Annotated in this window: 82 protein-coding genes (1 of these 82 cut by a window edge); 26 read left to right on the top strand and 56 right to left on the bottom strand. The window is 71.8% G+C overall.

Annotation, left to right across the window (positions count from 1 at the left end; all coding sequences use genetic code 11):
* Positions 1-7 precede the first annotated feature (7 nt).
* From mraZ to WME90_RS08985, 11 genes are all read right to left on the bottom strand, one after another.
* Entirely contained in the window at positions 8-466 is a 459-nt protein-coding gene (gene mraZ / locus WME90_RS09035; protein ID WP_012234291.1) for a division/cell wall cluster transcriptional repressor MraZ, read from the bottom strand.
* A gap of 480 nt (positions 467-946) precedes the next feature.
* On the bottom strand, positions 947-1,351 hold the full coding sequence (locus WME90_RS09030) for a cobalamin B12-binding domain-containing protein (protein WP_437280678.1): 405 nt from the start codon (positions 1,349-1,351) through the stop codon (positions 947-949).
* 97 nt (positions 1,352-1,448) lie between these two features.
* On the bottom strand, positions 1,449-3,578 hold the full coding sequence (locus WME90_RS09025) for a GYF domain-containing protein (RefSeq protein ID WP_437280677.1): 2,130 nt from the start codon (positions 3,576-3,578) through the stop codon (positions 1,449-1,451).
* Positions 3,579-3,649: 71 nt separating this feature from the next.
* Positions 3,650-5,335 (bottom strand): response regulator, encoded by a 1,686-nt coding sequence (locus tag WME90_RS09020; protein WP_437280676.1) that lies wholly within the window; start codon positions 5,333-5,335, stop codon positions 3,650-3,652.
* Positions 5,336-5,684: 349 nt separating this feature from the next.
* The gene (tgt, locus tag WME90_RS09015; RefSeq protein WP_437280675.1) at positions 5,685-6,851 is read right to left on the bottom strand and encodes a tRNA guanosine(34) transglycosylase Tgt; all 1,167 of its coding nucleotides are present in this window, start codon (positions 6,849-6,851) and stop codon (positions 5,685-5,687) included.
* Entirely contained in the window at positions 6,848-7,972 is a 1,125-nt protein-coding gene (gene queA, locus WME90_RS09010; protein WP_437280674.1) for a tRNA preQ1(34) S-adenosylmethionine ribosyltransferase-isomerase QueA, read from the bottom strand. Before queA ends, tgt begins: the two co-directional genes overlap by 4 nt.
* Before the next feature lie 9 nt (positions 7,973-7,981).
* Positions 7,982-8,389, bottom strand: a complete 408-nt coding sequence (locus WME90_RS09005) for a response regulator (protein WP_437280673.1) — start codon at positions 8,387-8,389, stop codon at positions 7,982-7,984.
* 393 nt (positions 8,390-8,782) lie between these two features.
* Positions 8,783-10,138, bottom strand: coding sequence for a sigma-54-dependent transcriptional regulator (locus WME90_RS09000; RefSeq protein ID WP_437280672.1), 1,356 nt, complete (start codon positions 10,136-10,138; stop codon positions 8,783-8,785).
* A gap of 208 nt (positions 10,139-10,346) precedes the next feature.
* Positions 10,347-10,817 (bottom strand): bacterioferritin, encoded by a 471-nt coding sequence (gene bfr, locus WME90_RS08995; RefSeq protein WP_437280671.1) that lies wholly within the window; start codon positions 10,815-10,817, stop codon positions 10,347-10,349.
* Between the two features lie 219 nt (positions 10,818-11,036).
* A complete protein-coding gene (locus tag WME90_RS08990; protein WP_437280670.1) occupies positions 11,037-11,249 on the bottom strand; it encodes a (2Fe-2S)-binding protein in 213 nt (70 codons plus the stop codon).
* A gap of 424 nt (positions 11,250-11,673) precedes the next feature.
* Positions 11,674-12,438, bottom strand: a complete 765-nt coding sequence (locus tag WME90_RS08985; protein WP_012234280.1) for an SDR family oxidoreductase — start codon at positions 12,436-12,438, stop codon at positions 11,674-11,676.
* A 190-nt stretch (positions 12,439-12,628) separates the two neighbouring features.
* Here WME90_RS08985 and WME90_RS08980 point away from each other — a divergent pair, with 190 nt between their 5' ends.
* Entirely contained in the window at positions 12,629-13,048 is a 420-nt protein-coding gene (locus WME90_RS08980; RefSeq protein ID WP_437280669.1) for a hypothetical protein, read from the top strand.
* A 39-nt stretch (positions 13,049-13,087) separates the two neighbouring features.
* Here WME90_RS08980 and WME90_RS08975 read toward each other — a convergent pair whose 3' ends face one another.
* The 3 genes from WME90_RS08975 to WME90_RS08965 form a co-directional block, all read right to left on the bottom strand.
* Positions 13,088-13,756: a sigma-70 family RNA polymerase sigma factor gene (locus WME90_RS08975; RefSeq protein ID WP_437280668.1), complete on the bottom strand. Its 669-nt coding sequence runs from the start codon at positions 13,754-13,756 to the stop codon at positions 13,088-13,090.
* 2 nt (positions 13,757-13,758) lie between these two features.
* Positions 13,759-14,001 (bottom strand): hypothetical protein, encoded by a 243-nt coding sequence (locus WME90_RS08970; protein ID WP_437280667.1) that lies wholly within the window; start codon positions 13,999-14,001, stop codon positions 13,759-13,761.
* Between the two features lie 65 nt (positions 14,002-14,066).
* Positions 14,067-14,603, bottom strand: a complete 537-nt coding sequence (locus WME90_RS08965) for a hypothetical protein (RefSeq protein ID WP_437280666.1) — start codon at positions 14,601-14,603, stop codon at positions 14,067-14,069.
* 211 nt (positions 14,604-14,814) lie between these two features.
* On the opposite strand from WME90_RS08965, the gene ftsH reads away from it, so the two are divergent.
* Positions 14,815-16,716, top strand: a complete 1,902-nt coding sequence (gene ftsH, locus WME90_RS08960; protein ID WP_437280665.1) for an ATP-dependent zinc metalloprotease FtsH — start codon at positions 14,815-14,817, stop codon at positions 16,714-16,716.
* Here ftsH and lepB read toward each other — a convergent pair.
* Complete coding sequence (lepB, locus tag WME90_RS08955) at positions 16,648-17,382, bottom strand: signal peptidase I (protein ID WP_437280664.1); 735 nt, start codon at positions 17,380-17,382, stop codon at positions 16,648-16,650. The genes ftsH and lepB overlap by 69 nt on opposite strands.
* A 116-nt stretch (positions 17,383-17,498) precedes the next feature.
* Here lepB and WME90_RS08950 point away from each other — a divergent pair, with 116 nt between their 5' ends.
* The 3 genes from WME90_RS08950 (at position 17,499) to WME90_RS08940 (ending at position 21,757) form a co-directional block, all read left to right on the top strand.
* Positions 17,499-18,275: a shikimate dehydrogenase gene (locus WME90_RS08950; protein WP_437280663.1), complete on the top strand. Its 777-nt coding sequence runs from the start codon at positions 17,499-17,501 to the stop codon at positions 18,273-18,275.
* Between the two features lie 198 nt (positions 18,276-18,473).
* Positions 18,474-19,517 (top strand): arginine N-succinyltransferase, encoded by a 1,044-nt coding sequence (locus WME90_RS08945; RefSeq protein ID WP_437280662.1) that lies wholly within the window; start codon positions 18,474-18,476, stop codon positions 19,515-19,517.
* A gap of 164 nt (positions 19,518-19,681) precedes the next feature.
* Positions 19,682-21,757, top strand: a complete 2,076-nt coding sequence (locus tag WME90_RS08940) for an FAD-dependent oxidoreductase (protein WP_437280661.1) — start codon at positions 19,682-19,684, stop codon at positions 21,755-21,757.
* On the opposite strand, the gene WME90_RS08935 is transcribed toward WME90_RS08940, so the two are convergent.
* The 7 genes from WME90_RS08935 to WME90_RS08905 form a co-directional block, all read right to left on the bottom strand.
* The gene (locus tag WME90_RS08935; protein WP_437280660.1) at positions 21,746-22,480 is read right to left on the bottom strand and encodes an ABC transporter ATP-binding protein; all 735 of its coding nucleotides are present in this window, start codon (positions 22,478-22,480) and stop codon (positions 21,746-21,748) included. The two genes, WME90_RS08940 and WME90_RS08935, sit on opposite strands and share 12 nt — an antisense overlap.
* A gap of 6 nt (positions 22,481-22,486) precedes the next feature.
* Complete coding sequence (locus WME90_RS08930; protein WP_437280659.1) at positions 22,487-24,649, bottom strand: FtsX-like permease family protein; 2,163 nt, start codon at positions 24,647-24,649, stop codon at positions 22,487-22,489.
* Complete coding sequence (lysS, locus tag WME90_RS08925; RefSeq protein ID WP_437280658.1) at positions 24,646-26,367, bottom strand: lysine--tRNA ligase; 1,722 nt, start codon at positions 26,365-26,367, stop codon at positions 24,646-24,648. Before lysS ends, WME90_RS08930 begins: the two co-directional genes overlap by 4 nt.
* Positions 26,364-27,507, bottom strand: a protein-coding gene (prfB, locus tag WME90_RS08920; RefSeq protein WP_437280657.1) for a peptide chain release factor 2 whose coding sequence is annotated in 2 segments (ribosomal slippage) — positions 26,364-27,437 and positions 27,439-27,507 — 1,143 coding nt in all. Because the reading frame shifts where the segments join, the coding sequence is not laid out codon by codon here. Before prfB ends, lysS begins: the two co-directional genes overlap by 4 nt.
* A 265-nt stretch (positions 27,508-27,772) precedes the next feature.
* Positions 27,773-28,246 (bottom strand): hypothetical protein, encoded by a 474-nt coding sequence (locus tag WME90_RS08915; RefSeq protein WP_437280656.1) that lies wholly within the window; start codon positions 28,244-28,246, stop codon positions 27,773-27,775.
* Between the two features lie 309 nt (positions 28,247-28,555).
* Positions 28,556-29,083, bottom strand: coding sequence for a hypothetical protein (locus tag WME90_RS08910; RefSeq protein ID WP_437280655.1), 528 nt, complete (start codon positions 29,081-29,083; stop codon positions 28,556-28,558).
* 77 nt (positions 29,084-29,160) lie between these two features.
* Positions 29,161-30,873, bottom strand: coding sequence for a DUF885 domain-containing protein (locus WME90_RS08905; protein WP_437280654.1), 1,713 nt, complete (start codon positions 30,871-30,873; stop codon positions 29,161-29,163).
* Positions 30,874-30,988: 115 nt separating this feature from the next.
* Between WME90_RS08905 and WME90_RS08900 the strand changes: the two genes are divergently transcribed.
* Positions 30,989-32,143, top strand: a complete 1,155-nt coding sequence (locus WME90_RS08900; RefSeq protein WP_437280653.1) for a S1C family serine protease — start codon at positions 30,989-30,991, stop codon at positions 32,141-32,143.
* Positions 32,144-32,209: 66 nt separating this feature from the next.
* On the opposite strand, the gene WME90_RS08895 is transcribed toward WME90_RS08900, so the two are convergent.
* The 13 genes from WME90_RS08895 to WME90_RS08835 all read right to left on the bottom strand — a co-directional run bounded on the left by WME90_RS08895 (position 32,210) and on the right by WME90_RS08835 (position 55,999).
* Positions 32,210-35,443 (bottom strand): efflux RND transporter permease subunit, encoded by a 3,234-nt coding sequence (locus WME90_RS08895; RefSeq protein WP_437280652.1) that lies wholly within the window; start codon positions 35,441-35,443, stop codon positions 32,210-32,212.
* Between the two features lie 46 nt (positions 35,444-35,489).
* Positions 35,490-36,671: an efflux RND transporter periplasmic adaptor subunit gene (locus tag WME90_RS08890; RefSeq protein WP_437280651.1), complete on the bottom strand. Its 1,182-nt coding sequence runs from the start codon at positions 36,669-36,671 to the stop codon at positions 35,490-35,492.
* Between the two features lie 603 nt (positions 36,672-37,274).
* The gene (locus tag WME90_RS08885) at positions 37,275-38,912 is read right to left on the bottom strand and encodes a glycoside hydrolase family 57 protein (RefSeq protein WP_437280650.1); all 1,638 of its coding nucleotides are present in this window, start codon (positions 38,910-38,912) and stop codon (positions 37,275-37,277) included.
* 92 nt (positions 38,913-39,004) lie between these two features.
* On the bottom strand, positions 39,005-39,901 hold the full coding sequence (hemC, locus tag WME90_RS08880; RefSeq protein ID WP_437280649.1) for a hydroxymethylbilane synthase: 897 nt from the start codon (positions 39,899-39,901) through the stop codon (positions 39,005-39,007).
* 4 nt (positions 39,902-39,905) lie between these two features.
* The gene (gene hemA / locus WME90_RS08875; protein ID WP_437280648.1) at positions 39,906-41,501 is read right to left on the bottom strand and encodes a glutamyl-tRNA reductase; all 1,596 of its coding nucleotides are present in this window, start codon (positions 41,499-41,501) and stop codon (positions 39,906-39,908) included.
* Between the two features lie 5 nt (positions 41,502-41,506).
* Positions 41,507-42,418 (bottom strand): cytochrome C assembly family protein, encoded by a 912-nt coding sequence (locus WME90_RS08870; protein ID WP_437280647.1) that lies wholly within the window; start codon positions 42,416-42,418, stop codon positions 41,507-41,509.
* A 187-nt stretch (positions 42,419-42,605) separates the two neighbouring features.
* Positions 42,606-43,004 (bottom strand): hypothetical protein, encoded by a 399-nt coding sequence (locus tag WME90_RS08865; RefSeq protein ID WP_437280646.1) that lies wholly within the window; start codon positions 43,002-43,004, stop codon positions 42,606-42,608.
* Positions 43,005-43,087: 83 nt separating this feature from the next.
* On the bottom strand, positions 43,088-43,906 hold the full coding sequence (pssA, locus tag WME90_RS08860) for a CDP-diacylglycerol--serine O-phosphatidyltransferase (RefSeq protein WP_437280645.1): 819 nt from the start codon (positions 43,904-43,906) through the stop codon (positions 43,088-43,090).
* 188 nt (positions 43,907-44,094) lie between these two features.
* Entirely contained in the window at positions 44,095-47,625 is a 3,531-nt protein-coding gene (locus WME90_RS08855; RefSeq protein ID WP_437280644.1) for a hypothetical protein, read from the bottom strand.
* Positions 47,622-48,794: a TolB family protein gene (locus WME90_RS08850; protein ID WP_437280643.1), complete on the bottom strand. Its 1,173-nt coding sequence runs from the start codon at positions 48,792-48,794 to the stop codon at positions 47,622-47,624. The genes WME90_RS08855 and WME90_RS08850 overlap by 4 nt, the downstream gene beginning before the upstream one ends.
* A 214-nt stretch (positions 48,795-49,008) precedes the next feature.
* Positions 49,009-49,803 carry a hypothetical protein gene (locus WME90_RS08845; protein WP_437280642.1) on the bottom strand — a complete coding sequence of 265 codons (795 nt, stop codon included), beginning with the start codon at positions 49,801-49,803 and terminating at the stop codon, positions 49,009-49,011.
* Positions 49,804-49,995: 192 nt separating this feature from the next.
* A complete protein-coding gene (locus WME90_RS08840; protein ID WP_437280641.1) occupies positions 49,996-54,006 on the bottom strand; it encodes a protein kinase domain-containing protein in 4,011 nt (1,336 codons plus the stop codon).
* A gap of 235 nt (positions 54,007-54,241) precedes the next feature.
* Positions 54,242-55,999 carry an AAA family ATPase gene (locus WME90_RS08835; RefSeq protein ID WP_437280640.1) on the bottom strand — a complete coding sequence of 586 codons (1,758 nt, stop codon included), beginning with the start codon at positions 55,997-55,999 and terminating at the stop codon, positions 54,242-54,244.
* A gap of 263 nt (positions 56,000-56,262) precedes the next feature.
* On the opposite strand from WME90_RS08835, the gene WME90_RS08830 reads away from it, so the two are divergent.
* From WME90_RS08830 to WME90_RS08790, 9 genes are all read left to right on the top strand, one after another.
* The gene (locus tag WME90_RS08830) at positions 56,263-60,555 is read left to right on the top strand and encodes a tetratricopeptide repeat protein (RefSeq protein ID WP_437280639.1); all 4,293 of its coding nucleotides are present in this window, start codon (positions 56,263-56,265) and stop codon (positions 60,553-60,555) included.
* On the top strand, positions 60,552-61,142 hold the full coding sequence (locus WME90_RS08825; protein WP_437280638.1) for a hypothetical protein: 591 nt from the start codon (positions 60,552-60,554) through the stop codon (positions 61,140-61,142). The genes WME90_RS08830 and WME90_RS08825 overlap by 4 nt, the downstream gene beginning before the upstream one ends.
* Positions 61,130-62,200 (top strand): tRNA (adenosine(37)-N6)-threonylcarbamoyltransferase complex transferase subunit TsaD, encoded by a 1,071-nt coding sequence (gene tsaD / locus WME90_RS08820; protein ID WP_437280637.1) that lies wholly within the window; start codon positions 61,130-61,132, stop codon positions 62,198-62,200. The genes WME90_RS08825 and tsaD overlap by 13 nt, the downstream gene beginning before the upstream one ends.
* Positions 62,201-62,542: 342 nt before the next feature.
* Positions 62,543-63,502, top strand: coding sequence for a hypothetical protein (locus tag WME90_RS08815; RefSeq protein WP_437280636.1), 960 nt, complete (start codon positions 62,543-62,545; stop codon positions 63,500-63,502).
* Positions 63,492-65,366, top strand: a complete 1,875-nt coding sequence (locus WME90_RS08810; RefSeq protein WP_437280635.1) for a hypothetical protein — start codon at positions 63,492-63,494, stop codon at positions 65,364-65,366. The genes WME90_RS08815 and WME90_RS08810 overlap by 11 nt, the downstream gene beginning before the upstream one ends.
* Before the next feature lie 2 nt (positions 65,367-65,368).
* On the top strand, positions 65,369-66,460 hold the full coding sequence (locus WME90_RS08805) for a PEGA domain-containing protein (protein ID WP_437280634.1): 1,092 nt from the start codon (positions 65,369-65,371) through the stop codon (positions 66,458-66,460).
* Between the two features lie 254 nt (positions 66,461-66,714).
* Positions 66,715-68,070, top strand: a complete 1,356-nt coding sequence (locus tag WME90_RS08800; protein ID WP_437280633.1) for a hypothetical protein — start codon at positions 66,715-66,717, stop codon at positions 68,068-68,070.
* Positions 68,071-68,334: 264 nt separating this feature from the next.
* Complete coding sequence (locus tag WME90_RS08795) at positions 68,335-69,432, top strand: PEGA domain-containing protein (RefSeq protein WP_437280632.1); 1,098 nt, start codon at positions 68,335-68,337, stop codon at positions 69,430-69,432.
* Between the two features lie 12 nt (positions 69,433-69,444).
* A complete protein-coding gene (locus WME90_RS08790) occupies positions 69,445-71,157 on the top strand; it encodes a hypothetical protein (protein ID WP_437280631.1) in 1,713 nt (570 codons plus the stop codon).
* Positions 71,158-71,373: 216 nt separating this feature from the next.
* On the opposite strand, the gene WME90_RS08785 is transcribed toward WME90_RS08790, so the two are convergent.
* Together WME90_RS08785 and WME90_RS08780 are read right to left on the bottom strand one after the other, a co-directional pair.
* Positions 71,374-73,458, bottom strand: coding sequence for a protein kinase domain-containing protein (locus WME90_RS08785; protein WP_437280630.1), 2,085 nt, complete (start codon positions 73,456-73,458; stop codon positions 71,374-71,376).
* Between the two features lie 227 nt (positions 73,459-73,685).
* The gene (locus WME90_RS08780) at positions 73,686-76,259 is read right to left on the bottom strand and encodes a protein kinase domain-containing protein (protein ID WP_437280629.1); all 2,574 of its coding nucleotides are present in this window, start codon (positions 76,257-76,259) and stop codon (positions 73,686-73,688) included.
* Positions 76,260-76,627: 368 nt separating this feature from the next.
* Between WME90_RS08780 and WME90_RS08775 the strand changes: the two genes are divergently transcribed.
* Positions 76,628-76,993, top strand: coding sequence for a cupin domain-containing protein (locus WME90_RS08775; RefSeq protein ID WP_437280628.1), 366 nt, complete (start codon positions 76,628-76,630; stop codon positions 76,991-76,993).
* A 49-nt stretch (positions 76,994-77,042) separates the two neighbouring features.
* Here WME90_RS08775 and WME90_RS08770 read toward each other — a convergent pair whose 3' ends face one another.
* The 8 genes from WME90_RS08770 to WME90_RS08735 form a co-directional block, all read right to left on the bottom strand.
* Positions 77,043-79,493, bottom strand: a complete 2,451-nt coding sequence (locus tag WME90_RS08770; RefSeq protein ID WP_437280627.1) for a transglycosylase SLT domain-containing protein — start codon at positions 79,491-79,493, stop codon at positions 77,043-77,045.
* Positions 79,494-79,759: 266 nt separating this feature from the next.
* Positions 79,760-80,845, bottom strand: coding sequence for a chemotaxis-specific protein-glutamate methyltransferase CheB (cheB, locus tag WME90_RS08765; protein ID WP_437280626.1), 1,086 nt, complete (start codon positions 80,843-80,845; stop codon positions 79,760-79,762).
* 93 nt (positions 80,846-80,938) lie between these two features.
* Positions 80,939-81,865 carry a CheR family methyltransferase gene (locus WME90_RS08760; protein ID WP_437280625.1) on the bottom strand — a complete coding sequence of 309 codons (927 nt, stop codon included), beginning with the start codon at positions 81,863-81,865 and terminating at the stop codon, positions 80,939-80,941.
* Positions 81,862-83,973: a HEAT repeat domain-containing protein gene (locus tag WME90_RS08755; RefSeq protein WP_437280624.1), complete on the bottom strand. Its 2,112-nt coding sequence runs from the start codon at positions 83,971-83,973 to the stop codon at positions 81,862-81,864. The genes WME90_RS08760 and WME90_RS08755 overlap by 4 nt, the downstream gene beginning before the upstream one ends.
* Positions 83,970-84,461 (bottom strand): chemotaxis protein CheW, encoded by a 492-nt coding sequence (locus WME90_RS08750; protein ID WP_437280623.1) that lies wholly within the window; start codon positions 84,459-84,461, stop codon positions 83,970-83,972. Before WME90_RS08750 ends, WME90_RS08755 begins: the two co-directional genes overlap by 4 nt.
* 56 nt (positions 84,462-84,517) lie before the next feature.
* Positions 84,518-85,054 (bottom strand): chemotaxis protein CheW, encoded by a 537-nt coding sequence (locus tag WME90_RS08745; RefSeq protein ID WP_012234230.1) that lies wholly within the window; start codon positions 85,052-85,054, stop codon positions 84,518-84,520.
* A complete protein-coding gene (locus WME90_RS08740) occupies positions 85,047-87,308 on the bottom strand; it encodes a chemotaxis protein CheA (RefSeq protein WP_437280622.1) in 2,262 nt (753 codons plus the stop codon). Before WME90_RS08740 ends, WME90_RS08745 begins: the two co-directional genes overlap by 8 nt.
* Positions 87,308-87,835, bottom strand: coding sequence for a response regulator (locus WME90_RS08735; protein WP_437280621.1), 528 nt, complete (start codon positions 87,833-87,835; stop codon positions 87,308-87,310). The genes WME90_RS08740 and WME90_RS08735 overlap by 1 nt, the downstream gene beginning before the upstream one ends.
* A gap of 397 nt (positions 87,836-88,232) precedes the next feature.
* Between WME90_RS08735 and WME90_RS08730 the strand changes: the two genes are divergently transcribed.
* The 5 genes from WME90_RS08730 (at position 88,233) to WME90_RS08710 (ending at position 96,035) form a co-directional block, all read left to right on the top strand.
* Positions 88,233-89,342, top strand: coding sequence for a VWA domain-containing protein (locus WME90_RS08730; RefSeq protein ID WP_437280620.1), 1,110 nt, complete (start codon positions 88,233-88,235; stop codon positions 89,340-89,342).
* A 139-nt stretch (positions 89,343-89,481) separates the two neighbouring features.
* On the top strand, positions 89,482-92,313 hold the full coding sequence (locus WME90_RS08725) for a CHAT domain-containing protein (protein WP_437280619.1): 2,832 nt from the start codon (positions 89,482-89,484) through the stop codon (positions 92,311-92,313).
* A gap of 48 nt (positions 92,314-92,361) precedes the next feature.
* Positions 92,362-92,613 carry a hypothetical protein gene (locus tag WME90_RS08720; protein WP_437280618.1) on the top strand — a complete coding sequence of 84 codons (252 nt, stop codon included), beginning with the start codon at positions 92,362-92,364 and terminating at the stop codon, positions 92,611-92,613.
* A 503-nt stretch (positions 92,614-93,116) separates the two neighbouring features.
* A complete protein-coding gene (locus WME90_RS08715) occupies positions 93,117-94,280 on the top strand; it encodes an IS481 family transposase (protein ID WP_437283583.1) in 1,164 nt (387 codons plus the stop codon).
* Between the two features lie 1,314 nt (positions 94,281-95,594).
* On the top strand, positions 95,595-96,035 hold the full coding sequence (locus tag WME90_RS08710; RefSeq protein ID WP_437280617.1) for a hypothetical protein: 441 nt from the start codon (positions 95,595-95,597) through the stop codon (positions 96,033-96,035).
* A 418-nt stretch (positions 96,036-96,453) separates the two neighbouring features.
* Here the strand turns inward: WME90_RS08710 and WME90_RS08705 are convergent, their stop codons facing one another.
* Genes WME90_RS08705 through WME90_RS08690 form a run of 4 tightly spaced genes read right to left on the bottom strand, consistent with a single transcriptional unit; the run spans position 96,454 to position 97,421 of the window.
* Complete coding sequence (locus WME90_RS08705) at positions 96,454-96,621, bottom strand: HNH endonuclease (protein ID WP_437283582.1); 168 nt, start codon at positions 96,619-96,621, stop codon at positions 96,454-96,456.
* 26 nt (positions 96,622-96,647) lie between these two features.
* On the bottom strand, positions 96,648-96,863 hold the full coding sequence (locus WME90_RS08700; protein WP_437280616.1) for a hypothetical protein: 216 nt from the start codon (positions 96,861-96,863) through the stop codon (positions 96,648-96,650).
* Complete coding sequence (locus WME90_RS08695; RefSeq protein ID WP_437280615.1) at positions 96,835-97,209, bottom strand: type II toxin-antitoxin system RelE/ParE family toxin; 375 nt, start codon at positions 97,207-97,209, stop codon at positions 96,835-96,837. The genes WME90_RS08700 and WME90_RS08695 overlap by 29 nt, the downstream gene beginning before the upstream one ends.
* On the bottom strand, positions 97,206-97,421 hold the full coding sequence (locus WME90_RS08690) for an addiction module protein (protein WP_437280614.1): 216 nt from the start codon (positions 97,419-97,421) through the stop codon (positions 97,206-97,208). Before WME90_RS08690 ends, WME90_RS08695 begins: the two co-directional genes overlap by 4 nt.
* Positions 97,422-97,944: 523 nt before the next feature.
* On the opposite strand from WME90_RS08690, the gene WME90_RS08685 reads away from it, so the two are divergent.
* The 3 genes from WME90_RS08685 to WME90_RS08675 all read left to right on the top strand — a co-directional run bounded on the left by WME90_RS08685 (position 97,945) and on the right by WME90_RS08675 (position 100,234).
* Positions 97,945-98,601, top strand: a complete 657-nt coding sequence (locus WME90_RS08685; protein WP_437280613.1) for an RNA polymerase sigma factor — start codon at positions 97,945-97,947, stop codon at positions 98,599-98,601.
* Positions 98,598-99,296 (top strand): zf-HC2 domain-containing protein, encoded by a 699-nt coding sequence (locus WME90_RS08680; protein WP_437280612.1) that lies wholly within the window; start codon positions 98,598-98,600, stop codon positions 99,294-99,296. Before WME90_RS08685 ends, WME90_RS08680 begins: the two co-directional genes overlap by 4 nt.
* Before the next feature lie 89 nt (positions 99,297-99,385).
* Positions 99,386-100,234: a DsbA family protein gene (locus tag WME90_RS08675; RefSeq protein ID WP_437280611.1), complete on the top strand. Its 849-nt coding sequence runs from the start codon at positions 99,386-99,388 to the stop codon at positions 100,232-100,234.
* A gap of 276 nt (positions 100,235-100,510) precedes the next feature.
* Here the strand turns inward: WME90_RS08675 and WME90_RS08670 are convergent, their stop codons facing one another.
* The 6 genes from WME90_RS08670 to WME90_RS08645 form a co-directional block, all read right to left on the bottom strand.
* The gene (locus WME90_RS08670) at positions 100,511-101,008 is read right to left on the bottom strand and encodes a transposase (protein ID WP_437283581.1); all 498 of its coding nucleotides are present in this window, start codon (positions 101,006-101,008) and stop codon (positions 100,511-100,513) included.
* A 22-nt stretch (positions 101,009-101,030) separates the two neighbouring features.
* The gene (locus WME90_RS08665) at positions 101,031-101,858 is read right to left on the bottom strand and encodes an endonuclease/exonuclease/phosphatase family protein (RefSeq protein WP_437280610.1); all 828 of its coding nucleotides are present in this window, start codon (positions 101,856-101,858) and stop codon (positions 101,031-101,033) included.
* Positions 101,859-101,870: 12 nt separating this feature from the next.
* Positions 101,871-103,937, bottom strand: a complete 2,067-nt coding sequence (locus WME90_RS08660; protein WP_437280609.1) for an FG-GAP repeat domain-containing protein — start codon at positions 103,935-103,937, stop codon at positions 101,871-101,873.
* A 493-nt stretch (positions 103,938-104,430) separates the two neighbouring features.
* Positions 104,431-104,652, bottom strand: coding sequence for a four helix bundle protein (locus WME90_RS08655; RefSeq protein WP_437283580.1), 222 nt, complete (start codon positions 104,650-104,652; stop codon positions 104,431-104,433).
* 656 nt (positions 104,653-105,308) lie between these two features.
* Positions 105,309-109,034, bottom strand: a complete 3,726-nt coding sequence (locus WME90_RS08650; RefSeq protein ID WP_437280608.1) for a protein kinase domain-containing protein — start codon at positions 109,032-109,034, stop codon at positions 105,309-105,311.
* A gap of 87 nt (positions 109,035-109,121) precedes the next feature.
* The gene (locus WME90_RS08645; protein ID WP_437280607.1) at positions 109,122-110,207 is read right to left on the bottom strand and encodes a hypothetical protein; all 1,086 of its coding nucleotides are present in this window, start codon (positions 110,205-110,207) and stop codon (positions 109,122-109,124) included.
* Between the two features lie 84 nt (positions 110,208-110,291).
* Here WME90_RS08645 and WME90_RS08640 point away from each other — a divergent pair, with 84 nt between their 5' ends.
* Both WME90_RS08640 and WME90_RS08635 read left to right on the top strand, forming a co-directional pair.
* Positions 110,292-111,338: a hypothetical protein gene (locus tag WME90_RS08640; protein ID WP_437280606.1), complete on the top strand. Its 1,047-nt coding sequence runs from the start codon at positions 110,292-110,294 to the stop codon at positions 111,336-111,338.
* A gap of 362 nt (positions 111,339-111,700) precedes the next feature.
* Positions 111,701-111,976 (top strand): hypothetical protein, encoded by a 276-nt coding sequence (locus tag WME90_RS08635; protein WP_437280605.1) that lies wholly within the window; start codon positions 111,701-111,703, stop codon positions 111,974-111,976.
* 707 nt (positions 111,977-112,683) lie between these two features.
* On the opposite strand, the gene WME90_RS08630 is transcribed toward WME90_RS08635, so the two are convergent.
* Positions 112,684-115,343, bottom strand: the 3' portion of a protein-coding gene (locus WME90_RS08630; RefSeq protein ID WP_437280604.1) for a nitric oxide synthase oxygenase. It continues 805 nt past the right edge of the window; the window shows 2,660 of its 3,465 coding nt (coding positions 806-3,465); the start codon falls outside the window, past its right edge; the stop codon is at positions 112,684-112,686.

Genomic DNA, 115,343 nt, shown 5'->3' with positions numbered 1-115,343 from the left:
ACGACGTTCATAGGCGGAACTGCTCCGCGATTGCGTTCTTGAAGCTCTGAAGCTCGACCTCGCTCATCTGCTGAGCGGCCTTCCACCGTTCCTGCGACCAGAGCTCGATCGTCTGGCCCATCCCCGCCCACAGCACGTCCTTCGTGAGGTCTGCGTGCTCGCGGAGGGACGGCGGGATGAGGATCCGGCCCTGCTTGTCAAGGTCACACTCGACGGCCGCGGACAGGTAACGGCGCCGGAAGGCGACCACGTTGGAATCGAATTGCGGAAGTGCTGCAATTTTCGCCTCCAACTCTTCCCAGGCCTTCATCGGATACGCGTGCAGGCAGGGGTCGAAGAGGGCCGGGGTGATGACCATCCGCAGGTCGTTCGCGGCCGCGAGCACGTCTCGAAAGCGCGAAGGGAGGCTCGTGCGCCCCTTCGCGTCGATCGCGTGCTCGAAGTGACCGCGAAACATCGTGCTCATCGACCCCAGCTCCGGCTGGCCTGTCCCGCCGAGGGGTTGGCGACGCGTTGCTCCACCGGGCGCACGCCGCGTCGTGACATTCTCTGCCACTTCTTCCCACGAAGCTCCGCCACGCTACGGAGTGAGGTGCCGAGTGTCAACAGTTTGGGAGATTTCTGGACCTCATCCGCCACCTATGTAGGACATAAACCCTCAACGTCGCACCCAACAAAACAGCGGGATTTACCGCGAAATGGCCCCGAGGCAGGGCCGTGGGGAGAAGTGGGGAGCCGCTAGGAGGTGGGCTGGAACGCGTCGGGAGGACGCTGGCAAGACGGAAAGCAGGCAAGGCGGATCGCTGCCCTGGGCACGTCGATTCGCAGCCGGGCGAACGGGTGCGTAGCCGGGTTACCGGGCGGGCTCAGCGAGCCGCTTGCCGGGCGGGAGCCCGGCCGGGACGAGCGCGGTGGGGGAGAGTGGGGAGGAGCGCCGGGGCGGCGTTCAGCCGTGGGGGGTCACGTTGGTCTGGACCCACTCCACGATGCTCTTCAGGGTGGTCCCGGGGGTGAAGACGCCTTTCACGCCGGCGTGCTGGAGCCGCGCGATGTCCTCGTCCGGGATGATGCCCCCACCGAACACCACGATGTCCTCGGCGCCGTGGCTGCGAAGCGCTTCGATGACGGCGGGAAAGAGGGTGTTGTGCGCTCCGGACATGATCGACAGCCCCACGGCGTCGACGTCCTCCTGGACCGCGGCGGAGGCGATCATGTCGGGGGTCTGGTGCAGGCCCGTGTAGACCACCTCGAAGCCCGCATCGCGAAGTGCCCTGGCGACCACCTTGGCGCCCCGGTCGTGGCCGTCCAGGCCGGGCTTCGCCACGAGGATTCGGACTTTGCGCTCTGCCATGAGCGCGTCGATTACCGCCTGCCTGGGCAGGCGTAAAGCGAAGGGCCCGAGCGAGCGGCTTCGCTCCGCGGGGCGTGTCCCTGCTGAGCAGGGGGGCCTACTGCGCGGCGAAGACGAACGGAATGTTCACGGGGGTGGAGCCGGAGGAAGGCGGGAACCGCCAGGACTTGATCCGGGAGGCGATGCAGCTCGCCAGGCCGGGGTAATCCTTCTCCGATCCGCCGGCCGAGACGGACTGGACGGCCCCCGAGGCGCTGATGACCACCGAAGCCGAGACCCGGGCCGTGCTGGCCGCGTTGCTGGCGCGCGCCTCCATGGCGGGCTGCCAGCAGTGCCGCCGGACGCTGGGGCGGTTCGACTCGACGACGCCGGAGATCTCCCCCTGGGAGAGCTGGCTCAAGCCGGAGTTGGCCCCCTGGCTGCCCGGTCCTGACGACGGGCCGGGGACCCCAGCGCCAAACCCGGACCGGTCGAGCTGGGCAGATGCCGATGGCGCGACCGGCTTGTCCGTCGGAGGGCGCTGGCTCGCGACGCCGCTCGGCTTGGGCGTCGAAGCGACCTCCGACCGGGCGGAAGCTGTCTCGGCTGGCGCAGGCACATCCGGCTCGACGCTCGGCGGCGGCGGCGGGGCCGCCGTGGGCAGATCGGCCGGCTGGCTCTGCGTCGGGGCGGTCACGACCTGCACGGGCTGCGGCTTCGGGGAGAGCAGGACGAACGCCGAGACGCCGCCGAACGCCGCCGCCATGGCGATGAAGGCGTAAGCGAGCGGGCTCATGCCCGATCGCCGCCTTGGCGCGACCGTCTCCACCAGGCTGCCAGGCGTGGCCACCAGAGGGGCGGGCTCCGCGGCCGAGAGGCCCCTTGCCGGCGCGTCGGGCGAGGCCCCTGCGGTCAGGCTTCCGCCTGCTGGCGCCGTCGCAGAGCGCGCGATCCCAGCGGCCAGGCCGACCGCGGGCGCCGCCGCGGCGGGCGACCCGACCGCGGCCAGGCCGCCGGCACCACGAGCGAGCTCGGTCGAGGTGGACGCGGCGAGCTCAGGTCCTGGCGCGAACGCGACGGGAGACGTCCGATCGGCCGCGAAGGGGTCGGCGAGCTCCTCGACCGGCGCAGCGCCCGAGGCAGGAGCCCGCCCGCCGCCTGGCCACGCTGCCGGCGCGCTCGCAGCAGGCGCAGCCGGCGTTACGCGCACAACGGACGCAACGGACGCAGCCAGCGGGGCCGATGCAGCGGGCGCCCCCGCCGTGAAGGCGGCGACCGCCGGGGCCTGCTCGCTCAGGCCGGGAGGCTCCGGCTCGTGCATCGCCGAGCGCGCGGGCGCGGCCGTCGCGAGCGGAGGGACCCTCGACGAGGAGGGCGCCTTCGTCGAGGGAGTGACCTGTGGCTGGGCGGCAGAATAGCCCGTGGTGCTGATGCGGCGCGCGGGCGGGGAAAGGCGGGTGGACTGCGCCTGGGTGACGATCTCGAGCAGCTCCGGGAAGTTCTTGAGCGGCAGCCACTCATCGAAGCCCTCGCGCCAGACGAGCGACTCGCCGTCCACCGCGCCGGCCAGCGCCTTGTCGCGAATGACGGAGAGCCGCACCGGGCCGAGCGGGACGCCGCCGACCCCGACGTACCAGTCCTCGCTCGACGTGGCGTGCACGGCCGGCGCCTTCCCGAGCGGGCGGTCGTTGGACATCGCGCGTGTGAACGCGCCGGCGGCCCCCGCGGGCGGCGTGGGCTCCGCCGTCCTGGCAGGCGCAGGCGAGCGAACATGCGCCGCGGTCGCCGGCTGGACAGGGCGCGCCGCAGGAGATGCCTGCGGCGCGGTCGCCGGCGCGGTCGCCGGACGCGGGCTCGACGCCGGTCCGGGGACGGCGCGCGGTGCGACCGGCGGGCGAGGAGCGGCCCCCGGACGCGGCAGCGCCTGGGATGCCGGCCGGGGCGGCGCCGGCGCGGCGCCCCGGCCCAAGGACGAAGCAGGAGGCGGCTTCAAGGGGCTCGCGGCGCCCGCGTCCCCCCCCGCCGCCACGGCCGGGGCCTCGTCGCTCGGAGGGGCGGCGTGAGCATCGTCGCCCGCCGCGCGCGGCGGCTCGACGGGGAGAGCTCGCGCCACGGAGCTCTCGGTGACGCTCGCGCTGACCTGAATGAGGTGCCCGCAGCGCCGGCACTGCATCCGCACCATCTTGCCGGCGACCTTCTCGTCACCGATCTGGTACTTGGCCTTGCAGTTATCGCAGATGAATTTCATCCAAGGACGCGCCTGCCGGTGGAATGGCGCAGTCTACGACACCTTGGCCCCGGACGACATGGGGTCGGCGGTCAGAGCAGCCCGAGCAAGTGCTCCTTGATCGATTGCCGCGTCGGGTCATCGGGGGCGACGCCCAGCGCGCGCTCCCACGTCTCGATCGCTTTGTTGCGGAACCCGGCCTTCTGGTAGAGCACCGCCAGGTTCTTCAGCGCGGGGAAGTGCTTGCCGTTGATGTGAAGCGCCGTCTCCAGCTCCTGGATGGCGTCGTACAGCTGCCCCTGCTTGCCGTAGAGCAGGCCGAGGTGGAAGTGCAGCCGGTAGGCGAGCGGATCGATCGCCGTCCCCTCGCGCAGGTGACGCACGGCCTTGTCGAAATCGCCGGCGCGGTACGCCGCGATCCCCGCGGCGAGGAGGCGCTCCGCCTCCGCCGAGATCCGGTCCTGATCGCCGCGGATCGAGCGCGCCTGGAGCGCGTTCTCCACGGCGGCGACGACGTCGGCGACGCGGAAGGGCTTCTCGATGTAGGCCTCCACGCCGTAGCTCGACTTCAGGTCCTCCGCGAACCGCCAGCCGCGGTAGACGGCCGAGATCATGATGATCGGGATGTGGCCGTAGCGCTGGGTGCCCTTCATCCGGCGAGCGATGTCGAAGCCGTGCACCTCCGGCAGCATGGCGTCGAGGATCATCACGTCGGGCGGATTCTCCTTGACCATGCGCAGCGCGAGGAGCCCGCGGTCGGCCTCCTCCACGCGGTACCCGCGCTCCTCGAAGATGCGACGGAGCAGCTTCCGGATCTCCGGCTCGTCGTCGACGACCAGGATCGTGGTCTGATCGCCCTGCGGCGCCTTGCCCGCGCCCGGGAGCGACTCGACGATGGACAGATCGCGATCGGCGGTGCCGAAATCCGTGTCCGTCAGCTCGTCGGCCGCCGCCGCCCTCCGCATGGCGTCGTCGACGACGAGCGGCGGGCCCGCCGACGAGAGGCGGGCCGGCGACGGGGCAGCAGGCGGGCTCGGCTCGTCGGTGAGATCGGCGAACGAGATCTCCGCGTCGTCGCGCGGGCGCTCCGGCGCGGACCGCGGCGGCGGCGGCGGTGCGGCGCTGGGAGCAGGCGGAGCAGGCGCCTGCGCCGCAGGTGCCTGCGCCACCGTCGACGGAGGCACCGCGGATGCAGGCCGGCGCGGCGCAGGCTGCGCAGGGGCGGGCGGGGGCGCGGGCGGCGCATCGGACGTGGACGACGACGCGGCGCCGAGCCCGGCCCGCTTCAGCACCTCGGGCGGGCATTTGGCGCCCACGTAGAACGGCTCGCCCTGCTCCTTCATGTCGTAGGCCGCCGCGATGGTCCGCACGAGGGGGCCCGCGAGCGCGATGTACGGGAAGACGCGCTTGCCGGTCACGAACTCGAGCTCGTCGATCACCTTCTTGTCGGCGGGCGCGGCCATCGCCACGAGGATGCGGTCCTCGCGGACGAGCACGGGAAGGAGCTTGTGCTTGGCGGCGATCTCGCGCGGCAGGATGGAGAGGTCGCTCAGCTTGATGCAGACCTGGTTGAGATCGATGCCGGGAACGCCGCTCTGCTCGGAGAGGGCCTTCAGCGCAGCGACCTCGGAGACGGTGCCGCTCTCGATGAGGTTCGTGGCGAGGGGCACCCCCTTCGCACGCGCCTCGAGGAGCGCCTGTTCGAGCTGGGGCTGGGTGACCGCCCTTTGCTGCAGGAGGATACGTCCGAGCGGCTTCTTGTTGGCGTCTTGCGTCATTCCGCGGGCCGAGTTCGAAGGCTAATGGACGAGGAATGCGCGGGCAAGCACGCGGCCCGCGCGCGAAGGCGGCCGCTCGATCGACACGACCGGCGACACGACCGGCGACACGACCGGCTTGGGCTCGTGCGCCGGCGGCTCGGGCATACGGCCTGGTCGAGCGGGGCCAGAGCGCCGATCGATGCGCGCAGATGCGACCGCGCGTCCCGACGCGAGAGGCGAGAGCTCACCATCCGCCCATGTTACTCCGGAACCTTCCGGACAGCGCGGGCGATGCGCCCGCGGCGCGAGAGCGCCCGCTGCACCCGCTCGACGAGCGCGTCGAAGTGGCCATGGCGACGATGTAGGGTCACTCGGTCGGCTCGGCTGCGCCCGCCGCGTCGTTCGCGTCGTTCGTGCTGCTGGCGTCGTTCGCGCCGAGCCACCCACGAGCGAACGCCGCGTACCGCCCCTCGGCGATCGCCGCGCGCGCCTCTCGCATCAGGCGGCCATAGAGGTGGAGGTTGTGCTCCGTCAGCAGGCGCAGCACCAGGATCTCGCCGGCCATGTAGAGATGCCTCAGGTACGCGCGGCTGTATCCACCGGCGCAGGTCGGGCAGGCGCAGGTCGGATCGAGCGGCGAACGATCTTCCTTGTAGCGCGCCTGCTTGATGACGATCTTGCCGTGCTGCGTGAGCGCCTGCCCGTTGCGGGCGTTCCGGGTCGGGAGCACGCAGTCGAACATGTCGACCCCGGCGCCGATGGCGTGCACGAGGTCGAGCGGTGTCCCCACCCCCATGAGGTAGCGGGGGCGCGTCGGGTCGACGTGCGGCGCGACCTGCGCGATGACCTCGTGCATCATCGCGATCGGCTCGCCCACGGAGAAGCCGCCCAAGGCGAGCCCATCGAACGGCAACGCGCCGAGCTCATCCGCGTGCGCCATGCGCAGCGCGACCGAGGTGCCGCCCTGCACGATGCCGAAGAGCGCCTGTGTCGGGCGCTTCGCGGCGAGGCAGCGCATCCCCCAGCGCGTCGTCAGGCGGCACGCCTCCTCGACCTCTGCGCGCGGCGCGCCGCCTGGCGGGCACACGTCGAGCTGCATCGCGATGTCGGCGCCGAGCAGCCCCTGCACCTCCATCGCGACCTCGGGCGTGAGCGCCTTGCGGGCGCCGTCGAGGTGCGATCGGAACACGAAGCCGTCCTCGACGAGGGTGCGCCGCTCGGCGAGCGAGAAGGCCTGGAAGCCCCCGGAGTCCGTGAGCATCGCGTGCGGCCAGCGGGTGAACGCGTGCAGACCGCCGAGCTGCGCGACGAGCTCGGGGCCAGGGCGGAGCCACAGGTGGTACGTGTTGCCGAGGACGATCCTCGCGCCGGTCGCGGCCACCTCGGCGGGGGTCAGCGTCTTCACGCTGCCCTGGGTGCCGACCGGCATGAACGTCGGGGTCAGCACGTCGCCGTGCGGCGTGGAGAGCACGCCCGTGCGGGCATGCCCGTCCCTCGCGAGCACGGAGAAGGAGAAGCCAGGCGTCCGGCTCACGGCGCCTCCGTCCCGCGGATCAACATGGCATCACCATACGAGTAGAATCGGTAACCGGCGTCGATCGCCGCGCGGTACGCGAGGAGCGTGCGCTCGCGGCCAGCGAAGGCGAACACCAGCGCGAGCAGCGTCGAGCGCGGCAGGTGGAAGTTCGTCAGCAGGGCGTCGACGACGCGGAACCGATAGCCCGGCTGGATGAGGAGGCGCGTCTCCCCGGACTGCGCCCGCACGAGGCCGGCGCGCGCCGGATCGGCGGCCGACTCGAGCGCGCGCACCACGGTGGTGCCGATCGCGATCACCGGCGCGCCGCGCTCGCGCGCCGCCGCGACCGCGCCCGCGGTCGCGTCCGGGATCGAGTAGACCTCCGCGTGCATCGGGTGCAGGTCGAGATCGTCCACCGTGACCGGCTGGAACGTCCCGAGCCCGACGTGAAGCGTGACGCTCGCGATCTCGACCCCGTTCGCGCGGAGCCGCTCGACGAGGCCGGGCGAGAGGTGGAGGCCCGCCGTGGGCGCGGCGACCGCTCCGGGGACCCGGGCGAAGATGGTCTGGTACCGCTCGCGATCGGACGCGTCGTCGCCGCGGCCGAGGTAGGGGGGGAGCGGGACGTGCCCGTACGCGTCGATCGCGGCGGCCACGGAAAGCCCCGCGGGCGAGGAGAGCTGCACCGTGAGCACGCCGTCTTCGGCGCGCTCCAGCACCTCCGCGACCAGCGCGCCATCGCGCTCGAGATCGAGCACCGCGCCCGGGCGGATCGGCTTGGAGGCGCGCCCCATCGCTCGCCAGCGCTCGGCTCGCGGAGCGCTCTCCTGCGGCCCTCCGCCGAGATCCTCCGTGGCGGCCGCCGCCCCGTCCAGCCGGTGCAGCAGGAAGAGCTCGACCTGCCCGCCTGTGCCGCGCTTCTTTCCGAACAGGCGAGCGGGGACGACCTTCGTATCGTTGACGAGGACGAGCGCGCCGCGCTCGATGTACCGGTCGAGATCGCGGATCGCCGCGTGCTCGACCTCGCCCGCTCTACGGCCGCGATCGATCAGGAGGAGCCTTGCTCCGTCGCGCTCCTCGGGGGGCCGCGAAGCGATCAGCGCTTCAGGGAGTTCGTAGTCGAGCAGCTCGCAGCGCACGCCGCGCTACTAGCACGACGCGGGCGTGAGCACGTTCGTCTTGGCGCGGAGGAAGCGACAGATCTCGCCCACCTGGTACGGCTTCGGGACGAAGGCCACGGCGCCGCAGTCGGCGCGCTCGACCTGGCGCGCGGAGAGGTGATACGCGCTGGAGAGAACGACCCGGACCCGCGGGAAAGCATGCCGGATGTGCCTGGCCAGCTCGAGGCCGTTCAGGTCCGGCATCATCAGGTCGATCATCGCCACGTCGATCGGGGACCCGCCGAGGGTGAGCAGCGCATCCTGGAACGAGGCGGCGAACACCACCTCGAAGCCCTCGACGCTTAGCCCTGCCGAAAGAGCGCGACGCTGGGAATTCTCACCGTCCACGATCAGCATGCGGGCCATTAAGCGTCCTCCTGCGGCGAACGCCGCCATCTAATACGCCTACTTGTCTAGCAATCGTCGGGCCAAGTTCCCGAATCGACGCGTTGCGGTTGCCGACGCTAAAGTGAAACAGACCAGCACAGTCTACATCAGGCACCGCATTGCACTAAGGCAAATCCCGACCCTGCATCATTGCAAAGATGCAATCTGACGTGAGTTAGCTCCCTCGATTTGCTGCTGAGTCAGGTGGTTTGCTCGGCTCGGCAGGTCGCATCGATGCGACCCGAACGGAGGATTGCAGGCTGAGCTCGGCGGGCAGCAGGCTGCCGTGTCGGGAGCGCTGCCTGTTGAGCGCAGTCCGTATTCGGGGGCTGTGTCCCCCGGAAGCAAGCTGCTGAGTCCGGCCGGCGGGCGATGGGCGGCGCTCGGCAGGTCGGCGCCGTTTCAGCCGGGGGGATACGTGATCGTCAGGCGGGTCATCTTGCGCCACAGCGTGGTCGCGCTGATCCCGAGCACCTCGGCGGCGCGCTCCCGGCTGCCGTCGCACTCCCGCAGCGCGGCCTCGATCGCCTGCCGCTCGGCGCAGTCGACAACGTCGGCGAGCAGCCTGCCGCCGGCTTCGGGCGCGCGCTTCGGCTGCACCGCGGCGGGCAGCACGTCGTCGACGCTGATCACGCCGCCGCCCGAGAGGGCCACCGCTTGCTCCACCATGTTCTCGAGCTCGCGGATGTTGCCGGGGAAGTCGTACTGCGTCAGCGCCTCGACGACGCCGTCGGCGGCGCGGGCCCGGCAGCTCATCTTGCGGTTGTACTTCTCCAAGAAGAACTCCCAGAGGATCGGGATGTCCTCGCGACGCGAGCGGAGCGGCGGGAGCACGAAACGAGCGACGTTGAGGCGGTAGTAGAGGTCCTGGCGGAACCGCTTCTCCGACACCGCGGTCAAGAGCTCCTGGTTTGTCGCGGCGATGATGCGCACGTCGACGTTGATGGGCTTGTTCTCGCCTACCCTGCGGATCTCGTTCTCCTGGATCGCGCGGAGCAGCTTCGCTTGGAAGGTGAGCGGGGTCTCGGCGATCTCGTCGAAGAAGAACGTGCCCCCGTCGGCCTCCTCGAACAGCCCTTTCCTCGCCGAGATCGCGCCCGTGAACGAGCCTCGCGCGTGGCCGAACAGCTCGCTCTCGAGGAGCGTCTCGCTGATGGCGGCGCAGTTCACCGGCACGAACGGGCGATCGGCGCGCTTGCTGTTGGCGTGGATGGCCTTGGCGACGAGCTCCTTGCCGGTGCCGCTCTCGCCGGTGATGAGCACCGTCGCGTCGGTCGGCGCGACCTTGACGATCCGGCCGAGCACCTCGCGGACCGCCTGCGAGCGGCCGACGATGTTCTCGAACCGGTAGCGCTCCTTGAACTCGCTGGCGAGCAGCTGCACCTCTCCGGTGAGCTTCCGGTTCTGGATGGCGCGCTCGACCTTGACGAGGAGCTCCTGCTCCGAGAACGGCTTCTGGATGTAGTCGAACGCGCCGAGCCGCATCGCCTCGACCGCGCTCTCGATGGTGCCGTACGCGGTCATCACGATGACCTCCGTGTTCGCGTTCGACTCCTTCACCGCGCGCAGGACGCCGATCCCGTCGAAGCCGCCCATCCGGAGATCGGTGAGCACGACGTCGTACGCCCCCTTCGCGCCCAGGTCGGCGCCCTGGCTGCCGTCCGCCGCTTCATCGACCTCGTACCCGGCACCACGCAGCATCATCGCGAGCGTGGTCCGCATGTTCCGCTGGTCATCGACGACAAGAATCTTCGACATGGATTTCCCTCGCCGAGCTCATCCTCCTCGGGGGACGAGCGCGGCGCGACGATCACGACCGACGTGCCGCGCTGGCGCGTAACCGCGCGAGCACGGTCGTCCGCGGCGCCTTGGACATGCGTCCAGAGCATCGTACGTCAAGCACGACCTCTGCCGCCAGCAGGTGCACGGGGCCGCTCTCAGCGCGAGGGGCGGCCCCTACCCTACCCTACTCGCGGATCTGCTGGGCGAGGTAAGCGGTCTCGCCGAGCTTCTCGATCAGCCCGATTTGTGTCTCGAGCCAGTCGATGTGCTCCTCCTCGGACTCGAGGATCCTCGCCAGGAGCTCCTCGCTCGTACGATCTCCCTTGTCGCGGCAGAGGGCGATCGACGAGTTGAGCCGCTTGACGGCCTTGTACTCGAGGTCGAGGTCGCTCTTGAACTGCTCTGGCACGCTCTGCCCGATGTGCAGGGTGTCCAGGCGCTGCAGGTTGGGCAGCCCATCCAGGAAGAGGATGCGCTCGATGATCGCATCCGCGTGCTTCATCTCATCGATCGACTCGGCGCGCCCGTGCGCCGCGAGCGTGACGAAGCCCCAGTGCGAGCACATCTTCGCGTGCAGAAAATATTGGTTGATCGCGACGAGCTCTGCCGCCAGCACCTCGTTCAACGCATCAACGACGTCTTTTGCGCCCTTCATCGGACCCCTCTCACACTCGTGCCTGTCGTGCTCGCCCCGCCCTTGTTAGGCGAGGGGCGCCGGCTGGTACGCCAGCGCCCAGCACAAATGCGCAAGGTCCAGGGAGGTGCGCAAGAAATTTCTAAGAAAATAGGCGGCACCGCGGTCGCTTCCGACAGAAACCGGAGTGTTGCCGGGCAGTCCGACAGAAACCGGGGTGTCGACGAGCAATCCGGAGAATCACGCTGCGCTGGAGACAGGCGCCATCACCAGGCGGCGCGGCGTGGAGGCGCCCTCGCGTTCGCCGACGAGCTCGGCGATCGTCGACCGACAGGAGCCGCACCGCGTGCCGGCCCCCGTGCACTCCATCACCTGCGAAACGGAGCAAGCGCCCTCGCTCATCGCTTCACGAATCTCTCGATCACAGACGCCCATGCAGAGGCAGACGTACATGCAGACCCCGGCTACGTGAACGGGTGGGATTGATATTGAACATAGCTTTCAATATCGGAGCGTCAAGGGGAATGTCGCCTGGGCGGATCCCCGCGCTGGCTCGTGCTCCGCGATCCCCTCGGATCACCGTCGGATCGCGCCAGCAGCGCGCGGTCGAGCGCGCCAGCAGCGCTGGGTCGACGCCAGCAGCGCGCGGTCGAGCGCGCCAGCAGCGCTGGGTCGACGCCAGCAGCGCGCGGTCGAGCGCGCCAGCAGCGCTGGGTCGACGCCAGCAGCGCCGGGCCGAGCGCGCCAGCAGCGCCGGGGGAAGAGGGATCGTGCAGGGATGCGGCCGGTCAGACCGGCGCAGGATGACGCCGCGCGAGCGCGGCCGGGAAGCGGAGCGCGAACGCCCGCCTGCCGCAGGACGGTCGGCCGTGAGGCGTCACATCGTGAGGCCGCCGTCGACGTCGATGCAGCGGCCGTTGAAGTACTCGCACTCGATCACGAAGCGCACGGCCTGCCAGATGTCCTCGGGCACGCCGATGCGGCCGACGGGGATCATGGCGACCAAGGCGTCGCGCGCCTTCTGGTGCATGCCCTGCGTCATCGGCGTCTCGATCATCCCGGGCGCGACGGCGCCGACGCGGATGCCGAACGGCGCGAACTCGAGCGCCCACGTCTTCGTGTTCGCCGCGAGCGCGCTCTTCGCGGCGGTGTAGCTCGACTGGCCGCGGTTGCCGTGGCGGGCGATGGAGCTGATGTTGACGATGACGCCCTTCTGCTCGGTCTCGATCATCTTCGCGACGACCTCGCGGACCATGAGCGTGGCGCCCGTCAGGTTGACGTCGATGACGGCCTGCCACTGCGCCGCGCTCAGCTTGACGACCGCCCCCGTCTGGCGGTCCTTCTTGACGAGCAGGCCGTCGCGCAGGATGCCCGCGTTGTTCACGAGGCCGTTCAGGCCACCCATCGCCTCGTGCGCGAAGCGGACGAACGCCTCCACCTCCGCCTCCACCGCCACGTTGACCGCCCGCGCGTGGACCTTCCCGGCGAGCCCCTTGCTCGCCTCGACGAGCGACGCGAGCCCCTCCTCGTTCATGTCGCCCGCGGCGACCTGGCCCCCGAGCTCGGCGAGCCGCAGCGCATAGTGGCGACCCAGACCCTGGGCAGCACCTGTGACGACGAACTTCGTGTCCTCGAGTCGCATGATCGCACTCCTCCGGGGATCGCTCCCGATCACCGTGTCGAGCGCGCCGTCTACCACGACCCAGCCGCGAGGCGGCGGACGACGTCGCGGCGCGCCAGGGACCCCGCCCCACGCGCAGGCCCCGGCGCGACCCGGCGCGACCCGCGCGGTCGCCGCTTGCGCCGGATAACATCGATGTTATTCAGCGCCCATGAGGTCGATCGCGCTCGCCGCCGTGTGCGCCGGCATCCTGACGCTCGCGCCTGCATGTAACCGTACTCCCCCCGTGCCCGAGACCTCCGATCCCATGGGCAACGATCTGGTGATCGGCGCCGTGGTCGCAGCCACCGAGCAGAGCGGAGGGATCCGCGTCTACAAGATCATCGAGGTGGAGGACTTGCCCAAGCCGTTCGGGCGAGATCTGCACATGATCGCCTACGATCCGAAGGCGCAGAGCTTCGAGGAGGCCGCGGAGCTTCGTCGCAAGGGGAACCTGACCGTCGCGAAGGACCTCATGACGGTCCGCCTCGTGTACTTCCTGCCGCGCGACCACCGCGTGATCAGCAACGAGGCGGTCAGCGACGAGGAGCGGGCCCCGTACCTCCGCTCCGTCGAGAGCCGGCAGCGCTGACCGGCATCCGTCGACGGGCGCCGACGGGCGACGACGCGCTCAACGCGCCGTGCGGAGCAGCTCGCCTAGCCGCTCGATGGCCTGGCTGTGCAACCGGCTCGCCCAGCTCTTGCTGATCCCGAGATCCTGCGCGATCTGATCGAAGCGCTCGTCGTCGAAGTAGTGGCGCTCCACGAGGGCGCGCTCGCGGTCCGGTAGCTCGCTCACGGCGTGACGCACGGCCTGCGCGAGCTCGGCGCGCGAGGCGCGCTCCTCCGGGTCGTCCGCGGCGTCGGGGACTGCAGCGACGTCGCCTTGGCCCGAGAGCAGGCCGAGCGCCATCGCAGCCGCGTGCCCGGCGAGCAGATCGCCGAGCCGCGCGGCGTAGGCCTCCTGCGTGGCAGGCGCGTCGGCGTCGTCGTCCGCCCCGCGCCCCTCCGCGAAGCGCGCCGACGCAGCGAGCGCGCTGGCCCGCGCGGCCGCGGAGCGCCAGCGCGTCTCCCTCCGGACGCCGTCGAAGATGGCCCACCGGATCTTCCTCTTGGCGTACGCCTCGAAGGTGGATCGACTCGGGTCGTGCGTCCGTACCACATCGAGCAGCGCCGGGTGCCCCAGCGCGACGAGGTCCTCGACCGGGATGCGGCGACCCAGACGGCGCGCGATGCGCTTCGCGACCAGCTGAAGCAGGTCGAGCCCCTCGGCGAGCAGCCGGTCTTCCGGAGTGCGCACCGCTATCCCGCCTTGGCGCGCCCCGGGGCGCCGAGCACCCCGAACGCCCGCTCGCCGCTCTCGTCGACCTCTCGCGGATGCGCGCGCCGAAGGAGGCGGCCCGCCTCCTCGTCGTGCTGCAAAACCTCCGCGAGCTGCTCGCGCATCCACGCGATCTCGTGCGCCGGCAGGCGCCCGACGTAGGGCGCCACGGCGGCGTCGATCTGAGCGGCGATCCAAGGGTCATCGAGGAGCGAAGCGTCCATAGGAGACGGCCATTATATCGCCGCAGAGCGCGCCGTCATCCGCCGCGCGCCGCACCGCCGAGGCGTCATTTGGCCGGCGGCGCCGGCGGCGACGCGTTGAGGCAAGCGTCGAACGCCCCGACGGTCCGCGCGTCGAACGCGCACTTGAGCGACCTCGGATCCACGCTCTTGCCGACGTTCTGCTCGCAGGCATGCGCGTACTGCTCGCCCAGCGTGGCAGCGACGGCGTCGATCTTCTTCTCGGTCTCGCCCCGCTGCTCCGCCGTGAGCTTGGCGCTGAGCGCCGCGACCTGCTCCGTGCGGGTGAGCACCGTGAGCTTCTTGCCGAGCTCCACGCAGTCACCGTGCATGAGCGCATAGTCGTCGGGCACCGAGTCGTCGCGGCGCGGCGCCGGCGAAGCGGCCGGCGGCGCCGCGCCGGGCTCCGCTTCTGCCGCCCGCGCCTCGGCGCCCTGGACGGCCTCGTTCGTGGGCTCGGCCCTCGGCCCCGCCTCCTGCGCGGGCTCGGGCTGCTCGACCGGAGGCGGCGGCGCCCCTCCGCACCCGAGCAGCACCGTCGACAGCGGACCCGTGATCATGATCAAGAAAAGAGCTCTCCCCATGCGGCGAGAATTGATCGGCTCGCGCCGGGCGTCCATGGCGCGCCGGCGCGCTCGGCGATGCGCGGCGGGGCCCGCTCGGCGCTGCGCAGGCCGAGCGACTCCTCCGCTTGCGGCGAGGCTGCACGGGCCGCCTTGGCAGGCTCCGTGCAGGGCGCACCGTGACGACAGGCCGGCCTCGGACGATGTCGCCTGTCCGTGCGGAGGCGGGCGCATGCGGTCGCTCTGGATTGTTCTCGTCCTGGTGCTCGGCTCGGCGTTGCTGCTTCAGGTGATGGCGGCGTCCGACGACCGGATCCCGTACGCGCGCTTCCGCTCGCTCGCGGAGAGCGGAGAGCTCGCCGAGGTCGAGATCCGGGACGACGTGTACATCGGACGCGCGGTGCCCGGCCTGAGCGCCCGCGCGCTGCCGAGCTACCGCACGGGGCGCATCGAGCCGACCGAGAAGGATCTGCTCGCCGATCTCGACAGGAGAGGGATCCCGTACACGCGGGTCGCGGACGAGCTGGGGCTGCCGCTGTACCTCTGGCTGGTGCTGCCGTTCGCCGGTCTGGCCGCGATGAGCTATTTCGCGTCGCGCCAGACGACGACGGCGAGCACCATCTCGGGCGCCGCGACCGCCTTCGGCAAGAACAAGGCGCGGCTCTACGAGGAGCGGGGCGCGACCACGACGTTCCGCGACGTCGCGGGCAACGCCGAGGCGAAGACCGAGCTCGGCGAGATCGTCGACTTCCTCAAGGCGCCCGGGCGCTACGAGAAGCTCGGCGGGCGGATGCCCAGAGGGGTGCTCCTGGTGGGGCCGCCCGGTACGGGCAAGACGCTGCTCGCTCGAGCGATCGCGGGAGAGGCGAGCGTCCCGTTCTTCGGCGCGTGCGGATCGGAGTTCGTGGAGATGTTCGTCGGCGTCGGCGCCGCGCGCGTGCGCGACCTCTTCTCCCAGGCGCGCGAGAAGGGGCCCTGCCTCGTGTTCATCGACGAGCTCGATGCGGTCGGCAAGACCCGCGGCATCGGTGGCTCCGTCGGCGGCCACGACGAGCGCGAGCAGACGCTCAACCAGCTCCTGACCGAGATGGACGGGTTCGACGCGCACACGGCCATCGTCGTCATCGCCGCGACGAACCGCCCCGAGATCCTCGATCCCGCGCTCCTCAGGCCAGGGCGGTTCGATCGCCGGGTGCACATCGACCGGCCCGACCTCGCCGAGCGGAAGGAGATCCTCGCGGTGCACGCGAGGAAGGTGGTGCTCGATCCGGGCGCGGATCTCGACGCCGTCGCCGCGCAGACCGCGGGGCTCGTCGGGGCGGACCTGGCGAACATCGTCAACGAGGCTGCGCTGCTCGCGGCGCGGCGCGAGGCGGCGGCGGTGGGACAGAGCGATCTGGAGGCGGCGATCGAGCGTGGGATCGCCGGGCTCGAGCGCCGGGGCAGGCGGCTCGGGGCGCGCGAGAAGCTCGTCGTCGCCTACCACGAGGTGGGGCACGCGCTGACGGCCACGCTGCTGGAGACGCAGGATCCGGTGCGCAAGGTGTCCATCGTGCCGCGGGGGCCGGGCGCGCTCGGGTACACGATGCAGCAGCCTCGCGAGGACCGTTACCTGTGGAGCCGGCAGGAGATCCTCGATCGCCTGGTCGTGCTGCTCGGCGGGCGCGTCGCCGAGGAGGAGGCCGTCGGAGACCTCTCGACCGGCGCGCAGGACGATCTGCTCAACGCGACGGAGCTCGCGCGCCGCATGGTCCGCGAGCTCGGGATGGGCCAGGGGGTACGGCTGTCTGCGCTCGAGCCGCGCCGGTCGCTGTCCTTCCTCGGCGATGCGCAGGGCGCGACGCTGCCCGGCGCAGGGCCGCGGGAGTGCAGCGACGCGACCGCGCGCGAGATCGACGCAGAGGTCGCGCGGATCCTCGCGGACGCTGAGGCGCGGGCGCGCGCGCTGATCCAGGGGCACCGGCAGACGCTCGAGCGCGTCGCCGCCCGGCTCTACGAGGTCGAGACCCTGAGCGGCGACGAGCTCAGGGAGATGGTGGCGGGGGGCGAAGCCGAGAGCAGGCCCTCAGTCGACGCTCCGCAGAGCGCGGGACAGATCGAAGCCCGCGGCGTCGTGGTGATAGACGACGCGTAGCACGTGGCCGCGCAGGAGCTCCCTCGGCACCGCCCCCATCACCCGGCTGTCGAGCGACGCGGCGCGGTTGTCGCCCATCACGAAGAGGTGGTCCGGCGGGACGACGACCGGACCGAACGCCTCGAAATCGGGCTCGCCAGCCGCGTGCGTGACCGCGCCGAGGTGCTCCACCCTCGTGCCGTCCCTGAGCTCCTCGATCGCCTGCGCCGCTCCGTCGACGTACAGCACCCCTTGCCGGAGCATCACCGTCTGACCAGGGAGCGCGATGACGCGCTTGACGAGGAGGGTGGATCCGCCGCGCGGATCCGCGAAGAGCACCACGTCGCCGGCGCTCGGCCCGCTGCGCTCGAACAGGTAATGATCCACGAGCGGGACGCGGAGCCCGTAGGCGACCTTGTCGACAAGGATGCGATCCCCCGGAGCGATCGTCGGCCACATCGAGCCGGTGGGCACGTGGTACTGGTCCGCGAGCGTCGAGCGACCCAGCGTGAGGATCACGAGCGCCGCGAGGATCTTGAGGAGGGTACGCCCGAACGGCGCGACCGTCTGGTAGGCGCGCCGCGCGAACGCGCCATCACCTCGGAGCATGAAGAGGCCGGCCTTCACGGGCTGGAGGCACGCTGTCGCGGCCTCCACCGCCGGCTGGGGAACGCTGGGCTCGCTCATCTCTGGCGGGGCTAGCATCCGAGCTCGAGACAGGCCAGCTTCGCTGCATGCACGGCTGCACTTCATCGACTGCACCACTCTCCCAAGCTCTGGGCCGCCTCACACTCTGCGGATCCATGTCGCGTCATCCGGTATCGACAGGGGCTGCCATGCACCTCGCCGGCTACCGCGCGCTGGGGCTCGATTTTACCTATATCCCTTTTGCGGTGACCGATGTTGAAGGCGCGACGCGCGGCATGCGCGCGCTCGGGATCCGCGGCCTCGGTGTGTCGATGCCCTACAAGCAGGCGGTAATTCCATTGCTCGACGAGCTCGATCCCGTCGCCGCGCGGATCGGCGCGGTCAACACGATCGTCAACGACGAGGGGCGCCTCAGGGGCTACAATACCGACTGGATCGGCGCAGTGCGGGCGCTCGAGGAGGAGACGCCGCTCGGGGGCGCGCGGGTGCTGCTCCTCGGCGCAGGCGGCGCGGCGCGCGCGGTCGCGTTCGGGCTCGCCGAGCGCGGCGCCCGCGTCACGGTGGCCAACCGCGATCTCGAGAAGGCGCGGCAGCTCGCGGCGGCGGTCGGCGGGACGGCCGTGCCCCTCGACGCAGAGGCGCTCTCGCCCGACCACGGCGTCCTCGTGAACGCCACGTCGCTCGGCATGGCCGAGGTCGACCCGCGGAGCCCGGTCCCGGAAGGAGCGTTGCGGGAAGATCTCCTGGTGATGGACATCGTGTACAAACCGATGATCACGGAGCTCGTGGCGGCGGCGCGGCGGCGCGGCGCGACCGCCGTTCACGGCGGGAGGATGCTCCTTCACCAGGCTGCAGAGCAATTCCGGCTCTACACCGGGCGGGAACCGCCGCTCGATGCCATGGACGAAGCGCTGCGCGCTCAGCTCGGCTGACGCGCGGAGCCCCCGCTCGACGCCGCGGACGAAGCGCTGCGCTCAGCTCGCCTGACGCGCGCGGCCGCCTCGGCACAAGGCGCGCCTCGTGCGGCGCTGTCCGGCCGGCGAGGGACGCGCGGCGACCGCCGTTGTGCGCCGTGCGCATCGCCTCCGGAGCAATGGCCAAGGACGGGCGCCACGCGTAGGCTTCCGGCGATGGTGTCGTTTGAGATACGCGCAGCCGTGACCGGCGACGAGGAACAGCTCCTTTATGTCGCGCGCCACCTGAACTCGGTCAACCTGCCGAACAACCGTGACGCGATCCACGAGATCATCGCGGAGAGCCACAAGAGCTTCAGCGGGGCGATCCAGGACCCCCGCCTCCGCCAATACGTGTTCGTCCTCGTCGACCTGACGAAGGGCGACAAGGGCATGATCGTCGGGACGTCGATGATCATCGCGCAGCTCGGCCGGCGCGGCGTCCCCTACATCTTCTTCGACGTGCTCGACGAGGAGAAGTACTCGGCCACGATCGACAAGCACTTCCATCACACGGTGCTGCGCATCGGCTACTCGTACAACGGCCCCACGGAGATCGGCGGGCTCGTGCTCATGCCGGAGTACCGGCAGGGGCCCGAGCGGCTCGGGACGATGATCTCCTATGTTCGCTTCCTCTACATGGCCGCGCGATCGGCGCTGTTCCAGGAGGAGATCCTCGCGGAGCTCATGCCCCCTCTGGAGCCGGACGGAACAAGCCACCTCTGGGAAGCGCTCGGGCGCAAGTTCACCGACATGAGCTATGCCGACGCGGATCTCCTCTCCAAGAAGAACAAGGAGTTCATCAAGGGGCTCTTCCCGGAGGGGACCCTCTATGCGTCGCTCCTGCCCGAGGACGCGCAGCGCGTGATCGGGAAGGTCGGGTCGCAGACCCGGGGGGTGGAGAAGCTGCTCCGCCGCGTCGGCTTCCGCTACGCCCACAGGGTCGATCCGTTCGACGGAGGGCCGCACTTCACCGCCCGCATGGACGAAATCTCGCTCGTGAGCGATACGCGCCGGGCGAAGGCGGGGCGCCCGTTCACCCCGAGCCCGTCGGACCCGAAGGGCATCCTCGCGCTCGAGCGCCCCGACGCCCCCTATTTTCGCGCGGTCACCGCGAGCTTCCGCGATGAGCGAGAGCTCGGCATGGCGATCGCCGAGGACGCCTGGGAGCACCTCGAGCTCCAACCCCGCGCGCCGATCTGGATCCTGCCGATGCCGTGACAGGCCGCCTGCGCGCCACGTCCGGCACGCACGAGAGCAGCGGCTCAGGCCGCCTGCGCGTCACGCCCGGTATGCTCAAGCACCAGCGGATCAGGCCGCCTTGCATCGTGACGATTCTGTTGCTACAGAATTAACAGAAGTTTTCAAAAGGGGTTCGGAGGACCATGACCCTGGGATTGGACCTCGATTTCAGGCGCTTGCCGGCGCTGGAGCGGAGGGAACGCTCGCCCGGAACACCGAGGGCGGAGGGCGGCGCGGGGCGCGCCCCCGAGGCAAGGGACGGCGCGGAGCCCGCGCTCTCTGCGCGGGAGATGCGCATCGCCGCCGCGCTCGCCGAGGCGGCGATGCCGCCCGGCCGCTTCCTCGACGGCGCAGGCGCCGCGACCGCCAGCCGCCTCGCGGCCTGGCTCGGCTCGATCCCGCCGCACCTCGCGCGGGGGCTGCGCGCGGCGCTGTGGGCGATAGAGCTCGCCCCGCTGCCGCTGCGGCTCAGGCCGCTGTCGGCGCTGCCGGTCGAGGACCGGATGGAGGTGCTCCGCGGCCTCGAGCAGAGCCGGGCGCGGGCGCTCCGCTCGCTGCTCCGCGCCGCGCTCACGCCGCTCAGGTTCGTGCACTACGACCGGCCCGAGATGTTCAAGCACGTCGGCTGCCGCTACGAGCTGCCCACGGTGCGCGACGAGGCGCCGCGCTGGCTCGCTCAGGTGACGAACGGGCGCGAGGTCGAGGAGGACCTGGAGCTCGAGTGCGAGGTCCTCGTGATCGGCACAGGCGCCGGCGGAGCGGCCGCCGCCTACGAGCTCGCGTCGCGCGGGCACGCCGTGCTCATGCTCGAGGAGGGCGACTTCCACCGTCGCTCGAGCTTCACCGGGCGGCCTGCGCGCGCGTACCGGGAGATGTACCGCGACCACGGGCTCGACATGACGCTCGGCAACGTGAACATCCCTGTGTTCGCGGGGCGCGCCGTCGGAGGGAGCACGGTGATCAACTCCGGTACTTGCTACCGGGCTCCGGAGAGCACCTTCGCGTCGTGGCGTGACGGCATGGGGCTCCCGGCGGAGTTCTCGTCCGGCGGGCTCGCGCCTTATTACGAGCGCGTCGAGCGCATGCTCCAGGTCACCCCCGCCGACCCGCTGCACCTCGGGGCGATCGGGCCGATCGTCCGGCGCGGCGCGGAGCGGCTCGGGCTCCGGCACGGGCCGCTCCAGCGCAACGCGCCGGACTGCGATGGGCAGGGGATCTGCTGCTTCGGCTGCCCCACGGGGGCCAAGCGCTCGACCGACGTGAGCTACGTGCCCGAGGCGCTGAAGCGGGGCGCGCAGCTCATCACCGCGGCGCGCGTCAGGACGATCGACATCGTGGCAGGCCGCGCGCGGGGGGCGACGGCCGTGCTCGGCGGCGACACGAGGGCCGTCGGCGACGGCGCGGCGAGCGGCAGAGGGCGGCGGCCGCGGCTCGTTGTCAGGGCGGAGGCCGTCGTCGTGGCCGGCGGCGCGCTGATGACGCCGCTGCTCCTGCGCCGGAGCGGAGCGTGCCTGTCGAGCGGCGCGCTGGGAAAGAACCTCTCCATCCACCCGGCCTCGAAGGTGATGGCGCTCTTCGATGAGCGGATCGACCAGTGGCAAGGCATCCCGCAGGGCTACCAGATCGACCACTTCGCCGACGAAGGGCTGATGTTCGAGGGAGGCTCGCTCCCGTTCGACGTCGCCGCGCTGGCCGTCCCCTGGACGGGACACCGCTACACCGATCTGATGGAGCGGTACCCGAACCTCGCGACGTTCGGGTTCATGATCAAGGACACGAGCCGCGGCGAGGTGAGGCCCGGGATCGGCGGCACGCCGCTCGTGCTCTACACGATGAACCGGGAGGACGTCGCGAAGATGCAGCGCGGGGTCGAGCTGCTCTGCGAGGTGTTCCTGGCCGCGGGGGCGCGGCGGGTCCTGCCGCTCGTCGCCGGCTGCGACGAGGTGAACGGCCCCGCGGACCTGGAGCGGCTCAAGGCGCGGCAGATCGAGGCGGGCGACCTCGACGTGGCCGCGTTCCACCCGCTCGGGACGTGCCGTATCGGGGTGGATCCGCGGTCATCGTGCCTCGGGCCGGACCATCAGGCGCACGACGTCGCCGGGCTCTACGTGTGTGATGGGAGCGCGATCCCCTCGTCGCTCGGCGTGAACCCGCAGATGACCATCATGGCCATGTCGCTGCGCGCGGCCGAGCTCCTGAGCGCGCGGCTATCCGGCTGAGCCGGCGCGGTACCCGAGGGCAGCGGCGCGCTCGCTGCCGATGCGATCGCTCTCGATGGTCCCGTCGCGCATGGTCACCACGCGCGGCATCGACTCGGCGAAGCTGAGGTTGTGCGTCACCACCACGATCGTGGTGCCGTGCTTGCGGTTCATCTCGAAGAACAGCTGGTGGATCGAGTCGCTCGTCGCGGTGTCGAGGTTCCCGGTCGGCTCGTCGGCGAGGAGGAGCTTCGGCGACAGGACGAGCGCCCGCGCCAGGGCGACGCGCTGCTGCTCGCCGCCCGACAGCTCCCCCGGCCGGTGCGTCGCGCGCGCCGCGAGCCCGACCTCGGCGAGCAGCGAGAGCGCGAGCGGCTCCATCTCGCGGCGGGTCTTCCCCTGGATGAGGCCCGGCATCATCACGTTCTCGACCGCGTTGAACTCGGGGAGCAGGTGGTGGAACTGGAAGACGAAGCCGATCGTCCGGTTCCGGATCGCCGCGAGCCGCGAGCCCGGGAGGCCGGTGAGCTCGTCGTTGCCGAGGCGGATGCGGCCGCTCGTCGGGAGGTCCAGCGTGCCGATGCAGTGGAGGAACGTGCTCTTGCCGGCGCCGGAGGGGCCCACGAACGCGACGACCTCGCCCTGGTTGATGACGATGTCGATGCCGCAGAGCACGTGGAGCTCGCGGCCCATGTGAACGAACGTCTTGCGGAGGTCTTCGACGACGACGAGCGGAGTGGACATGGATGATTACTCGTAACGGAGGCCGTCGACCGGGGAGAGCTTCGAGGCGGCGCGGGCCGGGTAGATGGTGGCGATGGTGCAGATGAGCATCGACGCGAGCGCGACCATCGCGTAGTCGGAGAGGTTCACGTTCACGGGCAGCCGGTCGATGTAATAGACGTCCGGATCGAGCCGGACTCCGAACCAGTACAGGCCCGTGCAGACCGCGAGCGCGGTGCCGACACCGTAGATCGTGCCGATGGCGCCGATGATCACGCCCTCGATCATGAACACGCGCATCACCGCGTTGTCGGAGGCGCCCAGCGCCTTCAGCACGGCGATCTCCTTGCCCTTCTCCGTCACCATGAGGAGCAGCGTGCAGACGATGCAGAAGCTCGCGACCGCGATGGCGATGGACAGGATGATGAACGTCGCGATCTTCTCCAGCTTGAGCGCGCTGAAGAGGTTCTTGTTCATCTCCATCCAGTCGCGGACGCGGAGCTCCGGCGGCCGCTTGCCGCCCTCCGGCGCCTCGTCGAGCGCGGCGCTCGCGGCGACGGCCGCCTCCACGGCCGGGCGGACCTCCTGCACGCGCTCGGGATCCGGGACCCGGATGTCGATGTGGGTGATCTTGTCCTCGAGGCTGAAGAACTTCTGCGCCTCTTCCATCAAGACATACGCGTGCGTGACGTCGTACTCGTACATCCCGCTATAGAAGATCGCCGCCACGCGGAACTTGCGGGAGCGCGGCATCACGCCGGTGGGGCCGAGCTCGCCCATGGGCGACAGGAGGGTCACCTCGTCCCCGACGAGCACGTGGAGCGATTTCGCGAGCTCGCGGCCGATGACGACGCCCGGGTACACGCGCGTCTGCTTCTTCAGGTAGTCGCGCACCGACGGGTCGACGTCCGACGGCTGGCGGAAATCCGGCCCCTTGAAGTACGGCTCCCCGCCCGGGCCCCGGCCGATGATCTCCTCGGGAGGCAGGGCCGTCAGCTTCTCGGGATCGCGCAGGTAGTCGAAGCTGCCGACCTCGATGTTCTTGGAGAGGTCGATGACCTGCCCGATCGTGTCCGGATCGATCCCGCGGACGAGCGCGCCGGCGGTGTTCGAGGCGCTGGAGCCCATCGCCTCGCCAGCCGCGACCGGGGTCGCTGCGCCGCCGTAGGGCGCGAGCGCGACGCGCACCTGGGTGAGCTTGTCGTCCCAGTTGCCGAAGCCGCCAGGGCGGGAGGCGTCGACGACCATGTGCGCGTTGTTGCCGAGGATCTTGCGCTTCAGATCGGCGCCGAAGCCGCCCATGATGCTCGTCACCGAGCACAGGGCGCACGAGCTGACGGCGACGCCGGCCATCGACAGGACCGAGATGACCGTGAGAAAGCCGCTCTTCGAGGCGCGCACGTGGCGCGCGGCCACGTGGGGCACGAAGCTCCGGCGCTCGAGCGCGTCGAGCGCGAGCGGCAGGAGCGCCGAGAGCACGAAGAAGAGGAAGACGACGCTCGAGACGAGCGCGGTGAAGCGGATGATCTGATCCGTCGGGTTGAACGACGCGCCCTTGCCGACGGGCATCCTGGCCGTGAGCGTCGCGGTGACGCCGAACGTCACGCCCACGAGCCCGCCCCACCACCAGCCGAGCGCGCGATAGAGCCCCTTGCGGACAGGGCGGCTCCCGGCGACCAGATAACCCGTGCCCGCGCCGAACAGGACGCCTCCGAGGATCCACTTGGAGGTCGGCTGGATGGGCAGGACCGCGCCCCAGAGGATGACGATCGCGAGCGCGGCGAGCAGGGACGTCGCGCCGAGCACGCGGAGCCCCAGGCGGGCCCTGGCCCCCGTCCTGCCAGAGAGCCACCGGGCGTTGTCCGTATCCATCCCGGCCCGGAACAGCCGGAGGGCACCCCCGACGATCAGCGCGGCGACGAGCTGGGCGATCCTCTCTGTGTTGCTGGAGAAGAAGGCGCCGACGAGCGCGAGGCCCTTCGAGTGCCCGCTGGAGGCGATGAGCGTGAGCGCGAGCAGGCTGGCGCCCGTGAGCGCGACCACGACCCCGACGCGCACGACGCCGGGGCGCCGCGGCTCCAGCTCGCCCTTCTTGTCGAAGCGGGTGTAGCCCCGCCAGGCGAGCAGGACGATGCCCAGAGCGACGGCGGCGAGGAGCGCGGCCTGCAACGACCTGGAGAGCTCGATCACGCGTCGGTCTCGGGACGGAGGAGCGGGAACAGGACGACGTCGCGGATGGAGGTCGCGCCGGTGAGGAGCATCGTCAGGCGATCGACCCCCATGCCGAAGCCCGCCGTCGGCGGGAGGCCGTGCTCCAGGGCGCGGACGTAGTCGGCGTCGTAATCCATCGTCTCCTCCTCGCCCCGCGACTTCTTCTCGACCTGCGCGCGGAAGCGCGCGTCCTGGTCCTCGGGATCGTTGAGCTCGCTGAAGGCGTTGCAGAGCTCGCGGCCGTCGATGAAGAGCTCGAAGCGATCGACCAGCGAAGGATCGCTGTCCTTCTTGCGCGCGAGCGGGGAGATCTCGAAGGGATAGTCGATGATGAAGACAGGGACGCTCTTGTCGCCCGCCTCCGTGCGGTAGTCCCTCGTGAGGAACGGCTCGACCACGTACTCGTAGGCGCAGAAGACGAGCTCCCCGGGCGACTCGCACTTCTTCGCGCCCGCGCGGAAGTTCGTCCAGTCGATCTCGCGCCCGCTCGCCTTCGCGGCCTTCGCCCACTCCTTGATCGGAGCGTCGTCCGCGGCGACGCGCTGCGGGACGTCGGCCGGCAGGCCGGACTTCGCCAGGGCGCGGGTGATCCCCTCGGCCATGGGGACACGCTCGAAGCGCTCGAGCGAGTAGGTGCGCTGCGCGACCCACGCCGCGTGCTCGGCCGGGAGCCGCTCGGCGAGGCGGGCATCGACGTGGCGGAGCATCGCCTCGGTCGCGTCCATCAGGGTCTCGTACGTCGCGTACGCCTGGTAGTACTCGAGCATCGTGAACTCGGGGTTGTGCCGCGTCGACAGCCCCTCGTTCCGGTAGCAGCGGCCGATCTCGTAGACGCGCTCGAAGCCGCCGACCACGAGCCGCTTCAGGAAGAGCTCGGGCGCGATGCGCAGGAAGAGCTCGAGATCGAGCGCGTTGTGGTGGGTCTTGAACGGCTTCGCCGTCGCGCCGCCGACGAGCGTGTGCATCGTCGGCGTCTCGACCTCGAGGAAGCCGCGCGCGTCGAGGAACTCGCGCAGCGCGGCGACGATCGCGCTGCGTGCGCGGAAGACCCCCGCGACGTGCGGGTTGGCCACGAGATCGACGTACCGCATGCGGTAGCGCGACTCGACGTCCTTGAAGCTCGTCTTGGTCGGCAGCGGGCGGTAGGCCTTCGTGAGCAGCCGCAGGCGCTCGGCGCGGATCGAGAGCTCACCCTTCTGCGTCGCCATCGCGGTGCCGCGGGCCTCGACGAAGTCGCCGAGATCGATGTCCTCCAGCCGCTCGAAATCGGCGAGGCTCCCCTGCTCGCAGTAGAGCTGGAGCTCGCCGGTGCGGTCGCGCAGCCGGACGAACGTGACGCCGCCGAACGAGCGCACGAAGAGCACCCGGCCCGCGACGCGGAGCGGGATCGGCTCGACGCGCGCCGGATCGTAGCGATCCGCCGCGGAGGCGCCGGGCCTGCCGGGCGCTCCGCCCTCGGGCCCGGGCTCGGCCGCGGCCCGCGCCCCGTCGAAGCGGGCGCGGACGGCCGCGAGCTCGACGAGCGGCTCGCCCTCGGTGACGTCGTTGGCGAACGGGTTCTCGCCGCGGGCGCGGAGGCGCGCCGCCTTCGCCTTGCGGGTGGCGATCAGCGTCTCCTCGGCGCGCGCGGCCTCGGCCGCCTCCTTCACGAGCCGCTCGGTCTTCTTGTCGTTCGGTCTGTCTTTTTGCTGGCTCACGGAGCGTCGTCCTCCGCGACCGAGCCGCCCTTCCTGAGCGAGCCGCCGGCCGCGGCGAGCAGGTAGGCCTCGATGAAGCCCTCGAGATCGCCGTCGAGGACGGCGTCCACGTCGGTGGCCTCGGTGGAGGTGCGCACGTCCTTGACGAGCCGGTACGGCGCGAGGACGTAGTTCCTGATCTGGCTGCCGAAGTTGATGGCGCTCTTGGCGGCGTTGTAGGCCTGGACCTCGGCATCCCGCTTCTGGAGCTCCATCTCGTACAGCTTCGCCTTGAGGACCTTCATCGCCATCGCGCGGTTCTGGTGCTGGCTGCGCTCGGCGCGGCACACGATGTTGAGGCCGGTCGGGATGTGCCGCAGGCGAACGGCGGTCTCGACCTTGTTCACGTTCTGCCCGCCCTTGCCGCCGGCGCGCATCGTCGTGATCTCGATGTCCTTCTCGTTCACCTGGATGTTGATCTCGTCGTCGCTGTCCGGGGTGACCTCGACGGCGGCGAACGCGGTCTGGCGCGTGTGATCGGCGTTGAACGGGCTCATCCGGACGAGGCGGTGGACCCCCGCCTCGGAGCGCAGATAGCCGTAGGCGGCGTCGCCGGTCACCGAGAGGGTGACCGCGTCGATGCCCGCCTCGTCGCCGTCCTGGTAGTCGATGATCTCCGTCTTGTACCCGCGGCGCTCACAGAAGCGCAGGTACATGCGGAGGAGCATGGACGCCCAGTCCTTCGCGTCGGTGCCGCCGGCGCCCGGGTGGATGCTGACGATGGCGTTGCCGCGGTCGGCGGGGCCGGACAGCATGCGATCGAGCTCGACCTTGCGCAGGCGCCCGGCGATGGCGTCGGCCTGGGCGTCGGCGTCGGCGATGACGCCCTCGTCGCCCTCGGCAGCGCCGAGCTCGAGGTACTCCGCGAGATCCTCGATCTCGCGGCCGAGCCGCTGCGCCACCTCGAGCTTCGACTCGACCTGGGCGCGCTTGCGGAGGACGGCTTGGGCCTTTTCCTGATCGTTCCAGAACCCCGACGACAGCGTCGTCTGGGTCAGGTCCTGGAGCATCCGTTCGAGCTTGGGGACGTCAAAGATGCCCCCTTAGCGCCTCAAAGCGCCGTTTGATGTCCAGGACTTTCTCGCGGGTCTCGGAGAGCATGGCCGGGGATCTATTCGATCTGGGCGGCGATCGCCAGGAGAGACGCCACGCGCGGGCGGACCGAAGCGGCTCTGCGTCGGCTCCACGCCGGGCGCGCCGGCGAGGCGCTCTTCGACGCGGCGCGCGGAGGGCCGGGGTGCGGCGGATGACCCGGCGCCGCGGATTCCTTGGCCCGGGTCGCCTCACGACCGCCGAGCGCCCCGAGACCACGTGAGGTCCGCGCCGCCCGGAGAGCGCGACACGCCGGACAGCGCGACAAGGCGCCTCAAGAAGGAGCCGGCCCAGGGACGGATCTCCGGGCGGTGCGGCGGATCCCGGACCACACCCGCTGAGCTCTCCGCGCTCGCCTCGGGTTCCGCAGGGCGTCGCTGATGGTCCTCAGCGAGACCGGGGGAGGCGGCGCCTCGCTGCTCAGCGCAGCGTCGAGGTAGCGGCCCAGGAACTCCGTCAAGGCGATGGCGGTGATCGCATTGGAGAAGAGACCGGCGACCGGGACGAGGCCGAGCGTGAAGTTGGCGAAGAGCCGCACGGTCGCTCCCCCCCAGATGATCTTGCTCACCTGAAGCCACGGAGCCCTGCGGAGCGGCGCGCGCCGGCGCCGGGTCAGCGACACGGAGAAGCAGTAATGAATGGGAACCACGATCAACTCATCTGCGCCGGGAATGGGCTGCGTGATGAAGCTAATCACTGCAGCGACGGCAGAATACTTGTTGGTCAGCCGGCGGATCGTCGGTTCCATCGCTCGTATATACGGCGCGGAGCCGACCGCCGGGAGGCCAAGACAAGCATGTTGACGAAGTGGGGGGCGCGCGCAGCCGAGGGCGGATCACGCTCGGCCCGGACGAAGCATGGGAGTCTCCGCGATCCTCGGTGTCCTCGGGGCCTTGGAGTTCTTTGCGAGCCAGAGAGCGCGGTATCCCCAAAGCACGGTGGAGCGACCTGCGGAGTGAGCCCCTGGCATGGGAAAGACCGTTTCCCGCGCGCTCTGGCCCTCTAGCCCTCGCGGGGCGCCAGCGCTGCGGATCGAGCCCTCGCGGGCCAAAAGCCGCTACGGATCGAGCCCTTCCCTGGACGCGACCCGGAGCTCATCGAGCGCGGCGACGAGCGACTCGCGCTCGCGCCGCCACGCCGGCGACGGGTCCTCGGCGTCACGCCGGCGGAGGTGCTCGCGGGCCTCGTCCCAGAGCGGACGCGGAGGCAGGAGCGGCGGCACCCGCGCGCGCACGGCGTCCGTCAGCCGCAGCACGCGCTCGACGCGGGACAGCGCCTCGCCGAGGGGCACCTCGCCCGCCTTGCAGCGCCGGAGCAGGCCGCACTCGTAGCTGCCGCACACCGAGAAGCGCGTCTCGTAGATGGTGCACTTCCTGTCGAGATGGCAGGGGCACGGCAGGCTGAAGGCGTCGTGGTACCGATTGCAAGCGAGCGGCAGGCGCAGCTTCTCGGCGAGCGGGAGCTCGTGCTCCTCGAGCGGCGCGACGTCGAAGAGCAGCCCGGTGCAGCAAAGACCGCACGCGGTGCAGAGGTCCGAGCCGTCCGGCTGCGCCTTGGGCGCTTCGTTCGCTGGGGGAGAGCTCACCCGCGTCGATTGGCACGCGCGCGGCCGCGCGTCGAGGCGCGAAGCGGCCGGACGAGGCGCGCGCCTCCGAAGAGCGCTCAGTGCGCGGCGTCGTCGAGGACGATCTCGCGCAGATGATCGAGCCCGACGGACCCGGAGCCGATCACCCTGGCGTGAAACGCCTTCAGATCGAAGGCCTCGCCCTGCCGGCGCCGGAGCGCGTCGCGCAGCTCCAGGACGACCCGCTCGCCGACCTTGTAGGAGATCGCTTGCCCCGGCCAGCCGAGGTAACGCGTCGCCTCGCTGTGCGCGTGTTCCAGCGGGAGAAAGGCCCTGCGGTGGAGGTACTCGACGGCGATCTCGTAGCGCCAAGGCTCCCCGGCGTGGAGCGGGGCGTCCCCGGGGATCGGCAGCTCGAGGTGCATGCCGATGTCGAGGACGACGCGGTAGGCGCGCGTCAGCTTGCCTGAGAGCATCCCGAGCACGTAATCGGGTCGCTCGAAATAGCCGAGCTCGTACATGAGCTGCTCGGCGTAGAGGGCCCACCCCTCGGCGTGGCCGGAGTTCGTCACGAGGAAGCGGTGGAGCCGGCTCAGCCGGTCGTCGAGGTGCACCTGGAGCGCGCACTGCAGGTGATGGCCAGGAAAGCCCTCGTGGTACGCCGTGGTGATCTCCTCGTAGAGCGGGAACGCCTGCTTCGTGCCCGCCGCATACCAGACGGTGCCGGGCCGCTTGAAGCCGTCGCTCGGGGGCACGTAGTAGGCGCCGAGCGCGCCGCCCGGCGGAGCCAGCTTCACCTCGATATGGTGAATGGGCGAGGGGATGTCGAAATGGACGCCGTCGAGCTCGGCGAGCGCCTTTCGCTGGCGCTCGGACATGATGCGGAGGAACTCGTCGGCGCCCTGCGCGCACCGGGCGGGGTCGGTCATGAGCAGCTCGATCACCTCGGGCAGCGACGCGCCGGGGAGGATCTCGGCGGCGAGGCGCGCCATCTGGGCCTCGATGGCGTGCACCTCGGACCACCCCCAGGCGTAGGTCTCGATCGGGTCGATGCTCGCGCCGAGGAAGCGGCGCGAGAGGCGCAGGTAGCGCTCCTCGCCGACGGCGTCCGCGGCGCGGGCGCTCGGCAGGTACGTCTGCTCCAGGTAGCCCGCGAACGCGCCGAACGCGGCGCGCGCCCGCTCGACCCCGTCGGCGAGGCGCGCGCGGCCGGCGTCTGCGGCGCAGCCGGACGCCTCGTAGGCGGCCAGCAGCGTGAGGAAGAACGACGCGTCGCCCGCCTGGTAGCGCGCCTGCTCGATGACGGCGCGCACCTGGCGGCGCGCGACGGCCTGGCCCGTCCGCCGCCCCTCCTCGAGCGACGCGCGGTAGCTGTCGCACGCGCGGGGCAGGCCCTCCAGGCGCGACACGATGGCCTCCCAGCCGGCGGCGCTGCGGACATCCATGAGGTCGAAGACCATCCGGAGGTGCTGGAACGCCGACTCGATGTTGTTGAGATCGCGCAGGTGCTCGCCGTGACGGAAATCGTCGAGCCGCTCGTCCAGGTGATCCGCCATGACACGGCGTGCGAGGCGACCCCACCGCGACTCCGCCCCGGGGCGAGGAGGCGGCAGCGATCGGAGCCGCTCCTGGAAGGACGCAACCGTGGAGGCCCAGGACGCGGCGCCGCTCGGGCTCCAGTCGTTCCAGGCGCCTTCGTCGCAGGGGATGCCCGCCAGGGTGGCGTGGGCAGGACAGCGGGCAGCGAAGGCTTCGACGAACTCGTCGCTGAGGGCGAAGATCGGATCGCGCGCGTCGTGGTCTTGGCTCACCGCGACAGCATAGGCGGGCACGACGGGATTTTCTCCGGGCGCGCGAGACGATCCGCCGGGTCTTCGTTACGCTTGCTGGAGGGAGGTCGCTCACGCGGCGGCCTCGGGGAGCGACATGAACGACCGCAGCCTGCCAGGCGAGCTCCATGACGACGACCGGCGCGCATGCGCCGCTGCTCCATCGCGCCCCCGGCCCCCGCGGCGGCCTGTCTGGCCGCGCGTCTCGGGGCTCGTCGCCGCGGCGGCGCTCGCGGCGCTCGGCTGCGGCGCCGGCTCGGCGACCCCCTCGGCGAGCTCGGCGTCGCAGCCCGCCGCGATGACGCCAGCGCAGATCGCGGCGCGCGCCATGCCCGCGGTCGTCACGATCCGCGGCGACGGCTCGCTCGGGGCGGGCTTCCTCGTCCGCGAGGACGGCTGGATCGCGACGAATTTTCACGTGATCGCCGGGATGCCCGACCTCAAGGTGGTCCTCTCGGATGAGAGCGAGCACCCGGTGCTCGAGGTGCTCGCGTTCGATGAGGCTCGGGATCTCGCGATCGTCCGGATCCACGCGCCGCGGAGGCTCCCGCCGCTCTCCCTCGGCGACAGCCGCGCGGTCCGCCCGGGCGATCCGGTCGTCGCGATCGGCCATCCGCTCGGCCTCGCGGACACCGTGTCGAACGGCCTCGTGAGCGCGGTCCGCGTGGTCGATCCGGAGCTGACGCTGCTGCAGATCTCCGCGCCGATCGCGCCGGGCTCCTCGGGCGGCCCGCTGTTCAACGAGCGCGGCGAGGTGATCGGCGTCGCGGCGGCGGTCGCGACGCAGGGGCAGAACCTCAACTTCGGCGTGCCCGCCGACTACCTCAAGCGGCTGCTCGTGCACCCCGATCCCGTCCCCCTCTCGACGTTCGCGGCCGAGACGGCGGAGGAGGAGCGCGGGCTACCTGCGGTCAAGCGATCGGTGCCCCACCACGCGCTCGCGATCCTCCGCGGCTGCACCGAGGGCGATCTCCTCGTCCTGGCGCGCACGATGGACGGCGCGATCCAGGTCGGCTCGCCCCTCTACAACCAGGGAGACTTCGCGTCCTGCTATCACATCTACGCGGGCGCCTCGCTCGACATGGAGCGCCGGCTCGGCCCCGCGTGCAGGGGACCGAAGAGCGCGCTGGCCGAGGGCCGGCGCAAGGCGGCTGGGCTCGACGACGAGGCCGCCCAGGCCTGGGCGATGCGCGACGCGTTCGATGGGCTGCTGGAGGTGATCCTGCGCAAGGTCCACGGCGACGCGCAGTGAGCGGCGCGTCACCGCGGTAGCGAACGGGGCCGGGCGCGGCGCGCCGCGGCCCCGGAGCGCGGTACGCTAGTCGAGCTGCGCCGACGCCGGCCGGACGGCCTCGTGCGCGACGGCGGTGCGCGCCGCGGCGCCGCGATGCCCGGCCGCGGCGATCCCATCACCCGTCGGCGCCGGAGAGACGCCGCCCTCCCCCGCCCCGCGCGGCTCTCCCTGGTCGTCGTTGCCCCGCATGAAGGGCAGGATCCGCTTGAGCCACGACGAGACGTCGTCGAACAGCGAGTAGGCGACAGGGGTCGCGAGCAGCGTCAGGAGGAGCGCCAGCGTCTGCCCGCCGATGATCACGAACCCGGTCGCGCGGTTCGTGCCCGAGCCCGCGCCGCTCGAGACGACGAGCGGGATCATGCCGGCCACGAACGCGAGCGTGGTCATCAGGATCGGCCGGAGCCTGTCTCGGTTCGCCTCCAGGATGGCCTGCGCTCGAGGCAAGCCGTGCTCGCGCAGCTTGATCGTGTGATCGATCTGGAGGATCGAGTTCTTCTTCACGACGCCGAACAGCACGACGATGCCGAGCAGCGAGAAGATGTTGAGCGACTGCCGGAAGATGATGACCGCGATGAACGCGAACGGCACCGTCAGCGGCAGCGACAGGAGGATCGTGATCGGGTGCAGCCACGACTCGAACTGCGCCGCGAGCACGAGGTACATGAAGACCAGCGACAGGAGGAGGGCGACGAGGAAGCTCTTCATCATCTTGACGAGCTCCTTCGACGCGCCGACGGGGCCAGCGGAGTAGCCGGACGCGAGGTTCATCTGCGCCGTGGCCTTGTCGAGCTCCTGGATGACCGTCTGCTGCGAGTAGCCCGCCTCGAGGTTGGCGGTCAGCATGACCTGCCGCTGCCGGTTGTACCGCTCGATGCGCGACGGGCCCGTGCCCTCGGAGAACGACACCACGTTGTCGAGCGTCACGGCGCCGAGCTTCGTCGACGGCACCGTGATCTTCGCGAGGCCTTCCTTGTCGGAGCGGAAGCTCGGCAGCGCGCGCGCGCGCACCTCGTACTGCTCGCCGCCCTCGTTGTAGGTCGACACCTTGTACCCGCCGACGAGGAGGCGCAGGGTGCTGGCCACGTCGCCGACCTGCACGCCGAGATCGGCGGCCTTCTTGCGGTCGATGACCACGCGCATCTCCGGCTTGCCGACGAGCAGCGAGGTGTCCGGATCGACGACGCCCGGGATCGCCTTGAGCTTCTGCAGCAGCACGTCGGAGTACTGGCCGATCTTCTGGAGGTCGGGGCCCTGCACCTGGTAGGCGATCTGGGCGCTCTGACCGCCGGAGAAGGCGGGCACGACGCCGATGTTCGCCCGGAGCTTCTCCGCGTCGAACATCGGCTTGAGCTCGCGCCGGGCGCGATCGATGAGGTCCTGCTGCGACAGCGCGCGCTCCGCCGCCGGCTTCAGCTTCACGTAGATGGTGGCGAGGTTCGGCGTCTTCTGCGGATCGTCGCCGATCGTCGTCAGCGTGTAGGAGACGCCGGGGAGCTTCTCGAGCTGCGACGCGACCCGCGTGGCGATGACGCGCGTCCCGTCGAGGCTCACGCCCTCGGGCGCGCGCATGCCGACCTGGAACTGCGACTCGTCCTCGACCGGGAGGAAGTTGAACTTGGCCATGCGCCCCAGCACCGGGATCGAGACCAGCGCCATGAACGAGGCGAGCACGATCACCCAGCGGTGCGCCATCGACCAGCGGAGGAGCGCCATGTAGCCGCGCTCGATCGGCCCGTAGAAGCGCGACTCCTTGGAGCTGCCGGCGTCGTGCTTCTCCGGCTTCTTGAGCCATCGCGCCGACAGCATGGGCGTCAGCGTGAAGCTCACGATCAGCGACACGATGATCGAGAACGCCATGGTGAGGCCGAACGAGTTCAGGAAGCGGCCGACGATGCCGCTCATGAACGCGACCGGGAGGAACACGGCGACGAGCGAGAGCGTCGTCGCGAGCACCGCGGGCCCGATCTCCTTCGTGCCCTGGAGCGCCGCCTCCCACGGGTTCGCGCCCTTCTCCTCGATCCAGCGGTAGCAGTTCTCGAGGACGACGATCGCGTCGTCGATCACGATGCCGACCGCCAGCGTCAGGGCGAGGAGCGTGATCCCGTTGAGCGTGAAGCCCGCGACCTTCATCAGCGCGAACGTCGAGATGATGCTCGTCGGGATGGCGATCGCCGAGATGAGCGTGCTGCGGGCGTTCGCGAGGAAGAGCGCGACGATGATCGCGGCGAGCACCGCGCCGAGCACGAGGTGCTCCTTGACGGCGTGGACCGAGTTCTTGATGAACTCCGACTGATCGCGGGCGACGGCGATGTGGTACCCCTCGGGGAGGCGCTTCTCGACGTCGCTGATCCGCGCCTTCAGCCCGTCGATGACCTCGACGGTGTTCGTCCCGCTCTGCTTGCGGATGCTGAGGAGCACGGCGGGATCGGGGCCGCGGAAGCCGGCGGACTCCGGCTCCGCCATGCCGTCCTGGACCTCCGCGACGTCGCCGAGCCGGACGGAGTAGCCGTCGCGGTTCGCGAGCACGATGTCCGCCATCTGCTGGACCGACTGCACGCGGCCGCGCGTCCGCAGGGTGAGCGCCCTGCCCCCTTGCTCGATCCGGCCGGCCGGGATCTCGACGTTCTGGCTCGCGAGCGCCTGGGCGATCACGCCGCCGGTCAGAGAGAACTTCTCGAGCTTCTCCGGGTCGATCCAGACGTTGATCTGCCGGTTCCGGCCGCCGATGAGCAGCACCTGCCCGACCCCGGGGAGCGACTCCAGCTCGCGCCGGAGCGTCTTGTCGGCGAACTCGGTCACCGCGCGGACGTCCGCCTTCGGGGACGAGACGGCGAGCGTGAGGATCGGGGCGGCGTCCGGATCCAGCTTGGCCACCACCGGCGGATCGATCCCCTCCGGCAGGTCCGCGAGGATGCTGCTGACCTTGTCGCGCACCTCCTGCGCGGCGACGTCGACGTCCTTCTCGAGCTGGAAGGAGATCATGACCTGGCTGAGCCCCTCGACCGACGCCGAGCGCAGCTCGTCGATGCCGCTGATCGTGTTGACCGCCGACTCGAGCTTGTCGGAGATCTCCGTCTCGACCTCCTCGGGCGCGGCGCCGGGGAGGACGGTCGTCACGACGATGAACGGGAACTCCACCTTGGGGAACCGGTCCACGCCGAGGCCGAAGTAGGAGAACGCCCCGAGCACCGTCAGGAGCAGGACGATCACCGAGGCGAACACCGGCCTACGGATGCAGATTGCCGCGAGCCATTGCATGGTCGCTACCTTTCTTCAGTAATGAGACGCGCGGTGCGCTCGGCTCTCACTGCGCCGCCGCGACCTCGATGCCGTCCGCCAGCTCGCTCACCTTGTCGATCGCGACCTCGTCCCCCTCGGCGATCGGACCGACGACCTCGACGAGGCCGTCGATCTTGCGGCCGGGCTTGACCAGGCGCTCCGTCACGCGATCGCCCGACTTCACGAACACGCGCGCGCTCGACCCGGAGGTGCCGACCGCCGACTCGGGGACGAGGAGCGCCGTTCTTGACTCGCCGGTCAGCGTCAGCTGACCCTGCGCGAAGAGGCCGGGGCGGAGCTTCCCCTCGCTGTTGTCGAACTCGGCCTCCACGGGCAGCGTGCGCGACGAGGCCTTCAGGCTCGCGCCGATCCGCTTCACGACGCCCGGGAACAGGCGGTCGGGGAAGGCAGCGACCGAGACGCTGACCGCCTTGCCCACCTCGATGTTCGCGATGTCCGCCTCGGGCACGTCGATGCGGAGCCGCAGCGGGTTGTCGCGGACCACGACCGCCACGACGCGGCCCGGGCCCGCGTACTCGCCGACGCTGATCCGCTTCTCGGCGACGGCGCCGTCGAAGGGCGCCCGCACCGTCGTGTCGGCGACCGCCTTCGAGGCGAGCCCCGCCTGCGCCTGCGCCGACGTGAGCGCGGCGACCGTCGCGCGGATGCCGTTGACCGCGGCCTCGTACTGCGCGGTGGCGTTCTGGGCCTGCGTGCGCGCCGCGTCCCAGGTCGACTGGGGGACGGCGCCCTGGTCGAAGAGCTGCTTCACGCGCTCGGCCTCCGACTTCGCGAGCTCCATGCTCTGCTTCGCGGCCCGGACCTCCGGCACCTGGTCGGGATCGATCCCCTTCGGCGACGCGCCGTCCTGCAGCGCGAGCTTGGCCCGCGCCTGCGCGACGGCCGCGGACGCCGCCTGCGACTGGAGCGCGACGTTGCGCGCGTCGAGCACGACGAGCGGGTCGCCCTTCTTGACCCGGGAGCCCACGTCCACCGCGACGCTCACGACCAAGCCGCCGACCTGCGTCGCGGCCTCGCTCGTCTCGTCGGCGACGAGGGTGCCGCTGATGTCGAGCGTCTGCGCGAGCGGGCGCGCGGTCACCTTACCGAAGTGCACCGCGGGCTTCTGGCGTGGCGCGGCGGTGTCGCGCGCCGGCGACGGCTGCGCGTCCGCCTCGGGGCGGCGGCAGGCGGTCAACGTGGGCACCGCGAGCGCGCCGAGCAGCGCCGCGACGACGGCGGCGCGGGAGTGATTCGATACGGCGCTACGCGCGCCGAAAGGCCAACGAGCGATACGGCGCTCGGGTCCGCAAGGAGGATGTGTCATGGGGAGTCCGCCCGGTTCTTTGCCAGCGCCTGCCGGTGCGGTCCAGGAGCAAAGCTGGCGGGCAACACACTAGGGTGCTGACCGGCCGGTCATCAAGGGGGTCGTCCGGACAAGGTCTCCGTCCCTCTCGCACTTCATGCTGACATGGCCGAGAAAAACGTGCTGCGGGATGTGCGCCCGGTCGCGCCGCTGACGGCCGGCGGTGAAACGGGCGAGTGAATCGCGGGTCACCCTCTCAAGGAGAGGCCGAGGGCACGGCCGCCGGGCGCACGCGTTCCCCCTCGGATTCCCTCGGATCCGGCCACCACCCGCGGATTCGACCACCGCGGCGCCGCGAAGCGGACGGCCAGCGATCCGCCGAAATACCGTTACAGAGGATTTCAACAGGATTGGACCGTTTGCCTCTGGAAACGAGATCTGCCTCTGGAGCGCGGGAGATGTCCGGGGGCGAGCGGCTCGGAGAAACGCCGGCTCAGCGCCGGCTCAGCACCACGGGTCGAAGGCGCCTCGCAGCGCGGGGCCCGGGAGCTCGGCGAGGAAAGGGTCGAGCGCACAGAGCGCGTCGAGCCAGGCGACGTCGGAGGGCGAGGCCGCGGGCTGCTGGGCCAGGCCCGCGAGCCGGCGGGCGCGGGTCGCGTGGGCGTGGGCGCGCGCCTCGGCATAGGACGCCATCTCCCCGGCCGACATCATGAAGGCCCAGTCGCTCGATTGGAGGAGGAGGAGCTCGCGGATCGCCTGGTCGAGCGCGCGGCCGGGCAGGCCGCCGGCGTGGCGGCAACGCGAGATCGCGCCCAGCACGGCGCGCTCGGCGTGATGGGCGTGCCGCCACAGGCTCGCCGCGCTCGGGCCCGTCCAGAACGCGCCGAACCCACCCTCACCCCACGTCGAGGCGGCAGGCTCCACGACCTCGACGGGCGGGTGGCGCTCCAGGTAGGCGCCGAGCGCGATCGGGACGGCGCGATCCGAGGCCGCGAGGCGGCGCAGGGCGTGCTCGAGGAACGCGGGCCCTTCGAGCCACCAGTGGCCGAAGAGCTCGGCGTCGTACGGGGCGACCAGGATGGGCGGAGCGTCCGCGCCGCGGCTCGACGCGAGCGCGGCCTCGCGGCGAGCCACGAACTCCGCGGCGTGAGCGCGCGCCTGCGCGAAGGCGCGCGCCGGTTCGTAAGGAGCCTTGTCGAGGCCGGGCCCGGTCACGCGATGGAGCTTGAGGCCGGTCATGAGCCGGGTGCCGCCGGGACCGATCTCCCCTTCGAGCTCGCGCTCGGGCAGGTCGAGCCCGACGTCGCGGTAGAACTCGCGGTAGACCGGGTGGCCCGGATAACCCGCGTCGCGCGACCAGACCTCGCGCGCGCTGTCGCGATCGCGCCCGAAGCACGCGAGGCCGGCCGGCGAGAGCACCGGGACGGAGGCGCCGGCGGACGCGGGCGGCGCGGCGAGCGTGAGGGCGTGGGCGTCGAGCACGGTGAAACGAACGCCTGCCGCCGCGAGATCCGCGTCGAGGGAGGGCGCGTACGCGCACTCGGGCAGCCAGAAGCCGCGAGGCTCGGGCGCGCCGGTGAGGGCCGCGAAGGCGCGGCGGCCGAGCCGTACCTGCGCCCGGATGGATGCCGGCGTGGCGAGCAATCCGGGCAGGTACGCGTGCGTCGCGGCCGTTGTGAGCAGCTCGACGCGGCCCGCCTGGGCGTGGCGCACCAGGGCGCCCGGGACATCGCCGCCCAGCGCCTCCCAGGAGCTCGCCGCGTCGGCGAGCCGCGCGCTGTAGAACGCGGCGGCCTCGGCGAAGCCGCTCCCGGCGAAGCGGGCCTCGACCCGGGCCGCCAGCGCGGCGAGCCGGCGGAGGTGGTCCTCGAACCGGCGAAGGAGCAGCTCGTCGCGCAGCATCGCGAGGAGCGACGGCGAGACGGAGAGGGTCAGCGGGGCGGTGACGCGATCGGCGGCGAGGCGGTCGAGGACCCCGAGCAGGGGGAGATAACACTCCCAGAGCGCCTCGAAGAACCAGCGCTCCTCCAGAGAGCGGACGTGCTCGGGGTGACGCACGTACGGCAGGTGGGCATGGAGGACGAGGGCGACGTAGCCCGGCACGCTCGATATTGCCTTCGCCATGCGATCTTTGAATCGCATTCATTCGAAATTCTGTTTCTCAAGACGAACGTCACAGAATTCCACACTCAAAATGTTCTGGACGTAGGGACATGCCCATCGGGTTACGTGGCTCAACCCTTCTTGAGCTCCGCGCCGAGATCCGCTCCGAGGCGCTCTGCTTCACGCGCGTCTCCGGGCCATGACAGGCGCCTCTCTGCCCTTCGCAACCGGGAGCCGTCGGGCTCGGCGAGGAGCGCCCGCAGCCACAGCGTGTCGCCGTCCCGCACGGCGTAGGCGGCCACCGGCGTCCGGCAGCTGCCTTCGACCGCGGCCATCACGGCTCTCTCCGCGGAGACGCAGGTCGTGGTCTCGGCGTCCGCGAGCGTCGCAAGGACGTCGCGCACGCTGGCGTCCTCCGCGCGGCACTCGATGCCGAGCGCGCCCTGTCCGATCGCCGGCAACGACACGTCGACCGACAGCACCTCCGTGGCGCGGCCTTCGAGGCCGAGCCGCTTCAGGCCGGCGAGCGCCAGCACCACCGCGTCGAACCCCCCGTCGAACACCTTGCGGAGCCGGGTGTCGACGTTGCCGCGGACCGGCTCGATCACGAGATCGGGGCGCGCCTCTCGCAAGGCGACCGCCCGGCGGAGGCTCGAGGTCCCGACCCGGGCGCCCGACGGCAGCTCCGCGAGCGGGGCGCCGCTCCGGGTGACGAGCACGTCGCGAGGATCCTCCCGCGCGGGGATGCAGGCGAGGCACAGCGCCGGGGCGAGCTCGGCGGGGACGTCCTTGATCGAGTGGACCGCGAAGTCGGCGCGTCGGTCGAGGAGCGCCTCTTCGAGCTCCTTGATGAACAGGCCCTTGCCGCCGATGTCCTGGAGCGAGCGATCCTGCGTCCTGTCGCCCGAGGTCACCACCTCGAGCTCGCGGAGGGAGAGATGGGGCACCGCCGCCTCGAGGGAACGGGCGAAGGCGCGGGACTGGGCGAGGGCGAGCGCCGATCGGCGCGTGGCGAGGGTGAGCTCCATGGGGTCACGCTCCCTTTAACCCAGCTGCGCGGACGGCCGCGGCTGGATTCGCGACGGCCAGGACGCCCGCCTCGGCAGGCTGGGGGCGCCCGCTGGGCTGCCGCACGTAGAGGCCGTTGTCCTCTGCAGCCTGCGGGCGCGGCTCGGCGTGCCGGGGCGAGGCGCCGCCGCGCGCGCCGGAGACAGGCGGCGCTGCCCCGCGAGCGGACCGAGGCGTGGGAGGGCCGTCCGCGGCGCCCCGCAGCTCCCCCTCGGCGAGCGCCGAGGCGGCGGCGCCGTCGGCCGGCGCGCCGTCGATGTCGAACAGCTCCCGGAGCGAGTCGACGTGCTCGGCGACGCGGGGATCGCTGGCCAGCGCGCGGAGTCGGGTGGTGGGCACGTGCAGCAGCTTGTTCGTGGCGGCGTCGATCATCATCGCGAGGGCCTGGCGCTCGGCCGCGCCGAGGTGCCGGAGCTTGCCAGAGAGGCTGCGCTCGACCTCGGCCGCGAGGATGGAGCGCGTGCGGGCCCGCAAGCCCACGATCGTGGGCGTCAGGGCGCGCTCGAGCGTCCACGCCTCGAACGCCTGCGCCTCGTCCGCGACGATCGCCTCGGCCCGCGCCGCCTCGGCGGCGCGCCCCTCGACGGACTGCGCCACGATCTGCGAGAGGTCGTCGACGTCGTAGAGGTACACGCTGTCGAGCTTGTTGACGGCGGGGTCGATGTCGCGCGGGACCGCGATGTCGATGAGGAACAGGCTCCTGCCCTTCCGGGCCTTGCGGGCCCGGCGGACGAGGTCGGGCGTGACCACGTAGTTCGGGCTCGAGGTCGACGAGATCACGATGTCGGCGTCGATGACGGAGCGCTCGAGGTCGGCCCAGGGGCGAGGCTCGCCGCCGACCTCGCGGGCGAGCGCGGCGGCGCGGTCCGGGCTGCGGTTGACGACGATGAGGCGGGCGCCCGCGCGGACGAGGAGCTTCGAGGCGGCCTCGGCCATGTCGCCGGCGCCGATGAGCAGCGCCGTGTGGCCGGCGAGATCGGCGAAGATCTGGCGGGCGAGATCGATGGCGACGCTGGAGACCGAGACCTGCCCTGCGCCGATCGCCGTCTCCGTGCGCACGCGCTTGCCGACCTTGATCGCCCGGTGGGCCGCGCGGCCCAGCTTCACGCCGAGCGTCTTCGCCCCGCGGGCCACCTCGATGGCGTCCTTCATCTGCCCGAGGATCTGCGGCTCGCCGACGACCATCGAGTCGAGCGACGCGGCGACGCGGAAGAGGTGGAGCACGGCGTCGCTCCCGACGCGGCCGGCGAGGTGGCTCCGGACGCCATCTCCGCCGAGGCCGACGAGGGTCGAGACCGCGGCGCGCAGCGCTTCGTTGTGGCTCGAGAGCTCCCCGTCGGACGGCGGCGGCGCGCTGCCAGGGCGGGACAGCGCGGGCGCTTGCTGCCGAGGCGCGGCGTAGACCTCGACGCGGTTGCAGGTGGAGAGGATGAGCGCCTCGCCGATGGCGGGGTGAGCCGTGAGGCGCGCGAGCACCTCGGGCAGACGATCCCGCCCGATCGCGAGCCGCTCGCGCACCTCGATGGGCGCGGTCTTGTGGGAGAGCCCGACGAAGATCACCTGCGCTAGCCTCCGAGCCCCCCGGCGGGACGGATGAGATAGATGACGAGCACCGCCCCGGCGCAGGCGAGCCCCGCGATGGTGCCGTACGCCGCGCGACGGCCGCGCCAGCCAGCGGCGGCGCGCAAGAGCAGCACGAGCGCGATGAGGAGCCAGGTCGCGTAGCCGAAGATGGCGCGCATGACCTCCTCGGTGTTGCCCATCTCGAGCCGGTGCGCCCAATACGTCCCCGTGACGATGCCGAGCGTCAGCAGGGGGAAGCCGGCGCTCAGGAAGCGATGGACCGCGCGGTCGAGCGTGTCGAGCGGCGGGAGGTTGCCCATGCGCTCGACGTGCCGCTTCTGCTTGAGCCGCTTCTCCTGGATGAGGTAGAGCGCGGCAGAGGCGCCGGCGAGCAAAAAGAGGGCGATCCCGAGCAGGTTCGCCATGACGTGGGCCGCGATGAACAGCGGGCTGAGCTTCGGCTCGGGGTGCGGCTTTCCGAGGAAGAACGTGCCGAGCAGGAAGGCGAGCCCGAGCGGCCCGATGAGGAGCCCGAGCGCGTCGATGCGGAAGCGATGGCGGGCGACGAGGTAGACGGCGATCGCGAGCAGGGACGCGACCGAGAGCATGAAGTGAACCGAGTGGACCGGGCAGACGCGCGCGACGAAGCTGGCCAGCGTGACGTACGTCGCGTGCCCGAGGGCGCCCAGGCCGAGCAGCAGGGGCGCGTGCCGCGAGGCGGAGGTGGCGACGGTAGCGCTCGGCCGAGCGCTCGGGTCGTGGACGTGCGCCCCCGCGCCGAGGAGGCCCGCGACGTCGCCCATGGAGGGCAGCCGCGTGCGGTTGCGGGCGACGTCGAGAAAGAAGAGCGCGCTGGCAGCGCCGTAGAACAGCAGGGCGAGCGCAAAGCTGATCCCGGAGAGGGCCTCGGGCATGGCCCCCGTTATAGCCTGCCTCACCGGGGATGGCCCGCCGACCGCAGAGGCGGAAGCGTACTGTCGTCAGCCCAGGCCCGACAGCACGGAAGCTCCGGCCCAGGCGGGCACGAGCGCCCCCGACCGCGGCGCCCCTGCCGGCGCGCCGCGCGGGCACGGCGCGCCGGAGCGACCGGGCGCGGCGCCGCTACATCCCGCTGGTCAGGAACGCGGCGAGCAGTTCTTCATCGCTCGTCGGGCTGCCGCTGGCCGCGGTCCCTGCCGCGGCCTTGCGGTGCTCGGCGAACGTGCCCACGGGAGCGCCGATGAACCCCGGGATCACGTCGTACGCGTTGTCCCCGATGATCATGGACCCCTCGAGGATCTCCGCCCCGAGCTCCCGCAGGAACGCGCGCGTCTTGACCCTGCCGAGGACCTCGTGGATGTCCGCCGAGCCCGTCACCTCGCGGAGCACGCGGATCGCCTCGATGATCTTGTAGCGGCGCCCCTCGGTCTTGATCAGAAGCTCGTCGTTGTTCAGATCGACGCGGTCGCTCGCGATCCAATCGTCGAGCGCGGCCTGCGGAAAGAACACGCGGTTCTTCATCGCGCGCAGTCTACTCAAAAACGGGCCCGAGCGGTTGGGCCGCGATGCCGGCGGTCAGGGGTGGGCCCCCAGCCGGGCCCGCCTCAGGCCGCGGGGGGCACCCCGGGCGGGGGCACCGAGTCCCGCCGCAGGCCGCGGAGCCGCGCGGGCAGGTGCCAGAGCGACTCGAAGATCCCGAGCAGCACGTAGAAGCCGAGCAGCCACACGAGCACGAACGCAGGCTGCAGCTGCGTCGAGATCACCGCGCTCGACCCGACCGCGAACGCGACGAAGAGCACCGTCCGGACGTTGAGCCGGAGATCCTTGAAAGAGCGGAACCGGATGGTCGACACCATCAGCAGCGAGAGGATCATCGTGGTCGCGAGGATCGCCGACGCGTAACGCTCGCCGCCGATCTCGCCGGCGGCCGCGTGGTTCGCGACAACGATCGAGACAAGGATGCCCGCCGCGCCCGGGATCGGGAGGCCGACGATGTACTTCGAAGGCTTCGCGGGCTTGCCCGCCTCGCCCATGGAGAGGACGTTGAAGCGCGCCAGCCGGACCGCGCCGCACGCCGTGAAGATGAACGACACGAGCAGCCCGGCGAGATCGAAGCGGTGCAGCGTCCACTGATACACGAGCATCGACGGCGCCACGCCGAACGAGACGATATCGGCCAGCGAGTCGATCTGCAGGCCGAAGGCGCTCTGGGTCTTCGTCATCCGCGCGACACGCCCATCGAGGGTGTCGAAGAACATCGCGAAGACGATCAGCAGCGCGGCGCGGTAGAAATCATCTTCCGAGTGCGCGGTCGCCGAGCGCCGGATCGAGTCGAAGCCACAGAAGATCGATGAGAGCGTGATCAGGTTCGGAAGCAGGAACAGCGTCTTCCTGAGCTCGAACCGCCGTCGCTTCCGGATCATGCCGCCTCCCTTTTAGGCAGGCCAGGCTATCGCCGCAGGGACCGCGAACGCAAGCGCCGAAGCGCAGACGCGAGTCGCTATAAGGTTACCGCGAGCCAGGATCCGGGATCGTTTCATCACTCCGTCAGCTTCGTTTCAGTCGTCGTTTTTCCGCCGTCGCTTTTCCGCCGTCGCTTTTCCGCCTTCGCTCAACGCGCGGGCCGCGCCATGGCCGGCTCACTCCATACCGCCTCCGGAACCTCCGCGCCGGGCTCGAAGCGACACGCCATCGGGCGGAGCTCGACGGCTGGGCCGCTCGAGCCGCCGGAAACAGCCGAGCTCGCCGCGGCCCGGAACAACCACGCCTGGGCGAGATCGCCGGGGATGATCGCGGACCGGGGACCCCGCCCGATCGCCCGCGCCTCCCAGCCAGCCACACACGGCGCGGAGGGCGTACCGTGGAGCACCATGGTGGAGGTCAGGAGCACCGTGACCTCGGGCGGGCCGGAGGGATTGGCGGCGTCCACGACGAGCACGGGGTGGCGCGTGCCCGGAAACAAGGCCTCGTTGCCAAGGAAGAGCGGCGCCTCCTGGCGCGCGGTCGCCGCGCGCTCGGCGGCAGAGCACGGGCGCGGCGCGTCTCCGAGATCGAACGGCGTCGGCAGCGGCTGCGCAGGGCCGAGCGTGCCGTCACCGCGGAACGGCTGGAAGATCGCCCACGCCGCCGCGTGCCCAGGATCGGCGACGAGCGTCGTCACGCCGATCGATCGTCCGGCATAGGTCCAGTCGGTGTGCACGATCCGATCGCGGCCCGCCGGCGGAGCGACCGTGACCGGCGCGATCGTCCACCCGGCGCCCGGGCCCGGCGCGGTAGGTGCGCCGGCGGAAGGCGCCGGGCGGTGGGCGAGCAGCATCGCTGTGACCGGAGCGTTCGACGCCTGCCGGACCATCCCCACGGCGACCGGCTGGCCGTCCGCCAGGACGGCGTCGGCGCGCACGTCGAGGCTGCTCCCGTGGAGGCCCTTCGCAGGCCAGGACGGGAAGTCGAAGCGCTGGAGCTTCCCCGGCGGCTCGTAGAAGAACGTGAGCGCCGACTGAGCGCTGTCGGAATGCGGCCTCAGGAAGAGCCCGCGCATCGAGACCGACAGGAGCGCGGGATCGAAGAAGTCCTCGGGGACCGGCGCGCGGCGCGAGGCGGCGCCGGGCGGAGGCCGCGCGCCCGCGCGCTGCTTTTGCGCCGCGTCGGGGACGACCTTCACGTCGCCGAGCTCGAACGGGCCGGCGTCGGGGATGGTGCCGCGGCCCGAGGTGCCATCCATCCAGTTCTCCCAGGCGACCTCGACGTTGCGCATCGGGGCCCCCGGCGTCGCCACGCCGCCGGGGATCCGCAGGCGCGCCACGGCATACCCCTCCATCTGGGAGGTGACGTTGGTCGCCACCCGCGCTCGCCCGAGCCCCGCCGGCACCGCGGGCAACAGCGATCGCGTGACGACCCGCGCCTCCCCGGCGCCGGACTCGGGGAGCATCGCGGAGACGACGTCGACGGCGCCGCTCGGGGCGCGCGTGAGCAACGACCACACCGACCGGCCGCGCAAGAGCTCGTCGCCGTCGGGCAGGCCGAGGCCCCTCGAGTCGACGTTGTCGACGCGCGTCCACTTCGAGGACGGCAGCACCTCGCAGACGATGGGCGTACGCGCGGAAGGCTGCGCGCTCGCCGCCGGATCCGGCGCGCGAGGCGGCGCGCCGTCGGCCTGGCCGCCCCAGCCGACGCGGGTCGCCACGTCGCCGAAGAGGCAGCCGCTGGCGCCGCACGCGATCGCGAGCTGGGCCTGGGAGAGCTCGAGAGAGAGCGCCGGCATCTCCGGGAGCTCCGCCCAGCTCACGCCGCCGTCGAGCGACTCCCAGAGCGCCGCGGCGTCGTCGCCGCCCTCGCGCGAGGCCGACGCGAGCGCGAGCACGCGCCGCCCGAAGCCGGCGAGCGCCGCGCCCTCCGTCGGGGGGGCCGTCGCCGTGAACACCCGGCCGTCCTCGTCGGCGGTCAGGTACGTGAGCGAGCCGCGCTTCCCCAGCAGCAGGCCGACGGCGCCGTCTTCCCCAGGGCGCAGCGCGCTCTCCTCGACGGTGTTGTACCCCTCGGGCGACGTACCGTCGCCCGGCCCGCCCTCGGCGTCCTCGTCCTCGTCCTCGGCGTTTTCAGCCCGCGGCGCCGGCGGCCCCGCGGCGGTCGCGTCGAGCGAGCGGGGCGCGAACGTCTCGCCGCCGTCGTGCGAGACGAACAGCGCGAGGCGCTCGTCCTTGCCGCGGTAGCCGAGGAAATACGCGGAGCGCCCGTCCGCCGAGAACGCGGGCAGCTCGGCGGGGGCGCTGAGCGTGGGGGCCGCCGCGAGGACGACCGCGGCGCGATCCTCCTCGTGGGCGCCGTCGTGGGTCAGGAGGAGCGGCGCGGTCGGCTTGCAGCCGTCCGCGCCGTCGCCCGGCTTGCAGACGCCGGTCAGGAGCGCCGCGCCCTCGGGCGCCACCGCGACGCCCACGAGGTCGATGTCGGGCGTCTCCAGCGTGGCGACCGGCGCCCACGCGCCGCCGCCGTCGTCGCTGCGGAGCACCCGCGCCACGACGCGGTCGCCGTCCGGCTCGGCGCACACCGCGACGACGCGCCTGCCGTTCGCGCCCAGCTTGATGCTCCCGCAGTCGCCCGTGCCCGGCAGGGCCGATTCCTTGAGCGGCCCGTCGATGGTGCCGCTCGCGAAGAGCCACGGCGCGCCGGCGTCGTCCGGGCGGACCGCTTCGACGTAGCGATCGCCGCTCATCGCCGCCCGCCCGAGCCCCACGGCGGAGGCGGACGGGGCGCGCGGGATCGCGACGTCGAGCTCGACGTCGGCCCGCGGGAGCGTCGCCGCGCTGCCGGTGAACGCGGGCGCGCGCCGGGGATCCCAGGTCGCCGACGCGAGGACCCCCTCGGCGAGCAGCTCGCCCCCGAGGACGCCGACCCGCGAGAGGCCCATCGTCGGGAGCGGCGCGCGCGCCCAGGTGCCCCCGCCGTCCTCGCTCGCGAACAGCGCCTCCGGCAGCGCGAGCACGAGCGCGCGGCCGCCATCGACCATGGCGACGCCGAAGGCGCGCGGCGGGGCCCCGCCCTGCCCCGCGGCGGCGTCGAGCACGACCGGCTTCCAGCCGAGCTCCTCGCGCCACCGGAGCACCCCGCCGCGCCGGGTCACGCCGAGCAGCGAGCCGCCGGCGCCCGCGACCTCCAGGAGCGGCTCGGGCGGCGAGAGCGCCCGCGTGAGCTGGCCGAGCGGCGAGGAGGCCTCGTAGATCGCGCCGCTCGCGCCGACGAACATCCAGGAAGCGGGCGAGCGCCGCACGATGGCGGTGAGCTCCTCGGGCGCGGGCGAGGCGCTCGTCCTGCCCTGACCGGCGCAGCGCGGCGCAGCGGGCCCGGCGGCGCTCGGCGACGGCGCGGCCGCCCCGGGATCGGGCGTCACCGTCCATCGCTGCCCTCCCGGGGCGACGACGACGCAGCCGGCGCCGGCGAACGGCGCCCACGCGACCGCGGCGTCCGGCGCCGCGGGGTGGTAGCTCCAGCGCGCCGGCGAGGCGTAGGCCGTGCCCGCGGCGTCCACCGAGGGGAGGGCGGCCTCGGCGGGGCGAGGCGGCTGCGCCGGGGCGCCCGAGCAGCCCGCGAGCGCGCACGCCGACGCGAGCGCGATCGGCGCGCGGGTCCGCGACGGCGGCGCGGTCATTCGACCCAGCGGGCGACGAACAGGTTGGTCTCGCCGGGCTTCGCGCCGTAGCGGTTCGAGGCGAAGACGACGTGCTCGCCGGTCGGCGAGAACATCGGGAAGCTGTCGAAGCCCTCGTAGAAGGTCACGCGCTCGACGGGCGGCACGCCGTCCGCCGTCGGGGGCGCCTCGGAGTCGACGAGGTAGAGGTCGAAGTTGGGCATGCCCCGGGCGCCCAGCGGGGTGCTGAAATCGGAGGCGAAGAGGATCCTCCGCGAGTCCGGGAGGAAGTAGGGCGCGAAGTTGGCGCGGCCGTTCCTCGTCACCGGGCGCGGGTTCTGCCCGTCGGCGCTCGCGACGAAGATCTCGAGCGCGCTGGGGCGCACGAGCCCCTTGGCGAGCAGCGCGCGGTAGTCGTCGAGCGCCGCTCCGGTCGGGCGGCTCGCCCTCCAGACCAGCTTTGTCGCGTCGGGGGAGAAGAAGGCGCCGCCGTCGTAGCCCGGCGTGCTGGTGATGCGCTTGACGTCCGAGCCGTCGAGCTTCGCGGTGTAGAGATCGATGTCCCCGTCGCGCGTGCTCGTGAACACGAGGCGCGAGCCGTCGAACGCGACGGTCGCCTCGGCGTCGTAGCCCTTGCCCTGGACGAGGGGGCGGAGATCCGAGCCGTCGGCGTTCGCGGTGTAGATGTCGAACTCGTCGAGCGGCCACACGTACCCTTGCGAGTGGTCGGGCTTCGGGGGGCACGCCTCGCCGGCCGCGTGCGTCGAGGCGAAGAGGACGCGCGCCTGGGCAGAGGCCGCGGGCGCGGGAAAGAGGAAGTAGCCGCACGTCGTCTTGCCCTGGCCGTTCGAGACCCGGCGCACCTCGCCGCTCTCCAGATCCATGATGTACTGCTGGTCGCACGTGCTTCCATCGCGGGTCGACTGGAACACGAGCTTCCTGCCGTCGGGCGACCAGTAGGCCTCGGCGTTCTCGCCGCCGAAGGTGAGCTGCCGGAGCTCGGCGAAGTGCTTTTCGCGCGGATCGGCGGCGACGCTCTTGCCGGCGCGGATGCGGAAGGGGAGCCACTCGGGCTTCGCCGTGGTCGTCGCCTCCGGGATCTGGCCGAGGGGCTCCTTCGGTCGGGGTTCCGAGGAGGCGCAGGCGGCGAGCAGCAGGCAGGCGAGCGGGGCGGGCAGCCTTCGTTTCATGGCGGCGCGACCATAGTACGAAAGCGGCGGGCCGTCGCGGGGAGGCGCCCGCGACGGGTCAGCCCATGCAGGACGCGGGCGACGAGTCGGGTGACGGCGCGGGCAGGAGCACCGGCTCGGCTGTTACTGCCGGAAAATCGCAGGAACGCGCCTTCAGGAGAGACGCCACGGTGCCTGGGTCACGAGGGCCGCCGCGACCGAGATTCGATGCCCCCTACTCCCGAAAGACGGTCACCGTCGTCGGGGTCGTATGGCCGCCGCCGACGCAGTTCGGGAAGCTGCCGTCCGACGCCGGAGCGCCACAGAAGTCATCGCACTCGCCGAGGACGTCGACGATACAGCCCTGCGTATCCACGCCAGTCCCGCCGCACACCCGGCTGATGAGCGTCGATCCGGGCGATTTGCACGCGAACCGGAGCTGCTCCGGCGCGAAGAGGTCGCCGAAGTAGGCCGCCTCCCGGTTCGGGAAGCGCTCCCGCTCCGCTTGATCCGAGTCAAGGGCCTTGTGCTTGCCACGCATCGAGATAGGCATGCTCTCCCCGACATGGTTGATCCTGGCCAGCATGCAGGCCGAGATCCAACCCTGACAGTGGGCGTTGCACTTCCCGTGGTCTCGGCCCCACTCGGATGCAAGACCGATGCTCCCTTCGAATGTATAGGCCTCACCGTCCACGGAGAACTTCACGGATTGCCCCGCCGGGAGCGCGCAGCCCGCCACGTACATCAAGAACTCGCGAGCCAGGGGATCCCGCAGCGCGCTCATGACATCGCTGCTGCTCGCGATCCCGGCGCTGGTCAGCGGGTTGCCCGTGAGCGCCTCCATCGCGGGCCTGTCTGTCGTGAGCGCGCTTTCAACGAGCGCTTCCTTCGTGAACGCATTCCGCGTCAACAGCTTCCGCTCGGCCGTGCCGCCGTCGTCCTCCAGGGGATCAGCCTCGCCAACACAGGCCGGGAGACAGAAGCACCAGAGGCCCAGGAACGAGATTGCGAGTTTGAAACGATCCTGCATAACCCCCTCCACACAATTGAAACACGCATCAGGGATTTCCTCAACGAGTTTTCCGGAGGAACCCTACAAATCCACGCCTGCGGTCATGTCGTGAGAGCGGCGAGGAGACGGTCGTTCAGGCGCGCTCGTGGGCGGCGCGCGGCTCATTGCAGAGCCGCGAGCAGGGAATCCCACGTGCGACGGAACGCGAGCTCATGGCGCGTCTCGGGCGCCGAGCCACTGCGCCGCGAGCGCGAGCGTCTCGCCGTTGTCGAGCGCGGATAGAAACTGGTCCCGGTAGTGAGGATTCGAGATCTGCCCGGCGCGGGACAGCACGCTGTGGCGCGCCCGCGCGATCGCGGCGAGCGCCTCGGCCTGCCGGCCGCTCGCAAAGAGCGCCTCGGCCCGGACGAGCCGGATCAGCGACTCGCCCTCCTCGACCGCGCCGAGCGACTCCAGGAGGGAGAGCGCGTCGCCGGAGAGCGCGAGCGCCTCTTCGGAGCAGCCCTTCCGGAGCAGGACCCGCGCGGCGAGGGCCCACGCCGCGGCGCGCAGCGGCGGCGCGCTCTGCAGGAGCTCCGCGGCGGCGCGGGCCTCGGCCTCGGCTGCGCCGAGGTCGCCGGCGAGCAGCGCCGCCTTCCCCAGGTAGGCGCGGGCGACCCCCTCGGCCCTCGGATCGCCCAGCCGCTGGAACGTCGCGATCGCCTCCTCCTCGACCCGCCGGGCCCCGTCGAGATCGCCGCGGGCGATCATCACGTTGCCCAGGTTGCTGCGGGCGAACGCGACGAGCTCCGTCAGATCCATCTGCTCCGCCGCGCGGAGCGCGACGCGCAGCGCGGCCTCGGCCCCCTCGTAGTCGCCGAGCTCCATGGTGATGGCGCCCAGGTTCACCCGCAGCGAGCACGCGTTGCGGCGGTCGCCGCTCCGCTCGAACACCGCGAGCGCCGCCTCGATGCCGTCGAGGCAGGCGCCGAGATCGCCGGAGGTCATGGTGCGGATGGCGCGCGCCTCGTAGAGCCGGGCGAGCACCTCGACGTCGAGCGGCCGCTCCTCCTCCCCGCTGCGCTCGAGCGCCTCGATGATCTCGTCCGCCACCGCGTAGCGGCCGCCGAAGGCGAGCCAGTTGGCCCCCTCGACGAGGCAGACGTCCCTCCCGGTCAGCGCGCCCTCGCGGGGCGACGCGCCCCGGGCCATCGCCACCCAGGACTCCACGCGATCGAAGGCCCCCTGCTTGCCGGCCGCCACGACCACCCAGGTCACGGCGGAGTACCAGGACGGCGAGCCATGCTCGAAGAGCGCGACGGCCTCGAGCGCGCGCTGCTCGGCCACGACGAAATCGCCGCGCCACACGCGGGCCTCCGCGTCGACGAGCAGCAGCCCGCCCGCCTCTGCCTCGGTCGCGCCGCACGCGAGGCCGCGCTCGGCGTGGCGAACCGCGGCGAGGAGGTCGTTGCCGCGCAGCGCCTGCTCCGCCGCGCGCCGGTACCACGCCGCCGCGCGCCCCGGCTCGGCGCCGCGCTCGAAGTGCTCCGCGAGCTCCGCCGCGTCGCCCTTCCCCTCCCCTTCGAGCCACTCGCCCGCCAGCCGGTGGCCGAGCCGCCGGTCGTACTCCGTCAGCGCCCCGTACGCCGCCTCCCGCACGATGCCGTGCCGGAAGCTGTACTCCGGCTCGTCCGCTCCAGCCTCGATCGGAGCGCCGTGCTCGAGCGCCGCGGGCCGGCGTGCCGGCGAGGCCTCGCGCTCGGGCGCGTCGCCAGGCCCGCCGCGCTCGGGCGACGTGGAGGAGGCGCTCTCGCCGGGCGCGCGTCCCCGGCCAGGCTGCCGCCTCGGGGCGATCACCTCGCGCTCGACGAGCTCGGCGAGCCGGACCGCCACCTCGGCGTCGGCGCCGCCGAGCAGCGCGGCGACGCCAGCGGGGCGGAAGCTCTGGCCGAAGACGCTCGCCGCGCGCAGGACACGCCGCGCCTCGGGGTCGAGCGCCTCGAGCCGCGCCTGCACCATCGCCAGCACCGTCTCCGGCAGCGCGGCCCCTCGCCCCTCGGCGGCGGCGCGGATCTGCTCTTCGAGGAAGAAGGCATTGCCGTCGGCCCGCTCGACGAGCGTGCCGATGATCTCGTCGGTGACGGCGCCGCCGAGCGCCTGGCGCACGAGCCGCTCGCTGGCGCGGCGCGAGAGCCCCGTGAGCTCGATCTCCTGCACGCCGCGGCCGGCCCACAGCTTCGGGAACACCTCGCGCACCTCGGGCCGGCCGAGCGCCAGCACCATGAACGGCGCGTCGCGCAGGTTGCGGAGGGCGCTGTTGATCATGCCGACCGTGGGCAGGTCGCCCCAGTGCATGTCCTCGAGCACGAGCAGCACCGGCTGCGCGGCGCACTCGGCGCGCAGGAACTCCTCCCACGCGAGGTGCAGCTGATCGCCCATCAGCACGGAGCTCCGCCGCGCCGCCCTGAGCGCCTCGCTCGCGTCGTCCGGGAAGGGCGTCCCGACGAGCTCGCCGAGGAAGGGCGCGACGCGGGCGCCGGGCTCGCCATGACGAGCGACGCGCTCGCGGATCTTGCGCTGCACGGCCGCGGCCGGCGCGCCGTCGGCGACGCCGATCGCGCGGCGGAGCACCTGCGCGAGGAGGCCGAAGGCGGAGCCGGCGCTCATGGGATCGCCGCGCGCGATCCAGACCTCCATCGGCTCGTCCCGCGCCCGGAGGCGCCGGAGCAGCTCGACGCGCAGGCGAGACTTGCCCATGCCGGCGGGGGCCGTCACCAGCACCGCGGACGGGGTCTGCTCCTCGATGCACTGGACGAAGGTCGCCTCCAGGAGCGACAGCTCGCGGTCACGGCCCACGCACGGCGTGGGCTTGCCCAGGAGGCGCGGCACCGCCTCGAGGTCGTCGCGCTCGCCGCGCAGGAGGTGCCCGGCGCCGTCCGACCCCAGATCGAACCGCGCGCCGAGCAGGCCGGCCGTGACCTCGTCGATGCGGACGACGCCGGGCCGCGCCTCGTCGCCGGCGAGCAGCGCGGCGGCCTGATCGATGAGCTTGCCGATGGGTGAGCGCGCGGAGATCTCGGCGCGCCCCGAGACGAGCGCGACGGGCGCGCCCCCGAGCAGCACCTGCATCGCGAGCGCGCACCGCGCCCCCCGGGCGGCGAGATCGGTCGGCGCGACGAGGCCGGACAGCACGACGACGGGAGAGCGCGCCTCGATGATCTCGAGGCGGCCCTGGTGGCGCTCGGCCAGGGCGCTGAGCGCGCGCACGCGGAGCGCGTCCTCGCCCTCGGACCGGGTCGCGTCGCTGTCGAGCGCGCCGTCGCGGGCGAGGAGCAGGCAGATCATCCGGCGCTCGCCGGTCGTGAGCTCGGGCGTGGGGCCGCCGAGGGGCAGGGAGAGGCCGCGCCGCGAGCCGGGCGGGAGATCGCCGAGCGACGCGAGCTCCGCGGCCACGGCCGCGCCGTCGCGGGGGCGGTCGCGCGGGGCCTTGGAGAGCATGCGCATCACGAGGTCGTCGAGCGCGGCCGGGACCTCGCCGCGGAGCTCCCGGAGCCGCGGCGGATCCTCGAGGAGGACCTTCACGAGCACGGAGAGGCCGTCGTTGCCGACGAACGGGGGCCGGCCCGTGAGGCAGCGGTAGAGGATGCAGCCCAGCGCGAAGACGTCGGCGCGGGCGTCGATGGAGAGCTCGCCGCGCGCCTGCTCGGGGGCCATGTAGCCGGGGGTGCCGAGCATCACGCCGGGCATGGTGAGCTCCTGGCCGGCCTCCGCGACGCGCGCGACGCCGAAGTCGAGCAGGGTGACCTCGTCGACGGAGCCGTCGACGAGCAGGAGGTTGCTCGGCTTGAGGTCGCGGTGGACGATGCTGAGCCGGTGGAGGGCGCCGAGCGTGGAGGCGACGCGCACGCCGAGCGCGAGGCTCTCGGGGATGTTGAGCGGCTCGCGGAGCAAGCGCTCGGCGAGGGTCTCGCCGGAGAGCCACTGCATGGCGAGGTAGAGGTCGCCGTCCTCGGTCGTGCCGTGGGCGACGTACCCGACGACCCCGGGGTGACGGAGCGCGGCGAGCGCTTGGGCCTCCCGGAGGAAGCGGCGCGCCTCCTGGGGGCCCGTGCGCTGGAGGATCTTCAGCGCGATCGGCTCGCCCGTGAGCCGATCGCGAGCGCGGAAGATCTGCGCCATTCCGCCGGACGTCGCGTGTCCGTCGATCTCGAAGCGGTCGCCGACGAGGTCGCCAGCGCGCATCAGCGGCCCCCCTGAGGCGGTTCAGAGAGCCGCAGCGCTCGCCTGTGCGTTATTTCGGACGAGCCCATCGCACCGACGAGGATATCCAGAACTGCGGCGCTCCCAGTCAGCAATTTGTGCTGTAAGCAAGGCAACGTCAGGGGCTGCAGCGTGATGAGCGCGCGGCGAGGGCGGATCCGAGGTTGTTCACCTCACCACAACGAACAACGATGTACCGGACGTCTGCCCGAGTCGATTAGCCCTGCGCGTGTCCGTCCTTGGCGCCGGAGAGGGTTTCGTCGACTGGCCTCACCCAGGCGCGCTTTCCATCGAAGACCGCGACCATCTCGTGCACGGGCGCGGCGCCAGCGGCGACCAGCTCCGCCGCGTAACGGCGATCGCGGACCTGCCGCGCCGCGGCCAGGAGCGCCTGCTCCGGGGTCTCGCCTCGCTGTGGCACCTTGAGCTCCAGCACGACGCCTGGACGGCCCGGCGCCCGCGGCCGCACGAGCAGGTCCGCGCGACCGAGGCCCGACTCGCGGTTCGAGCGAACGTCGTAATCGCCCTCGAGCTGCACCAGGAGGCCCAGAATGAAGCCGTGATAGAGCTTCTCCGGCTCCCGGCCGGCGGGGTCCTGATAGGACATCACCGTGATGAGAAGCCGCTCGATCAGCGCCTCCAGCGAGGGGGCATCGCCGCCGAGCAGCGCGCGGATCAGCGCCTCGGCGTGCCTCCGCTCCGGCAGCCCGCGCCGGAGCCAGGAGCGGAAGAGATCGCGGTACGCGACGCGGACCTCGATGTTGGGAATGGCGAGCGAGGCGATGACCTCGCCGAGCTCCTCCCGCACCGCCGTGGTCGTGAGATAGCCGGAGAAGAGGAGGAAGCTCCACAGCGCCTCCGGCTGCTGATCGAGATCGCGCAAGACGATGTTCTCGTCGATGCGTGCCTCGACGGGCTCGCCGCGCAAGAGCGCCTCGGTCTCGCCCGAGAGCCCGAGCCCCCGTCGGGCGATGAGGCGCTCGAGGATGTCGGGCGAGGCGGTGTTGAGCCAGTACGGCCGGAGAGCGCCGCTGGCCACACAGTTGAGGATCGACCAGGGATTGTAGATGACCTCGCCGCCGAAGCGATACCCGTTGTACCACGCGCGCACCTCGTCGAGGTGCGGCGGCGCGGGATCAGGGAGCGGCGCGTGCTGGGCGGCGGCGACGCTGTCGGGCCGCGCTTGCTCCAGGACGCTGGCGACCTCGGCCTCGGTGAAGCCAAAGGACGTAGCATAGCGGCGGTCGCTCAGGATCGACGACACGATGACGTTGTTCAGGCCGGAGAAGAGGTTCTCCCGCGCGACCCGCAGCACCCCGGTGAGCGCCCCCTTGAAGAGAGAGGGGTTGTCTTTGAAGGCGGCAAAGAAGAAGTTCCGGAAGAACAGCGTTATCTCGTCGAGAAAGCCGTTCAGGTAACCGGACTGGATGGGGGTGTCGTACTCGTCGATCAGGATGGCCACCTTCTGGCCGTGGTGGCGCGCGAGGTAATCGGAAAGCTCTCTCAGTGAGCCACGGCAGTCTTCCTCCGAGATCTCTCCGAGGAGCATGTGCTCGAAGTGTCGCCGCTCATCGGGGCGGAGCGCGTCGCTCTGCAGCAAGTACTGATTCTGGCTGTAAAGGCGCTGCACGTCCGTACGGATCGCCTCCAGCGTGGTCTCGTAAGAGAGGGTCTTGATGTCCTTGAACGTCAGGAAGAGGGCGGGGTACTGCTGGAAATGCTCACGGGCCGCTGGGTCGCTCCAGACGGCGAGATCCTGGAACAGCGGGGAGAGGTCCTCGTCGCGTTTCCCCAGAAAATACGCGAGGGTGGAGAGGTTCAGGGTCTTTCCGAAGCGGCGTGGCCGCGGGAACAGGACGACCTGCGCAGGATCGGCGAGGAGCTGTCCTATGAAAGGAGTCTTGTCGACATAGCCCGCGCCCGCGCGGCGGAGCTCACGAAAATCGGACTGGCCGAGGAGGCGGACGAAGGGCATGGCTTCAATGGGGCCGCCGCCTCTCAGCGGCGAAGAGGCGACAGACGGTGCTTCAATGGGGCCGCCGCCCTTCAGCGGCGGAGACGACTCGCGCGCAGGGGACGGTCCCCGGCCATACCCCTCGCGTCAAGCGCGCCGCCGGGGTGGTCGCAAGGAGGGTCTGCTCAGCGCACCAGCCAGGCGCGCCGCCTAGATCGCGCCCGTTCCCGGCGCCGCCGCTGCTCCGCGTGGCCCCCCGCGCACCGTCGATCTACCCTACCCCGGTGCGATCCCACGTTCTGGCCGGCTGCCTCGCGGTCCTGCTCCCCGCGGCCGCGACGCTCGCGATCCCGCACGCCGAGGCCGCGGATTTCGATCCCTCCGGCCGCGGCAAGCGGCCCAGGCCGAAGGCCCCCAAGCCCGGCGGCGGCAGGCCGGGCCCCGCGGCGCGGCCGCAGCCCGCGAAGCCGCCCCAGGCGAAGCCGGAGCCGGCCGAGACCGGCGACGGGAAGCGAGGCGGCCCGTCGAGCGACGCGCTGATCGCGCGCTACACGGCGATCGTCATGAGCCAGCCGAGCGCGCCCTTCCCGCTCCAGCGCCTCGCCCAGCTCTACCGCGAGCGCGACGGGAACCTGAAGAAGCTCGTCGAGGAGTTCGAGCGCCGCGCCGCGCAGCCCGGGGCCGACGCCTGGGCCTCCAAGGTCGTGCTCGCCGGCGTCTACAAGCAGGACGGGCGCTACGACGACGCCATCAAGACGTACGAGGCCGCCATCGCGGACCGGCCCGGGGACCCGGCGGCGATGATGGCGCTCGCCCAGCTCGAGGCCGATCGCGGCGACAAGGCGAGCGCCCGCGCGCACTACGAGAAGGCGCTGCCGCTGCTCAAGGTCCCCGCGGACGTCGAGCAGACCCGGCGCACGCTGCTCGCGCTCTGCCTCGACCTCTCGGACTTCGAGGCCGCCAAGGCGCAGCACGACGCGCTCGTGAAGAACGCGCAGGGCTCGCTCTTCGTGAAGGCCGAGCTCGGGCGCGAGCTCTCCGCGCGCGGGCACCACGCGCGCGCCGAGGCCGAGTTCCGCGAGCTCGTGAAGGCCGCGGCCGGCGACAACCGGGCGCTCGCGCCGGCGCTGCGCGATCTGGGGCAGTCGCTCGCCAAGCAGAAGAAGATGGACGAGGCGCTCGCCGTGCTGAAGCGGGCGCTCGCCATCGCCGGCAGCGCCGCCGGCGTGCGGGCCGAGATCCTGCTCATCATGACCGACGCGTTCCGCGCCGAGGGCAAGCTCGCGGAGCTCATCGCGATCCTCGAGGCCGAGAAGGCGCAGGACTTCCAGCGGCTCGCGACCCTGGGCGCGCTCTACGAGGAGACCGGCGACGTCGACAAGGCGATCGCGATCTACAGGAGGGCCCTCGCGCTCGACGGCAAGCACATCGACACGCGGCTCCGGCTCGTCCACCTGCTCCAGACCGCCGGCGAGCTCGACGCCGCGATCCGCGAGTACGAGCTCCTGATCAAGGCGGCCCCGGGCAACGCGGATTTCGTCTTCGAGCTGTGCGAGACGCTCATCCAGCGGGGAGACCGGCCCAAGGCGCTCGCCCTGCTCACCCAGCTCGAGGGGCGCGTCGCGGACGAGCCCGAGACGCTCGCGGCCGTCGCCGATTTCTACGAGCGGGTGGAGGAGAAGGACCGGGCCCTCAAGGTGCTCCAGCGGCTCGCCGGGGCCGCGGGCGGCGATCCGAGCCACCTCGTCGACCTGGGCGACCGGTACTTCCAGGCGGGCGACAAGAAGAAGGCGCTGGAGACGTGGGCGCGCATCAAGCAGGTCGTGCCGAGCCGGGCGCGCGCCGCGGCCGCGCTCGGCGAGGTGTACCTCGACCACGACATGGTGGCGGAGGCGCTCGCCGCGCTCCGGGAGGCCGCGCAGCTCGAGCCCGCGAACAGCCGCTACAAGAAGGCGCTCGCGATCGCGCTGGAGCGCACCGCGAGCGCGCTCGGCAACGCGGGGCCGCGCTACGCGGAGGCGCGCGAGCTCTGGGAGCAGCTGCTCGCCGGCGCGGGCAACGACAAGCTGCTCGCGCGCGAGGCGCGCACCCACATCGTCAGCCTCTGGTCGCTCACCCACGAGCTGCCGAGCCGCGTCGCGCCGCTCGCCGCGCGCTTCAACGCGACCCCGCCCGACCTGGAGGCGGGGCGGCTGCTCGCCGAGGTGCAGCGCAAGCTGCACCGGCTGCCCGACGCCGAGGCCACGCTCCGGAGGCTCGTCCAGGCGGCGCCGGGCGACGAGGACTCGCTCCTCGCGCTGGAGCGCGTGCTCGTGCTCCAGCAGAACCTCCTCGGCGCCATCGACGTGCTGGGCAAGCTCGTCGAGGTGAACCCGAAGCGGGCCCGCGAGTTCTACCAGCGCATGGCGCAGTACGCCGCGGAGCTGTACCGCGACGACGACGCGATCCGGTACGCCGCGCGGGCCGTCGAGCTGTCGCCCGAGGACGCGAGCGGCCACCAGAAGCTCGGCGACATGTACCGCCGGCGGCAGGACTTCCCGCGCGCGATCGCCGAGTACCGGCAGGCGCTCGCGAAGAACGACCGGCTGTTCCCCGTGTACTTCGACCTGGCCGAGCTGCTGCTCACGGCGGGGCAGGCCGACGAGGCCGACCGGCTCTTCCGCCGGGTGGTGAGGGCGTCGAACGACGAGGAGCTCGTCGCGCGCGCGGCGCGGATGTCGATGCAGGTGAACCTCGGCCGGGGCTCGCTCGAGGTGCTCGAGCGCGAGCTCCTGCCGGTCGCGGTCGGCAACCCGCAGAAGCCGCTCTACCGGCGGCTGCTCGTGGAGCTCTACGGCGCGATGACCTTCCCGCTGATGCAGAAGGTCCGCGGCGAGGGCCGCGCGGCGGGCGCGGCGGCGCGCGCGGAGCTCGCGAAGATCGGCGCCCGCGCCGTGAAGCCGCTGCTCGACGCGCTCGCCGACGAGAAGGAGTCGCAGCAGAAGATCGCGATCGAGGTGCTCGCCTACGTCGAGAACAAGGGCGCGGGGCCGGCGCTCTACAACTTCGCGATCGGGCAGGCGGACAAGGGCCTGCGCGCCCGCGCGATGATCGCGTGCGGCGCGCTGCGCGACCCGGCCATGCTGGAGCGCTACGAGCAGATGCTCGCGCCGAGGGACGCGGCGGCGAGCGTGCTGCCGAACGACGCGGTCGCGGTCGCCGCGGCCTGGGGCGTGGCGCGGCTCGCGGCGGACGGCGGCCGGCCGGCGGCGAAGGCGGAGGCGCTGCTCGCGCGGCTCCTGTCCTCGCCGGCGCCGGAGGTGCGGGCGCTCGCGGCGCTCGGCCTCGGGCTGACGCACGACCGCAAGCACGCGGCGGCGCTGTCCGCGGTCGCGAGGGCGCCCGAGGCCGGGTCCGTGCCGCGCGCGGCCGCGGTCCGCGCGCTGGGCGAGCTCGGGGGCGGCGGCGAAGGGCCCGCGCTGTTCATGTCGCTCGCGTCCTTGGGCGAGCCGGAGCTCCGCCGCGCGGCGCTCCTCACGCTCGCGCGGCTCGGCGGCGCGGGGCCCGCGAACGGCGGCGCGGGGCCCGCGAGCGGCGGCGCCGGCGAGGCCGAGGCGCTCGCCGCGGGCGGGGCCGCGCAGGCGATCGCGGCCGGCGCGTTCTCGTCGGACGAGGGGCTGCGCGGCGCCGCGGTGTCGGCGGCGGTCGCGCTCACGCGGCGCACGTACACGCGCACGCGCGAGCCGCTGCCGGTGCCGGACGGCGCGCTGACCGTGAAGGACGTGCTCGCGGGGCTCGATCCCGATCCGCCCGGCCCCGAGGATCGCGCGGCGGCGCTCGTGGCGCTCGGCCCGGCGCTCCAGAAGGCGGCGGTCGCCGCGGTCGCGACGTCGCCCGAGCGGGCGCTTGTCGTCGCGGACGCGCTCCTGTCGCGCGGCGCGGCCGTGTCGGGCGGGGCAGGCGGCGATCGCGGCGCAGACGGGGGCGGCGCGGCGCTCGGGCTCGCGCCGTTCACGGACGTGCGCGCGGCGCTCGCCCCGGAGCCGAGGCGGCAGGTGGAGGCCGCCGTGGAGGGGATCGCGGCGGCGGTGGTGAGCGGGTTCGTGGCGCTCGTGCGGCACCCGTCGATCGAGGTGCGCACGCGCGCGGTGGAGCTGCTCGCGATCCGGCCCGAGCCGGAGGCGCAGGCCGCGGTGGTCGACGCGCTCGGCGATCCCGAGGAGAGCGTGCGGCGCGCGGCGCTCTCGGCGCTCGGCGCGGTCCGGCACGGGCCGACGATCGCGGCCGTCTCGGAGCTCTTGCGGACCTCGTCGAGCTGGCCGCTGCGCGTGCGCGCGGCGGAGGCGCTCGGTCGGCTCGGCGGGCCGGGCGCGCCAGGCGGGGGCGCTCCCGCCGGCAAGCCGGGCCAGGTCGCGGAGACGCTCGGCGAGGCGGCCCGCTCCGACGCGTACGCCCTCGTGCGCGAGGCGGCGGCCCGCGCCCTCGCCTCCGCGGACCGCGCGGCGGCGGCGCCGGTGCTCAAGCACCTCGCGGCGAGCGATCCCGAGCCGCGCGTCCGCCAGGCGGCGGCCGAGCTGATGCGGAGCGCCGCGCCTTGAGCCGCGCCGCTCCGCCCGGGCCGCGGCGCCCCGCGCTGCGGCTCGCGCCGCTCGCCCTCGCCGGCGCGATGAGCGCCGGCGGGGCGGCCGGCTGCGACGACCTGAGCCGGTTCTCGACGGCCGACGGGGAGGCCTACTGCGGCGCGATCACGCTGGGCGGCGCGTTCCGCGCCGGCCTGAGCCCGCGGGTGCAGATGCGGCTCACGCTCGACGCGGACGCGCTCGACGGGCCGGAGCCGCCGGGCGCGCTGTGGACCTACGAGGCGCCCGACGGGGCGGCGCCCGAGCGGCGCCTCCTCGACGGCGCGCCGCTGCGGCCGATCGGCGCGCTCGCCCACGATCCGCTGTCGCGGCTGGAGTTCGGGGAGGGCCGGGAGCGCAACGCGATCTACGCGATCGACGCGTCGGATCCCGAGACGGAGCCGCTGCTCGCGGTACTGTCGCTGCGCACGGACGAGTCGGTCGAGGTGCGGCTGCTCCGGCCGGGCCGGGCGCCGCTCGCGTCGGGCGAGGCAGAGGCGCCGGGGCAACGGCAGGTGTTCGGCAATTTCAGGCTCACGCGGCGGACAGGGACATGCGGGTTCTAGGGATCGAGACATCGTGTGATGAGACGGCGGCGGCGGTGGTCACCGAGGGCGGCGACGTCCTCTCCGACGTCGTGCGCAGCCAGGTGGCGCTGCACGCGCCGTACGGGGGCGTCGTGCCCGAGGTCGCGGCGCGCGATCACGCGCGCGCGGTGGTCCCGGTGGTGCGCGAGGCGCTCTCGCGCGCGGGCGTCTCCGCGGCGGATCTCGACGGCGTCGCGGTGACGTCGCGGCCGGGGCTCGCGGGGGCGCTGCTCGTCGGCCTGCAGGCCGCGAAGGGGCTCGCGTGGGCCGCGGGCAAGCCGCTCGTGGGCGTCGATCACCTCGTCGGTCACCTGCTCGCGGTGTTCCTGCGGCGCGGCGGCGCGCCCGCCTTCGACGAGCGCGAGGGGCCGTCGTTCCCGTACGTGGCGCTGCTCGCCTCGGGCGGGCACACGGCGATCTACCGGGTCGATGGCCCGGCGATCGGCGCGATCCGCGAGCTCGGCGCGACGCGCGACGACGCGGCGGGCGAGGCGTTCGACAAGGTGGCGAAGCTGCTCGGCCTCGGGTATCCGGGCGGGCCGGTGGTCGATCGGCTCGCGGCCGGAGGCGACGCGGCGGCCGCGGCGGAGGCGGTGCCGGCGGTGATGGCGCGCAAGGAGTCGCTGGAGTTCAGCTTCTCGGGCATCAAGAGCGCGGTCGCGCGCCACGTGGCGAAGCGGGGGCGGCCGGAGGGGCAGGCGCTCCGCGACCTGTGCGCGGCGTTCCAGGGGGCGGTCGTCGACGCGCTCGTGCAGAAGACCGTGCGGGCCGCGCGGGCCGAGGGGATCGGGCGCGTGGTCCTCGCCGGCGGGGTCGCGGCGAACCAGGGGCTCCGGGCGAGGATGGCGGCGGCGTGCGAGCGGCGGGGCCTCGCGCTGTTCGTGCCGCCGCTCGCGAGCTGCACGGACAACGGGGCGATGATCGCGTATGCGGGCGCGCTTCGGCTCGCGGCCGGTGAGCGGGACACGCTGGATCTCGCCCCGGAGACGAGGACGGCGCTGCCGCGGGTGACCCGCAAGGGCGGCGGCGCGAGGTGAGCGCGAGCGATCGAGGCAGTAGCCCGGACGGACGCCGGAGGCAGCAGCGGCCGCGGGGGTCGCAGCGTGTGAGACGATCGCGCGTGGTGACGCGCGGTGGAGGGTGGTAGAGGGCGGTGAAGTGACGGCTCGTGCAGGGGATTACCTCACACTTGTCCGCTACAGCGAGCCGTGGTCTGATGCGAGCACTGGACTCAGGCCGGCCCGAGCCGGCCGTTTTCCGGCCGCACGGGACAGGACAGCTTGGAAGAGCCGCCCGGCGGGGCGCGAGGGTTGTGAGCCATGCAGGTTGTTCTACCGATTGTGCTGGGGTTGATTGCGGTGGCGTGCGGAGCGGGGGCCGTGTTCCTCCTGATGCAGGTGGCGCCGCTGAAACGGCAGCTGAAGGACGCGAACCAGCACATCGAGGCCCTCCGGCAGGCCAAGGGCCAGCTGGATCAGCTGCGGGCGCAGTACGGGCAGCTCCAGCAGGCGCTCGAGCTCGCGAGGGGCGAGGACCGGCAGAAGGTCGACTGGCTCGACGCCCAGCAGAAGGAGATCGACTGGTACAAGAGCGAGCTCGAGAGCCGGCCCAAGATCACGCAGAAGCGGTACAAGATCCTGACGCTGGGCATCAAGTGGACCGGCAAGACGTCGCTCACGCTCAAGTGGGCGAATCCGCTCGTGGATCTCGGCACGCTGCAGGGGACGAAGATCGAGCGATACGAGCGGACGGTGAGCCACGTGCTCACGAAAGAGGTCTTGACGGAGCACGTGTTCGAGATCGGCGACTGGGGCGGTGAGCACATCGTCGACGCGCAGCAGGAGCTCATCATGGAAGAGATCCATGGTCTCCTGATGGTCGTGGATCTGGCGGGCAAGGACGGCCAGAAGCTGGAGCCGTCACGGATCCAGGAGCAGCTCCGGGAGTTTCAGCAGCAGTCGCTGCAGTTCTTCTTCAGCCCGAAGACGCTGGCGTCGTGCAAGGCGGTGGTGTTGTTCATCAACAAGTCCGACGTCCTGTCGGGGACGCCGGCCGAGGTGGAGAAGGAAGCGCGCGGGTATTACAAGCCGCTCATCGACAGCCTCGAGCGGTACAAGAACAACATCGATATCCGGGTGCTCGTCGGGTCGGCGAGCTACGGGCACAGCACGCACCATCTGTTCTCGCATTTCGTGGAGCGCATCCTCCCGAAGAACGCGTACGACCCGCAGCTGCTCCAGCGGATGAAGCAGGACGTCAGCGCGAGCTCTGCGCTGGCGCGGACCGCGGCGCTCCCCGCGCCGCAGCTGCCGCAGCAGGTCAGGCCCAATGTACGGTAGCGAGGGCGCCTCGGGGTATGTGATCCCGCGGTACCGCGCGCCCGCGGATGCGTCGTGGTACCACGTGCTGCACGGGAACATCCCCGGGCATCAGATCGATTTCATGTACTGCCCGGAGGTGCCCCAGGGGGCGCTCACGACGACGCACTTCAGCCACCTCGCGCGGCTGATGAAGTACATCGAGCCTGCGACGGGGACGACGCACGCGTTCGCGATCGGCAACCTGTCGCGCGACGACACGCAGCACGAGCCAGGGCACGGGGCGGTGGGGCTCATCTTCGGGTTCCGGATCGGCGGGGCGGTCGACCACGCCGGGAGGGGGAATCCGCCGTTCGCGCACGGCATCGTCGCTGTGGATCGGGACCTCGGCTACGCAGCGCTGCTGGAGGCGTCGGCGACGTTTTACCGTCACGTGATGAACGCGACGGAGCTGAACTCGTCGGCCGGGATGTTCTACCGCGAGTACACGGGCGCGGTGCGGGAGGCGCCGGAGCGCGTGGCGCACGTGCTGGAGCGGTATGTCGAGGAGTTCGGGGATCTACCTTATCTCCGGCGGAGCGGCGCGACGTGGGACTGGGTGGCCGACGAGGGGTCGCAGCCGAAGCGGGTGGTGATCGTCCACAAGGCTGACGAGCCCTTCGGGGTGATCGCGCACGCGGCGGCGAAGATCGCGGCGGTGCTGTACCGCTCGAACATCAAGTGGACGTCGATCACGAGCGGACGGGAGGCGGATATCCCGGGTGGGGTCTCGGTGCGGTTCGTGCGGGAGCGCGATGTCACGATGGAGGATCGGCACGGGGGGCTGATCCGGATCGAGGATGTCGCGGAGGACAGCGCGGAGATCGCGAGGCGGGTGTTCGGGGCGCGGCCGCAGGGCGAGCAGGAGGAGAAGCCGCAGTTCGGGGGGTGGCGCGAGCGGTATGCCGCGCAGCAGGCGGGGGGCGCGGCGCACCTGGCGCAGACCGCGGGGGGCGCGGTGCCTGGAGCGTCGGGCTCGGACCGAGGGCTGCCGATGTCGGCGCAGCCGGCGCCCTGGCATCACGAGCGGGGCGAGGCGCACGGGCACGCCGTCGAGGGGCCGGGCGCGGCCGTATCGTCGAGGTCGGCCGGGGCGCCTGCGATGGGGATAGGGCCGAAGGGGACGCTCGTCATCGACGCGGAAAAGCTGCTCCGTGGCGTGTTGCCGGGGGAGGCGGCGCCGGTCCATGCGGCGCCTGGCGGGGCGGCCCTGGGTGGCGCGGCGGTCGGCGGGGGAGCGATCGCGAGGAGCCCGGCCGAGGCGGCGCGCGCTGCGGGCGCGCCGGCGCCTCAGGAGGCGCTGCCGCCGCCTGTGCCGGCGCGCGCCGGCGCGGCGGACGAGGAGCTCGGGGACATTCCGATCGTCGTCGAGCGACCCCGGGGCTCGCGCAAGGCGCTCTGGGCGGTGGCAGGGCTCGGGTGCGCCGTCGCGGCGGGGGTCGTCGCGTGGGTGGTGTCGAAGCCCGCGGAGACGCAGCCGATGCCTCCGGCGACGGAGCCACCGGCGCAACCCGCGCAACCGGCGCCGGAGCGCGGCGCGCCTGGAGCGAGCGCGACGGAGAGCGCGGGGACGGCGGCCGCGCCGGCGGGGACGGCGGCGGCCGCGGAGAAGGCGGGGACCCCGGAGAAGGCCGGCGGCGCGGAGGAGGGGCCGCAGGAGAAGTCGCCTGGGCCGGCCGCGGGTGCTCCTACCGCCGCGGCCAAGGCGAGCCTGCCGGGGAAGCCGGGCAGCACGAAGTCGGGCGCGAAGGTGCCCGCCGAGCAGCAGCAACGCGGGAAGACCCCAGAGCGCGCTCCGGAGGACCAGAGGCCGCTGGGGGCGATTCAACCGAAGGTAAAGTTCTGACCATGCGTCTCGTGCAGACTGTTCCATGGATGTGCTTCGCCGGATTGCTGACGGCCGCCTCGCCGAGCGAGGCGCAGCCGAGGGGCGGCGGCGCAGCGCAGGGGGATGCCGCCGCGGCGGTCAGGGCCCCGACCGCGCCCAGCGCGGCCATGAGCGACAAGGCGCGAAAGCTCTACATGGAGGGTGTGGCCGCCTCGGAGAAGGGGCGGTGGGCGGACGCCTATGCGTCGTTCGTCGCGGCGTGGGCGCTGCAGAAGCACTACACGATCGCCGGCGGCATGGGGACCTGCGAGCTGATGCTGCAGCGGTATGTCGACGCCGCGAAGCACCTCGCGATCTACGTGCGCGAGATCGAGAAGGACGCGACCGCGACGGCGGAGGAGCGCGCGGCCGCGCTCAAGACGTACGCGCAGGCGCGGGCGAAGGTGGGCGCGGTCAAGCTGCACGTCAACGCGGAGAACGCGGAGGTGGCGGTCGGGCAGGAAGCCGTCGGGACGGCGCCGCTCCAGGATCCGGTGTTCCTCGAGCCGGGGGCGCACACGATCACGGTGCGGCACCCGAGCTACCAGCCAGCGGACGTCACGGTGGAGCTCAGAGCGGGGCAGGAGGTCGAGCGCAGCATCGAGCTGACGAGCGCGCGAGCGGGCGAGTCGCCGGTGGGGACGAGACCGGAGGCTCCGGGACAAGGGACCGTCGTCGCCCCCCCCGTCCCCGGGCCGAACAAGACGCTGCTCATCGCGGGAGGGGCGGCGGCCGGGGTGGGGGTGATCGCGGGGACGGTGTTCACGATCCTCTACTTCGGGAAGGCGGACGACGCGGAGAATCTACGTCAGGATGTCCTTTCCGGCGGCGCGCCCGAGAGGTACTGCCCCAACGCCAAATCGCCGTCAATTTGCGCAAAATTGAACGACACAATCGACATCCAGTACCTATTCGCCAACATGGCCATTGGCAGCTTTATCGTCGGGGCAGCCGGGGTGGGGACGTTGATCTACGCGCTCGTGGATAGGCCTTCCGTACCGGACCGTCGCGTGCAGGTCGCACCGCTCGTGGGATCGGGCGTGACCGGCTTTTCCTTGAGCGGTCGATTTTGAGTGGAGAACTCGTGAACCGGGGAGTCGGCAGGATGGGTCATCGTCTTGGTTGTCGGTTCGCGGCGACGTTTCTCCTGGCGGCGATGGCCGTGGGGATCCAGGCGAGCGGGTGCTCAGCCGAGGAGTGCGCGAGGCTGGAGTCTCCGATTTGCCCGACCGTCGCTGGCGGGGACGGTGGGAGCGGTGGAATCGTCCATCCGCCTGCGGGGTGCGACCCGGGAACAGCAAAAGAAGGCGTCGGCGATGACTGCGGGGTGTTCGTGTCCGAGAGGGGCGCCGATGGCGCCGCTGGCACCAAGCAGGCCCCGCTCAAGTCGATTGGCGAAGCCATCGGCCGCGTAAAAAACAGCGAAAATCCACGAGTTTACGTGTGCATCGGGGAATTCACGGAATCCCTCTCGGTGCCCGCCGGCGTGACGATTTTCGGCCGGCTCGACTGCGACGCCAACTGGATACGGGTCGATGAAGAAGGCAAAGAGACGGTCCTGACGGCGGAGGCCGGAATGGTCCCTCTCAAGATCAGCGCTGCGGGAGGGAGCACTCGAATCGAGGACCTCCATGTCAAAGCAGAAAAGATCAGCCCGCAGGATGCCACGATGCGTGGGACGTCGTCCATCGCGACGATCGCCGAGGGCGGCAGCATCACGCTCGTGCGCTGCACGCTCGAAGCGGACGAGGCTGCGCCGGGACCCACGGGAGCGCTCGCCGATCCGCCGGACAGCGAGCTGGATGGGGAGCCGGGCAGCGCCGGCAACGCTGCATGCACGGCGGCGGTCGTGGCCCCTAACGCGGAGCCGAGCAAGGACTGCGGGACCGGGGATTCCAATGATATCTCAAGGGGTGGATTGGGCGGAAACGGCGGTCGCAACCAAGCGTACCCTGGATACAATGGTTCTCCCAACGGCATAGCCAATGCCGGAGCCCGCCAGGGGAACGGAGACTGCGGCGAAGGCGGCATGGGCAAGGTTGGCGACCCCGGAGTTCCAGGCCTGGGCGCCACTGGAACAGGGACGATCAGCAGCGCCGGTTATGAGGGCGCTCCTGGGCAGCGTGGCCAACGCGGGAGACCCGGCCAGGGCGGTGGCGGTGGCGCGGGTGGGATGGGTGAGGGCGCCTGCACCGGTGCATCAGCAAACTTTGGCGGCGCGAGCGGCGGCTCCGGCGGGACCGGTGGCTGTGGCGGCAACGGCGGCAACGGGGGTGGAGCAGGTGGCTCCAGCATCGCGCTTCTCAGCATCGATGCAGCGCTTACCTTTCAGGAGGTTCGCCTGATCGCCAAGGCCGGTGGCAATGGCGGCGCCGGAGCCTCGGGCCAGCTCGGCGGAGACGGCGCTGCCGGGGGAGCCGGCGGCACGGGCATCTCCAACAAACCCCTGAGCGATGGCTGCGCCGGCGGTGCGGGCGGCGAGGGCGGTCAAGGCGGAAAGGGCGGCGGCGGGCTCGGCGGGCACTCCATCGGCATTGCCTTCCGTGGCACCCCGCCGCCGACCGTCGGGGTCGAGATAGACCACGGTGTTGCTGGCGGCGGCGGCGAGGGTGACGACAGCGACACCAAATACAACGGCAAGCCTGGCGTCGCGGCCGACACGCACGAGTTCACCAACCCCTGACTTTCTCGTGGTGCGAGCCCCCGTCGGCGCCCCCTCGTCCCCGGGCCACCTGGGTCCGCCGCGAGACGCCTCTGCCCAAGAAGCCACCGCCACCAGATGCGCGAGCGCCGGTCCGCCACAGCACGTGAGGCCTGTCGAGGCAGCAACGACGGCTACGACGTCGCCCGTCCCGCTGTACCCCATGTCGGGAGCCCCACGATCCGTAGCAAGGCGCGGCCCGTCAAAAAGCGCGGCGAGCACTCGAACCGCGGGTAAGATGGTGGCGTGCGCCGCCCCCCGGTTGCTCCGCTCTTCTGCTTCCTCGGCCTGATCGCGTCCACCTCGCCGAGCGCGGCGCAACCGCAGGGCAGCGCTCCGACGGGGAGCAGCGCGCAGCCGAAGTCCGGGCCCCGGGCAGGCGTCCAGCAAGCGCCCGGCGAGGCCAAGAGCGACAAGGCGCGGAAGCTCTATCTCGAGGGCGTGGCCGCGTCGGAGAAGAAGCGGTGGGCCGACGCCTATGCGTCGTTCGTCGCGGCGTGGGCGCTGCAAGAGCACTACACGATCCTCGGAGGAATCGGCACGTGCGAGCTGAGGCTACAGCGTTACCGAGACGCTGCCGAGCACCTCGCCGTCTACGTGCGCGAGCTCGCGAAGGACGCGACCGCGACCCCGCAAGAGCGCGCCGCCGCCGCCGAGACGTACGCGGAAGCGCGCGCGCACGTCGGCGCGGTGATCGTCCACGCCGACGTCCCGGGAGCGGAGGTGGTGGTGGACGGCTCCGTCGTGGGGAAGACGCCGCTCCTCGATCCGGTGTTCGTGGAGCCGGGACCGCACACGATGGCCGTGCGGCATGACGGCTATGCGCCGCAGGAGACCGCCGTGGAGGTCGCGGCGGGGAGCGAGCTCCGGCGCGCCTTCGAGCTCGAGAGGCCGCCGCAGAGCGCGCCGCCGCCGCGTCCGGCGCCTCCGCCGCAGGACGACGCGAGGCGCTCGAACACGGGGGTGCTCTTGGCCGGCGGCTCGGCGGCCGGCGCCGGGGTGATCGCGGGGGTGGTGTTCACGCTCGCCGCGAGCGGCAAGGAGAGCGCCGTGAGGAGGCAGTGGGAATCGATCCACGCCGTCCGAGGCGGCAATGTGGACTGCATGTTCCTCACCACCGGAGATCCGGTGACGGCTTGCCAGAAGCTGAGCTCGCTGGTCGACGACAGAGATCTGTTCAGGAACCTGGCGCTGTGGAGCTTCGTCGGCGGGGGAGTCGCCGCGCTCGGGACGCTCGGCTACTGGATTGCCAGCCCATCGAGCGCGCCAGAGGCGCAGCATGTGCGCGTCATTCCGTTGGTGAGCCCAGTCGGCGGGGGCATCGCCGCCGGCGGCGTTTTCTGAGTCGAGGGATCCATGAACCGACAGACCAAGAGGGCGGTGCGGCTCGCCGCGCACGGGGCTTCGGCGCTGATCATGGCATCGGTGGTCGCCGTGACGCAGACGGCGAGCTGTGTCTACGATACGCCATTAGGCAACTGCGAGGACCGGCATCAAGGTTGCCCGGACGGCGCTGCAGGCGGGCCCTCGGTGGAGATGCCGGACGCGGGAGCGCCGGACGCCGATCCGCCGGACGCAGACCCGCCGGACGCCGATCCGCCGGACGCAGACCCGCCGGACGAGACGTGCGTCCCTCGCGACAGCACCGGCGCGGTGGACGACACGTGCGGCGTGTTCGTGTCGGCGAGCCGCGCCGGCTCCGCGGGTACAGGAACGAAGGCGGAGCCGTTCCTCTCGCTCCAGGAGGCCATCCACCAGGCCCAGGAGAACAAAACCGGGCGCGTCTATGCGTGCGCCGGCGACGGTGAGGAGTTCAGCGAGGTCGTCGAGGTGCCGGGCGGCATCACCCTCTACGGCGGGCTCGACTGCAACAACGGCTGGATCTGGGCCGGCGAGGCGGCCAAGACGGTGTTGACCGCGGACGAAGGCATGATTCCGCTGACCATGGGCGGGCAATCGGGGACCGTCCGGATCGAGGACCTTCACGTCGTGGCGAGGCCGACCGCGCAGCAACACGACGGCGCAGGGGCCTCGTCGATCGCGGCCGTCGCGCACAGCGCGGCCGTGCAGCTCGTGCGCTGCGAGCTGGAGGCCGGAGGTGGAGCGCCGGGCGCGGATGGAGCGCCGTTCACGGTACCGGCCATGTCAGGCACCTCGGGGCGGTCCGGGACCAACGGATGTACCCGCACGGATAGGAACCCCAGCCCCGGCGGAGCCGCCGAGGTAAATCGGTGCGGCACGCCCGACGATCCGACCGACGATTCGACCGGTGGATTCGGCGGAGAGAGCCGGCCCGCGACGGGAGAAGACGGGGGCGACGGCCTACCCCTCCTCACGGCGAGCGGCGATGAGAAAAATGGCGGCCGAGGCTGGGGCTCATCGGGCAGCTGCGCCAGTGGCAGCCCGGGCAAGAGCCGTCCCACGGCTGCCCCCGGTGCGAGCGCGGCGGGCCCTGGTAGCATCTCCGTGACCGGCTATGCCGGGGTCCCCGGCGCCTCTGGGAGCCGTGGCGCTCCTGGACAGGGCGGCGGCGGCGGCGGCGGTGATCGAGGCGAATCGTCGGAGTCGACACGTTATCTTTGTATCGATGGCCGCAGCGAAGACCGCGCCGGCGCGAGCGGTGGATCCGGCGGCGCTGGCGGCTGCGGCGGTCTGGGCGGCCGTGGAGGTCTCCCGGGCGGCGCCAGCATTGCGCTCATCAGCATCGACGCCACGCTTTCCTTCGAAGCGGTCGTCCTGAAAGCTGGCCCTGGCGGCCGTGGTGGCAACGGCGGAGACGGACAGCTGGGTGGTGAGGGCGCCGCGGGCGGTCAGGGCGGAACGGTGAATCTGGACGAGACCCAAGGAATCTACGGCGCCTGCGACGGCGGACGCGGCGGGCGCGGCGGCAACGGCGGCAACGGCGGCGGCGGGCAAGGCGGCCATTCTCTCGGCATCGCCTTCCACGGCACCCCGCCGCCCCTGAGCGGTGTTGCCATCCAGTTCGACGCTGCTGGCCTCGGCGGCGACGGCGACACCGGCCACAAAGCCGACACCGGGATCGCGGCCGACACGCTCGCCTTCAACTAGACCGCCCCGATACGCCTGCCGTCACGACGCGCACCACCGACGCTGCGCGACTGCGCCGACGCGGATGCGAGCAACATGGCAGGAAGCAGCCCGTACGCATCGATCGTTCCGAGATAATGCCCCCTACCCCGGGTCCTGCCGCCAGCCCAGCGGGGGCTCACCATCGCTCCCGCACGACAGGAATCACGGAACCCACGCCGACGCGGCCGACACCGATCAAGGGGCGTAAGGGTCCCTCTTCCTCTCGTGCTCCCGCAGGCAGTTGGTCCGCATGAACCCCGTCTTCCCCGCGCAGGGATCCACTTTGGTCCGCTTGACCGCAGGTTGCTGCGAAGGCGGCGGCGGAGGCGGCACAGCGGTCTTCACCGGAGCCTTGGCCGCAGGCTGCGCGGCAACGGCGAGCCGTGACGACGCCGTCGCCGTCGGGAGCGCCGTCGCCGCCGGGAGCGCCGTCGCCGTCGGGAGCGCCGTCGCCGTCGGAATCGCTGTCGCTGCTGCGGCCGCCATCGGGAGCGCTGTCGCCGTCGACGCCGCAGCCACCGCCGGCTCGTTCGCCATCGAGGACGTCGGTGCGCCCGCCTCCGCGCCCGCCGCGCTGGTCGCGGCGCCTTCACCGGCGTCCGCATCGCCCCTGTTCGGCTCAGCCGCCGGCTCCGCCGGAAGCGCCGTGGCCGCCGGTAGAGGCGGCGTCTCTGCCGATCTGACGGCGCTGATCTCGCTCTCCTCCCCGGACTTCACCGAGGCGTCAGCCCCCACGGACACCTCACCGTCCCTGGGCCCGCGAAGAGCAAAAAAGAGCACCGCTCCGATTAAGCCGACCGCAAACGCAGCCGCCAAGATCAGGACCGCGGCAGGGAATCGATTCATCCGCCGGCGCCGCGGCAGCTCCGGCACCGGCGGCGCCGGTGTCGCGCGCGCGGCCCAAGGCGACGACTGCGCTGCCCCCCGAGCCGCATCCGGCCCCGGCACGCGCGGCGGAGTCGTCGAGCTCCGGGATCCGCCCGGCTCATCCTGATTCCATGCCAACGAGGCGCCTACCGCGGCGTCCACGCGCGTCATGACCTCGGGCTCGAGCCTCTGGGTCAGCTCCGCGTTCCACACCGGCTCCGGCCCGGCGCTCGCCCCCGGCGCTGGCAGCACTCCCGCCGGCGCCACGCCCGCCCCCGCCCCCGACACCGGCAACGGCCCCGCCGGCACCACGCCCGCCCCGTGCGCCGGCAACGGCCCCGCCGGCGCCACGCCCGCCCCCGGCACCGGCAGCGGCCCCGCCGGCGCCACGCCCGCCCCCGGCACCGGCAGCGGCCCCGCCGGCGCCACGCCCGCCCCCGGCACCGGCAATGGCCCCGCCGGCGCCACGCCCGCCCCCGGCACCTCCGCCGACACCACAGGCCCACCGCCGCCCCCGCCCCCGACAGCGGCGCCCGCCGCCACGACCCGCCTCGCCCCCGCGGCCGTGTACCCGTCGAGGAGCTCCGCCACCTCCGCCGCCGACCCGATCCGGTCGTCCCTGGCGCGCGCCATGCACCGCGCCACCAGCTCCACGAGCCCCGGGTCTACCCGACGCAAGTACCGGGAAACCTTCGGTATCTCCCCCGTCAGGATCCCGGTGAACACCGCCCTCGCGTCGCCCTGGAACGGTCGGGTGCCGGTCAGCATCTCGAACAGCACCACGCCGAGCGCCCAGATGTCGGCGCGGTGATCCACGTTCGGCTCGGCCCTCACCTGCTCCGGGCTCATGTAGAGCGGCGACCCGACCGCGCCCCCGGTCGCCGTGCGGATGCCGTCGTTCACGGCGAGGTTCTTGGCGACCCCGAAATCGAGCACCTTCACCACCGGCTCGTCCATGTGCGGCTCGCGGTGCAGGAAGATGTTCGCCGGCTTCAGGTCGCGGTGGACGATGTGCAGCGCGTGCACCGCCGCGAGCCCCCTCGCGACGTCGCGCCCGATCGCCGCCGCCACGTCCGCGTCGAGCCGCCGCCTGCGCAGCAGCAGCTCCGCGAGCGTCTCGCCCGTGAGCAGCTGCATCACGAGGAAAGGCTCGCCGAGCTCGGTCTCCCCCATATCGTACATGTCGATGACGTTGCCGTGCCGCAACGCCCCGCTGTTCCGCCCCTCCCGCTGCAGACGCAGCCGGAGCTCGGGATCCGGACGGTCAATCAGCTTCAGCGCCACCTCGCGCGACGTGGACAGGTCGAGCGCCGCCCACACCACACCCATGGATCCCTCGCCCAGCCGCCGCACCAGCTTGTACTTCTCGGCAATCACGAGGCCAGCAGCGATCTGCGTGAACGACTTGGACATGGAGTCAACTGGGGTGTTCGAGGCACAGCACCGCGGCGCGCGAGGTCTCGCTATGTACCGCAGAACGAAGCGAAGTCATGGCAAAGTAGCACGCTCCCCCGACGGCCCCCGGCCCCTCCACCCCGGCGCGCAACAGGAGATCCCCCTCGGCAATGCCGATCCCCAGGAGGACGACCGCCGCGAGCACCGCCACATGATGTGTGAGCGGATGCGCGGGGCTATCGAGCCTATTTCTTGAGCTTCGCCTCGCATCGCTGCTTCTCCATGAACTTGAGACCAGCGCATGGATTCGATGGCGGTCTGGCAGGCTGAGCCGTCGCAGGAACAGACGGAAGAGACGGAACAGCCGCGCTCGGCGATGTGCGCGGCTTCGCGCTGCTCGCGGTCCCCGGCGTGCCGCCCGACGCCGCACCGGCGCTGCCGCCCAGCGCTGCAGGAGCACCGCCCGACGCCGCTGCACCGGCGCTGTTCACCGGTTCCGCACCACCGCCACCGCTCGGCGCCGCACCGGCGCTGCTGGTCGGACCGGCGCTCGGCGCTGCCAGCGGCTCGGGCGCGGCGGTCGCCGCGGAGCCCGACGGCGCCCGCGAGGGGCCCTCCGGCAGCTCCGTGTCCTGCCGCCGAGCGCCATCGCCCTGCGGCGGCGAGGCCTCGGCCATTCCCGGGGTGTCCCCGGGCATGATCTCGCTCCCGGATGGCGCTGGAGCAGCAGGCGCCGTCTCCCGCGACCGGAGCGCCACGAGCATCCCGACGAGGATCAGCAACACGGCGGCGGCCGCGATCGCCAGCGCCGCGCCCGCCCTCTTGCGCTTCGAATCGTCGCCTTGCAGTGCCGGCTCCCGAGCGCCCTCGACCGCGTGCGCCGCGACCTGGTGGATCGCCGGGTGGTTCGAGACGAGCGGGGTCGTGGACGAGCTTCCCGCCTGCCGTGGCCCCCCGGTCGCCGTGGTCGCGGCGGGCCTCGGGTCTGCGGCGCTCGCGCCCGCTTCCGGGCCGAGCCTCGCGGCAGATTCCAGGCCGAGCCTCGCGACCGAAGCCGAGCTCCGGCTCGACGACGCGACGACGCCTCCGGACGGCAGCGCGCCGGCGGGGCCGAGGCCACCCGGTCCCGCCCCTCCATCGGGCATCGCGGGCGAGGTCATGCGCACCGTCATCGCCCAGGAGCCCTGCTTCGGTGCCGTCCCTGGAGCGAGCTGCGCCGGAGCGAGCTGCGCCGGGGCGAGCTGTGCCGGGGCGAGCTGTGCCGGGGCGAGCTGTGCCGGGGCGAGCTGTGCCGGGGCGAGCTGTGCCGCGCTCGCCGGGAACGGCTCCGGCGCTGCAAACACCGCCGCCACCCGGTTCACTCCCGACGCCGGCCCAGTAGCCACCTGCCCAGGACCCAGAGATGACGACCTGCGCGATCCGGGCGACTCCTGCACCGGGATAGGTGCCCGGGGCCCCCCGCCGAGCAGCGCTAAAGGCAGTGCTCCCGCGCTCACCTCGGCGTTCCCTGAGCGGTTCACCACGGACCCGGGTTGCGCCACCGACCCGGGTTGCGCCACCGACCCAGGTTGCACCGCCGCCGACCCAGGTTGCGCCGCCGCCGACCCAGGTTGCGCCGCCGCCGACCCAGGTTGCACCGCCGCCGACCCAGGTTGCATCGCCGCCGACCCAGGTTGCGCCGCCGACCCAGGTTGCACCGCCGCCGACCCAGGTTGCACCGCCGCCGACCCAGGTTGCACCGCCGACCCAGGTTGCGCCGCCGACCCAGGTTGCGCCGCCGACCCAGGTTGCGCCGCCGACCCAGGTTGCACCGCCGACCCGGGTTGCGCCGCAAGCGCCACCGTGCCTGCGTGCGCCTCCTGCCACCCGGCGTCCACGCCCTCGTCCGGGACCGACCCCCGCCCCTCCGGCGACGACGCTTGCCGCAGCGCCGCGTCCCTGCCCGAGCCCGCGCCCCGCTCTGCATACCGATCGAGCAGCGCCGCGACCTCCGCGGCAGAGCCGATCCGCTCCGCGCGATCCCTCCGCATGCAGCGCGCGATCAGGTCGACGAGCCCCTGGTCCACCCGCCTCAGGTACTTGGACACGGTGGGGATCTCGCCCGTCAAGATCCCCATGAACACCGCCTGCGCGTCCCCCTGGAACGGACGCATGCCCGTCAGCATCTCGAACAGCACAACGCCGAGCGCCCAGATGTCGGCCCGGTGATCGACGTTCGGCTCGGCCCTCACCTGCTCCGGGCTCATGTAGAGCGGCGACCCGACCGCGCCGCCCTGCACCGTGTGCAGGCCGTCGTTGACCGAGAGGTTCTTGGCGACCCCGAAATCGAGCACCTTCACCACCGGCTCGTCCATGTCCGGCTCGCGGTGCAGGAAGATGTTCGCCGGCTTCAGATCGCGGTGGATGATGTGCAGCGCGTGCGCCGCCGCGAGCCCCCTCGCCACGTCGCGCCCGATCGCCGCCGCCACGGGCGGGTCGAGCCGACGCCGCCGCGCGAGCAGCTCGGCCACCGTCTCGCCCGTGAGCAGCTGCATCACCAGGAACGGCTCCCCGGCCTCGGTCTCCCCCATGTCGTAGAGATCGATCACGTTCCGGTGCCGCAGCGCACCGCAGTTGCGCGCCTCGCGCTGCAGCCGCAGCCGGAACTCGGTCTCCGGCCTCTGGATCAGCTTCAGCGCCACCTCGCGGGCGGTCGCCACATTCACCGCCGACCAGACCACGCCCATCGCCCCCTCGCCGATCTGGCGCAGGAGCCGGTACTTCCTGTCGATCAGCACACCGGACGCGAGCAATGTCGAGCTCTTCGACGAGGACATCATCGGCTTTCCGGCAGCGCGGCGCGCCCCGCCATCACGGAGCGCACACGGGCGGCCGCGGCAAGCGCCGCGAGGCGAGCAGCGGCGCGCCCACGACGCCCCCACCGCCCAGCGCCCCGCGATCCACCATGCACCTGCCCCCGCGCGACGTCGCCTCCGATCCCCAAGTCCACGGGACAGCCTCCTGTGCGCCGCATCTTACAGCAGTTCTCCTTGGCGCGATACGTCCCCTGCGACCACGAACGACGACGAAAACCGACGAGGAATGAGGGAGAAACCCGATTCGCTCCAGGCAGGCTCGAACCCACGATCGCCGCCCCACGCTCGTCGCCAAACCCGACGAATCACTCGAGGAGGAAAGCGAGGCGCACATGAGCGACACAACCATCATGAAGGTCTCCTCCGGCCGCTCTCCGAGAGGTCAGATGGGACAAAAATACCTGGCCTCCGGAATCCAGGTCTCGATGCGGCTCTGGGAAGGCGAGCCGCCAGGCGATACCAAACCGCCGACCACGCGCGATTACGAGACCGTTGGGTTCGTCATCGCTGGGCGGGCGGAGCTGCTCATCGAGGGGCAAATGGTGCGCCTCGAGCCGGGCGACTCCTGGACGGTGCCCAAGGGGGCATCGCACGCCTACAAGATCATCGAACCGTTCACCGCCGTGGAAGCGACGAGCCCGCCCGCCAGCGTCCACGCGCGAGACGAGACCAGAGCGACGCCCTCTGGCAAGACCTGATCACGACGCGGGGGGTCTCGCCCCCTGGAGGGCCGTGCTCGCCCGGACCTCAGAGCGCGACGCCATCGCCGGACGCGGGCTTCTCCTTGTCCTGCCCCCCCTTGGCGCGCCCTGCCGGCGGCTTCTCCGCCGCGCCACGCTCCGCGGGCTTCTTGTCGTCCGCTCCGCCCGCCGCCGGCTTCTTCTCCCCCTCGACGGCCTTCTTCTCGCCCTCGACGGCCTTCTTCTCCTCCGGCGCCGCTCCGGCCTGGTCGCCCGCGTCCGCCGTCCCGGCACCGCCGGGCTTCGCCTCACCCGCGCTCGCCTCGACGGGCGCCACGGGCGTCACCAGCACCGCCGGCTTCACCGGCTCGGCCGCCGCCTTGTCGCCGTCGTCCACCGCGCCCGCGACCGAGGCCGACGCCACGCGGACATCGTCCTCGCGCGGCTCGACCGGCGCCGGGTCGTCCGGTCGCGAGGTCGGCACATACACCACCAGCCGATCCCCGGGCATCAGCACGCTCCGCCTCGAGCGCTGGTTGATCCGCTCCAGGCTGCCGACGCTCAGGCCGTACCGGCTCGCGATCTCGCTGAACGAATCCCCCTCGCGCACCGCGATCTCGACGCGCTTCCGCCCCTTCAGCCCCTCGAAGTGCGCGAAGAACTCCTCCGAGCCGACCTCCAGGACGCGCGCGTTGCCCTCGTCGAGCAAGAACACGCCGTCGTTGCGCTGCGACCTCGGGACGAACAGCTGGAGCGTCATCCCCTCGTGGAGCGACGCCCCCGGCGCCAGCGTGTTCCAGCGGCAGATCTCGTCGGGCGTCACCGACAGCACCGCCGCGAGATCCCGCAGCGCATCGCCCGCGACCACGCGATAGAACACCCGCTTGCGCCCCTCGTAGGAGAAGCGCTGCGCCGGGACCACCACGACCGGCTTCCCCTCCGACGACAGCGGCGCGCCGCTCGCGAGCAGGTGCTCCGCCGCCGCCGCGCCCACGCCCTCCGCCGCCGGGACGAACAGGAGCGTCCCGGGGCGCACCGGCTCGCCTGACCGCAAGCCGTTCAACGTCTGCAGCGTCCACCGCGTCGTCCGCCGGAACGTCGCGATGTCGTCGAGCGACTCGCCCCAGCGGACAAGGTACCGCTCGAGCTTCGGCTCGCGCTCCAGGAGCCTCGGCATCGACTTCGCCGCGCGCGCCCCCGCGCCCGCAGGCACCCGGACCTCCCAGCGCGCCTGCTCCTTCGCGTCCACCGAGAGCGGCGGCGTGCGCTTCGCCACGAGCTGCGGGTTGAGCGCCTCGATCTCCGGCGCCCCCGCCCCCGCCGCCGCCGCCACCGCCTGCAGCGACACGCCGGAGCCGAGCGAGATCTTGTCGAACGTCACCGCCGGATCGAGCTCGACGTCGTCGCAGCCGAACACCGCCGGGTTCCGCGCCACGATCGCGATCGCGAGGATCTTCGGCACATAGAGCGCCGTCTCCAGCGGCATCCCCGCCTCGAGCCGCGACAGCTCCCAGAAGTCGTTCGTGTTGTACTTCCGGATCGACGCGAGCAGCCCCCCGTACCCCATGTTGTACGCCGCGAACGCGAGCTCCCAGCCGCCGAAGCGCCGCCGCAGATCCGAGAGGTACCGCGCCGCCGCCAGGGTGGATCGTTCTGGATCCAGTCGCTCGTCGACCCAGCGGTCGACGGTGAGGCCATAGATGCGCGCGCCCTCCGGCATGAACTGCCAGAGGCCGGCCGCGCCGGCCGGGGAATGGATGGTCGGGTCGAAGCCGCTCTCGACGAGCGAGAGCCAGAGCAGATCCTCCGGGAGCCCCTGCTCGCGGAGGACGCGGCGGATGGCCGCGCCGTAGCGGCCGCTCTTCTTGATCCAGGAGACCACGGCGGAGCGGCCGCGCGGGTCGTCCTTGTAGTACTCGAGGTAGCGGACCACCCGGCCGTCCCAGCGGACCGGGATGTCGGGCAGATCGAGCTGGCGCAGCCAGGAGATGTCGCGGGTCTCCTCCGCCTCCGCCGGCGGGGCGGGCAGGCCCGAGGGCGGCAGGCCGGAGACCTCGAGGCGCGGCTCGCCCGCGCCGAGCAGGAGCGAGCCGTCGACAGGCCACGCGGGCCCGGCGCTCGGTGCCGCGCCGGGAAACAGCGCCAGGTCGATCGCGCGCATCGTGCGGAGCTCGGGCGACTCGCTGACGCTCGCCCCCGCCGGCGCCGCGGTGCCCGCGATGACCCGCCGCGCCGCCTCGTCGGGCGCGCCGGGCTCCCCCGGCTTGCGCGCGATCTTCGCCGCGCCCTTCTTCGGCGCCTTCGATCGCGCCGCGGCCTTCGCGGGCGTCTTGGCCGCGCTCTTCGCGCCGCCCTTCCCGCCAGACACGGCCGCCACCCGGGTCGGCGCCGGCTTCTCCGCCTTGCCCTCGGCCGGCCCATCCTTCTTCGCGTCGACCTTCGCCGGCTCCGCCTTCGCCGGCTCCGCCTTCGCCGGCTCCGCTTTCGCCGGCTCCGCCTTCGCTGGCTGCGTTTTCACCGGCTCAGCCTTTGTTGGCTCGGCCTTAACCGGCTCGGCCTTAACCGGCTCGGCCTTCGCCGCCTCGGCCTTGGCCGGCTCGGCCTTCGCCGCACCGGCCGGCGCCGCTACCTCCGAAGGAGGCGCCGCAAGGCCGTCGAAAGCGACGCCCGAGAGGGCGGCCAGCCAGCCAAGACATACAAGCCTGCGTGCGGCGCGTCGGATCCGCATGTCAGCGACCGACCTGTCTCACGATGCGCCCGAGGGGTCAACTTTGGCAGCCCACCCTAGGAGAGCAGGGCGATAAAGTCGCCGACCGCGGTGAACGGCAGGCTCTCGTTGACGACCCCGGCCCGCACCGCGGCCCCGGGCATGCCGTAGACCACCGCCGAGTCCTCGCTCTCGGCCACCACCGTGCCCCCGGCCGCGCGGATCGCCCGCGCGCCGTTCACCCCGTCGTCGCCCATCCCCGTCAGGATGATGCCCACCGCGCGGCTGCCGCCCACCTGCGCCACGCTCCGGAACAGCCGGTCCGCGCTCGGAACGTACCGATCCCCGGGCGCAGGCGCCCCCACCCGGATCCGGATATCCCCGCTCAGCCCGACCCCGCTGCCCGGCGTCACCGCGATCTCCATACACATCCGCCCCGGGCACACATACGCCTTGCGGGCCACCACCTGCTCGCCGTTCTGCGCCTCGACCACGCGGAGCCCGCCCTTGCGATCGAGCCGCTCCGCGAACGTGCGGGTGAACTTGTCGGGCATGTGCTGCGCGATGAAGATCGCGCCGGGGAAACGGTCCGGGATCCGGTTGAAGATCTCCAGGAGCGCCGTGGGCCCGCCCGTCGACGAGCCGACCGCCACGAGGTGGCGCAGCGAGACGCCGAGCCGCGACGACTCCTGCACCGCGCGCGGTGAGGCAGGCTGCGCCGCCCGCGCCGGGGCCGGCGCCGCCGCCGGCATCGGCGACCGGGGGCGGAGGTAGCGCACCAGCAGGACCTTCTGGATGATCTCCCGCCGGATCTGCGCGTCCGCCGTGAACTGCCGGTCCGGCTTCGCCACGAAGTCGACGGCGCCCAGCTCGAGCGCCTTGAAGACGTTCTCCTTGTGGCTGTAGCTCGAGACGATGATGACAGGCGTCGGCTGCCTCGCCATCAGGATGCGGAGGAAGGTGAAGCCGTCCATGCGCGGCATCTCGAGATCGAGCGTGATCGCGTCCGGCCGGAGCTGCGCGGCCTGACGGAGCGCGTCGTCGCCGTCACCGGCCTTGCCCACGACCTCGATCTCGTCGCTTCCGCTCAAGATCTCGGCGATGTTGCGCCGGTTGTACGCGGAGTCGTCGACGACGAGCACGCGCAGGGGAGCGAATGTCATGAGCGCAAAACCTTCCGCCGGAGGTTCATTCTACTCCACCCGGCGCGCCGTGGGACCAACCGTCGCCTGCGCAGCCTCGACTTCGTCGGCGCCTCATCCGCCCTCCCCCCCGCCGCCGCGCTCCGGGCCGCCCCGCTCGGCCGAGAAATCCGAGATCCCCAGGCGCAGCGTGGCGGCCGGCTTGCGGTACACGAGATCCTCCCGGAGGTGCACGAGCTCGAACGCGGTCGTGACGTTCAGGAGCGACTCGGAGTGGCCCAGCAGGAGGAACCCGCCGGACGAGAGGCGCTCGTAGAAGATGTCGATCACGCGGCGCCGCGACTCCTCGTCCAGATAGATGAGGACGTTGCGGCAGAAGATGACGTCCACGCGCCCGATCACCGCCGCGCGCGACGAGTCGAGCAGGTTCAGGTGGCCGAACTGGCAGAGCGCCCGCAGCTCGTCCGCCACGTGGAACCCGTCCGGGCGCTCCACGAAGTAGCGCCGCTTGAGGTCGGGCGGCGTCGCGCGGAACGCCGAGGCGCCGTACACCCCCTTGCGCGCCGCGATCACGCAGCGGCGCGAGATGTCGCTGCCGAAGATGCGGACCTCGCGGCGATCCGTGGCGCCCGACTCCCGCGCGGCGATCGCGATCGAGTAGACCTCCTCGCCCGTGGAGCAGCCCGCGCTCCAGATGGACAGCCGGCCCCTGGCGCCCCCCGCCTTGACGATCATGGGCACGAGCTCGGTCATGAGGGCGCGCAGCTGGTAGTCCTCGCGGAAGAAATACGTCTCGTTGACCGTGATGAGCTCGAGCGCCTCGTCGAGCTCGGCGCGCCCGCGGCTGTGGAAGCGCAGGTAGTCGTGGTACTGCGCGAACGACGAGAGCCCGAGCTCGACGACCCGCTCGCGGAGCCGGCGCTCCATGGACGTGCGCGCCTCGGGCCCGAACTGGAGCCCGCAGTGCTTGTTGAACAGGTCCCGCAGCCTCTGGAACTCGTCAGGCAAGAGGCGGATCTCGTCGTCCCGCCGCCGGTTCACAGCACCTTCCCCGACGGAGGCCCGCCGGACACCCCCGAGGGGGACGCCGGGCCTTCGCCGCCGTCGATCGCGACAGGCGCGCTCAGCCGATCCGCCGCGTCGCCCCAGGGAGGATCCGAGCGGAACGGCGCGCCCCCCTGCGCGGCGGCCGCGACGAGCTCGGGCTCCCCCGACGCGCGCACCAGCCCGAGCAGCTCGCGCGCGCGGGCCCGCTCGTCGCTCGCGCGGTCCGAGAGCGACGCGTAGAGGCGCCCCAGCGCGCGCGCCGCGGCCAGGCGGACCTCACGCTCCTCGTCGGCCAGGGAGAGGCTCAGCACGTCGAGCGCCGAGACGCCCGCCGCCGCCGCGATCGCGGTCACGGCCGCGCGGCGCGCGCGCACGTCGCCCGCCGACGCGACGCTCGTGAGGAACGCGATCTCCTCCGGCTCCGCGTCGCCGAGCGCCTCGATCACGATCGCCGCCGCGAGCTGGGTGTCCTCCGTGAGCGCGAGCCCGCGCGCGAGCTCGCGCGCCGTCTCGGGGTAGCGCTCCGTGAGCCCCGCGAGCGCGCTCTCCGCCGCGCGCGCGACCGGCAGCGAGATCGCGCGCGTCTGCGACACGACGAGCGGGAAGTCGACCGCGGCCCCGATCTTCGCGAGCCCGTAGAGCGCGCTGGTCGCCACGAGCGTCGACGGGCTCCGGACCGACCGCCGCACCGCGCCGAGCAGATCGGTGATCGTCGCGAGGGCGGCGGGCTGCTCGTCCGCCAGCGCAGCCTCGCGCGCGCCCTGCTCCGCGATCGCCACGGCGCCGTCGAGGAGCGCGGCCGTGGCGTCGTCGAGGCCCTCCCAGAGATCCGGGTCGGGATCGATGTGGCGCTCGAGGTACGCCAGCACCGAGGGCAGCGCCTCGGCGCCGAGCAGCCCCAGCGCGCGCTGCGCCGTCTCGACGAGCGCGGGCTCGATCATGGCCTGCACCGCGGCGTCGGACGCGCCCGGGGCGCGCGCCATCGCCGCGAGCAGGAGCGCCTGGGCGCGCCCGCTCACCGGATCCGCGCCGAGGCCGCGCCACGACGGAGGCTCCGCGGCGCCCGCGCCCGGCGCGGCGGCGGCGGCCTGCACGAGGCGGGGGCCCACCTCCGGCGGGGCCGCCCGGAGCGCGTCCACGACGTGCGACGCGAGCGGCCCCTCGGCGAGCCGCGCGAGCGCCCGGATGAGCTGCGCGAACGCGCCGCCCCGCGCCGTCGCGAGCGCCGCGCAGAGCGCCCGCGGCGCCTCCGGGCTCTCCGCGAGCGCCGCGGCGACGAGCGCCGCCGGGCGGAGGATCGGGTCGTCGAGGAGCAGCGACAGCACCCGCCACGGCACCGGCGCCTCGAGCCCGTTCAGCCCGTTCAGCGCGGTCAGCCGCACGAAGCGATCCCGATCGCCGAGCCGCTCGTACAGGATGTCCGTCACCCGCTCGCGCGCGATGAGCCCCATCCCGGCGATGGCCTCGATCGCGCTCTGGCGCAGGTTGTCGTCCTGCTCGGCGAGCGCCCCGTAGAGCGCGTCGAGCGCCGCCGGGTCGCGCGTGCGGCCGAGCGCGTCGACGACGAGCTTGCGCTCGTCGCCCGCGAGCGTGCCGAGCGCCCCGACGAGCGCCGGGGTGGCGTCGCGGCCGCAGTAGCCGAGCACCTCGATGGCCGCGTTCCTGAGGCCGACGTCGTCGCTCTTCTGCAGGGCGTCGAGCAGCGCCGTCACGAGGAGCTGCGGGGCGGAGGGCCGCTCGCGCTCGGCGTCGGCCCCGGGCGACGGCTCCCCCTCGCCGCCCTGCGACGGTGCGACGGCCGGCGCCGCCTGGATCAGCCGGTGGCAGGCGTAGGTCGCCTCCTTGCGGACGCGCCAGTCGGGATCCCCGAGCGCGCGGAGCAGGAGCGGCAGCGCCTCGGCGGCGTCGGCCCTGCCGAGCCGCGCGGCGGCCTGGCGCCGCTCCTCGGCGTCGTCCGCGGAGAGCGCCGTGGCGATGGCCGCGATCGGCATCGGCGTGCTCCGCACGCTCGGCGAGAGGGACTCCGGCTCGGTCGGGAAGGAGCCCGCGTCGCTCACGCGCGGGCCCTCGATCGGGCCGAGATCGTCGAACGCGCGGCTCACGGGGCCTCCAGGAGGGCGCCCGACGCGGCGAGCGCGAGCGCTAGCTCGATGAAGCGCCCGACGTCGAGCACGAAGATCATCCGCTCGTCGTGGGTCGTCACCCCCGTGATGCCGCGCAGATCGCTGCTGCCGCCCACCGGCGGCGTCGGCCTGTAATCGCCGCTCGTCCCGAAGACCTCCGTCACCGCGTCGACGACGAGCCCCACCGTGTGCGTCCCCACGTCGACGAGGATCCACTTGGTGCTGCGGCTCGGCTCGACCGGGGGCAGCCCGAAGCGCACGCGGAGCTCGATGACCGGCACCACCTCGCCGCGGTGGTTCGCGACGCCGGAGACCTCGGGGGGCGTGTGCGGCAGCGTGGTCACCTCGAGCGGATTCACGATTTCGCGGACCCGCGTGATGTCGATCGCGTAGTGGACGTCGCCGACCACAAAGCCGACGAGGCTCTTCTGCGGGTCGGGACGGCTGCGCTCTCCAGTCAACGGCATCTGAGCCTCCGAGCGACCGGGCTCTGCGAGCCGCCCGGGCGCGGACGAATCGTCCTCTAGGACGCGAGTATGGCCTGCAGGTCGAGCAGGATGATGACGCGCGGCTGCGCCTCGCCCTGGGTGCCATCCGACGCGCTCGCCCCGTGCATGGGCCGGGCGATGCCGGCGATGTAGCCCGCCACGTCGCCCCCGAGCGCCGTCGCGGCGTGCTCGATCTCGGCGTCGGCGAGCCGGTAGACCTGCTGGACCTCGTCGACGAAGAGGCCGAGCGTCTCGCCGTTCGCCGCGTCGACGAGCAGGATGCGCGCCCGCCGCTGCGCGGCGCTCTCGTGCAGCCGCATCCGCCGCCGCAGATCGATGACGGTGACGAGCTGCCCGCGCACGCTCACGATGCCCATCGTCGAGTCCGGCGCGCGCGGCACCGGGGTGAGCGGCGGCGGCTTCAGGATCTCGCGCACGAGCGAGACGGGCGCGGCGTAGGTGTCGCCCGCGAGCGTGAACGCGAGGTACTCGGTGCGCGGGCCGCTCGCCTGCGCGCGCGAGTTCCGCTTCGAGACCGGTATCCGGGCGGGCCTTCGGGTGAGGTTAGCCATGGGTGCTCCGCGGATCGTTGCGCTGCCGGTCCCCGCCGTGGAGGATCTCCTCGATGAGCGCCGGGGCGTCGAGGACGAGCGCGATGCGCTGATCGCCGAGCTCGGTGGCGCCGGAGAAGCCGCGCACCGAGGAGAGCGACGGGCCGAGCGCCTTGATCACGACGTCCTGCTGGCCGATGAGCGTGCTCACGACGAGGCCCAGCCTGCGCGCGCCGACCGACGCCACGACGATGTACTTGCGCTTGCTGCCCCCCTGGAACCCGAGCGTCGCGCGGCCGCCGTCGCCCCGGCGCCCGCCGGACACCGCGGCCCTCGCCGCCGAGCCGCCGCGCGCCCCGCCGAGCAGGCCGGCGATGCGCGCGCTGAGCTCCTCCTCCTCGTTCAGGCCGAAGAGCCGCGCCAGGTAGCAGAGCTGGAGCGTGCTGTTGCGCAGCGTGATCATCTCGCGGCCGTCGATCTGGCGCACCGTGGCCTCGTCGAGCGCGACCGCCTCCTGCACGTTGGTGAGCGGTATCGCGAACAGCCTGTCGGCGACCCGTACGATCAGCGCGCTGATGATCGCGAGCGTGATCGGCAGCGTGACCGTCATCTTGGTGCCGATGCCGGGCTCGCTGTGCACGTCGATGACGCCGCCGAGCTTGCTGATGTTCGTCTTCACGACGTCCATCCCGACGCCGCGCCCCGAGATCTCGCTGACGTCGGTCTTCGTCGAGATGCCCGGCTGGAAGATGAGGTTCAGCACCTCGCGGTAGCTCGTGGTCCGCGCGTCCTCCGGGGTCATGACGCCGCGGCGCAGGGCGGCGTCGAGCAGCTTGTCGACGTCGATGCCCTTGCCGTCGTCCTCGATCTCGATGACGACGTGGTTGCCCTTCTGGAAGGCGTTCAGCGCGATCGTGCCGACCGCCGGCTTGCCCACCGCCTCGCGCATGCTCTTCGACTCGATGCCGTGGTCGATGGCGTTGCGCATCATGTGCATGAGCGGGTCGCTGAGCTCCTCGACGATGAGCTTGTCGACCTCGGTCTCGGCGCCCGTGATGACGAGGTTCACGAGCTTGTCGGCGTCGCGGCTGATCTGGCGGACGACGCGGGCGAGCTTGTCGAAGACCTGCCCCAGCGGGACCATCCGGACCTCGAGGATGCCCGCCTGCATCTGGGCGAGGTGCCGGTCGAACGTGCGCTGGAGCCTGTGGAGGTCCATCGAGAGCTCGCGCTCGGTGGGCGCCGCGCGGAGCCGCTCGACGAGGCGGCCGAGCGCGGAGCGGACGAGGGCGAGCTCGCCGACGATGTTCATCAGCCGGTCGAGCTTGTGGATGTCGACCCGCACCGTCTGCGCGACGGAGCGGATGGAGCTGAGCTCTCCCTTGCGGTTGCCGCGCCCGCTCGACGGCGGGCTCGCCGCCATCGAGCCGGTCAGGTCGACGGCCCGCGACACGCCCGTCGGCGCGCCGCCGCGGAGCGCCGCGGACATCGACGGCATGCCGGGCGGCGCGACCCGCCCGTGGCCGTTGTTGTTGCGCCGCGGGATCTCCTCGACGGCGGCGCCGGCCTGGTGCAGGGCGCGCTGGAGCTCCTCGAGCGGCGCGCGCGAGGCCATCAGGATGTCGAGCTCGATCGAGTCCTGGTCCGCGCCCGCGCCGGTCGGCAGGTAGGTGATGATCTCGCCGTACGGCTTCGCGGTGATCTTCAGGTCGTCGAGGGCCTGATCGATCGTGGCGAGGTGGAACTGCACGCGGAGCCGGAACAGGGTCATCCCGCTCGCGATGTTCGTGCGCAGCCGGTGCTCTTCGTACTCGGTGAGCACGGAGAGCAGCCCCGGATCGAGGTCGTAGTTGTCGTCGGGGAGCCCGGCCGCGCTCGGGCCTGCGTCCTGGTGCAGCTGGCGCAGGAGGTCGTCGACCTCGGGCATCGGCGCGTCGCGCCCGTCCTTCTCGTTCTGGAGGATGCGCCCGTAGAGCTCGACGCTGCGGAACAGGAGGTCGAGCACGGACGCGCTGATCTCGATGCGCCCGAGGCGCAGGTTGTCGAGCAGCTCCTCGAGCTCGTGCGACAGGGTGGCCATCCGGGTCGCGCCGAAGAGCCCGGCGAGCCCCTTCAGGGTGTGCACGGCGCGGAAGACGTCGTTGATGACGTCGGGGTCGACCTTGTTGGTCCGCACCGCCTCGTCGAGCGCGAGGAGGTCGCGCCCGAGCCCCTCGACGATCTCCTGCGCTTCCGAGAAGAACTCTTCGCGCGCCCGATCGCCGCTGTCGACCATCAGCCGCCGCCTCCCTCGCCGGAGCCGGGCTGCTTTGTGCGGGTCGCGGGCTCCTCCGCGCGCGCGGGCGCCGGGGCCGCGCGATCGTCGACGCCGGCGGCGCCGTCAGCGGAGGGCGAGGCGCCGGCCTGCGGCGCCGCTGCCCGCGCGTCGAGGCTCTCGACCACCGCGTCGCGCAGGGCCTCGGGCGTGAACGGCTTCGGGAGGAAGCGATCGGCGCCGAGGCGCAGCCCGCGCTGGATGTCGCGCTCGGTCGCCTGCGTGGAGATGATCAGGATGGCGACGTGCCGGTAACGATCGCTCTGCCGGACGAAGCGGATGACCTCGAGCCCGTTGATGTCGGGCATGTTGATGTCGGTGATCACGAGGTCGAACGCGCCGCGGGGCAGGAGCCGCAGCGCGTCGAAGCCGTTCACGGCCTCGACGATGTCGACGTCGCCCGCGAGCCCCAGCACGCGGTCCTCCAGCGTCGAGCGGATGTACGCTCGCATTGCCGGCGAGTCCTCGACGATCAGGATGCGTGCCATGCGGCGACAGGGTAACGGAAATCGGCCGGGGAAGAGCAACTCGCTGAGCGCCCGGGGGCGACGCGCGCGGTCTTCGCGGCGCGCGGGCCTATGTACGGCGGTCTCCCTCCCGGAGTAAACCAGCGCGAGCACCTCCCTGCACGATCGGCGAGGCGGCCGCGCGGGCGGCGCGTCTGGCCAGGCCGCGCGGCCGGCGCGTCTGGCCAGGCCGCGCGCGGCGCTGCCGGGGGCGGGGCCGCCGCGCGCGGCGCGGCCGGCGCCTCGGGGGTATGGGGTGCCGCCCTTCCCTGCCGGCGTGGACGTGCGGCCGTGCCCGCCCGGCGGGGCGGCCGCCGGGGAGGGGCCGCCTGCGGCTCCGAATTGACATGGCGGCGTCCGATGCGCGCTAATCGCGCGCGTGAAAATTCTCCTTTGTTCTCCAGCGTTCCGCATCCTGCTCGCCGCCCTGTTCGCTCTGTCGAGCGTGGCGTGCGGCGGCGGGCTGCGGGTGACCCGGATCAACTCCGCCCAGAAGAAGCCGAACAACGTCTGGGTGTTCTTCAGCGTCGATGCCGGCGAGGACGAGCCGGTGGGCGGCCTCACGGCCGAGGACTTCGAGATCTACGAGGACGAAGAGCTCGTCTCGAAGTTCGAGAGCAAGCAGACCATCCAGAACCCCGAGGTCGCGGCGGTCATGTACACGATGCTGCTCGTCGACATGAGCGGCAGCATCACCGAGTCGGGTCAGGCCGACGCCCTCGTCGACGCCGCGCAGTCGTTCAGCGATCGGGTGGGCAAGAGCCAGAAGGTCGGCGTCTACGCGTTCGACGGCGAGGTAAAGATCCACTCGGTGGTGCCGTTCACCGAGGCGCAGGGCTCGGTCCAGGGCGGGCTCGAGGGGCTCCGGAGCTACAAGCCGAAGGACACGTCGACGAACCTCCACGGCGGCGTGGTGGAGGGCATCCGGGAGCTCAAGAAGCAGCTCGACAAGGACCGGCGTCCCCTCAAGTTCGGCACGCTCGTCGTCTTCTCGGACGGCACCGATCGCGCGAACCGCGTGAGCCGCGAGGACATGCTGAACGAGCTCAAGAAGGAAGACTACGAGAACTACCAGATCTTCGTCGTCGGCGTCGGCGCCGAGATCGAGAAGGCGCGGCTCGACGAGATCGGGCGCGACGGGACCGAGCTCGCGGCGGACCAGGCGAAGGTCAAGGAGTCGTTCGACAAGATCGCGGCGAAGATCGAGGCGCACATGAAGCGCTTCTACCTCCTCTCGTACTGCACGCCGGCGCGCGCGGGGGAGCACGAGGTGGAGATCAAGGCGATCCGGAAGGATCCCTCGGCCTCGGGGTCGCTGTCGTGGAAGTTCAACGCCGACGGGTTCGGGCCGCCGCCGGAGTGCGATCCCAACACCCCGCCGTCGTTCGAGCTGAAGGCGACCGTGCCCGCGGCCGACGACAGCGGCGGCGGAGCGGGCGCGAAGGCGAGCTTCAAGGCGAACGCCAACGTGAAGGTCGAGGCGAAGTGAGGCGCGCCGCGGCCGCGCAGGGCGGCCGCGACGCCGTTCCAGCGGCTCGCCGCGCCCCGCGGCGGGCCTGGGCTCGCCGCGCCCTGCGGCGGGCGTGATCGAGTGGCTGATGCGGAACAAGGCCTTACCCTGCTCCGCGATGCCGCCCCCCCGCTCCGAGCGCGCCGACCGCGACATCGATCCTCGCCCCCGCCTCTCGGCAGGACGCACCCCGCCCCGGCCACCGCCGTCGCGCCGCGCCCGTCGCCGCGCGCGGCTCCTCTCGCTGGCCGTCGCGGCGCTCGTCTCGGCAGCCTGGCCCGCGCCGATCGCGGCGCAGCCGGGCCCCGCCGAGCAGGCGAGCGAGGACATCTCTGCTGCCCAGAAGCGCTGGAGGGCCGCCGTCGAGAGGGACGAGCTGGCCGAGGCCGCCGCCCTCGCCGACAGGTACTTTGCGCTGCTGGAAGGCACCTCCGAGCTCGATAACGAGCTCGCCCAGTTCTACCTCGCCTACGGCGACTACGCGCGCGCCGAAGCGCTGCTGGTGCGGGGGCTGACGGCCCAGCAGCCCTCCTTCAACGACGAGGGGATGCTCTATGTCCGGCTCGGCAACCTCTACCTGGACCTCGGGGACCTCCAGAGCGCCGAGGATCTCCTGAAGCGAGCCCAGCCGCTCCTCCAGGGCTGGGGCGAGTTCTATGCCGTCGATTCGCTCGCGCGGCTGTACCTGGAGCGACGCGCGCTGCGCTCCTTCGCGGAGGCGCTCGACAGGATGCGCGTGATCCTCAAAGAGGCCACCGACGGCTCGTCGTGGTCCTACGCGGTCCCGGATCTGCGCGCGGCGCAGCTCGCCTTGCGGCGCGGGCAGGTCCACGAGGCCGAGCGGCTCCTCCTCGCGCTGCGCCCGCAGCTCGATCCCGCGCTCCCGGCGCTGAGCGGGGGGCGCGCCGATCTGCTGGAGGAGCGCGGCGTGCTCCTCACCCGCAAAGGCGACGCCGCCGCGGAGGCGCGGCTCCTCCAGGCGCTGGCGATCCGCGAGCGGATCTTCGCGCCGGATCACCCGGCCATCGTCCGGGTGCTGGGGCACCTCGCGAACCTGTACGTCGCGCAGGGTCGGGCCGCCGTCGCCGTGCGGACGCGCGAGCGGGCCGCCGGCCTCCAGGACCGGGGCGCCCGGGCCAACCTGGCCAGGGGCTCCGAGCGGCAAAAGCGCCTGTACATGGCCCTCGTCCAGCGCGACACCGACGCGACCCTCTCGCTGCACCTCAAGGATGCCCCGCGCGACCAGGCCGCGGCGCGGCTCGCCCTTCGGTCGATCCTCCGGCGCAAGGGGCTCGTGCTCGACGCCATCGCCGAGAGCTACGCGGCGCTGCGGCGCGACACCGGCGCCGAGGGCCGGGCGCTCCTCGACGCCCTCACGCAGCTCGACGCGAAGCTGTCCACCGCGATCTCCCGCGGCCCGATCGACATCCCCGTCGAGGAGCACCAGCGCGAGGTGCAGCAGCTCGAGGCCGAGCGCCAGCGGCTCGAGTTCCAGCTCGCCGCGCGGACGCGCGCCGCGCGCCCAGCGGACGCGAGAGAGCCGCCGATCACGGTCGAGGGCGTGCAGGCGGCGATCCCCGAGGGGGCGGCGCTCGTCGAGATCGTCCAGTACCGGCCCCACGACCCGTTCGGGCCGCCGGTGAGGCCCACGTGGGGCAAGCCTCGCTACGCGGCCTACGTCGTCGGGCGGCGCGGGGACGTCACGGGGGTGGATCTCGGCGACGCCGCCGCCATCGACGCTGTCGCCGCGGAGCTCTCGAAAGATCTCTCGGATCCCGGGCGAGATCCCCGGGAGCGCGCGCGCCGCCTCGACGCGCTCGTGATGCAGCCGATCCGGGCCGCCCTCGGCCCCGCGCGCTGGCTCCTCGTCAGCCCGGACGGCGCGCTGAACCTCGTGCCGTTCGCGGCCCTCGTCGACGAGGAGGGGCGCTACCTCATCGAGCGCGCCTCGTTCACTTACCTGACCAGCGGGCGCGATCTGCTGCGCGCCGCGGGCGGCGCCGGGGCGCCGCGGGCCGTGGCGCCTCGGGGAGACGTGCTGGTGATCGCCGATCCCGCGTTCGGCAGCCTCTCGGAGCTCGCGCTGGACGACGACCCCGCGCGCGGCCTGCGCTCCGCCGAGATGGCGGGGGCGCGCTTCCCGCCCCTGCCGGGCACGGAGCGCGAGGCGGAGGCGGTGCGGAGCGCGCTGGCCAGCGCGACGGTCCTGACCGGCCCCGCGGCGACCGAGGAGGCCCTCAAGCGGGCGCAGCGGCCGCGCGTGCTGCACATCGCGACGCACGGCTTCTTCCTCCCGGACCAGGGCTCCCCGGCCGACGCGGCGAGCGCGAGCTCCCGCGGCGAGGGGAGCGAGGGCCTGACGTGGAGCGAGAACCCGCTCCTGCGCTCGGGCCTGGCGCTGGCCGGCGCCAACGCGCGGCGGAGCAGCTCGGACGAGGACGACGGCATCCTGACCGCGCTCGAGATCTCCTCGCTGGACCTCCACGGAACCCAGCTCGTCGTGCTCTCGGCCTGCGAGACGGGCCTCGGCGAGGTGCCGCGCGGCGAGGGGGTCTACGGGCTCCGCCGCGCGCTGCTCCTCGCGGGGGCGGAGACGCAGGTGATGAGCCTGTGGAAGGTCGGCGACATGGCGACGCGGGATCTCATGACGTCGTACTACGCGGCGCTCGCGCGCGGCGGAGGGCGCAGCGAGGCGCTGCGCTCGGCGCAGCTCCAGATCCGGCGCGAGCGCCCGCACCCGCACGCGTGGGCCGGCTTCATCACCTCCGGCGAGGGCGCCGCGCTCGACGGCAGGCAGGTCGCGCCAGCCTTCCCGCGCGCGGCGAGCCCGCGCGGCTGCGCCTGCGCGGCCGGCGAGGGCGGCCCGAGCGCTCCGCCCGGGCTCGCCGCGATCGCGGCGGCGCTCCTCCTTGTCGCGCGGAAGCGCTGGCCCCGCATGCCTGAGGCTTGATAGACGTCGACGCCGGAGCCCACCCATCGCGGGCTCGTGGAGGTCTGCATGCGTCGATCGGCGATCGTTCTGGTGCTCCCCGTCCTGACCTGGTTTCTCGCTGCCTGCGGAGGCGCGCAGGCGCCCGAGCAGCCCGCCGCGAAGGAGGGCGAGGCCGAGATCTGCCCCACGGGAGATCCCAGCACGCAGCCTTGTCCGGAGGGCTGCGTGTGGGACGAGAAGGTCCAGAAGTGCAACAAGGACCGCGGCATCATCGTGCACTACAAACCGGGCGCGGTGGCCCCCACGCCGGCGAAGTGATCATCCGTCGTCGAGCCACGCCGAGAGCTCCGGCAGGAGTCCCCGCAGCAGGCCGATGACGCGCGGGCTCGACGCGCGCACCTCCCCGACGAGCCGCCGGCGCTCCGCCTCGACCTTGCCGAGGACTCTGTCGCGCTGATCGGCGCGCGCTGCCTGCGCCCGGAGCCGTAGCGGGGCGCGGTTCGTGTATAGGTCCTGGCGGTCCGAGAAAGTGCGGCGAGCGTGTCGCGTCGACGAGGATCCGGTCCCTGTTTCCAGTCCTCCCGGAGCATGGGCCCGTAGCTCAAGGAAGTGTCACCGCAGCTCCCGGTCAGAAGCGTTACCAGGGCTCCCGGTCGTTCACGCACACTACGCGGCCACGGCGGCCCTCCTACGCGGCTCCGGTGACCGGTACAGACCGGGGGCCTGGGTTACAAAGTTGACCGGGACCCTGGGTGACAGATCAGACCGGGAGCCTAGGTAACAGGCTCTCGGTTTTTGTAGGAAACCGACCGGAGGTGTCGGTGCCCTGGAAAGCGATCTGTCCCATGGATCAGCGCGTTCATTTCGTCAGTTTGGTCAACGAGTCCGACGAGACGTTCACGGCGCTTTGCGAGCGCTTCGGGATCAGCCGGAAAACAGGCTACAAGTGGGTCGCGCGCTATGAAGCGCGTGGCGCTGCCGGGCTCGCAGAGCATCGGCCGGTGGCACACTCATGCCCGCATCGGACGCCGGCGGAAGTGCTCGACAAGCTGATCGAGCTTCGCAAGGAGCACCCGAAGTGGGGGCCGAAGAAGTTGCGTGCGCGACTGGAGTCGCTAGGCGTCAAGGAGCTGCCAGCCGCCAGCACGATCGGCGACGCACTCAAGAAGCACGGGTTGATTCCGCCGCGCCGCCGTCGGGTTCATCCGCCCATGCACCCGCTGCCGATCGCGCCGACAGCGTATCCGAATGAAACGTGGTGCGTGGACTTTAAGGGGCACTTCGTGGTCAGCGACAAGACGCGCTGCTACCCGCTGACCATCACGGATCACACGACCCGTTTTCTACTCAAGTGCGAGGGTCTCGTCAAGGCAGATGACATCGCTGTAAGGCCTCACTTCGAGCGAGCGTTTCGAGAGTTTGGCCTCCCGGCGCGAATCCGCTCGGACAATGGGCCTCCGTTCGCAAGCCCGGGCATCGGTGGGCTCTCCGCGTTGTCCGTCTGGTGGATTCAGCTCGGCATTACGCCGGAGCGAATCGAGCCCGGCCATCCGGAGCAGAACGGTCGGCACGAGCGGATGCATCGCACGCTAAAGGACGAAGTGGCAAGCCCGCCGGCCGCGTCCATGCTCGCACAGCAGCGCGCGTTCGATCAGTTCCGACGGGTGTACAACACGGAGCGTCCGCATGAGGCACTCGAGATGAAGACGCCGTCGTCTCGGTACACGCCATCTCGTCGATGCCTGCCCGAGAGACCCAAGTCGCCCGAGTATGCCGACACGATGAAGGTGCGGAAACTGGACGATATGGGCCGCTTGAGCTTCGCCGGGCAGACCTCGAAGACGAGAGTGTCCCGGCTGCTCGCTTACGAACCGGTGGGGCTCGATCCGGTCGAGGAAGATGGCTGGAACCTCTACTACGGGCCGGTTCTGCTTGCAAAGGTCACGCTCAAGAACAAGGAGCTCCGCTTCGAGAAGCAGCGCTGAGCGCCTTCACAACGAACCAACAGCAAACTCACAAGTTGCCAGTCTCCCCCCCCGGCCCCCCCTCGAATGAGCTTCGCTTCTAGCCTTTGGCGGCACTCGCCTCGGCACCGTCAACTGGCGCGACCGCGCGCAAAGAGAGACGATGACGGCTTTTGTCTTTGTCTTGAGACTCGGATTGCGTTAATAGGCTGCTGGTACGTGACGACGAAGAACCCCGTTCGCGTAACCAATCGTATTGGTCTGCGTCTACTCACCCCCCGGTAAGTGACGGCAGCCACCCGGACCGCGGCTCCGAGCCTCGCGGACCGCGATCCCGGGAGCCCAGAAAGTGTCACCTAGGCTCCCGGTCTAAAGTGTTACCAGGGCTCCCGGTCGTTCAACCTCCTGCGCGGCTCCCGCGGCCCTCCTACGCGGCCACGGCGGCCTCCTGCGCGGCCCTCGCGGCCCTCCTACGTGACCACGGCGGCCCTCCTACGCGGCTCCGGCGGCCTCCCGCGCGGCCCTCGCGGCCCTCCTACGCGACCACGGCGGCCCTCCTACGCGGCTCCGGCGGCCTCCCGCGCGGCCCTCGCGGCCCTCCGGCGCACCCACGCTGGTGTCCTATCGTACAATCGCGTCGCTCCTCTGCTGCCCCGCCGCTCCACCGCGCAACCCAATTCGTGTCCTATCGTACAATCGCGCGACTCCTGCTCGGTGCGCAGCTGAAGCGAATGCGCGACGGTGATGTCAGAGGCAGGCCAGCGCTGGGTGCGGCGCGTCGGATGAGGGCTCGGGCTCGTTTTCATATCGCACCACGAGCCTGGAGGATCGAGGCAGGCGGATCCTTGTCGGGATCGGCCATGCGTGCGCACAAGACGGGATGAGTGACAGCCAGGCACCCAGCGCTCACCTGGCTCCGGGACCGGGTGCGCTCGTTTGCGACGGGCGTTTGAGGCGAGGAGCCCAGTTGGCGCGTGAGCGCATCGGCCCGCGCCCACCGGAGCCAGAGGAGCCGAGCCAAGCAGCATCGTCCGGTTCCCCTCCGCGCTCGGCGAGGCCCGCCACTTCGGTGTGCCGCACCACACTTCCTCGCGTCGCGATCCGGCTTCCTTTGCCCGCGCGCTCAAGCCGCCTTGACGGAGGCAACCCTTTGCTCTCTTCTCCTTCTGCTGTATCAGCGAGATCTTCCACGAGAGCGCGTGTATGCAAGAACCGATGACCCGGGGCTCTCTGATTCTCAATGCAGCAGCCTACTCGGATGTGCTGTGTGACGAGGCTGGGGTCCGCCGGGTTCGTCACGGGCTCTCGCAGGAGCTCAGGAGGGCGCTGGCCACCATGTCCAGCGCGGCGTGGTACCCTCGCGCGTACTACGTCGAGGTGCTGCGCGGCATCGTCCAGGTCCACAACGAGCCATCGCAGAGCTACCTGGACGTCGTAAGGTGCGGCCGGACGGTCTTCGAGAAGGAAGCGAACACCTTGATGAAGCTGCTCCTCAGGGGGATGAACGCTCGGCTCTTCCTCCGGAAGTTCCCCGACTTCTGGGCGCAGGATATGGTCGGCGGGGCGCTGCGGGTGGACTCCTCGCAGATCGAGCGGAACGAGGTGACGCTGCTCGTGACCGAGGTCGCGGGGTTCGAGCACCTCGGACCGCTGTGCGTCGGTTTCGCCGGCCGTGCGCTGGAGCAGGTGACCGGCAAGCAGGTCGACGCGACCCAGACTGGCTGGTCGTTCGACGAGCCAGACGCGGATGAGCTCACGTTGCGCTTCTCGTGGTGAGCGCCGACGCGCCGGCGTGAGCGAGCGGTGACTGCCAGGCTGAGGAGACGAGAACTCCTCTGAAACAGAGGGCATGCCAGGTCGACGCCCAGCTGGTCGACCCACGGGACGCTCTCACGCGTCGCCCGCCTGACGCCTTGCCGGTGTGCCGCGGCGCGGGGCGCCGTCGGCATCAGCGGTGTGTTCGGCACGCGCCGCCGCGCCGACTCACGGGTACCGGTTTCGGCGCAATAGCAACGCACGCAGGCGGACTCGGTCTTCACCATTCATGTCCAGGAGCTGGACTGTGGCGCGCCCCTCGGCCGTCAGCCCTTGGATTGCACCCTCAATCGCGATCGTGAAGTGTTCGTGCCAAGAGTGATACCTGGGATGATACAGCGCCACGAGGATCCCAGTCGCTGGATCAATCGAGGCGATGTTAGGCCCCCTTCTTCAGATTGCAATGGATGCAGCAGAGGCACAGATTGGCAACATCGTCGGAGCCACGATGCTGCCTCCCGATGATGTGATCGACTTGATGGGGAAGGATTGAAGCTTCTTGAGGAAGCCGGCAGTACTCACACGCGCCCTGGGCGCGCCGCTGCACCGTCTCCCGCACATCGTTCGAGAGCTTCACGAAGCCGCGCGCATCGTCCAGAACTCCTCGGCCTCGAGCTTGAGGAGGCTGAGCCTGTCGTTCAAGCGGACGATCTCTGCGTACTCCCTTTGCTCCTCCGGGGTGAGCGCGCCTTCGGTGCTCTTCCGAGCGAGCTCCTCGACCCGTGGGGAGAGATCTCTGCTGACGGCATCGAGCGCCGCTTCAAGCTGTTCGAGGGTTCGCCTTTCCATGATGCTCTCCGTTCGACGTCGGCACGGAGAGCATGTCATCCCTGCGCCGTCGCCTCAAGCTCTGCCCGCCTCGGGCGGGCGAAGCAGCTCCGTGAATCACTCCAACAACCACGATCGCGGCGGGCAGGATCCGGTAAAAGACCGCGTACGGGAAACGCTCGACGAGTACGCGCCGGACGTCTCGATACAGCGGCGGGTACGCGAGCGGTGCGCTCCGAATGCGTTTGATGGCGTCGTCCAGCTCTCGCCGGAAGACGGCGCCAAGCCCAGACCGCTGCTCCTCGTACCAGCGGAAGGTCTCGAGGGCTTCGGCGCGAGCTTCGGCGAGGAAGACGACGCGGCTCACGGCTCGTCGGTGGTCATCTCGGCACGGACGTCCTCCCAGGGGACACCGATGGGGCCTTCGAGATCGAGGCGATCAAGGCGGCGGTCAAGCTCAGCGCGGAGCTCGGCGCTCAGAGACAGGTCGTCCGAAGAAAGGATTCGCCAAAGGTCATCGATCAGAGCCAGCTTCTCGTCTGCGGTGAGCTTGGAGAGGTCGAGCGCGGGCTTGCCCATGGGCGTATCCTTCACCAGAGGGGCCGGCAACGCCAGCGCACGCGAGCCTGGGCGGGCGTCGAGGGCTCCGCCGTCCGTCCTCCGGCGCGTGGCGCCGGCCCCTTGAGGTCGGCGAGCGCCGGCCGCCGCTGCGGCCCACCGGTGCCCTGGCGAGCGACCCGCCTCGCGTGAGCGCGCGGGAGGGAGCCGAGTCACAGAGCTTCCTTTTCTGTTCTTGATTGAGCTGCGCTCGGCGAGCTCCTCCCGCACACGATGATCGAGACAGCGCGCTTGCCGCTCGGCGTGGCGACGGATGAAGCCGATCAGCGCGCTCGGGCGGGCCGCCCTCAGCGCAAGGGCAAGCCGGGCCGGTCCCGATCCAGCGGATCTGCGCGCTGGACACCCCAGCTAGGGCGGAGCGCTCGCGCCCTGGCAGACGCTGCGTGCCAGCAGGAGATTCCAGCTCCGGCGGACGCGCAGCGCCAGACGGAAGCCGGGGAGGCCTTCCGACTTTTTTCTGTAACTCCGGGGCGGGTCCGGCCACATGGGGCTCGTGGCATCGCTCTCGGAGGTCTGGATGGCGGCCCCGGCGCTCGCGGTCCAGGAGGGGGAGGATCCGGCGAGCACGCCGGTGGAGGGGGCGGAGCACGCCGCGCGGAGGCGCGCGCTGGAGGCGCTGTACGCGGCGCACGCGCGGGCCATCCACCGCTTCCTCTGCGATCTGCTCGGGGACACGGCGGCGGCGGCCGACGCTACGCAGGAGACGTTCGTGCGGGCCATGCGCCGGCTGCACACGCTGGAGACGCCAGAGCGGCCCGCGCCGTGGCTGTTCGGCATCGCCCGGCACGTGTCGCTGGAGCACCGGAGGGCGCGGCGGCGGCGGCGGCAGGTGCTCGACGACGGGCCGCTCGACGCCTGGGAGGAGCGCCAGGCCGCGTGCGCGGCGCGGGCGCCGGGGGCGCCGCGCACGCCGGAGGACGAGCTGATGGGGCGCGAGGCGCTCACGGTGCTGGCCGGGGCGCTGGATCAGCTCGGCGAGGACCGGCGCGCGGCGCTCTTGCTCCGGCTGGATCACGGCCTCAGCTACGAGGAGATCGCGCGGCTCATGGAGTGGAGCCTGCCCAAGGTGAAGGTGGAAATCCACCGCGCGCGGCAGGAGCTGCGCGCGGAGCTCGTGCGGTACGACGGAGGTGGGCGATGAGCGGGTGCCGTCCCGAGGCGGTGGAGGCGTACGCGCTCGGCGAGCTTTCGGCGGCGGAGGCGGCCGAGGTGGAGGCGCACCTCGCCGGCTGCAGCGCGTGCGCCGAGGAGCTCGCGTGGGCGCGCCGCGAGCAGGCGCTGTTCGCGGCCCGCGCGGAGGAGATCCCGGAGCCGCCGCCCTTCGAATCCATCCTGATGCGCGCGCTCGACGAGGGGCGCGAGGCGCGCGCCGAGGAGGCCGCGCCCGCGCGCGCGGCCGCGCCGGCGGTCGACGACGCAGCAGCCCCGGCGCCTGCGCGCCGGCGCGCGGCGGGGCCCTCGGGGAGGAGGGGCAGCCGAGCGCACGCCATGAGCGCGCCGAGCACCCTGAAGAGGTGGCTCCCGCGCGCCGCGGCCGCCGTCGCGCTGGCGCTCGGGGCCGCGCGGCTCGGGCTGCCGCGCGACGCCGCGACGCCGCTCGCGCCGGAGCCGCGCGCGGCCGCGCCGAGCATCGCCCCGAGCGCGCCGCCTGCCCCGCCGGAGATCGTCTTCGAGGAAGAGCACGGCGCGGCCTGCGGGGAGGTCTGCGATTCCACGCCCGGGGAGCACGACGTCGATCCGTCCGAGCACCCGGGCGGTGACGGCCCGAGCGCCGGGCAGGCCTGCGACGACGAAATGGCGTGCGCTGATATGTCGTGTGTAACTCCCGAGCCGTAGCGGCAACAGGGGGAGTGAGGCCCGACGAAACGGCGACGCCACAATGGCGACGCGAATCCCGCGCGCCGCGGGCCGAGGAGGAACAGACAATGCGCACGTCGACCCGCTCCCCGCTCGCCTTCCCTCTCCGCGCTGCCGCCACGGCCCTCGCCCTCGTGCTCACCGCCGCGTGCAGCAATGCGCCGGACGACACGGCCCCGATCGCGGAGGCCGCGCCGGCGGCCTCCGCGCCCCGCACCGCGGCCCGGAAGCCCGCGGCCACGAAGGCGGCGGCACGGAAGCCCGCGGCCGCAATTGCGGCGGAGGTGCCCGCGATCCACGGGCCCGGGAGGGCCTGCGATCCCGAGCCGGGCGGCGACTGCGGCTCGTGCGACGGGGCCGGGGATCACGGGCCGGAGCACCTGATCGGCGAGGAGGTCGAGCAGCTCGCCATCCGCAATGCGCCGACCCGCGGCCCGGCCAATGCGCCGGTGACGCTGGTGGTCTTCTCCGATTTCCAGTGCCCGTTCTCCAGCAAGTTCGCGGGCGTGCTCGACCAGCTCGAGCAGGAGTACCCCGGCAAGCTCCGCCTCGCCTTCAAGCACCGCCCCCTGCCCATCCACGAGCAGGCGCGCATCGCGGCGCGGGCGTCCCTGGCGGCGCACGCGCAGGGCAAGTTCTGGGAGTACGAGGCGGCGCTTTTCGACAAGGCGCAGGGCGCGCTCGACCAGGCGGGCCTGGAGGAGCGCGCGGCGGATCTCGGGCTGGACGTGGCGCGGTTCGCGCGGGACATGCAGTCCCCCGCGCTGGAGGCCCAGGTGGCCGCCGACTTCGAGGAGGGCGACCGGCTCGCGATCAGGGGCACGCCCACGCTGTTCGTGAATGGCCGCCGCGTCATGGGGGCGCAGCCCATCGGCGTGCTGCGCACCGCCATCGACCGCGCCCTGGCGGGGAAGTAGCTTCCTCCCGCCCGGAACAGCTCTGCCAGACCTGGATCTCCGCGCCTTCCCGCGCGGTGACCGCCCGCGCGATCACCGCGCGCTGCGTGCTGCGCCATCGGACAGCCGAGGACGTGCTGCCCCGGGTCGCGCTGAGGCAATGGGCGCTGACGTTTCCGTTTCCGTGGCGGCGCAGGCTCGCCCAGGAGGGTGCGCTGTTCGGCGCGTTGACGCGTATCTTCGTCGAGAGCGTGGAGCCGGTACAGAGGACGTCGGCGACAGGGATGCTCGTGGGCATCACGACGTCGGGCGTCGGCGAAAGCAGCGACGTGGCGGGCGGCGCCGGAGCTTCCTTCTCCGTCTGCTCTGGCGCCTTGGTGTGCTCGCGCTCCGGCGCTTTCTCGTCCGCCTTTGCGTCGTCACACGCCTTCTTCTTCGCGTGCCGCGTGCCGCCCGCGCCTTCGGCGTCACGAGGGCACGCCACGTCGAGCGGCCAGCGAAGACGCCGTGGTAGGTGATGGTCGGGTAGAACGGTGGGGGTATCAAGGCCGCGAGCCGCGCCATGAACTCGATGGGCGTCATCACGCGGCGCGTGCTGCCGCGCCGTGCGCTCTCAATGAGGTAGGCCACGCGCCCGTCCTTCAACACCTCGATGCGGTCGGTCGCGAACGGCGGACGCGCGCAGTACCGGAGCAGACGCTCCCGTCCTCGTCGTCGTTCGCCGCTATACGCACGGCACGGTGCACGTCGAGTACAACTGGAGTATTTGGCATTGAGGGCCGACGGTCGAGGCAGTCCAGCACAAGGAGGTCATTACTCAGAGGCTTATCGTCCCGAACAGGCTCAAGTGTCGACCGTCGCTCCGGAGCCCCTGGGCGTTGGCGTCGGCGTTGGCGGTGGCGTTGTCCGTCACCTGACCGCTCGACAGGATGAAGTCGATACCCTGATTGTGACCCAGCCAGTTACTGGGGCCGCCCTGGTTGTTGTTGATGCTGTGAATGAGGTCTGCCATCGCCCCCCCGTTCGGGTTCACCTGGGCATTGAAGTCGCCGGTGAAGATCCAGGACATGCCCGGGTGGTGATTCGACAGGGCGTGCTGCAGGTTGACAACCTGATCAGCCGCCATCGAGCCTGCCTCGTTGTGCCAACTGAAGAAGGCGACCTGTGCATTCTGATTCACGACATTAAAAATGACCCGCACCGGGGGGCGCGCCTGGTAGAAGGAAAGCTGGTGAAACTCACCAGGCACGAAGAACTGAGGCCCTACTGCAACGGTGACGACGTTGGGGTTGTACAGGATCAGGTAGCCGCTGGGACTGGTGTTGGCCGCAACGCTAGGGTTGGGATACTCCGCGGACATGGTCAGCGCGACATACGATGTACCATTGTAGGTCAGGGCGAGCTGGGCGGCGTTTCCGAGCAACGTGAGCGGCACCTCCTGGAACGCGAGGATGGCCTGACCATGATTGGCGCCGAATGTCGCGGCGGCCCTTATTCGATCCCTTGGCGCCTGCCCTCCGATGCTGCGCGGGTGCACGTTCCAGGTGCCTACATTGAGCGGCGGGATTACCGCGAGCGCGACCTCGCTCCCGGGGACCGAGGCCAGGAGATAGGCAACCGGAAAGATCCATGTATTCTTTTTCATCGTCGTCCACCCTCACAGCTCATCTCTAATCTTCCTTGAGTCGAGAATACACGCCGGATCGGGGGCGTCGAACTCGCCCTTGATGCCTAGGCCGACGCTCACGCAGCGCGTCGGGAAATCGAAGTATAGGTCATTATTCACAGCAGACGTCCCGTAGCACGCGGCCCACTTCGAGATGTCCTTGATGTTAGAGAGGGACGAAGAGTACTGGCGCACGCCTACCCCCGAACAACCGTCACTGGAGAGAGCTCCCCAGCTCGGCATGCAATAGCTGTCCGGGACGTCGAACTGGCCCCACATGCTGCTGCCTGTATTCACGCAGCGAGCCGGCCGGGGAAATTGGTAGCCATTGATGGTCGCGGGCGCCACGGCGCAGGCCGCCTCCCAGGAGCCCGAAATGTTCCACAGGACGGCAGAGTATTGCCTCACCCCGACCCCCGTACACGCGTCCGCCTGGAAAGAGCCCCAATGAGGCTCTGCGGGGTAGGGGTTGGGCAGAGCAGGAGGGGCCACCGCTCCGCAAGCGCTGTCCGGGGCGTCGAACTGGCCCCATATGTTGATGCCTGTATTCACACAGCGCGTCGGGCGATCGAACGTGACGCCGTTCACCACGGCTGGCATGTGGTAGCACGCGCCCTCCCACGAGATGTCCTGGATGCCCCAGAGGATCGCAGAGTACTGGCGCACGCCGAGCCCCGTGCAGCTGTCTGCCTGAAACGACCCCCAGGTTGGCATGCAATAGCTGTCCGGGACGTCGAACTGGCCCCACATGCTGATGCCTGTATTCACGCAGCGAGCCGGCCGGGGGAAATGGTAACCATTGATGGTCGCGGGCGCCACGGCACAGGCCGCCTCCCAGGAGCCTGAAATGTTCCACAGGATGGCAGAGTATTGTCTCACCCCGACCCCCGTACACGCGTCCGCCTGGAAAGAGCCCCAGTCAGGGGTGTTGCGGGCGACGCTGGTGTCCCCAGCGCTCGTATGGCAAAAGACGCCAGCCTTGTTGGCGCTGGTGAAATCGGCGGCGCCGAAGATCGCGCCGCTCTGCGCGCACCAGCTCGAGAGCCAGACTCCCTTGTCCGTGAATCCAGTCATACCGTTCGAGAGCGCTACCCATGTCCGGCCCTGGCTCGAGCCGTCGGTCGGGTCGTGGCACCAGACGTCGGCGTAGCCATCACCGTCGAATTCGGCAGCGCCGAAGGTCGCGCCGCTGTGCGAGCACCAGTTCGAGAGCCAGACTCCCTTGTCCGTGAATCCAGTCATACCGTCCGAGAGCGCCACCCATGTCCGGCCCTGGCTCGCGCCGTTGGCCGGGTCATGGCACCAGACGTCGGCGTAGTGGTCGCCGTCGAAGTCGGCGGCGCCGAAGGTCGCGCCGCTGTGCGAGCACCAGTTCGAGAGCCAGACTCCCTTGTCCGTGAATGCGTTCACGCCGTTCGAGCGCGCCACCCATGTCCGGCCCTGGCTCGCGCCGTTGGCCAGGTCGTGGCACCAGACGTCGGCCTTGCCATCGCCGTCGAAGTCGGCGGCGCCGAAGGTCGCGCCGCTGTGCGAGCACCAGCTCGAGAGCCAGACTCCCTTGTCCGTGAATGCGTTCACGCCGTTCGAGCGCGCCACCCATGTCCGGCCCTGGCTCGCGCCGTTGGCCGGGTCGTGGCACCAGACGTCGGCCTTGCCATCGCCGTCGAAGTCGGCGGCGCCGAAGGTCGCGCCGCTGTGCGAGCACCAGCCCGAGAGCCAGACTCCCTTGTCCGTGAATGCGTTCGCGCCGTTCGAGAACGCCACCCATGTCCGGCCTTGGCTCGAGCCGTTGGTCGGGTCGTGGCACCAGATATCGGCCTTGCCGTCGCCGTTGAAGTCAGCCGTACCGAAGGTCGCGCCGTCGCCCAGGTAGCACCAGTTGGAGAGCCATACGCCGGCGTTTGCGAGACCGAGGGACAGGACCGCCTCGTCCGTGTAGGCGGGCTCGCCAGGGTCGACATCGTGACCCGCGCAGCCATAGGAGAGCAGGTACGCGGTGACTGGCAAGCAGCATATCACGCAATGTCCGAGACGGCGGATCGAACGACTCGTTAGCATCGTGTATCCTTCCGGCAGGCGGCGCCAGATTTGTCTGGGTCAATCTCGTTCGCTCGATCCGAGGAGATCGACGAATGGGCATCTCTAAAGCGTGGAAATGGAACACTGATCTTCCGCCGCCATCGAGTCAAGGCGTACACTATCAGGGTCTTCCCCGATGCGTCATCCTATCGCTCCCTAATCGAAGGGGTATCCGGCCTGGCCCATCCCCTGGATTACGTCTTGCTTGGCACTAGCGCACCGATCATGTTGGAGTTCCGAGGAAATCAACAGAAGGGAAGAGCAACCGCAAGGGCGCGAGGGGCGCAAGGGGAAGGCAAAAACATCTCGTCTCTGGTCCCTTGCGCCCCTTGCGCCCTTGCGGTTGCTCTCTTTCCCGCATTCGTTTTGCTTCCTGGAAGATCGGCCGGGGCTTACAACCCATTGGATTCAGGTAAGTTTCAACCCGTTCGATGCTCTAGGTTGTCATGGGTACCTCGTGCTCGATTCGGCATCACATCCCGGAAGCCGGCCCGAGGAGCCTCACCACCATCTTCGACAGCATCGCCACTATCCGGAGTAGGATCGTCTTCCCCGGCGCGATCTGGTCCACTCGTACTGCCTTGGAAGCGATGATGGCGTTTAGGCAGGCTGCAGATTCGAGCGCTGAACCACGGGCGATGTCGAGGTAGCGGCAGCGATCGGCGAGTGACCGCTTGCCGTTCCCCTCGGCGATCTTCAGAGGCTAGGAAGCGCTAAGGCGTTGCTGTTGGCCACGCCGTGCCCGGCGCCCGTCCTCCGCGGTGCAGAGGACGTCGGCGATGGCGCAGAGCCCCGGTCGCCACCACGACGCCGAGCCGCGGGCGCACCGCGACCAGGACGTCCTCGTAGCGGAGCGCGTCGTGTCTCGCCGCGGCCGGCGGCTATGCGGCGTCGAAGTCGAACGTCGTCTGCTCGTTGGTTGAGTCGTCGGTTGGGTCACGCGCAGCGGCGCGCGGGGGAGGCGCTGTAGGAAGCCAGAGGTGGTCACAATCTTTGGTGACAGCCCCGCGGTCGGTCACGGTCGCGAGGATCTTCGAGCGCCCCAGGCACTTGGGACACTGAAGCGAGTCGGCGCCGAAGGTTCGGCGGAGAAGAAGATGCCAGTCGATGCGGCGCGATTCGGCGAAGAGCTCGCCCTCGTTCAAGCGCCCCCAGTGCGCGATGGGAATGCTTGTGGGCATCACGACGTCGGGCGTCGGCGAAAGCAGCGACGTGGCAGGCGGCGCCGGAGCTTCGTTCTCCGTCTGCTCTGGCGGCCCTGGTGTGCTCGCGCCCCGGCGCTTTCTCGTCCGCCTTTGCGTCGTCACACGCCTTCTCAAGCCGGCCATGGCGCCCGAGCCGACGAGGTGATCACCCCCCGTCGAGCCACGCCGCCATCTCGGGCAGGAGTCCCCGCAAGAGGCCGATGACGCGCGGGCTCGACGCGCGCACCTCCTCGACGAGCCGCCGGCGCTCCGCCTCGAGCTTGCCGAGCTGCGCGCGGCGCAGCGCCGCCCAGAGCCGCGCGCCGGCCGCGATGCTGTCGTCGCCGTGCTCCTCGGCCACGCGCCGGGCCTCCCGCGCGTCCTCCAGGGCCTCCCCCACCCGCTCCAGCTCCCATTGAATCTCGGCGCGCCGCAGCAGCGTCAGCGCGTGGTATCGGTCCCCCCGCGCCCGCTGGAGCTGCTCGGCCTGATCCGCGCTCTCCAGCGCGTCGGCGGGCCGGCCCGCTCGCGTGAGCGCCGCCGCCAGGAGCGAGAGCGCCGCTGCGCGGAGCGCGGGGTCGCCGTCCTGCGCCGCGAGCTCGGCCGTCCGCCGCGCGACCTCCGCCGCCTCGGCGGCGCGCCCCTCGCGCATCAGGAAGGCCGAGAGGTTCTGCAGCAGCAGCCGGAGCTGGCCCCGCATCCCCTGCTGCTCGGCCTCGGCGATGAGCCTGCGGAGCCGGTCGATCGCCACGCCGGTCCGCCCGAGCTCGGCCTCGAGCACCGCGAGATCGCCCTCGATGTGGACCCTGTGCCACGCCGAGGACGGCGCCGCGATGGCGAGCGCGCGCTTCAGATCGCGCTCCAGCAGCGCGTGATCGCGGCGGTTCTGCGCGTAGTTCAGCTCGCACCGGAGCACGCGGGCCGCGAGCTCGGCCGCGGGGCCCGCGCCCGCCGCGAGCTCCACCGCCTCGCCGGCGAGCGTCATCGCGAGGTCGCCGGCGGCCACCCCGGCGAGCGCGATCCGCGCCTCGCAGCGGAGCGTCGCCTCGCCCAGCGCGTCCGCGTCGGCGAGCAGCCCCGGATCGTCGGCCCCCGCGTCGCTGAGCCCGCGCGCCACCTCGAGCCGGTGGATGCGCCGGCGCACGTCGATCGGACCGCCGCGCGCCACGGCGGAGCGCTCCGAGAGGCGCGCGAGCCGCCGGCTCGCCTCCTCGAGCTTCCGCCCCTGGATGAGGGCGCGGACCGCGTCGATCTCGAGGCCGGCGCGCGCCTCGGGATCTGCCGCGAGCGCGGCCAGCCGATCCGCGAACGCCGCCGCCTCCTCGAAGAGCCCCGCGGCGGCCGCCTCGGCCATCGCGCGGCCGAGCCAGCGGCGCGCCTCGGCCACGGCGCCGAGCCGCTCGTAGCCCGCGCCGAGGAGCCCCGCGTCCACGCGCCCCTGCGCGCCCTCCGCGAGCGCGTCGAGCAGCGCCCGGTGCAGCCGCTGGAACCACGGCCGTCGCTGCAGCAGGTTGAGCGCCGCCTGCCGCATCATCTCCTGGGGGAAGCTGTACTCCTGCGCGTCGCCGGACTCCGTCAGCACGCCGGCGCCGACGAGCGCCTCGAGCGCCGACTCGGCGCGCTCTTCGTCCCCCACGACGCGAAGGAGCACGTCGACGCCGAGCCCGCCGCCGCAGAGCGCCACCGCGGCGAGGGCCCGCAGGGCGCTGCGCTCGGCGGCGCTGTCGGCGGCGAACGAGGCCACGCGGGCCTCGAGCAGATCGGCCACGCCGGGGACCTCCCCGCGCAGGACCCGGTCGTCCGCGGCGCAGAGGCTCCCGTCGCGGAGCGAAAGCGCGCCGCCTTCGTGCCACGCCATGAGCGCGTGCACGATGTAGAAGGGCACGCCTCCGGACGTCGCGACCACGGCCCGCTCCAGCGCGGGCGCGAGGGGGGCGGCGGGCGCCGCGGTCCCGCCCAGCGCGGCCTCCGGGTGCAGGCCGCGGCCCACCGCGTGCGCGAGCTGGGCCGCGGCCGCGGGGTCGAGCGGCGCGAGGCCGAGGTAGGTCACCCCGGGGCACACCCGCGCGCGCACCTCGCCGAGCAGGGCGCGCAGGGGCGCGGGCCGGCTCGGCTCGCTGCGCGCGGCCGCCATCACGAGCAGCCGGCCCTGCCCCTCGGCGGCGGCGCGCCGCAGGAGCAGCTTGATCAGCTCCAGCGTCGCCGCGTCGCTCCATTGCAGGTCGTCCACGAGGAACAGCAGCGGCGCGCGGGCGCTCGCCCGCAGCAGCGCGTCCTCGATGGCCTCGACCGTGTGCGCGACCTCGTCCGCGGAGGGGAGCAGCGCCGGGGACAGCGCCCGCTCCAGCGCCGCGGGGAGCGCGCGGAGCTCGGGGAGATCGCTCTCGCCAAGCGCCTCGGCGGCACGGCGCAGCGGGTAGAACGGGCTCCGTCGCTCCGGCAGGCACCGGAGCCGGACGACGTGGCGCAGGTCCCAGCCGGTGCGCTCGACCGCGGCGTCGAGGAGCCGGCTGCGCCCGATGCCCTGATGGCCGCCCACCACGATCCCGCGCACGCGGCCCTCGTGCGCCTCCTGCGCGGCGCGGAGGATCGCGTCGAGCTCGGCTCGCCGCCCGAGGAGCGGCGGCCGATCCTCCGGCGGCGACCGCGCGGGACGGTCCTCCGGCGGCGGGCGCACCGGCCGGTCCTCCAGCGGCGGCCGCGCCGGCCGGTCCTCGGGCGGCGGCCGCGCCGGTCGGTCCTCGAACGGCGGCCGCGCGGACCGCTCGGGCTCCTGATGCAGCGGCTGCGACCTCTCCGTGCTCCCTGGCCGAGCGTGCTCGGGATCGAGCGCGACCAGGATGCGCTCGAGCTCCCGAGCGATCTGATCGGCGTGCCGGGGGCGACTTTGAGGATCCAGAGCGAGCAGCCTCGCCGTGAGGAGAGAGAGGGGACCGGTGGCCGTCGTCGGGTCGGACACGAGCCCCTCGAGCGGGGGAGCCGGTCGCCGCGGCACGAGCAGCCAGTGCGCAGGCTCCGCGATGCGCTCGAACTCGGCGGGGAGGCGCCCGGTCCTCAGGCGGAAGATCAGGACGCCGAGCGCGTAGAGATCGCTGGCGGGCGTGGCGGACTGGCCGGCGATAGCGCACTCCGGAGCGATGTAGCCGGGCGTGCCCGCGAGCACGGAGCCCAGCTCCCGCACGCCGCCGGCGACCGCGGGCACGGACAAGGTCACGGTCGCGCCCGCGCGCTCCCCTGCGTCCCCTGCCTCACCTGCCTCCTCCGCCAGCACCGTGCCGGAATACCCGTCGACCGGCGTTGTCGGCGGCGCCCCGGTGGGGGCGGCGAGCCCCCGCTCGACCCAGGTCCGCGCGTTCCCCCCGGAGATCCCGAAATCGATCAGCTTGTAGACGCCCGCTCCCCGGACGACGTTGGCGGGCTTGACGTCGCGATGGACCAGCCCGGCGGCGTGCACTGCGGAGAGCGCCCAGGCGACGGCGGACGCCGCTTCGAGGACGACGCGCTCGGAGAGCCGGCCGGACTCGCGCGCGAGATCATCGAGGCTCGTGCCGGCCACATACTCCATCACCAGGCCGACGACGCCGAGGGCGTCGTCGCGCTGGAACGAATAGAACCGCACCACGTTCGGGTGCTCGACCCGGCAGAGCGCCTGCGCCTCGTCGAGAATCGTGTCTCGCCACGCGGCCGTCGCGTCGGGGGAGCCCGCGAGCTGCTCTGGCACGAAGAAGAGCTTGATGGCGACGTCGCGGAGCTTCCTGCCTTCGTAGACCTCCTCGGCCAGCCAGACCGGCGCGAACCCGCCGCTGCCGAGCTGCCGGACGAGCCGGAAGGGACCGAGACGGGCGCCCTGCCCGAGCGGGGCTCCGGAAGGATTCGACGACGGGCTGGGCATCCGCCTCCGAGCATATCCCACCCACAGCGGCGCTCCCCCAAGAACCGGCCGTTCACGCCCTCCGCCGTGCGCTCGTACACGCGGCCGTCACGGCACGATCTCGCGGACGCTGCCCTTCTTGTACAGGAGCCCGTCGGGGCCCACCCCGTCGCTCCGGAAGTAGACGCTGATGTTGGGCTTGCCGGTCTCCGAGCCCTCCCGGGTCGGCTCCCGCGTGAGCCTCATCGCGGGATCGATGCCTGGCCGACAGGGCTCGCCTCCCACGCCGAAGTCGGTCCCCTGGTCGACGTGCTCGTGGATCTTCACCCAGGTGCCCCCGCTCGCGCCGTCGGTCTCGTCGATCCAGAGCTCCTGCTTCACATCGCCGTTCGGCAGGTCATAGACGAGCTGCTTGTACCCGATCCACACCTGCTCCGGCATGCCGCCTTCCCAGTACGTCTTGCCGAGGATGGCCGAGGAGGCGGGGTGATTCGTCTCCTTCTCGAAATCGATCTTGCCGTCGTAGCGCATGCGGGCGGCGATCCCGCGCGTGTCGCACTTGTCGACGTCCTCGTCGCCGATCGTGCCGTGGTTTGTGCGCGTCATGGCGACGAGGCCGCCGTAAGGTGTCCCGTCGTCGGCGGCCCGCAGGAAATACATCGTCACCTCGACGTCGCGCCATGCGTCGGCGAGCGCGGGGTCGTGCACGTACATCCGCGGGACGCGGCCGCTGATCTTGAGGGTGCCCTGGCCGTCGGTGTCATAGGACGCATCGCCGTGGTCGGCGTCGAACCAGGCGTCGGCCGGATCGATCCCGGAAAAGGTGCGCGCGACGCCGTTGTCCCAGGTCGAGAACCACGCTTTGCCCGAAGGCAGCGAGGGGCGCAGCATCGCTATCCCGAACCTGTCGAGCTGCCCCTCGTCCCCTCCCCCGGCGCCGGCCGAGCTTACCGCCTCCGCGCTGCTCGATGCGGACGACGCCTCCGCGCCGCCGCCGAGGCCGTTGCCGCCGAGGCCGCTGCCACCGGGGCCGTTGCCACCGAGGCCGCTTCCGCCGAGGCCCCCGCCGCCACCACCGGAATGGCTTCCTGACGCAGGGGCATGTTCGTCTGCGCAACCGGCGCTGCTCAAGCCGACGGCAGCCGACGTGACGGACATCGCGACCGTGAAGAAGACTCGCACGCCGTCGTGCATAACATGCCCTCAGCGGCTCCGCGAGGCCATTGACGGCGAGATACCGGCAGCGATGCACCTGCCAGGGGCATTACGGGGACAGCTTTGTTCCAGTTCGAGAATTGCACATTTCATCGCTCTTCGCGCAGCGGCATCGCGAGGGTTGTCCTCAGACGGCGATCCGTGAGATTGCCGCCTGCACGTGACTGGCTGCGGCGCTCCCAGTCTGCTACCTCCCGCAACACGATGGGTCAGCCGGACCTGTTCGCGAAGCGGACGTTTGCCGAAGAGACAGAGCGGGTCACGGCTGGAGCTGTGATGTGGCAAGATCCGCCCGAGATACGGCTGGAGAGGGTACAGGCCGACGGTCTGCTCGCGATTCGCCGCCCGGGGCTCCTCGCGCACCTGCCGCCCCCGTGGCCGGCGGCGCAGGCGTACGAGGAAATCGTGGTGGAGCTGAAGCTCGCGGGGGACCATCTGGACATGAGCGCGGTGGAGCGGGCCCTGCTTCGCCGGCAGGCCAGGCAGGTGCAACGGGTCGAGGAGCGGGCTCCGTCCTGGCCGGGCGAAACGCCGCTCTGGCTGGCGGCGCCGCACGTTCCGGGGTGGCTGAGGCAGGCGCGCCATCCCGTTCGCTTCGCGCCTGGCTGCTACGCGGTGGAGCCGCTGGGGCGCTGCTTCGTGTGGGTGGCGGCGAACGAGCTCCCGCTGCGCGACGAGCTGGTGCCGTTCCTGGTAGCCCGTTCGGGGCAGCCGCTCGACGAGTTCGCCCGCTGGGTGGCGCCGCGCCGGCCGCTTGAGTGGGTGCTGTCCATGCTACAGTACCTGCCCATGTCGATGACAGCCCGTGAGGAGCTCCTGTGGCGGTTCGCCAGGACCGGCGATCCCGAGATCGACGCGCGCCAGGACCGCATCCTGGAAGTCCTGCTCACGGCCAATCCCAAGATGAAGCAGCGTCTGGTCGACGAAGGCCGCCTCGAGGGTCGCCTCGACGAGGCGCGCGCGGCCCTGCGCCGCGTGCTCGCACACCGGCAGATCCCGCTCGCCTCGGAGGACGAGGCGCGCATCGAGGCGTGCGTCGACCTCGCGACCTTGGAGCGGTGGCTCGGTCAGGCGCTCGCGGCGTCCAGCGCCCAGCAGGCCCTGCGCTGAGCGCCGCCGCCGGCGCTTCTCAGCACCGGCCCCCGTGACCCCAGCCTCGTCGAGGCCAGCGCGCGGCGCAACGCGAGCCGCTCGAAGACCGCGCGATCCTGGTCGTCCCAGAACCTGCCGACACGCCCTGGAAGACGCAGAGAGCTCGCTCGACGGAGACACAGCGAATCAGGGCTTCGAGAGAACAGAAAAACCAGCGTTCCGGCTCTCCGCTCCCGGCTTCGACCGCCGTGTCTCTGCGGCTCGGCCGTTCATGCTCGGGCCCAAGGCTCCAGCTCCAGCAGGATTGCGCCTCCGTAGAGCCCGCCCCAGGAGATCTTCAATGGCATCGCTCTGCGGGGCGGTGCGCCAAAGGGGGAACCATGAAGAATCTGCTCGGCGCGCTGATCCTCGGCGCGCTCTCGCTGTCCGCCGTGCTGTCCAGCAGCGATGTGGCGCAAGCCCAGGATCGGGATCGGCCACCGCGCGGCTCCTACCTCAGGACGTGCAGGGACGTCCGGACGGAGCGAGGCTCGCTGTTCGCCAGGTGCGAAGACCGGCGGGGGAACTTCAACAGGACACGCCTTGTAGACTACAGGAGGTGCAGAGGAGACATTGAAAACGACGACGGCCGGCTCCGCTGCTCCCGCCGCCGCTGACACGCGCAGCCGCGGACGCCGGGGAGGACGACGACCGAGACAATCAGCCTCGACAGACGCAGACATCCTTCTCGTCGCAATGGCCGCCGCGGTGTCCGCGCAAAACACAGTATACAACGCATACACTGTCCCCGAACGGCACAGCGGACAACAGCTCGCACGTGAGCGGCTCTTGCGCGACCCCGACGGGCTCTCCCTCCTCCTGCGCGGGAGTGGGAACGCTGCTCCCTTCTCCGTCGGGTTCGTCGGGCAGCGGCTCAGCGATACAACCGGCGCCGGGCGCGAGCAGCGCCGTGATCACGAGAAGACCGCGACGGATGGTGGTGATGGCAAACTGCTTCATGGCGGGGCCAAGATGCAAGCAGCGAACCCGCCCCGTATCCTGGCCATCTTCTGAAGTGAGGATTCACGCCCATCCCCTGACGAGGCGCGGCGCTCGCGCACCTACACGGAGACCCCACCGACGCACGGGTGCTCTCTCATGCCCTGTCTCGGCCCCGCGCTCAGCTCGATGACCGCGTACGACACGCGCCCTCTTCGCCCAGGACGACGCAGATCCATGACGGCGGTGGGGTCACGGTCCTGTACGACGGGCGCGAGGGGCCCTGCCGTGGAGTGCGGTGAGCGTTCTGGCTGCCGCATCGCTGGCCGACGGGGTGCTGGTCCTGCGTGTCAGCGATCCGTGACGGGATGGCCGACACGCAGCGCTATCCCTTCGACGGCTTCCATGGATCGTCCTGATACAGATAGTTCGGCTTCAGGATCTTGTTCTGCATGTTGGTGTGGAACACCGCCATGGTCGATCCCGACATCGGCGGGACGATCCACGTCCAGTCCGCGTAGACCGGGCGCTCGCACTGCCGCTCTTGCTGCTCGAATTTCTTGAAGTACTCCGAGAGCGTGTGGTGGTCCATCATCCGCACCTTCGCCTGCCGGTACGAGTGCAGCACCGCGATGTTCAGCTCGACGAGCGCCGCGTCCTGCCACAGCGTGTCGCTGCGCGTCCGGTCCAGCCCGAGGCGATCCGCGATGAGCGGCAGCTGGTCGTACCGCGTCACGTCGCTCAGGTTGCGCGCGCCGATCTCGGTGCCCATGTAAAAGCCGTTGAACGGCGCCGCCGTGTACTGGATCCCTCCGACGTCGAGCGCCAGGTTGGAGACCGCCGGGAGCGCGTGCCACTTCAGCCCGAGCTCGGCGAACCACGCATACCGCGGGTGCTCGATCGGAACCTCGAGCACCTTCTCCCGCGGCACCTCGAACCACTTCGGCCGGCCGTCGCCGATCTGGATGATCAGCGGCAGCAGATCGAAGCGCGTCCGCTCCCCGCCCGGCCAGCCCAGCGCGAGGGCCTGGTCCGTCAGCTCCACGTTGCCCGGATCGCCGAGGACGCCGCCCTCCGGGAGCCGGTAGCCCGCATACCGCACGAGCTGACCGTTCCAGATGCGGATCCGCGGCTCACCCGGCCTGAACACCGTCATTGTCGCGCGGATGTCTCCCCCGTTGGTGGCCAGATCGAGGTGCTCGACGAGCGCCTGGAAGATCTCCTCCTCCGTCTTCAAGTGGCGCAGATCGCGCACGTGGAGCGTCGACCAGAAGAAGCGCCCGATGCAGCGCGAGCTGTTGCGCCACGCGAGCCGGGCGCCATAGGCGAGCTCGTCCGGCAGGTGCGTGTACGTCCCGTGCTTCTCCAGGCTCGCCCGCACCTCCTGCCAGCGCTCTTCCACCGCCGAGGGCACCCCGAGCTCCGCGTAACACTGGCGCAGGAACGCCTCGGCCTCTGTCAGCGCCGCCTCGGGCGCGGTGGGCGTCACGTGAAACGACCCGTGCTCGACCGGACACACCCCGCCGGCCGCGCGCGCGCCGCCGGCCCGCCGGAGCGGCGTCGGGCGGATCTCGCCGGCGGTGTCGACGTTCGAGCTGAACAGCTCCCGCTGGATGGCGTCCGGCGGCCAGCCCACCGCGCGCAGGTGCTCCTGCGCGTCGCGCATGAAGCCCTCGGGCCCGCACACGAGCGCCCGCGATCCCGGCCGGTAGGGATACAGCTCGGCCACGTGCTCCCTGGAGAGCCGCCCCTCCGCCTTCGTCGCGCGCAAGCGGAGCGCGACGCCCGGCGTGCGGCCGGCGATCGCGCGCAGATCCTCCTCGAAATAGCCGAAGTCCGCCGCGCGCGACGCCGACCAGTCGAGGAGGAAGGCCCGCGCGTCGGGGCGACCGGCCCTGCCGTCGAGCGCCCGCAGCATCGCCATCGCCGGCGTGACGCCGATCCCGCCCGCGAGGAACACCACCCGCTCCACGGGCGGCTCCGGGAGGACGAAGGTGCCCTTCGGCGCCGAGGCGCGCAGCAGCGAGGCCGCGGCGCGCTCGCACAGCCACCGCGAGAACACCCCGAGCTCCTCGCGCTTCACCGTGATCTCGTAGTCGCCGCCCGCGCGCGCCGGCGCCGAGAGCGTGTAGGCGCGCGCCACCCAGCGCCGATCGAGGTAGCCCTGCACGAGCACGTGCTGCCCGGGCACGGACGCCGACGGCGCGCCGCCGACAGGTGAGAGCGTGATCTGGAAAATTCCAGGGGACAGCTCCCGCGCGGCCTTCACCTCGGCCTGCTGGAGGCTCGGCCCTCCGAACATCTCGGCGACCGCCGGGGCGCAGCCGCCGCAGATCTGCCCTGCGCGCGTCCGCTCCGACAGCTCGGCGGGCGTCGCGCACCCGGCCTCGATGAGGCTCGTGATCTGCCCGCGCTTGACCCCGGCGCAGTTGCACACGATCTCGTTCGGCTCGAACAGCGCCGCGGGTTGATCGAGCTTCAGCTCGCCGAGCTCCCGGAACGTCGTGAGCTGCCAGCCGGGCAGCGCGGCGCGCGCCATGAGCAGCCGCATCGCCGAGGGGAGGCCCTGCCATTCGCCCTCCACGTGCAGCCCCGTGAGCTGCCCGCTCGATACGAGCAGCGCGCGGCGCTTGTCGCGATCCCCGCACGGGACCCACCGGAGGCTCTCCGCGGGCGCGTCGAGCCACCGCGCCGAGACGCCGCTCCCGTCGAGCGCGCGGGAGAGCGAGAGGATGCGGCCGCCGCCGTCCACGATCTTCGAGATCGCGGCCTCCTTGCCGGCCAGCGCGCCCATCGCCGCGCCGCTCTCGATGATCCCCTCGCGCCGGGAGAGCAGCCCCTGCCCGGGCAGGAGGTGGACGTTCACGTAATCGAGCGCGTTCCGCTCGGCCCAGGCGTCGACGCCCGCGGGCGGCAGCTCGAGCCAGGCCTCGTCGGACCCACGGACGTCGGCGGGGATCCCTTCCCTGGCCAGGCTCGCCCAGCCCTCGATCAGCGCCTCGGCCGCCGCTCTCCGCAGGCCCGCCTGGACCAGCGCCGCCACGG

It is taken from the genome of Sorangium sp. So ce375 (genome assembly GCF_051473855.1).
Classification (GTDB): domain Bacteria; phylum Myxococcota_A; class Polyangia; order Polyangiales; family Polyangiaceae; genus Sorangium.
Note: the sequence above shows the minus strand (reverse complement) of the source record. Positions and strands in the feature narration are given on the sequence as shown.

Excerpts from the sequence above, each read along its gene's own strand:
- mraZ (WP_012234291.1), bottom strand. The coding sequence starts at position 466 with ATGAGCACGATGTTTCGCGGTCACTTCGAGCACGCGATCGACGCGAAG.
- WME90_RS09030 (WP_437280678.1), bottom strand. The coding sequence starts at position 1,351 with ATGGCAGAGCGCAAAGTCCGAATCCTCGTGGCGAAGCCCGGCCTGGAC.
- WME90_RS09025 (WP_437280677.1), bottom strand. The coding sequence starts at position 3,578 with ATGAAATTCATCTGCGATAACTGCAAGGCCAAGTACCAGATCGGTGAC.
- WME90_RS09020 (WP_437280676.1), bottom strand. The coding sequence starts at position 5,335 with ATGACGCAAGACGCCAACAAGAAGCCGCTCGGACGTATCCTCCTGCAG.
- WME90_RS09005 (WP_437280673.1), bottom strand. The coding sequence starts at position 8,389 with ATGGCGGCGTTCGCCGCAGGAGGACGCTTAATGGCCCGCATGCTGATC.
- WME90_RS09000 (WP_437280672.1), bottom strand. The coding sequence starts at position 10,138 with ATGTCGAAGATTCTTGTCGTCGATGACCAGCGGAACATGCGGACCACG.
- bfr (WP_437280671.1), bottom strand. The coding sequence starts at position 10,817 with ATGAAGGGCGCAAAAGACGTCGTTGATGCGTTGAACGAGGTGCTGGCG.
- WME90_RS08990 (WP_437280670.1), bottom strand. The coding sequence starts at position 11,249 with ATGTACGTCTGCCTCTGCATGGGCGTCTGTGATCGAGAGATTCGTGAA.
- WME90_RS08985 (WP_012234280.1), bottom strand. The coding sequence starts at position 12,438 with ATGCGACTCGAGGACACGAAGTTCGTCGTCACAGGTGCTGCCCAGGGT.
- WME90_RS08980 (WP_437280669.1), top strand. The coding sequence starts at position 12,629 with ATGAGGTCGATCGCGCTCGCCGCCGTGTGCGCCGGCATCCTGACGCTC.
- WME90_RS08970 (WP_437280667.1), bottom strand. The coding sequence starts at position 14,001 with ATGGACGCTTCGCTCCTCGATGACCCTTGGATCGCCGCTCAGATCGAC.
- WME90_RS08965 (WP_437280666.1), bottom strand. The coding sequence starts at position 14,603 with ATGGGGAGAGCTCTTTTCTTGATCATGATCACGGGTCCGCTGTCGACG.
- ftsH (WP_437280665.1), top strand. The coding sequence starts at position 14,815 with ATGCGGTCGCTCTGGATTGTTCTCGTCCTGGTGCTCGGCTCGGCGTTG.
- lepB (WP_437280664.1), bottom strand. The coding sequence starts at position 17,382 with ATGAGCGAGCCCAGCGTTCCCCAGCCGGCGGTGGAGGCCGCGACAGCG.
- WME90_RS08950 (WP_437280663.1), top strand. The coding sequence starts at position 17,499 with ATGTCGCGTCATCCGGTATCGACAGGGGCTGCCATGCACCTCGCCGGC.
- WME90_RS08945 (WP_437280662.1), top strand. The coding sequence starts at position 18,474 with ATGGTGTCGTTTGAGATACGCGCAGCCGTGACCGGCGACGAGGAACAG.
- WME90_RS08940 (WP_437280661.1), top strand. The coding sequence starts at position 19,682 with ATGACCCTGGGATTGGACCTCGATTTCAGGCGCTTGCCGGCGCTGGAG.
- WME90_RS08935 (WP_437280660.1), bottom strand. The coding sequence starts at position 22,480 with ATGTCCACTCCGCTCGTCGTCGTCGAAGACCTCCGCAAGACGTTCGTT.
- WME90_RS08915 (WP_437280656.1), bottom strand. The coding sequence starts at position 28,246 with ATGGAACCGACGATCCGCCGGCTGACCAACAAGTATTCTGCCGTCGCT.
- WME90_RS08900 (WP_437280653.1), top strand. The coding sequence starts at position 30,989 with ATGAACGACCGCAGCCTGCCAGGCGAGCTCCATGACGACGACCGGCGC.
- WME90_RS08895 (WP_437280652.1), bottom strand. The coding sequence starts at position 35,443 with ATGCAATGGCTCGCGGCAATCTGCATCCGTAGGCCGGTGTTCGCCTCG.
- WME90_RS08885 (WP_437280650.1), bottom strand. The coding sequence starts at position 38,912 with ATGCGATTCAAAGATCGCATGGCGAAGGCAATATCGAGCGTGCCGGGC.
- hemC (WP_437280649.1), bottom strand. The coding sequence starts at position 39,901 with ATGGAGCTCACCCTCGCCACGCGCCGATCGGCGCTCGCCCTCGCCCAG.
- WME90_RS08870 (WP_437280647.1), bottom strand. The coding sequence starts at position 42,418 with ATGCCCGAGGCCCTCTCCGGGATCAGCTTTGCGCTCGCCCTGCTGTTC.
- WME90_RS08865 (WP_437280646.1), bottom strand. The coding sequence starts at position 43,004 with ATGAAGAACCGCGTGTTCTTTCCGCAGGCCGCGCTCGACGATTGGATC.
- pssA (WP_437280645.1), bottom strand. The coding sequence starts at position 43,906 with ATGATCCGGAAGCGACGGCGGTTCGAGCTCAGGAAGACGCTGTTCCTG.
- WME90_RS08855 (WP_437280644.1), bottom strand. The coding sequence starts at position 47,625 with ATGACCGCGCCGCCGTCGCGGACCCGCGCGCCGATCGCGCTCGCGTCG.
- WME90_RS08850 (WP_437280643.1), bottom strand. The coding sequence starts at position 48,794 with ATGAAACGAAGGCTGCCCGCCCCGCTCGCCTGCCTGCTGCTCGCCGCC.
- WME90_RS08845 (WP_437280642.1), bottom strand. The coding sequence starts at position 49,803 with ATGCAGGATCGTTTCAAACTCGCAATCTCGTTCCTGGGCCTCTGGTGC.
- WME90_RS08840 (WP_437280641.1), bottom strand. The coding sequence starts at position 54,006 with ATGCGCGCTGGCGACCTCGTCGGCGACCGCTTCGAGATCGACGGACAC.
- WME90_RS08835 (WP_437280640.1), bottom strand. The coding sequence starts at position 55,999 with ATGCCCTTCGTCCGCCTCCTCGGCCAGTCCGATTTTCGTGAGCTCCGC.
- tsaD (WP_437280637.1), top strand. The coding sequence starts at position 61,130 with ATGCGGGTTCTAGGGATCGAGACATCGTGTGATGAGACGGCGGCGGCG.
- WME90_RS08810 (WP_437280635.1), top strand. The coding sequence starts at position 63,492 with ATGTACGGTAGCGAGGGCGCCTCGGGGTATGTGATCCCGCGGTACCGC.
- WME90_RS08805 (WP_437280634.1), top strand. The coding sequence starts at position 65,369 with ATGCGTCTCGTGCAGACTGTTCCATGGATGTGCTTCGCCGGATTGCTG.
- WME90_RS08790 (WP_437280631.1), top strand. The coding sequence starts at position 69,445 with ATGAACCGACAGACCAAGAGGGCGGTGCGGCTCGCCGCGCACGGGGCT.
- WME90_RS08785 (WP_437280630.1), bottom strand. The coding sequence starts at position 73,458 with ATGTCCAAGTCGTTCACGCAGATCGCTGCTGGCCTCGTGATTGCCGAG.
- WME90_RS08780 (WP_437280629.1), bottom strand. The coding sequence starts at position 76,259 with ATGATGTCCTCGTCGAAGAGCTCGACATTGCTCGCGTCCGGTGTGCTG.
- WME90_RS08775 (WP_437280628.1), top strand. The coding sequence starts at position 76,628 with ATGAGCGACACAACCATCATGAAGGTCTCCTCCGGCCGCTCTCCGAGA.
- cheB (WP_437280626.1), bottom strand. The coding sequence starts at position 80,845 with ATGACATTCGCTCCCCTGCGCGTGCTCGTCGTCGACGACTCCGCGTAC.
- WME90_RS08750 (WP_437280623.1), bottom strand. The coding sequence starts at position 84,461 with ATGCCGTTGACTGGAGAGCGCAGCCGTCCCGACCCGCAGAAGAGCCTC.
- WME90_RS08745 (WP_012234230.1), bottom strand. The coding sequence starts at position 85,054 with ATGGCTAACCTCACCCGAAGGCCCGCCCGGATACCGGTCTCGAAGCGG.
- WME90_RS08740 (WP_437280622.1), bottom strand. The coding sequence starts at position 87,308 with ATGGTCGACAGCGGCGATCGGGCGCGCGAAGAGTTCTTCTCGGAAGCG.
- WME90_RS08735 (WP_437280621.1), bottom strand. The coding sequence starts at position 87,835 with ATGGCACGCATCCTGATCGTCGAGGACTCGCCGGCAATGCGAGCGTAC.
- WME90_RS08725 (WP_437280619.1), top strand. The coding sequence starts at position 89,482 with ATGCCGCCCCCCCGCTCCGAGCGCGCCGACCGCGACATCGATCCTCGC.
- WME90_RS08720 (WP_437280618.1), top strand. The coding sequence starts at position 92,362 with ATGCGTCGATCGGCGATCGTTCTGGTGCTCCCCGTCCTGACCTGGTTT.
- WME90_RS08710 (WP_437280617.1), top strand. The coding sequence starts at position 95,595 with ATGTCCAGCGCGGCGTGGTACCCTCGCGCGTACTACGTCGAGGTGCTG.
- WME90_RS08700 (WP_437280616.1), bottom strand. The coding sequence starts at position 96,863 with ATGGAAAGGCGAACCCTCGAACAGCTTGAAGCGGCGCTCGATGCCGTC.
- WME90_RS08690 (WP_437280614.1), bottom strand. The coding sequence starts at position 97,421 with ATGGGCAAGCCCGCGCTCGACCTCTCCAAGCTCACCGCAGACGAGAAG.
- WME90_RS08685 (WP_437280613.1), top strand. The coding sequence starts at position 97,945 with ATGGGGCTCGTGGCATCGCTCTCGGAGGTCTGGATGGCGGCCCCGGCG.
- WME90_RS08680 (WP_437280612.1), top strand. The coding sequence starts at position 98,598 with ATGAGCGGGTGCCGTCCCGAGGCGGTGGAGGCGTACGCGCTCGGCGAG.
- WME90_RS08675 (WP_437280611.1), top strand. The coding sequence starts at position 99,386 with ATGCGCACGTCGACCCGCTCCCCGCTCGCCTTCCCTCTCCGCGCTGCC.
- WME90_RS08665 (WP_437280610.1), bottom strand. The coding sequence starts at position 101,858 with ATGAAAAAGAATACATGGATCTTTCCGGTTGCCTATCTCCTGGCCTCG.
- WME90_RS08660 (WP_437280609.1), bottom strand. The coding sequence starts at position 103,937 with ATGCTAACGAGTCGTTCGATCCGCCGTCTCGGACATTGCGTGATATGC.
- WME90_RS08650 (WP_437280608.1), bottom strand. The coding sequence starts at position 109,034 with ATGCCCAGCCCGTCGTCGAATCCTTCCGGAGCCCCGCTCGGGCAGGGC.
- WME90_RS08645 (WP_437280607.1), bottom strand. The coding sequence starts at position 110,207 with ATGCACGACGGCGTGCGAGTCTTCTTCACGGTCGCGATGTCCGTCACG.
- WME90_RS08635 (WP_437280605.1), top strand. The coding sequence starts at position 111,701 with ATGAAGAATCTGCTCGGCGCGCTGATCCTCGGCGCGCTCTCGCTGTCC.